Consider the following 115,343-nt stretch of genomic DNA (forward strand, 5'->3'; position numbering starts at 1 on the left):
GCTGGATGGCATCATCATATAACCTCTGGTTATATAATGTCCATTCCCGACGGAAGTGGTTCTATGTTCTGGCACCCATAGCCAGCTTCTATTTCCACTTGCTGTACCCCATTCCCCAGAGCCCTCAGCACTGGCTCTAGGACAAAAAGAAATAAAAACAAGTACTGTCCCTATCATTATTTGAAAAAAACACCAAGGGACGCTTTTAGTTTTATGGTTCATGCATCTTGTTAAAAGGATAAAACATGCACCTCTTTTCCCGCTTTCTTTTTGGACGATTAGGTGATCATTGGCCCAATGAATAATAACAGAAATAAATTGGTGTTACTAAAAGGTAGAGTATGTAGTGCATTAGTTGGTGCAAATGCATTTCATACTACTTTAAAAACCTTATAAAACTACATTAATCAACGTCTACTATCACATAATTAGAAAAAATATTCTAATTTTTCTAATAAATCAGAATATTATTTTGAAAACCAAAAACATATGGAAAAACTGCAAAAAACCTACCTCATAATTTATAAAAAACTAAATACCAACCTCTTAATAAACAAAACAATAAATTTACTCCTTATTGGTAAATGATTTTAATGCACTCCATATAATCCTCCCATTGAACTTCTAAGAGCAACAATCCCTTTGACATTCCTTTCAATAAACTCTTCACTCCAGTATTTACTTCTTCAATACTATTCGCCTCAAGATATGGGGATGCTTTTGTTATCCCTACCAAGCGAACCTTTACGGTGCCTTCAATTATCTCTCTTTCATTGGTATAATTCAGCCTAATATTATCCACACTTGCTGGGTTAGGATATACCATCCATCCACTTTTAGTAAAGGTCTTAGAAATGACGGATTGACCTAAAACCTTACTATAGCTAAATTTACCGCTTAAATCTACTTGCTTTATTCGGTAATAGACCCTCCCACCAGAAATAGGTAATTGCACATCCTTAAAACTATATTCTACACTACTTTCACTCCAGCCTATTGCCTCTATTTTACCTATTTCTTCAAAACCTTCCTGTCCATCCTTTGACCTTTCAATTATATAGTGGCTATTTTCCCATTCCCTACCGACAGACCATGAAAGTTCTACATTTTCATTTTTATAATTAAGATAAAAGCTTTCCCATTGTACAGGAAGTATTGATAATGTCCTTAACCCAAAATTAGCATTGACTACTGAGGTATTATTTAAACTGAAAGTCTCCAAAACACCATCACTTCCCCTAAGATTTTCCCCTACAACCGTACCCAATTGTTCACCGCTGTTCTCCCAATTCTCCGGTAAGGATGGTCCAGGGCTATCTTCCCCCTCAGCAGCATCGGTGGTCGATAAAATAACTTGATAGCTACCATCAGGAACACGATCTATTAAATAGGTGCCATCAGAATTCACCTCTGCACTGGCCACCACCTTATCCATTTCATCGATAATCAAGGCATACAATCCACTAGCGATAGTTGCCGGACCACTCACCAATTCGTCATCCAGTCCATTTTCATCATCATAAACATTTCCTTGAAAGGTTAAATATCGGTAACCATCACTTTCATTGACTTCTGCATAGTAGGATGCCGCCCATGTATTGATGGTATTATTTTGGCTGAAGCCATTATCACCATCAGCATACCAAATATGTGAATCCCCCGCCTCCCCGGTGACATTAACAGGCAATGAAACCGCACTGACTTCATCCTCATCTCCTAAATCTGAAAAATCTGAATCTCCATCCCTGGGTATCAAGGAATCGTCCCAATAAATAGCATTATCTTCCGGATCTCCCGGCCGAACATTGGTAATGGTAATCCCCAAACTTTGCTCCATATCATAAATGGGAAAATGGACAGGAGCAAATATAACCGCTGCAAACACCTCTATCTCTGACCCACTGACGATAATATTTTCATTAGCATCCTTTCCGTCCCAATAAACCTGATACTCTCCAGGGGCATCATAACTCTCACTCATCACAATATCCACACCCGTATCATACACCCCATTACCATTCAAATCAATCAGTACATCCACAATTCCCGGTAAGCTAATTTCAATATCTACCCAAGCTTCTCCACCATTTCCCGTAGGCACTCTTTCTTGATAGGTAATTTCCAAACTGGCTGTGGGCACTTCAGTGGTAGGCCAAAATTCTATATCAGGATCATTTAGAAAAAGTGGATATTGATAATTTGTGGAGACTCCTTCAATCGATTTTCGATTATCTACGTGACTCCCTGTATCATTTCTAGGACCATCTTGATTGGCAAAAAAGTTCACATAGCCACCATTGGAATTGGGAAACTGGGCATGTTTTACAAAGTAAGAGTCTCCATCTCCTCCAAAAGTATCATCCACAGGCACATAAAAACCAAAGCCATCATGAAAAGCGGTGGTATTTGCTGTACCCACAGTGCCAGGCAGTCCATTTACAATACTCCAGAATTTACAATAAAGCCTACCTGTTTTGACATTATTGGAAGCATCGGTCACTGTTACATCCCAAAAACTAATATTCAATCCACCAGACAATATATTCCCACTGTCATCTGATATTTCTGCCCAGAAAGCACGATCTTCGCCTGTATTGTTGGTAAATGAAAATGGATTATAACCACTTGCATTTACAGTATTTGGTCCATTGGCAGCCTCTGTTGCACTTGCCGGACATCCTTGAATCCCCGCAGCTGATCCAGCATCATAATACTCGCTATTTCTCAAATTCCTTCCCGAACCTGTTGTACCAGTAGGAAAAAAACCGGTATCATTACCGTCATAATACCAGCTTACTTTCATATAATTTCCCCCATTCCTTCGGAATCCCCAATGCACCGTTTCACCTGCTTTTACATATACAAAAAATCGATGATCTGGATTGTAATCACTTGTATTGGAAGGCAATAACATAAAGCCTCTTTTTCCATAACCCGTATTAGAAGTATTACTGTTGGAGGGCACCCAAAGCCAGCTTCTGCGATCGGTAGCTGTACCCCAATCACCTGAACCTTCAGCTAGAGCCGGTTTTGCATTTACTGCCATCAGTAGGACCCAAAGCCCTACCGAAAGCAATAACTGTGGTTGAAAATAATTAACTGTAGTAGTCTTTTCCATGCACTCATCATTTTACAGATAAAACATGATTGATGCCCAATTGAATTGACAAGTCAAATGGTGAGTAAGACCTGCTGATCTCAATCAAGGAATTAAGTTGGTTTATTATTCAGGCATTTATTCTCTGAAATCATCTTGGTGATTATGTATTTCAAACAATTAAAAAAGCCTTATAATATTGCATTGATTAACGTAATTCTTTACATAAATAAAATAAAAAGTAGACAAATAAAAATATTACAAAATAATATTTTAAAAAGCAGATTTGTGTAAAAAAACAACATAAATCCTACCTCGTAATAAAACAGAAAAACCTCAATCCCAGAGGATTGAGGTTCAACTTATCTTTAATCAGATGGATTCCTATCCATTCATACTGATAAGGAATTCTGCATTGTCTCGCGTACCTTTCATTCTTTGCAGTAAGAATTCCATGGCCTCCTGAGAAGTCATATCTGACATGAGTTTTCTTAATATCCAGATACGTTGCATCTCTTCTTTTTCCATCAATAAATCCTCACGACGAGTACCGGAACCAGGCACGTCGATAGCAGGATAAATTCTTCTATTAGAAAGTTTCCTATCAAGGCTAAGCTCCATGTTACCGGTACCTTTAAATTCTTCAAAAATCACCTCATCCATTTTGGACCCTGTTTCCACAAGAGCCGTAGCAATGATGGTCAATGAACCACCATTCTCCACATTCCTTGCAGCACCAAAGAATCGCTTAGGCTTATGAAGTGCATTGGCATCCACACCACCAGATAGAATCTTACCAGAAGAAGGAACTACTGTATTATATGCTCTGGCCAATCTGGTAATGGAATCTAAAAGAATTACCACATCATGGCCACATTCTACCATCCTTTTTGCTTTTTCCAACACCATAGACGACACCTTAACGTGACGCTCAGCCTGCTCATCAAAGGTAGAAGAAATCACTTCTGCCTTTACAGACCTGGCCATATCTGTCACCTCTTCTGGACGCTCATCGATCAAAAGAATCATCAAATGGCACTCTGGATGGTTCTCAGCAATGGCATTGGCAATCTTTTGCAACAATACCGTCTTTCCAGTCTTAGGCTGCGCTACGATCATACCTCGCTGACCTTTTCCGATAGGAGCAAACAAGTCTACGATCCTTGTAGAGAAATTATCTGCTTTGGTAGTCAATTTCAAACGCTCCTCAGGGAATAAAGGAGTCAAATACTCAAACGGGATACGATCACGGATTTCTTCAGTGGTCTTGCCATTTACAGAAATCACCTTCAACAAGGCAAAGTATTTCTCTCCTTCTTTTGGAGGCCTGATTTGACCTTTGATATTATCCCCAGTTTTCAACCCAAACAATTTAATTTGAGAAGGCGAAACATAAATGTCATCTGGCGATGCTAGGTAGTTGTAATCTAAAGACCTTAGAAAACCATATCCATCGGACATGATCTCAAGTACTCCTTCATTTTCAATTATACCATCAAATTCTTTAACGGCAACAGCATATTTCTTTTTGCCTCCGTTATTTGGTTGTTGTTCTTCTTGATCTCTTAAACTCTTGCGCTTTGGAAGATCAACATCCTGTTCAGCAGACCTCGCATTGGCGATTCTTTGGGCCTCCTCATCCACTACAGCTTTTCTCCTGGGACGGAAACTTCTTCTGCCTTCTTCATCACCATTAGCTGGCATTTCCTTTTTAGGCTCAGGTTTCGATTCAGCTTCACTTTTTCTCTCCAACCTTGCCTTAGGAGCCTCTTTTCTAGAATCAGCTTTGGGAGCTTTTTCTTGTTTCTCCACTTTGACAGACTTCTCTTCTTCTTTTTTCAATTCCGTCACATTCTGACGACGGAATTTCGGTTTACTTTCCTTTTCTGCGGGAATAGATTCTTTGGCTGCAGCAGGAGCTACAGCTTCAGGACCTTCGTCAGGTTTAGTTTCAACTTTGGAAGGTTTTTTCTTTGGAAGGGCTTTCTCTGGGGTGATTGCTTGCTGATCCAGTATAGCATACACTAGATCATCCTTCTTGAGGGATTTATAATTTTTTACCCCCAACTCCTCTGCTATCTCTTTAAGCTCAGATAGCAATCTGATTTTTAGTTCTTCAATGTTATACATAAAAAACGTATAAGATGTACTTGATGTGATTAATTGAAATGAGTACTGTGACTGTTTAATTGATTGGTATAAAAAGATATCTTATGAATAAGATGAATCCACAGGGCGCGGATTATGAACTTTTTGATATCACAATATTACAGTAAGCAACTTTAATACGCAAACTTTTTCTTATAGTATGTGCTTTTATATTCAAAATATGGATTTAAAACGCATTAAAAGCCTATAGTAGTAGTTTAAACATTTTATTATTTAGCTAAAAGTGGGCTTTTGAACCTGCGTTACCTTACTAACGGATATTTCTTTTTAATGTTGTATCCAATTTATACCCTGCGGATTTTCAACGCCAAATTTTAATCGCCTTCCCCTTCCTCTCTACCTTAAATCATTATCTTTGCATTTCTAAAATCAAGCTAAGCGAAACTCATGCTACAAGTAAATTTTATTCGTGACAATTTTGACCAGGCTGTAGAAGGGCTGCAGAAAAGATTTTTTGCAGGAGCAAAAGAGAAACTACAGGAAGTCCTGGATTTAGATAAAAAAAGAAAAGAAACTCAGCTGGAAAGGGACCAGCTGCAGGCAGAATCCAATTCTATTTCCAAACAAATTGGCCTTTTGATGCGTGAAGGCAAAAAAGAGGAAGCCGATCAGGTCAAAGCCAGAACAGCAGAGATCAAGGGCCAGATCAAATCTTTGGAAGAACAATATAGTGAAGTAGAAGAAACTTTACAGCAACTGCTTTACACCATTCCAAACATCCCTCACACCAGTGTAAAAGCGGGAAAATCGGATCAAGACAATGAAGTGATTTTGGAAGATGGAGAAACGCCTCAACTTCATAAAGGTAAGCAGGCCCATTGGGATTTGATCAAGAAATATGACATCATTGATTTCGAGCTGGGCAATAAAATTGCCGGTGCAGGCTTTCCTGTATATAAAGGTAAGGGAGCGAGACTTCAAAGGGCCTTGGTCAACTTCTTTTTGGACGAGGCTACAAAACAGGGTTATAATGAAGTACAGCCACCGATCCTGATCAATGAAGACAGTGGTTATGGCACAGGGCAGCTTCCGGACAAAGAAGGTCAAATGTACCATGCGGTAGCCGACAACCTTTTCCTCATCCCTACTGCTGAGGTTCCAGTAACCAATATGTACAGAGATGTGATGGTCAAAGAAGATGATTTGCCTATAAAAAATACTGCCTTTACACCTTGTTTTAGAAGGGAAGCTGGCAGCTGGGGAGCCCATGTAAGGGGATTAAACAGACTTCATCAGTTTGACAAAGTAGAAATCGTTCAGATTTCCCACCCAGACCAGTCTTATGAAGCACTCGAAGACATGAGCAAATATGTCCAAGGCCTATTGAAAAAACTGGGACTTCAATATAGAGTGTTAAGATTGTGCGGTGGAGACACAGGCTTTACCTCAGCCTTGACCTATGACATGGAAGTGTTCTCGGCAGCTCAGGAAATGTGGCTAGAAGTAAGCTCTGTCAGTAACTTTGAAACTTATCAGGCAAACAGGCTTAAATTGAGATTTAAAGACGAAAACAAAAAGACAGTTTTGGCACATACCTTAAACGGCAGTGCTTTGGCCTTACCTAGAATCGTCGCTGCCATCCTCGAAAACAACCAAACCGAGAAAGGTATCAAAATGCCTGAAGTATTGGTTCCTTATTTGGGCTTTGAGTGGATTGACTAATTAGCCTAAACCAAAAAGAGGCTTCCAATTCTAAATTGGAAGCCTCTTTTTGGTTTAGGTCTATAATAAAGTATTGATGGCTTCTCTAATCTCATCACCACTGCTTGGCCTAGGTGCTTTTGCATTCGCTATTTTCCCCTCTTTGTCAAAAAGGATATACCTAGGAATGGCCTTGATCATATAGTCTTCGCATAATTCGGACTTCCATGCTCCATCCACATACACATGTACTCCCTTAAATTCAGGGTCATTTTGCAGGTACTTCTCCCAAGCGTCTTTATTGCTATCTATGGAGGCGTACATAAAAACCACATCTTCATTGTCCTTGTACTCTTCCTTAAGCACCTTTGCGGAAGGAAACTCCCCCCGGCATGGCCCACACCAAGTGGCCCATGTATCCAAGTAAACTACTTTTCCTTTAAAGTCAGACAGTTTAATTTCACTGCCATCAGGCGCAGTACCTTCCACTTCCTTGGCAGGCTTGCCTTCAGCTAAAGCTTCCCATTTGGCATTTACCGCATCTAAATATGGCTTATATCGCGAATCAGGAAACTTGCCTTTATACGACCCAAATACAATTTCAGTAGCCTCTTCACCATAGTAGCTAATCGCATCCAATGACAGGCGTGCCATCAAAAAGTCATGCAAATTCGCATCTTCTTCCTCCAATATAAAATCCTTCCGCAACTCGATATACTTATTGATTCCCATTTCAGTATCTGGATTTTCTTCTTGATATGCTTGCATATATTCGTTAAAGCCGAGCTGATTATTATTATAGATGGCATTTCTGTAATCGGGCATGATCAGTCCCACTTTCGCTAACGACCCGTCAATAGAAGTATAAGCCTCCACTGATTCTGGAAGATCCACATTGGCTTCCCCTCCTGCTGAACGCTTTCTGGAAATAGGATAGTATTTCACAAAAAAACCTCTTCTTAACTTTAGTAAAGCTTCTTCCATCCCTGCTACTAGACTGTTCAAGCTGTCATTGGCATTGATTTCATTCATGCTTTCCTGAAAAGTAGAATCTATTTTTGCTACAAATTCTTCAGGTTCTAACTGACCATATGCTTGTATTTGACTACTAGGAAAAGGATTAAACTTATTATAAAATTCGCTCTCATCGGCCCCTTCCCCTGTATAGGATAGAGTTTTTAAATCCGATAAATCACAAGTCACCTCCATATCTACTCCTTCAAAAAGGATTACAGGTATGCTTTTGCCACCTGCTTCGATCGCATATAGACCAAAGTCAATACTATCCAACTCAATGATATAACTGCCACTAGTATCTGCTTCATAGGAAGAAATAGGATTCAACAATTCTCCTCCGACTTGTTCGGACAAATTATACAAGTTTATTTGAGGAAGCTCTTCCTCGCCGCTTTCTAAATCCACTTTCAACTTTACTGCAACCTCCTTTTCAGGCTGACAATACATCAGCAATATCAGAAGTGGTAAGAATAATAGTTTTGTCTTCATAAATAAATTCGGGTTGAATTAAAAATCATTTACTGATTATCAAACTATAATCATCTAGCTAAAGTAACAAATACAGACAGATATACTAATCTCTTAGTCATGAAATTACAGGACTGGCCAATCTTTATTATATTTGCGCGACTATGTGGAATGAAATAATAGTATTGATAAAAAAAGAGATCACTTTGGAGTGGCGACAAAAATACGCCCTCAATGGAATATTGCTTTACGTCGTCAGTGCTGTTTTTATCACATATTTGAGCGTGGGAGCGAAACAAGGTAATATCTCCATCCCTACATGGAATGCACTTTATTGGGTGATCATCCTTTTTTCTTCGGTCAATGCCGTAGCCAAAAGCTTTGTACAGGAACACCAAGGACGTCAGCTATATTATTATATGATTGCTTCACCAGAAGCAATCATATTATCCAAAATCATCTACAACAGTCTTTTGACCCTTATTCTTTCCCTATTAGGCTATATTGTTTTTAGTGTAATATTGGGCAATCCTGTCCAAGACCAGCCGATGTTTATCCTGAACCTACTGATGGGATCCATGGGCTTTTCTGCTTGCTTGACCATGGTTTCTGGTATTGCCTCAAAGGCCAGTAACAATGCTACGTTGATGGCCATTCTTAGCTTTCCTATTATAATTCCTATTTTACTTATGGCGATCAAAATCTCTAAAAATGCCATTGATGGGCTGGATAGGGAAATCAGTGTGGACAAGCTCATCACACTTCTTGCGATCAATGCCATCATTGGCGCTACAGCCTATATCCTTTTCCCCTACCTCTGGAGAAGCTGATGTTCTGAACACTAAGCCTCGACCTCTTCCATAATTTTTGATGAAAAGGTCGAAAATGAGGAACTTATGCCTTACTTTTGCACTTGTTAAGCAAAATTATCGAAATGCGAGCACATTGGTGGAAAGTATTGGCGATCATACTATTAGCATACACAATTATCGCCGGCCTTCTCTTTGAAGTACCTAGATTACCCATTCTAAACGAAACGATCCGTGCATTATATTTTCATGTGACCATGTGGTTTGGCATGATTATCATGTTGATTGTCGCCGTAGTTTATAGTGTGAAATATCTCCGGAGTGGAGAGTTGAAACATGATGATGTAGCCATTGAGTTTACCAATGCCGCCATTCTTTTTGGGGTTTTAGGCATCGTTACGGGCATGCTTTGGGCAAAATTCACCTGGGGAGATTATTGGAGCGGTGACCCAAAACAGAATGCTTCGGCGATCGGATTATTAATGTACTTTGCCTACCTTATCCTAAGAAACTCTTTGACAGACATTCACCAGAAAGCCCGGATAGGAGCGGTTTATAACATCTTTGCTTTTTCTGCATTTATCCCTTTGATTTTTATTTTGCCTAGACTTACAGACAGCCTTCACCCTGGAAATGGTGGTAACCCCGGCTTCAATGCTTATGATATGGACAGCAAGCTCAGAATGGTGTTTTATCCAGCCGTGGTAGCATGGACCTTATTGGGTTTTTGGCTCGCTAATCTAAGATTAAGAGCCAGAAGACTGGAAAGGAAATTAGAAGACAAACTTATCAATCAACAATAAATGCAAAAGTGGTTAGTGGTTTTCCTATTGTTCATCAGCCTTCAGGCGGTGGCTCAGGAAAAAAAAGAGATTAAATCAGAAGATTACGAAAATTATAGCGTTGAAATGGCCGATGATATGCGCCAAAGCGGAAAAATTTACGTACTCGTAGGCATCATTGGAATTGTCATGGGGGGAATTCTTGTTTACCTTGTAGGTACAGATAAAAAATTATCTAGACTGGAAAAAGAATTTAAAAGCTAAACCTCAGAATCGGTTTTGCGTAAGGTTTCATAACATTAAATCAAACCATGAAAAAAGGACATATATTAGGATTAGGAGTTATCGCCATAGCCATAGTCATTATCGTATCTTCGATTGGTGACGCAAGCTCATATGAGAGTTTCTCCACCGCCAAAGCTATGGCCCAAGAGGGTGATGATGACCCTATTCATGTTGTTGGTCAGCTAGCAAAAGACAGTATGGGCACGGTGACTGGTCTGGAAGTAAGTGATGACAAGACCTCATTTACCTTTACCATGGTGGACAATGAAGGCACTTCCCAACAAGTTTATTATAACGAACCTGTTCCTGCCGATTTTACACGCTCTGAGCAAGTTGTGGTTATCGGTTCATACAAAAGCGAAAACATGTTTGTAGCTGATAAAATATTGATGAAATGCCCTTCCAAATATCAGGAAACTGAGCTGAAGGAAGCATCACTGTAAAAATTAGAGCAAACATTGCACATTTGATTCCCTGAAAAATTATGATTAATACCTTTATTGGTAACCTAGGCCATTTGATGGTGATTCTGGCTTTTGTTAGTTCCCTCATTACCGCCTATTCTTATTATCAATACACCGTAGTCCCTGAAATTGAAAAAGCCTCTTGGAGGAAATTTAGTAGGATATTCTTTTACATTCATGCTGTATCTGCCATCTCCATTGGCGTTATACTTTTTAATATTATTCACAATTTCAGGTTTGAGTATTTCTATGCCTACTCTCATGCCTCCAGGGCCCTGCCTGTACACTATATGATTTCCAGCTTTTGGGAAGGTCAGGAAGGCTCTTTTATCCTTTGGATTTTCTGGGATGTTATTTTAGGCTTATTCCTAATCCACACCAATAAATCATGGGAAGGGCCGGTAATGGTAGTTTTCTCCTTGGTGCAGGCATTTCTGGTATCCATGATTCTTGGAGTAGTGATAGGAGACTTGAAGATAGGTAGCTCACCTTTCATTTTACTTAGAGATGTGGCCAACGCCCCCATTTTCCAGATGAACCCGGATTTTGTCCCGGAAGATGGCACCGGTCTGAATCCCCTGCTTCAAAATATTTGGATGGTGATCCATCCGCCTACATTATTTCTAGGCTATGCTTCTACCCTAGTGCCTTTTGCCTACTTGATGGCTGGTCTTTGGACAGGCAAATACAAGGAATGGATCCGCCCGGCATTACCTTGGACGATTTTCTCTGCCTTAATTTTGGGAATGGGAATTATCATGGGAGCTTATTGGGCCTATGTAACGCTTAATTTCGGCGGCTATTGGAACTGGGACCCTGTGGAAAATGCTTCTTATGTGCCTTGGTTGATCATTGTGGCTTCTATTCACACGATGATTACCTTCAAGAAAAGTAGCACAGCCCTGAAAACCTCCATCGTACTGATCATTTTGCAGTTTATCTTGGTCTTGTATGCTACCTTCTTGGTGAGAAGTGGTGTTTTGGGAGACACTTCGGTACACTCTTTTACTGACTTAGGCTTGTCCGGCCAATTATTGATTTACCTTTTCTTCTTTATGTTTGTGGCCATCTTCCTTTCTGCAAGGGCATGGAAAAACATTCCTACATCAGAGAAGGAAGCATCTGTTTACTCTAGGGAATTCTGGATTTTCATCGGTGCCACCACCCTTGGTCTGATGGCTTTCCAAGTGATTCTACCAACTTCTATTCCGGTATACAATGCCATAGTCGAAAGTTTTGGCGGTATTTCCAATATGGCGCCACCGGCGGATCAAATTGAATTTTACACCAAGTTCCAACTTTGGTTTGGTGTAGTGCTGGCCTTATTGACCGCAGTGGGTCAGTTCTTCTGGTGGAAAAAAATGGACAAAAAGGAGCTCAAAAATGCCCTGGCTACTCCCTATATTATCTCCTTAATTTTGGCAGCAATCATCATCTCTGTAGCCAAAGTTTGGAACATCACTTTCATGGTGATTGTCATGGCAGCTACATTTACCATTGTGGCCAATGCGACCATTCTTTCCAAGTTATTGAAGAAATCCACTTTCAAACTGGCAGGAGGTTCTTTGGCACATATTGGCCTTGGCTTGATCCTAATTGGCGTCATGTTCTCCTCAGGTTACTCTGATGTCATTTCACTCAATATGTCAGGACTGACATATAAAAGAGATTGGGAAGATGAGTTGAACAAGGAAAACGTTTTGCTCTGGATCAACCAACCGCTCCAAATGAAGGACTATGAAGTGGTCTATCGAGGCAGAAATAAAAAACTAGAAGGAGTTCCGGGCTATGTCAATGTCAACAAACTGGAATCAACAGACAATGTCAATGAAGCCATTGCACTCGAGGACATTAATGTCAACGGAAAAACCTATCATAAAAAAGGGGATAAAGTAAATATAGTACTGGAGGAAAACAGCTATTTTGAAATTGAGTATTTCAAAGATCAGCAGCACCAATTCACCCTTTTCCCTATGTCGCAACCCAACCCCACCATGGGATTGATTTCTTCGCCTGACTCTAAGCATTTCTTAAATAAGGACCTGTATACCCACATTTCAGCCATCAATAGCTACGACGATCCGGAATGGGGAGAGGATGAGTTTTATGAGGTGACTCCTGGAGAACAATTCCACTTAGGAGACTATATCACCACTTTTGAAGGAGGAGAAGTGATGGAAGAAGTGGAAGGTGTTGAACTGGAAGAGGGAGATGTAGCGGTGAAAGCCAAATTGGTCATTCAGGATCACGACAGACAAATCCATCTGGATCCTATTTTCTTGATCAGAGGAAACAGGATCGGTAAAATCCCAACAGTAAATCACGACTTGGGTGTAAAAATACAAGTGGATAATATCAGTCCAGAGACTAACCAGTTTGTCTTCAAGGCCAATAATTATCAAAAAGATTACGTGGTAATGAAAGCCTTAGTAAAACCTTATATCAATGTGCTCTGGATAGGCACCATCATCATGCTCATCGGCTTTGGTGTGGCCATATACAGAAGATATGATGAATTCATCAAGATGAGAGACAAAGGTCTCGAATAAGCATATACTAAAATCTAATCAAGCCTGCATTTTAATGATGTAGGCTTTTTTTGTGGATACGCCGAAAGCTGTATCTTAGACCTCCAATTGGTTCTTTAAGGAAACATTCAATGGACAAATTCAATATTGCGATCATTGGTACGGGCAATGTAGCCTGGCATTTGGCTCCAGCCTTGGAAAATGCAGGTCATACCATCACAGAGGTTTATAGCAGGGACTTCCATCGTGCAGAAAAAATCATCAACAAACTTTATACGGCAGAGGTAAAAACAGACCTCGATTTCTCAGAAAGCAAAGCCAATATATATATCCTCGCCGTCAGCGACCATGCCATCACACAAGTGGCAGACGCGATCATTCTTCCAGAGGAAAGTATTCTCGTTCATACTTCAGGAAGCATGCCTTTGGATGTTTTGGGTTTCAGTTCAGCAAGTTATACAGGCATCTTTTACCCATTGCAAAGCTTTAGTAAATCACGTTCTTTGGACATAGATGAAATTCCTTTCTTATTGGAATCTGACGATCAGACCACACTTCAAAAGCTTAAAAAACTGGCCAAAAGCCTTTCTCCACTCCACTATGTATTGAAATCCAAAGATCGAATGGCTCTTCATGTGGCTGCTGTCTTTGCCAGCAACTTTACCAATCACATGATCCGGGTATCGGAAGAGATCATGCGGAGGCAGGGCTTGGACTTTGAAATGCTCCAGCCTTTGATCATAGAGCAAATTAGTAAAACCTTGGAAATAGGAGCCAAATCAGCACAAACAGGACCAGCACTTAGGGGAGACCTTAACACCTTGGACATGCATTACCAATTTTTGAATTACAACGAACAGGTAGCTGAAATTTATAAATTGATTTCTCAGGATATCATCGATGCAAACTAAACTGTTTTCTTTCTTAATTTTCTACTTAAAAAACCCACCACTTCTAACCTACTACTTTACTTTACCGTATTTTTGAAATATGACTAAGCCCACAGCTGAAAAAGCATTTTCCTTTTCTGCCTTTTTCAAAATCATCAGGTCTGACAACTTGCTGATGATGGCTTTTGCTCAGTTAATGACCGCCTATTTTTTGGTTGAAGAGACCAATTCTGGACTTTCTGTATTAACTGATTACAAATTGTATTTATTGATTTTCTCTACCATCACCATCGCTGCTTCTGGTTACATCATCAATGATTATTATGATGTCAAAATAGACTACATTAATAAACCTGATGAAGTCATTGTGGGCAAGGGAATGAGAAGAAGAGTGGTGATGTTTCTCCATAGTATCCTCAACTTTGTGGGAATTGCCCTTGCTTGTTTGGTCAACTTAAAAGTTGGTGCTATTCATTTTATTGCCGCATTTATCCTTTGGCTTTACTCTAACAACCTCAAAAGGCTTCCCTTTGTGGGCAATTTAGCTGTTGGTCTCTTGACAGGTCTTTCTATTTGGATCATCGGATTCTACTATCAGCAGTCCCAACTTCTGGTGTTGACTTATGCCATATTCGCCTTCTTCATCAACCTGATCAGGGAAATTATCAAGGACATCGAGGACAGGGAAGGAGACAGAAAACACGGATGTAAAACTTTGCCCATTGTACTGGGCTTTAGAAAAACCAAAAACATAATTTTTATCCTTGCAGGAATATTTGTGTGTTCCATTTTGACTGTTGCCTTTAAAGTAAATGACACCTTATTATATATTTATTTTGGAGCTATTGGAGTCTTATTCTTATTCTTCATGTACAAAATCTATTACGCCGACCGAAAAAAGCATTTCACACAACTCAGCAAAATGTCTAAAATATTAATGCTAACAGGTGTCTTGAGTATGGCTTTTTTATAATATTACATGGGAATTGGCTCGGCTCTTGTACTAGAAAACCATGTGAGGCCAAAAAATATCCTTATTTTTGTCTTCTCAACCTTTATAAATGAACATCTAAATAGATTTTCACTTGAAAAAAATAGCCATAATTGCCTCGGGAAATGGAAGCAATGCTGAAGAAATCATCAATCACTTTGATGGTTCAACCAAAGCCAAAGTGCTGACCATCGCCTCCAATAAAACAGATGCTTACGTATTGGAAAGGGCCAAGAACCACGAAATACCTTTCTTTTCTTTTACCAAATCTGAAATGGAAGAAGGCATTTTAGAAAAATCATTCCTCGAGCTAGGTATTGATTTAATTGTCTTAGCGGGTTTTCTCCTGAAAATCCCAGATGGACTTATCAAAAAATTCCCCAACCGCATTATTAATATCCATCCAGCTTTATTACCTAAATTTGGAGGTAAAGGCATGTATGGCATGCGCGTTCATGAAGCCGTTAAGGAAAAGGGCGAGAAGGAAACCGGGATCACCATCCATTATGTCAATGAAAAATATGACGATGGCAGAGTGATTTTTCAGGAAAGTGTAACGGTATTGGACACGGATACCCCAGAGGACATTGCCAATAAGGTTCACGCCTTGGAGTATAAATATTTCCCAAAAGTTATTGAAAGCCTGCTTTAATCAGCTGATTTTCCTACCTTTGCAGTTTAAAACAATTCATCAAACCTATTTCATTCAATACTTTCAAAAATGGCTGTTAAGAAAATTCAATCTGCCCTTATTTCAGTATTTTACAAAGACAATCTTGAACCAATCATTGCCCTTCTTAAAGAGCAAGGTGTAAAAATCTACTCTACAGGAGGGACCCAAAAGTTCATTGAGGAACAAGGTGCAGAAGTAACCGCTGTAGAAGACCTGACCGGCTATCCATCCATTTTCGGCGGAAGGGTAAAAACGCTTCACCCAAAAGTATTTGGAGGAATCCTTCACAGAAGAGAAGACGAAGGAGACCTTTCCCAAGCTCAGGAATTTGATATCCCTGAAATCGACTTGGTAATTGTGGATCTTTATCCATTCGAGGAGACGGTAGCTTCAGGTGCTCCAGAGCAAGACATCATCGAAAAAATTGACATCGGTGGAATCTCTTTGATCAGGGCTGCAGCCAAGAACTTCAAAGACGTAACCATTATTGCTTCACGTGACCAATATGGTGAACTTGAAGAAAGATTGAAAAATAATGGAGGTGGTACTACTATCGAAGACAGAAAATATTTTGCTGCCAAAGCATTCCAAGTGTCTTCCCATTACGACACACATATCTTCAATTACTTTAACCAAGCGGAAGAAATTCCAGCTTTGAAAGTAAGTGAAAACAATGCCAAGGCTTTGAGATATGGTGAAAACCCTCACCAAAAAGCCCATTTCTATGGCAAGTTAGAAGATCTTTTTGAGCAATTGAACGGGAAAGAGCTTTCTTACAATAATTTAGTAGACATCGATGCAGCAGTAGCATTGATGGCGGAATTTGATGGAGAAACTGCCTTTGCAATCCTTAAGCATAACAATGCCTGCGGAGTCGCCAAAGGAGCTTCCGTAAAAGAAGCTTACCTTAAAGCATTTGCAGCAGATACTCTTTCTGCATTTGGTGGAGTATTGATCACCAACCAAACTGTGGACAAAGCCGCTGCGGAAGAAATGCATAGCCTATTCTTCGAAGTGTTGATTGCCCCTGCATTTGATGAGGATGCTTTAGAGGTATTGAAAGGCAAGAAAAACAGAATTCTTCTACTTCAGAAAACCAAAGTAGGTGGCACCAAGCAAATCAAAACGTTGTTGAATGGGATCATTGAACAAGACAAGGATTTGTTCATGGAAACAAAGGAAGACTTTAAAGTAGCCACTAAAATAGCGCCAACTGAAGAACAAAAAGATGCTTTGGTATTTGCTGCTAAAGTTTGTAAGCATACGAAATCAAACACCATCGTATTAAGTAACCAAGACCAGTTGTTTGCCAGTGGTGTGGGACAAACCTCAAGGGTCGATGCTTTAAAGCAGGCCATCGAAAAAGCCAAGTCATTCGGATTTGAATTGAAAGGTTCTGTTATGGCTTCTGATGCTTTCTTCCCATTCCCTGACTGTGTTGAAATTGCTTCCAAAGAAGGTGTAGCTGCTGTAGTTCAACCAGGCGGGTCCATTAAAGACCAAGACAGTGTTGATTTTTGTGACCAAGCCGGAATGGCCATGGTAATGACAGGAGTAAGACACTTCAAACATTAAGTAAAAACAATCCCCAACTATATTGAGGTCCCTGGCTGAAAAGTCAGGGACTTTTTTTGTTTTCCTATTTTTTGTTCAGGATTAAAGATTTTGTACAGCAACCAGTTTGGACTACTTTTTGCTGTCTGCAGCTCCAACTAATGTGGGCCAATAAAAATCACCTTAAAAAAGCACCTACCACTATAGATTATGTCTTTTAATTCGAATGTGTTTTCTTTCTCATTGCAAGTGATTTAAAAAAAAATTGTGCTCGATATTATAAATCCAAATTAAGGTAATAATTTTGTTGTCCCTCGTTTTATTTAAGCATTGTTAATGCTAACTTTAAACGATCAACTCAAACGTAATTTATTAAGAAAAGACCAGGATGGGATTATTCGACTTTTTCTCAAGTGATATAGCTATAGATTTAGGTACTGCCAATACTCTTATTATACATAAAGAAAAGATCGTAGTGGACGAACCCTCGATCATTGCGATAGATAAAACAAGCAATAGGATTCTGGCTGTAGGCCGTGAAGCGATGAACATGCATGAAAAAACGCATGAAAACATCAAAACGATCCGTCCATTGAAAGATGGGGTGATTGCGGATTTCTACGCAGCAGAGCAAATGATTAGGGGATTGATCAAAATGATTCCTGGACATAAAAAGGGCATGTTCCCACAATCTCACCGTATGGTGATCTGTATCCCATCTGGCATAACAGAAGTAGAAAAAAGAGCGGTAAGGGACTCAGCCGAACATGCAGGAGCCAAGGAAGTATATATGGTCTATGAGCCGATTGCAGCTGCCATTGGTATTGGAATCGATATCGAAAAACCAATGGGCTCAATGATCGTAGATATCGGAGGAGGCACCACAGAGATTGCCTTGATTGCCCTTTCAGGTATTGTAGCCGACCAATCTATCCGTGTAGCAGGCGACACTTTCACTAAGGATATTCTGGATTACATGAGGAGACAGCACAACCTCTTGATCGGCGAAAGATCTGCTGAAAAAGTGAAGATTGCCATTGGATCAGCCTTGACTGAGCTGGACGATGCTCCTGAAGACTATGAAATCAGAGGTAGGGACTTAATGACAGGTATTCCAAAAGTCATCAAGGTTTCTTATTCTGAAATTGCTTTTGCCTTGGACAAGTCTGTTTCCAAGATAGAAGAGGCCGTACTCAAGGCCCTTGAAATTGCCCCACCGGAACTTTCTGCAGACATATATGACAATGGTATCCACTTGACAGGCGGGGGGGCATTGCTGAAGGGACTTGACAAACGTCTTCACCAAAAAACAAAACTTCCTATTCACATTGCAGAAGATCCTTTAAGGGCTGTGGTGAGAGGAACAGGTACCGCCCTGAAAAATATAAATAGTTTCAGAACCGTTCTGATGACCTGATGAGTAAATGCAACGCATTTTATTATTCCTATATAGTATACGAGCCTTTTTGCTGTTCATTACCCTAGAAACTCTTGCCATTTGGCTGGTCGTTTCTTACAATTCTCCGCAAGGGGCCGTTTTCTTCAATAGTTCCAACAGTTTCACGGGAAGTTTCCTCAATACCAAGGACAGCTTTACGGAATATTTCACATTGGGAAAGACCAATGAGGCATTGGCTGAGAAAAATGCTCAGCTGATGGCGAAATTGGCAAATCTAAAGCCTACCAAGGATAGTGTCTTTATTCCTTTGGACAGTGGAATGCTGAACAGCTATGAGTTCCGCTCTGCCAAGGTGATCAATAATTCCATCAATCTAAGAACCAACCATATTACCTTGAACAAGGGGGCCAATGATGGCATCAAAGAAGGAATGGGGGTTTTTAATGAAGATGGTATCATCGGCCGGGTCAAAGGAGTATCCAACAACTATGCATCCGTTATTTCCTTGCTTCATACTGATTTATTGATTTCTTCCAAAATCAAATCAACTGATGTCTTTGGCTCAACCCAATGGGACGGAAAAAGCTCGCAAAAAGCAAAACTCAAATATGTCCCTAGGCACGTAGAGGTAGCCAAAGGTGATACTGTAGTCACTTCAGGCTATAATGCTGTTTTTCCAGAAGGATTACTGGTAGGGACTATAGATGAAGTAAGTACTGGAACAGAGACCAACTACCTGGACATCACAATTCACCTAACAGCTAACTTCAGTACCTTGACCTATGTATACTTGGTAGAAAACAATAGCATGGAGGTAGAATTGGATTCACTTCAACAAATCACAGAAAGCGTCAATGAATAGTAAAAATATAATTTCTTCTGTTGGAGCTATTGTCCTTTATTTTTTGATCCAGATTCTGGTGCTCAAAAACCTGGTGCTTTTTGGCATGGCTTTTTGTTTTCTCTATATCATCTATTTGCTCTTACTGCCTATAGAAATCAAAACCATCCCCTTGATGCTCATAGCATTCATTCTAGGGTTTGCTATTGATATATTTTACGACAGTATGGGGTTACATACTGCCAGTGCTGTGGTATTGGCTTTTCTTAGAAAGCCATGGCTCCAGGTGATCACCCCTACAGGCGGCTATGACTCCAACACACCCCCTTCACTCCTCAATATGGGTATTGGTTGGTTTTTGATGTACAGCTTGCCATTGATACTTATTCATCAACTTACCTTCTTCTTCATTGACAATATTGCTACATCCTTATATATTCCGATGATATACAGGACACTTAGTAGTACTGCTTTTACGTTTATCATTGGTGTGATCGTTCAGGTGTTGTTTTATAAGAAAAGGAGAGGAATTTAAATGAATGAAAATAGGCACAGTGTAATCATCATAGTCATCATTATAGTCGGACTGATTCTATTGTCCAAACTATTTATGATTCAGGTAATCGATGACAGTTTTTTGCGTAGGGCAGAAAGAAACGCTGTACAAAGGATAGTGGATTATCCTTACCGTGGCTTGGTATATGACCGCAATGATGAGTTGTTGGTCTATAACAACCCTGTCTTTGACCTGATGGTCATTCCACAGGAATTTAACATTGTGGATACGGCCAAATTCTGTAAACTCTTTCAGATCGAAAAGGAAGAGCTAAAGGAAAAGTACAAGGCCGCCAGAAAGTACAGTTGGGTAAAACCCTCCCCGCTGATCAAACAAATCTCCAATACAGATTTTGCTAGAATTCAGGATTACCTAATTGACTACCCTGGCTTGTTTGTGATGACCCGGTCAGTCAGAGCCTATCCAGACTCAGTAGCCTCCAGTGCTTTGGGTTATATTGCGGAAATCGTTCCTCGGCAGCTGGAAAGAGACAGTGCCCATTATTACAATCAAGGAGATTATATAGGTCATTCGGGCTTGGAATCCTATTATGAAAAATTCCTTAGAGGAAAAAAAGGTGCGAAATACAAAATGGTCAACGTAAGGGGTGTGGATAAAGGCTCCTTCAAAAATGGCCAGCTGGATACAGCTTCCATACCGGGGCTGAACCTGCAATCGACCATCGACATGGCGCTTCAAAAATATGGGGAAAAACTCATGAAAGGAAAGAGAGGTTCTGTCGTGGCCATCCAACCTAAAACTGGAGAGATCCTCTCCATGATCTCCGCACCAGTATATGACCCCAATCTCTTGGCCGGTTCTGCCTATGGAAAAAACTACCTTAAACTCCGAAATGATTCCACCAAGCCATTGTTCAACAGGCCTATTATGGCCATGTATCCACCAGGATCTATCTTCAAGATCGTCCAATCCCTGATTGGACTTCAGTGGGGAATTATCACTCCCAATACCACCTTTGCCTGTAACAAATCATTGGTCGCTTGCCATAACCACCCAAGTCCTGTAAACCTATTTGGTGCCATTAGAAACTCCTGTAATCCTTATTATCACCAAGCCTTTCGGATGATGATCAATCAAGATATCTCCAGCAATACATTTACAGACACACAGATTGGTTTGGACAAATGGCATGAGGCTGTCGAAAAATTTGGACTGGGAAACAAGCTTGGTGTGGACCTCCCCTACGAAAGCAGTGGCAGTGTTCCAAGCAGCAAATTATATGACCGGATTTACGGCAAGGGAAGATGGAAATATTCCACCATTTATTCCCTTTCCATAGGTCAAGGGGAAATGCAGGTAACTCCACTGCAGATGGCCAATTTAGCCGCCATCTTCGCCAACAAAGGATACTATTTTACCCCTCATTTGATTAAGTCCATCAATGGCAACCCTGATGATATCCCAGAAGAGTTTACCACCAAGCATGATGTGGGCGTTGCCCCTCACCATTTTGATATGGTACATGATGCCATGGCTGAGGCACTTTATGGGACAGCCATGAGGGCCATCATCAAGGATATTACGATTGCTGGAAAAACAGGTACTGCACAAAATCCTCACGGGGAAGATCATTCTGTCTTTGTGGCTTTTGCCCCTAAAGAAGATCCACAGATTGCGATAGCTGTTTACGTAGAAAATGCTGGATGGGGTGGTCGTGCAGCGGCAAGTACAGCCAGTTTGATGATAGAACAATATTTAAGAGGACATATAGAAAGACCGGCCTTGGAAGAGTATGTTTTGGCCGGAGATTTTGGAGACTAACGTGAGACAAGACGACTTATATATCAACAAAATTGATTGGCTGACCATTTTGATCTATTTCGCTTTGGTCATGATAGGCTGGTTCAATATTTATGCTGCCGTTTATGACGAACAAGCGGCAAAAAGCATCTTTGACTTCAGTATCAATTCCGGGAAACAATTGGTTTGGATCGGAACAGCAGTGCTTTTGATTACGGTCATTATGGTGGCGGATTATAGGCTCTTTGATAACCTCAGCATGATCCTCTACGGTTTCTTCCTGTTGATCTTGTTGCTTACCCCCTTTATTGGAAAGGAAATCAATGGCCAGCGTGCTTGGTTTGAATTGGGACCTTTCCGGCTTCAACCTGGGGAATTCGCCAAATTTGCAACGGCATTGGCATTGGCCAAATTTATAGAAAAACCATCATTTGACCTTAGCCAGCCCAAATATCAACTTCAAGCAATTTTGATCATCATGATTCCGGTTTCTTTGATCATGTTACAGCCTGATACTGGAACGGCCATGGTGTATATGGCTTTTTTCATCATGCTTTACCGGGAAGGAATGCCCCAGAAATACTATGTCATGGCTTTGGTGTTTATTGCAGTATCTCTCCTTTCCTTAGGTGTGGAAAACAATTTATACATTGCTGTGCCAGTAGCTTCCCTGACCGTCATTTTAATCTTGATGGGAAAGAAAAACTGGCAGAGAATAATAACTCTTTGCCTGATTGGTACAGCTGTGATTGCTTACAGTTACAGTTTGGATATGGTTGTTTCCAAACTTCCGGCCCACCAGCAAAACCGTATCATGGTGCTTTTTAATCCTGACCTTGATCCTTTGGGTGTAGGCTGGAATGTAACCCAATCTAAAATAGCCATTGGCTCTGGAGGCTTCTGGGGAAAAGGCTACTTAGAAGGGACCCAAACAAAATTTGACTTTGTACCAGAGCAGCATACAGACTTTATTTTCTGTACTTTGGGAGAAGAATTTGGATGGATAGGCAGCTTGGTTGTAGTAGCTCTTTTTGCGGCACTATTAATTCGATTGGTATTCCTGGCAGAAAGACAAAAGACCCGTTTCTCAAGGGTTTACGGCTATTGTGTCGTCTCTATCCTGCTTTTCCATTTTATGATCAATATTTCCATGACCATTGGCCTCTTTCCGGTGGTAGGTATTCCACTGCCCTTTTTTAGTTATGGAGGTTCGTCCTTGTGGTCATTTACCATCTTGCTATTTATCTTCATCAAGCTAGATTCACATAGGATTCAGCTCTTGGGAAGAATGAACTAAAAAAAGGTCGGAAATTGATATTCCGACCTTTTCTTACTTTAGTCTGGTTGAACCAAGTCATATTTTTTATCATACTGCTCCACTTGATTGGCTCGCCATTCTGGTCCCTCCAAAAACAGTGGATGTGGCAGCCTAACATCCCAGTGCCCCAACTTCTTCAGTAGCCTTTGGGTGATTTCAAGGTTTTCCAAGGCCACGTCATGCTGCTCAGAAATATCTTCTTCCAGATTATAGAGCATAGGCAAACGATCCGGTAACCTCACCAATTTCCACTTTCCTTCCCTGATGGCTGCACTAATGGTAAATCTCCACTTAATTTCCTCATGGGGTATATTCTCCTTTTCACCTTTTAAAAAAGGCATCAAGTTTACCCCGTCATACTTATCCTCTTCCTTCAAATCTCCTCCAGCCAAACTCACAAAAGTAGGCGTCAAATCCAAGGAGGAAACTGGTGCAGTATAAGAGGATCCGGCTGAAAGCATTCCATCCCACTTTATGATAAATGGCACATGTATCCCTCCTTCTAAAAGGGTTCCTTTCTTACCATTAAAGGGAGCATTTATAGAAGCATTGGTGTAGGCGGGACCGCCATTGTCACTAATAAATACGAAAATGGTGTTTTCCAATAGACCAGCCTTTTCCACTGCTTCGACAATCCTGCCCACATTGATGTCCAATCTATGAACCATTGCAGCATAGGTTCTTCTCTTCTCGTCCTTTATATCCCTATACAATTCCAGATCAGCTTCCGTGGCCTGCATCGGGGTATGTGGAGCATTAAAGGATGCATAAAGGAAAAAAGGTTCATCTTGATGTCTCTTTACAAAATCCACACATTCATCACCTTTATCATCTGTGATATAGGTAATCTCCTGTGGCGTTTTGTAATTACACTCTATTTTAGCCTTATAGCCTTTGCTATTATTTCCAGCTTCAAAATAGTCGTGGCCTCCACCTCTGTAACCCCAAAATTCATCAAATCCTCTATTCAAAGGATAAAACTGGTCATCATATCCCAAGTGCCATTTTCCTACCAATCCAGTTACATAACCTAATTCACCCAACCGATCCGCTACAGTCTGCTGTTGAACAGGCAAGCCCAAAAAAGCAGGGTCAAAGCCGGGCTGATTGTTGGCAAGATTGTTATCGTAACCAAATTCTACTTGATTCCGTCCAGTCAACAAACCAGCTCTTGATGGACTGCAAACAGCAGAGGAAACATAGCCCTCTGGAAAATAAACACCGGTCTGGGCCAAGGCATCAATATGAGGTGTTTTGATCTGCTTACTACCAGTAAAACTTAAATCCCCATAACCCAAGTCATCCGCCACAATCAAAATGTAATTGGGTTTGTCCTCAGGTAAGCGTTTTCCTTTTTGAGCATTGGTCAGGTCTATTATACCTACTAAACACCCTAGTACTAACCAAAATTTTTTCATAAGTATTGTTTTCTACTCAAAGCGGGCATAATAATCCCTTAAAGACTATAGAAAGCCCCCTCTTTGAAAATTCATAATGTATTTACCGGATTATCGGTTTGTGTAGGGTGATTTTACTTTTCGTCAAATTTTCTGTAAACCAAGTGTAGAAATTCGATCACTTCCTCGGAATCATGATCCCAATTTAATTTAACAACATAACGATCATTGATTAATTCAATTGCTTCCACAAAGCTATCGCATTTATCAATAGACTTAAAGGCATGTCCCATCAAATCCGGGTTGCCCTCAAATAGTTTCTTGGTAAACATAAATCGCTGGTTGATGGCTACTCCATCTTCCAAACTCTCAATAGGCCCCTTCAAAAGTCCACTTTGCTCGGATTCAAATCTCGCCCAAGCCAAAGCCGGGTCTATTGTCCCTCCTGATGGCGGAGTAGATTTCCTTTCCTCAATAACTGGAGCTGTAGGGGACTCTTTGTCATCATCTTCAGGTTCAGTGTGAGAAATGGGTAGATCATCAATTTTTTCTTCGCTTTCCTCTTCGTTTGAATCTAAAACTTCTTCCTTAACTTCTGGCATTGCAGCTACTGTAGCTTCTTCCGCTTCACTTTGGATCAATGCATTCCAATCAATTGGCAATACCTGATTTAAACTTGCCAGTAAGTTCTGTGCAGGTTCAAGCTCATTGAGCATCTTTTGATAAAGATCATTTAAAGTATTCTTATAAATCTCTGATTCTTCTTGCCCTCCCTTTTCGATCAGCTCTGCCAATAATTTAGTATGCCATTTGATATATTTTTTTGAAGCCTTCAGGTGCTTCAAAGGATTTTCTTCCTTGCTCTTTTCAATTTCTCCCCAAAAATACAACAAGGGATCTATCGCCAATAAAACCGTGTCAATGACAGCGATTTCCATCAATGGCCTAAAATGATGGTTTTCGATTTTAATCGCCCTCGAAAGTACATTCATAAACTCCTTCAATGCTTCTGCAACCGCCATGTCTTTGTAATCAAAAAATGGATTGCTTTTTAACTTATCCAGTTCCTCGTTCCACTTTTCAAAAAGTGCCTTAATCACCATAAAATTAACCTGGGTACTAGGTGTCAACTGAATGATCTCTTGACCAGACATGTACTTTTTAGTACCAAAGTATTCCGAACATACCTTTTCAGAAAAGGCATGTGCATAGTTTTCTAAATAATTGAGGTTAATTTTATCGTTCATTAGTAAGTATATTTCTGTAGAAGTACGAGAATGATGCCTAAAATAGTAATTGAAAATCTATACCACAAGGAGATTTACACAAAAGCCCCCGATCGCAAAGTTATCGAATTAATCCATGAAAATAATGTGGACTGGATGCATGCTTGCGGAAAAAAAGGCAGGTGCACCACTTGCATGATGATTGTACATGAAGGTATGGAAAACTTATCAGAGCCAACTGATCGGGAAGAATATTTTAGAAAATTAGGAAGACTAAAAGAGAATCAACGTTTAACTTGCCAAGCCAGGTTGCAGCAAGGAACCATTCGCATCAAGGTAAACGAAATGTATAAATTTCCACATATGGATTACAGTGAGTAATCTTTATGGTTTGAATAAAATGGCGAATTGAATTTAAGAAGTGGAAGAACATGTTTATAGAACCAGTAATTGGAAACAATCATCCGAAAGAAAAGAAAGGTCATATTGAAGTGATCTGTGGATCTATGTTTTCCGGCAAAACAGAGGAACTCATCAGACGGCTCAACCGGGCTTTGATCGCCAAACAGAAAGTGGAAATCTTCAAGCCAGCCATTGACACCAGGTACCATGATTCCAATGTGGTCTCCCACAATGAAAATGAAATCCGTTCTACACCAGTTCAGTTTGCCGATGACATTATGCTTTTGGCTGGGGACTGCGATGTAATTGGGATTGATGAGGTACAGTTTTTTGACAAACAAATTGTTCAAGTAGCCAATTCCTTGGCCAAATCAGGAAAGCGGGTCATCCTTGCTGGGTTGGATATGGATTTTGAAGGAAAACCTTTTGAGCCAATGCCACAACTTTTGGCTACTGCGGAGTATGTTACCAAAGTACACGCCATTTGCATGAAATGTGGAGACCTCGCTTCCTACAGTTTCAGGCTGTCAGATGCCAAACAAAAGGTCGTATTGGGTGAAAAGGATAGCTATGAAGCCCGTTGTAGAAAGTGCTTTTATGAAGACAAAAAATAAAGTTTACAATCTATTTCAAGTTCGCTCTATCCAATGATCAAAAAGACTCAGGGCATCGTCATCCATTATCTTAAATACAGGGAAACTTCAATAATTGTGAAGATTTTTACCCGTGACCTAGGTCTAAAAAGCTACATTGTCAATGGAGTCAGGAGCGCCAAGTCAAAAACAAAAATGGCCTTTTACCAGCCTCTGACCTTATTGGACCTTGTTGTTTATGATAAAGAAAACGCATCCCTGAACCGAATTTCTGAAGTCAAATTGGCTTATCCATTTCAACGAATCCCATTTGAGTATTACCGTTCTGGCGTGGCCATGTTTGTGGGAGAAGTACTTGGGAAATCCATTTACGAAAACTATCAAAATGAATACCTGTATGATTTTATCTATCAATGTATCACCTATCTTGATCAAGAAAAAATCAATTTAGGGACATATCCATTGGGTTTTTTACTGGAATCTTCCAAGTACTTAGGTTTTTCACCAGATAATGCTGCAGAATTTTTTGATCAAGTACATCCAGAAATTAATGACTCAACTTTTGCCAAAGAAGAGAAAAAACACTTGACACAGTTGATCCAATCACCTTTCAATGCTGACATCAAAGTCCCTTCTAATATTAGAAAAAAACTACTGGATGACCTTCTGACCTTTTATAAAATACACCTAGAGACTTTCACAGAAGTAAAATCCCTGTCCATTTTAAGGAGTCTGATGTAACCAGTTATAATTATCCGGTGACCTTAATTTGCTTAATGCTCTTAGAAAATACCCCAGGAATCTCATTTCCTTTTTTGTCTACCAAGGCCACTGATACTTTATGCTCTCCTTTTGGCAGGTTACTGATCTTTACCTGTCCCATTTCATGAAAAGTATATTCCTGCTCATCTACCATTACCTTGATCTGCAATTGGTCCTCATTCAAATCTCCACCTACTAAAATAAAGTCCACAATTACCTCTTCGTCCAAATCGAATTCTTGTCCATTTTGAGGTAGATTTACGCCAATATATGGATCTTCACTCTCTGGAAATGGTTTGGAATCCCCAACTGTAAAGTCTCTCTCTACATAATTTCCATATTCTTTCAGTGCCAATCCCTTTTCATCCACCAAATAGGCTAGAACTTTATAACTTCCTGTCTCCAGTTCCTTTCTAAAGATGGGCATATTATACCCAATAGGATCATTACCATTAATAATCATCTGGAGTTGAAAGCCCTTGACACCGTGTTCGAATGGATAATTCTTGATATTAAACTCAAAGGGAATACTTCCTTTTTCAAAAGCTTCATTTTCCAGTGGACTGTACAACTCAAGCATCGCATCAGGATAGGCTACTTCTTGAAGTTCATACCTAAACTTAACATTTTCTTGAACTTTAGCTTCTGGAGTTACTTCCATGGTTTGATCTCCTTCCTCCTTTTTGGTTTCAGTATCACATGAAAACAAAAGAAAACCACTAAACAACAGCAAAACGAAAGGATTAATTTTCTTCATATTAGGATCATTGGGTTCTCTTAAAGATATTTAATTTTCCTATAAAATATTTACCTTGCAGGATAAATCGAACATGTCATGAGCGAAATTCTTTATAATGAAATCCCATCTTTAGACCTTGCCGATTTCACATCAGGTGATGCAAGCCAAAAAGCAGCTTTTGTCCACAAACTAGGAGACGCCTACCAAAACATTGGTTTTGTTGCCATTAAAAATCACGGGCTCACACAAGAATTACAGGACAATCTTTATGCCACTATTAAAGAATTTTTCTTTTTGGACGACAGCATCAAAAGCCAATATGAAAGACCTGAAATAGGCTATCAAAGAGGCTACACGGGCAAAGGAAAAGAACATGCCAAAGGAAGAAATACAGGAGATCTAAAAGAATTTTACCATGTTGGACAGGATTTGGGTGGCATACCTGATACAGATCCTCTTAAAAAAGACTATCCCCCCAATGTGTGGCCAGCTGAAGTAAGTAACTTCAAGGAGGTAGCGCTTGAGGTGTACAAAACCATTGAAAACGCAGGAAAAGCCATGTTAAGGGCTATTGCCTTGCACTTGGAATTACCAGAAGACTATTTTGAAGATAAGGTAATTCACGGCAATTCGATTTTAAGACCCATCCATTATTTTCCGATCGAAAATCCAGAAGAAGTCCCTTCAGACGCTGTAAGAGCCGCTGAACATGGGGATATTAACCTTATCACCCTTTTGATGGGGGCCAGCGCCGATGGCTTGCAGGTATTAAGAAAAGATGGACAATGGATTCCTATCACCGCGTTGCCTGATCAATTGGTAGTCAATGTAGGAGACATGCTGGAAAGACTTACCAATAAAAAACTTAAGTCCACCATCCACAGAGTGGTAAACCCTCCACGCGAAAAAATGAACAGCAGTAGGTACTCCATTCCATTCTTTATGCATCCAAGAGCTGAGATGGATTTGACATGCCTTGACTCTTGCGTGGATACGGAAAACCCAAAAGCATTTGAAGATGCGACAGCTGGTGAATTTTTAGAAGAAAGACTCCGGGAGTTGGGTTTACGCAAGTAGTCATTCGTGACCATCAGAAAAGTCAAATATTACCTCTACCTCAAAGATGTCATTACTCTTTCGGTCACAGCCTTTGGCGGCCCTCAGGCCTTTTTGGCAATGGTTCTTGACATCATGGTCAGAAAGAGGCGGTATATATCAGAAGAAGAGCTTTGGGAGCTCCATGCTCTTTGCCAAATATTACCAGGACCAACATCTACTCAAACAATCTCTGCTATAGGCTATAGGGTTGGAGGGCCGAACTTGGCCTACCTTTCCCTTTTGGTCTGGATCCTGCCTGCCACCATCCTAATGACAGGAGCAGCCATTTTGGTGGATTTTCTGCAAACCCAAACCGCAGGATCTCTCAACTTTGCCAAATTCATACAGCCCATGGCAATCGGGTTTATCATCTATGCCGCCCAAAAAACCATAGGTAAAATGGTAAAGACCACGGAGGCCATGGTCCTCATGATGCTATCTGCTTTTGTCGCCTTCTTTTACAATTCGCCTTATATTTTTCCCTTTATGCTGATCGCTGGAGGAATAACCACCTCTTTGAAATTTAACAAGCAGCCTAAAATTGAAGAAAAACATGGAATTACCATCGAGTGGGCCAACTTCCTACTTTGGGGAGGTGTTTTAATCACTGCAGCCGCACTTGGTCATTTTACAAAAATTTTACCCATCAGACTTTTTGAGAATTTCTACCGTAACGGCAGCTTGATCTTTGGAGGAGGGCAAGTACTTGTTCCTTACCTTTATACGGAGTTTGTGGAGTTCAAAGCCTATTTAACTTCTGAGGAGTTCCTTACGGGATACGCTATTTCACAAGGGGTTCCTGGTCCCACTTTCAGTATCAGCTCTTATATCGGAGCACTTTCCATGCGGGAAATGGGCATCGGGGGAGCCATTACGGGAGGTTTGATCGCAGCGGCTGGAATTTTTCTTCCCGGAACATTTCTGATCTTCTTTGTCATCAGGTTTTGGGATGAGTTGAAAAAATACAGACCCGTCAGGGCTGCCCTTGAGGGAGTCAATGCAGTTTCTTGCGGTATGCTGATCGCTGCCGCCTATATACTTTTTGAGCCTATGCCGGCCAATATTTTTAACATCACCGCTATCATTGGCACTTACCTTTTACTTCAATTCACTAAAATTCCTTCTCCATTGATCATCATTGGAGGAATAGTTATTGGCCTAGGTTACCAATTTGTGATCAATGGCTTTAGCATCTGAAGCGTTAACTTTAATGCTTTTTCTCCAAATCAACCTTTACAAATGCTCCCATTAGAGATACAAAAGCCGTAATCAAGAAAAACAATAAACTAAAAGCTACAGCCATGTTTTTATCAATATTCATATAGTCATGGCTAAAAATAAACACCAGTTCCCTGGCCCCTACTCCACCAATAGTCAAAGGTAAAACCGCCACAATGGAAGACAGCAAAAACACGAATTGATAGGACACAACTTGTGCATTAATTCCTAAACCCAAAAGTATAAAATAGGCACAAACCAATTGAGCGATTTGAACCATCAGGGAGTAAATGCTAGTTTTTAAGATCGATTTTTTAAAGGATTTGAACCACCACTTGACAATAATTATAAAAACTACCGGAACCAGAAATAGGCCAACACCGGCCAAAAGATTCAAATTAATCCCAGCCAAATAAATCCACTCCACCTCTACCCAAAACCAAAGCCCCAGCATCAACCAAACCAAGGCCACCAAGCCGCTGACCCTATCCAATAAAACTGCCGCCAAAAGTTGCTTGACATTGGTTTTAAATTGCTTGTTCAATAAATAAACCTTATAACCATCCCCTCCTATTCCTCCAGGAAGAAAAAGATTATAAAACATCCCAATCCAATAAAGTTTCAGATTTTGCAGCTCACTTAACTTTAAACCAAGGTCTCGAAAATAACAATTGAGCCTGAATGAGGAAATCGCTTTTGATGCTACAAAAAATAGAGAGGCCAAAAACAGGTAAAGTAAATTGGATCTTTTTATAACCTGCCATGTTTCCTGGACATCTATTTTTCGAAATACCAAATAAACCGCTACTCCTGTTAAGAGTACCTTAAGGAGTAGCTTGATGGTCTTTTTATTCACCTTGATATACCTGTTTGATGGTATAGGTTTTCTTATCCTGGGATTCAAAATAAGTCCTTACAATGATTTCAGCCACAATTCCCGTGGTGATCAGTTGTAAGCCTCCCAATACAAGGATCAGTCCCACCAATAATATGGGCCTGCCCCATATATCTTCTCCTGCAATTTTCAGTACCAAAAGATAAATATTGATCAATATCCCCACAAAAAAGGACAGCAAGCCAATGGTTCCAAAGAGGTGAATGGGACGCTGAAGGTACTTTTGAAAGAAAAGCATCAGAATCAAGTCGGCCATCACCTTAAAGGTTCTGTTCAGACCATATTTAGAAGTACCGTGAATCCTTGGGTGATGCTTCACATTCACTTCCGTCATCTTTGCCCCTTCTTGCTTGGCCAATACCGGAATAAAACGGTGCAATTCCCCATACAGCCCCATATTTTGAGCAATATGGGCTTTATAAACCCTGAGACTACATCCATAATCTTTCAGGTACACCTTGGTAGTATTTCGGATCATCCAATTGGCAAACTTGCTCGGTAATTTCCTCAGTACAAAACCATCTTGGCGATTAGCTCTCACTCCTGCCACTACATCCCAGTCCTCATCAATTGCCTTTTGGAGCATCATTGGAATATCGGAGGGATCGTTCTGAAGATCACCATCCATCGTCACAATATATTCTCCTACGGCATGGTCAATCCCGGCTGCCAGTGCTGTAGTTTGACCGTAGTTTTTGTTAAAAATCAGCACTCGGGTATGCTCATTGCTATATTTTTTGGACTCTTCCACAGTCTTATCTGTAGATCCATCATCCACCAAAATCAGTTCATAGGAAATTCCCTCCAATGCTGTATAAACTGCTTCCAGTAAGGGCTTAATATTCTCTTCTTCGTTGTAAACAGTGACTACAAGAGAGAGCTGTAACTTAGACATACCATATAAAATTTGGCCAAAATTAAAGCTTTTTTGTCCCCTCACCAAGCAGGCTTACCAAAACCTAACCTTTTGGTAAAGCTTTCTTGACATTACCTTGATTTTATTGATTTAATTTTGGAGTATGGAAAAAGTTTTGAATCGAAAAAAGTATGTGGAATGGGCACTGCTCCTACTGTCTTTGATACTTCACTTTTCCAATATTTCAGGCCTGAGCATCTATGCCCTAGACGAGGCTAAAAATGCTACAGCCGCCATTGAGATGATGCAAAATAAAGACTGGATCATTCCTACTTTCAATGGTGAATATAGATTTGACAAACCTCCCTTACATTATTACTTCTTTATACTTTCCTATCAGGTTTTTGGAATCAGTGAATTTTCTGCTAGGTTTTTTCCTGCGCTATTTGGCTTTTTGACCACCTACATAACCTTTCGCTTTACAAAAAGAAATGTAGGCTTCAAGGCCGGAATACTGTCACTTCTTGTTTTAACGTCCTCTTTGCACTGGTACATCCAATTTCATATGGCTGTTCCCGACCCTTTTCTAATATTTTTCATGACCAGTGCGCTCATGCTTTTCTATAAATGGTCGAAATCAGGATTCCGGTCAAAGAAATACATGTTGGCCATATATGCCTCCTTAGCTTTGGCTACCTTAAGTAAAGGACCTGTAGGAGTTGCCCTGCCAGTTTTGGCCATGTTGATCTACTCTCTCTCTGTCAACTTACTCAATTCGAAACGCCTTGTAAGGATTTTCCATCCTGTTGGGTTGTCTCTTTTCTTCCTGATAGCCTTGCCTTGGTACATTTTGGTTGCCACAAAGACCAATGGACTTTGGGTAGAAGAGTTTTTCTTTAAGCACAATCTGGGAAGGTTCTCAGCCCCCATGGAAGGGCATGGAGGCGGTTTTTGGCTTACGTGGATATATGTGGCAGCGGGAATGCTTCCTTTTGCCTTTTTTATACCCCAAAGCTTTTGGCATACCATTAAGTTCCGAACTAATAAACTAACAACTTTTTCCTTGATAGCCAGTATTACCATCATCGTTTTCTTTATGATGGCCGGTACCAAATTGCCAAATTACACTGTTCCTGCCTATCCATTTATCGCTATTTTAATTGGTAACTATCTATCTTGGCTAGTAACCAAACATAAAGTTCAGCGACTAAAAACCCCGGTATTGCTCTATGCAGTTTTGATCTTGATACTTCCTTTCGGTATTTATCATGGGCTTAAAAGTGATCCTAACCTTCAAATTCCCAAATCAATGCTTTGGCTTTTGATGGCCCCTTATCTCGCCCTACCAACTCTCATAATTGGTTACTTCAGAAATAAAGTGTGGCCAGTTCTGCTCAGTATGGGCTCTGGCTTTATGATTCTTTCTTTGGTTTTCTTTTGGTGGGCATTTCCAAAAGTTGACCAACAAAACCCTGTGCTCATTGCCAAAGACTTACAACAAAACATGCAGGAGTCGAACTTGTATTACTTTAAAATATTCAATCCGGCCTTTTCATTTTACCTGCAAAGACCAATTCAAGATTTGCAGTCAGATCTTCAGCCTCAAAAAGCAGAAGGCTATTTGATCACTAGAAAGCGTTACCTTGAAGAGCTCAAAGTGCAGGGCATAAACTATGAGCCTATTTTTGAAGGAAAAGACCTTTTTGAGTCTCCTACAACCATTATTGTTAAGCTTTTACCTGATCAATAAGAATCCGTTTTTACCTCTTCAATATGCTGCAGGTCTTTATAGATTTCTAGGCTAAAAGTTTTGACAGTGTCTCCTCTATAAACAGCAAAGTAGGTTTCTTTCAAAATCCTTTCTTTAAAACCCGCAATGATTTCTGGTCGGTCAGCCGTGCCCCACTGCAGATAAACTCCATCGTAACCTTGGTTTTCAAATTGCTCAATTCCTGGCCAAAGATCAAACTGGTTCTTTCTCCTCCCCAGATTGATTGTGAAAGTTTGGGGATTATCCTCCACATAGAAAGCCATTTCTGAGGCCAAATGATAACTATCACTAAAGATAAATTGCTTGTCCAATGAAAGTGAGTCAATCAAAAAGTCAATCCTTTCTCCCATTTCCCTAAACCCTGCCAAACGTGCAAGCGGATCTTTATCCGGCCGCAGGACTTTTTTGAAGCCGATGGCATCTAAAGGAGCAGGTTTCATGATCAATATCAACAAAACACCTGATATGCCTGTAGCATATGTTGCATATTTTCTCCAGCCCGAACTGGCTAATTGCAACACATAGGACATTGCAATAGACAGGTTCACATAAGCAAAAGCAGGCCAATTAACTTCTACTCTTTTGGTGATAGAAATCAAAAAAAACAAACACCAAACACCTATGGCAGGTAGCATGATAAAAAGCACTTGCCGCTCTTTATGCTTAATCACTCTTCGAATGGACATCACCAAAAAAGGAATGAAAAAAGCCGAAATAATCCCCAGCTGACCACCAGCATATTCAGAAACATATTTCATCGATTCCCCAAAATCAAAAGGTTTGCTTTCGCCTTCCACACCACCAAGTGTTCCCACATGCCTGAAAGTCACAAAATCATTTTGAAAATTCCAGACAATAATGGGAATGAAAGAAAGAGCAAAGACCAGGCAATAGACATAAAAACCTTTTTGCTTCAGCTGCTTGGCATCCACCAATAGTAGATACACAAAAATCAAAGGTATAGCCAAGACCATAGTGTTCTTTGAAAGCATGCCCATGGCACTGGCCAAACCTGCGTAAACCCAGTGGGAAGTCTTCCGCGTCTCTGTAGCCATCCAAAGCCAATAGAAGCTCAATGCCCAAAAGAAAAGCAAAGAAGAATCCGTTGTATGAAAGAATGAAGCTAAATGAAAATAAGGCATCACCACCAACATCAAAGCAGCCCAAAACCCAACCTGGGCAGATTTGAACATTTTCAAGCCAAGCTCAAAAACAATCCAGGCTGTTCCTGCAGAAAACAGTACCGCACTTAACCTGACAGCCACATCAGTGTTCCCAAAAATTCCTGTAAAAATGAAATTGTATACCGCGACCATTAATGGTTTTGAGTAATAATTCCAATCCAGATTTTGTCCCCACAGCCAATACTGAGTCTCTTCAGAAAACAAACTCAAAGAAGTAGTAGCAGTAAAAAGAATCTTGAAAAATGTAATGATGCCCAATATAATGAGCAAATACGACCTGTATTGTTTCGTTTTGTCCATATTGCTATTTTTCAGAATCGGGTCAAATGGTAATATTAAACCCTACTTCCAATTGTGCTACAAAACTGCAAAAAAACAGACCAGAAAGCAGCAAAAAACTGTAATATTTAAGATTCATTGAGCTTTTATCACTAATCACTTAGGTTCGGTGGAAGCTTGAACCTCTGGTTTCAAATGAGAAAGCGCCACTTTTTTCTTTGGTAACAATCCTCTTTTGAAATCCCTTCCCTTAAAATACTTCCTAACTATTACCCTCGCCAATAGGGCTGATCCCACTCCCAATATTGACCCTGCCATTACATCCCCAATGAAATGCTGCATCAGATAAACCCTGCTAAAACCTACCGTCACTGCTATTAAAACCATTAACACTTGATAGCGATGTCGTTTAGGAAAAATCATGGCCAGCATGGTGGTAAGAGCAAAAGCGGTAGCCGTATGGCCTGATGGAAAAGAGTGCCAATGGTGCATTGTCACTCCTGCCACTTGTACCAAATCAATATCCTTAAAAAATGCTGCCGGCCGTGGTGCATTCAAAAAAACCAATTGTTTCAAAACAACACAAACTATCATATGAATAGCAGCATTGAACACACAAAGCAGTGCATACCCATATCTAAAAAGTAACAGGACCGGAAAAACAGCTAAAAAAACCAAACCATCTCCCAAGTAGGTAATATTAGAAAAGAACAAATCGGCCAATAAAAAATGATGCCGATTAACAAAAAGCTCGTAATCCCCTTTGGGCGCATTCAGTAAAACAATCCCGCCTATTATTAGTGTAAAAAAATAAAAGAATATATAAACCGATGGTATTGATTTCCTTTTCATCTTCTTGATTTACTTCAAAGGTAAAAGGCTAAAATCAATTGGGAGTTAGGTAAAAATCATGGATTGATTAACAAATAAAACAAGCTTAAATGACTGGTTACCAAAAAACAAACCCCACTCACTTGAGTAGGGTTTGTCATTGCATTATTAAATTGGGTTATATTGTCATTGTCGTGCTAAAACTAACTTCTCTTTGAATTTTTTGATCTGTCTTCTCAAACCTTCAATCGCTTCATCAGCAGCTCCCTCGAAAGAATCCGTTTGATGCTTTGCAAAAAACTGCTTACCCGGTACATTCAATTTGATTTCAACGATCTTGTTCTCGTTTTTCTCGTTTTTGTCAAGTCTCATAAATACTTCCCCGTCGATAATGCGATCATAATAAGTATCCAGCTTATCAGCTTTTTTCTGGATAAAATCAATCAGTTTTTGATCGGCGTCGAAATGGATTGAATGCATTTGTAATTTCATAATTTTAACAGTTTAAAAGTTAAACTTTTATTTAAGCTTTAGGATGTGCTTGATCAAACACAGCCTTCAGTTTTTCCATTGAATTGTGGGTGTACACCTGTGTGGCAGCAAGATTGGCATGGCCCAAAAGATCCTTTACAGCATTTAGATCGGCTCCCTTATTGAGCAGATGAGTCGCAAAAGTATGTCTCAGAAGGTGAGGGCTACGCTTGGACGTCTGCGCAAAAAGGTCTAAATATTTCCTCACTATCCTGTAAATCTTCATAGGGTAAGCTTGCTTTCTAGAATTATTAACGATAAAATAATCACTCTCGTTTACATTTGAAAATGTTTCTTCAAATACTTTCCTGTACGAAATAATATTCTTTCCTAACACGACTGTAAGAGGGATTATTCGTTCTTTCTTGCGCTTCCCGTACACTTTTACCGTTTGCCCTTGAAGATCAATATCTTGCCATTTGATCGCCAATAACTCAGCTAATCTGACTCCTGTTAGGTAAAGGAATTCCATCACCATCTTATCACGCTGACCATCAAAGTCTTGCCCATAATCAATCTCATTGAGAATTTTCTCCATGGAGGTTTCCTGCACAAATTCCGGTAATTTTTTTGGCGTTTTGAGCGCTTTTAATTTATAGGTAGGATCCTTGCTGATTTCTCCTGAGCGGAGTAAAAATTTATAAAAAGACCTTAAAGTGGCCATTTTTCTATTGACAGTGGTGGCAGAAAGCCCTCCCTCCACTAAATCTACTATCCAGGCCCTGATCTCTCCATGACCAGCAGATTCCAAATTCTCCATCCCAAAGGATAGTTTTAAAAATTCCTGGAACTGCTCCAGGTCCTTCTGGTAGGCCAGAACCGTGTGCGCACTGGCTCTCTTCTCGTGCTCTAGATAGTTTATAAATGAAAAAAGCATATCAGTGTATTGAAACACCAATATGCTCATTTATTTCTGAGAAAGGAAATATTAATTATTTACTTTCTTCGTCCTGCATTCTTTGCTTGTAGGCGGCTTTGATTACCTCTGTTCTTCTTTTCACAGATGGTTTCTCGAAATGTTGACGAGATCTCAATTCACGGATTGCTCCAGTTCTATCAAACTTCTTTTTGAAACGCTTAAGCGCTTTTTCGATAGATTCGTTCTCTTTTACGTTTACTACGATCATAATTTTACACCCCCTTTCGTGCTGCAAATGTAGAAAGATAGTTTCGTAAAACAAAATATTCTTCCAAATCAGGCTTTTAGGGCTTCAATTTTTTGAATGGGCCGTCAGCATTTTACTTCAAAATCTCTCTGGAGATAACCAACTTTTGGATTTCAGAAGTTCCTTCTCCAATGGTACACAATTTGGCATCCCTATAATATTTCTCCACCGGATAGTCTTTAGTAAAACCATAACCTCCAAAAATTTGCACCGCTTCATTGGCCAGCTCCACCGCCACTTCAGAAGCATAGTACTTGGCCTTTGCACTAGCCAGGGTAACAAACTCTCCCCGATTCTTTAAGTCTGCGGCTTTAAAGGTTAAAAGCTTTGCAGCTTCTAGCTTAGTCGCCATGTCTGCCAATTTAAATGAAATTCCCTGATAGGAACTGATAGGATTATTGAACTGGTGACGCTCTTTGGCATATTGTATAGCTGCTTCCAAGGCGCCTTCAGCAATGCCCAAAGACAAAGCCGCGATCGAAATCCTCCCTCCATCTAAAACCTTCATGGACTGGATAAACCCTTCTCCCACATCCCCCAAAACTTGGGTTTTGTGCACCTTGCAATCCTCAAAAACCAACTCTGCCGTCTCTGAGGTTCTCATTCCCAGCTTATCCTCCTTTCTTCCTCCTTTAAATCCATCCATGCCCTTTTCCAGTACAAAAGCAGTCATCCCATGTTTATCTCCCTTTTCACCAGTTCTGGCAATCACCACGGCCACATCTCCAGAAACTCCATGCGTAATGAAATTTTTAGCACCGTTAAGGACAAAGTAATCCCCATCCATTACGGCTGTTGTCTTCATATTGGCAGCATCTGAACCGGTATTGGGCTCAGTCAAACCCCATGCTCCCAAATACTCACAGGAAGCCAACTTGGGCAAATACTTTTGCTTTTGTTCCTCATTGCCAAAAAGCATAATGTGCCCAGAGCAAAGTGAATTGTGGGCCGCCATAGAAAGTCCAATCCCTGGATCCAACTTGGCCAATTCTAAAATAGCTGTCACATACTCATTGTAACTGAAGCCACTTCCTCCATAGGCTTCGGGGATCAACACTCCCATCAAACCCAGTTCACCTAGCTGCTTAAAAAGTGGTAAAGGAAAAATCTGCGCATCATCCCATTCTTTTCGTTTGGGGGTAATTTCCTTAGCACCAAAGTCTCTAATCATTTGAGCGATCATCCTTTGGTTTTCATTCAAATCAAAGTTCATCATGTTTCTGCTATTTTCTGGGTTATATTCCTGATGGTCAAAAAAATCTTAAATGATCTTCCTATCAACCTGTTCTACCTAAGGTATTAACTTCCAAGCAAAAAATTAGTTTTACCGATTAAAAAGCAATAAAAATTTTAACACATACCTGATTGCTTTATATTTGCTCAGACATCAAAAAAGCCAACCCATTAACCCTGGTAAAGACAAAATATTCATGCAACAAATTTTAATTACAGGAGGAGCAGGTTATATAGGATCCCACACTGCCGTAGCACTGGTTAACGCCGGTTTTGAACCGATTATCATCGACAACTTTTCAAATTCCAACAAGAAGGTCCTCGATGGGCTGGAAAAAATCCTTAACCAATCCATCAAATGCTATGAAGGAGATTGTAATGACCGTGAATTGATGCGTCAAATTTTCAGTGAAAACAATCTATCTGGCGTCATTCACTTTGCTGCCTCCAAAGCGGTAGGAGAGAGCACGCAAATTCCTTTAAAGTACTACAGCAATAACATCAATTCGCTGATCATTTTACTGGAAACCATGAAGGAGTTTAAAGTCAAAGACATCGTATTCTCTTCCTCATGCACTGTCTATGGACAGCCTGATGAACTGCCTGTAAAAGAGTCTACTCCTCGTAAAGACGCAGAAAGCCCTTATGGCAACACCAAAAAAATCTGCGAAGACATCCTGATAGACCATGTAAAAAGCGGTGCGAAAGCCAGGGTAGTGGCCTTGCGCTATTTCAATCCGATCGGCGCACACCCTTCTTCTCTTATTGGAGAATTGCCCCTTGGAGTTCCTGCCAATCTGATTCCTTTCGTCACCCAGACAGGTGCAGGCATTAGAGAAAAAATCACGGTTTTTGGAGATGATTACGACACACTCGATGGCACCTGTGTCAGAGATTACATCCATGTCATGGATCTTGCTGATGCTCATGTCAAATCTATCCAATTTCTAGCAGATAAACAGGACAGCTTTTTTGATCTTTTCAATGTGGGCACGGGAAATGGAAATACCGTGATGGAAGTGATCAAAGCTTTTGAGAAAGTAAGCGGAGCACCTCTAAACTATGAGATTGGGCCAAGGAGATCTGGAGACATTGAAAAAGTATGGGCCAATACTGACAAAGTCAGCAAAGTATTGGGCTGGATTCCTCAATACAACTTGGAAGATGCCTTAAAAGATGCCTGGAACTGGCAAGTTAGCTTGGAAAAATAATCCTAAACCTTCTAATCCTGTTAGCAGATAGTACAGGACGGTTTTTAATATTGATATCACTAAGTTTATCCTATAATTAATTTTAAAAGTTTTAAAATTTTAATTAGGGGTTTATTAATCGAAAACCATTTGCTTCCTAAGCAAATGGTTTTTATTTTTTAAATGTCTAAATCATCAAACAACTCAATCTTCACCTTTATACAAACCACTTATTATCAATACTTAAATCAAATAAACAGGCAACTTTTTATATATTAGCTATCAACACGCAAACCGCAACATCATACATTTAAGGCATGGAAACACTTTTTAACTTTTTGCTAGGCCTTCACATTGCTGGAGGCGCAGCTGGATTAATTTCCGGAACCATCAATATGATCAGAAAAAAAGGTGATATCAGGCACAAGAAGACTGGAAAAATCTTTTTTAGGACCATGCTGCTTGCTGGATTGACTGCTTTGGTTTTGGCCAGTATCCACCCGAATCAGTTCCTCTTTACCATCGGAATTTTCACCTTGTACATGTTGGGTTCAGGATACCGCTACCTATACCTGAGGGCGCAGCAACCCCAAGCAAATTGGATAGATTGGAGCCTATCGATCTTTATGATTGTATTTGGGTTATTATTCTTTGCTCAAGGGGTACAAAACCTATTGCATAATAATTATTTTGGGATTGCCTTGTTTGTTTTTGGAGGTATTGGACTTTCCATGTCCATGAATGACATCCGTTTCTACCGTGGCAAAGTCAGGAGTAAAAACTTCTGGTTGAGAGGGCATATCGCAAGAATGTGCGGAACGTATATTGCCAGTCTAACCGCATTTTTAGTGGTCAACATCCATTTTCTCCCCGCCTTGCTGATTTGGCTACTTCCCACGGTGATTATTACTCCATTGATCGTAAAATGGAGTAGAAAGTACGAAAAAGCCTGATTATTTCCCTTCCTTGTTCACTTGGATATAGTCTTCTAAAGCTTTCACATAGGTCTCAAAAGCCTGCTTTCCCTCCTTGGTGAGTGCACAAGTGGTCAATGGAAAATTCTCTCGGAAAGATTTCTCCACTGCCACATAGCCAGCTGCTTTAAGTTTGGTAATCTGTACAGAAAGGTTCCCTGCAGTCGCCCCTGTTTTTTCTTTGATATAAGTAAATTCCGCTTCCTCCACGCTCATCAGTAAAGATACTATCGCCAATCTTAACTGGCTATGGAGTACCGGATCGAGTGCTTTAAACATCCGCTAAAGTTGGTTTAGGCTTCATCAAATGAGCCGGAATAATATAACTGACCACCACAGCCAGCATTAATAGTAACAGTTGGTATTGGAAAGGCTGGTAAAAGGCCCAAAAGCCACACAAGGTACTCCCAATTCCGCCCCAAATCAATGCTTTGTAGCGCAAGGTCATTCCTGTGGCATAGCACGCTGTACCATACAGGATCATAAAAAACGGATATACTGCATGCCAACCAATCTCAAACGCCCCAAAAAGCAATACAATAATTGCCATGCCCATGCCTCCCCAAATTCCAGCCATTACCCTACCCATATAAGTTTTTACCATGGCTTGCTTCTTCCTTTTGCCCAGGTATAGAAAGTGCACCACTGCCCCAAACGCCATCACCGTCCAGACCATGTAGGCTTGCGGCATCTCTAAAACGAAGGCCATCAAATAATGAGCAGCCGCTACTCCCAAGGTCAGATAGCCCCACATAAAATAGAGGAAACGGTCTTGGTAAATACTGTATCGCGTCGACTCCACCATGGAGCGAATCAAGTGGATACTATCACGCTCATCCCAATTTTTATCAGTTTCCATCTTTTATTATTTTTTATCCAAGGTCATTTCAAAACTCGGGTACCACTTTTCTCCATTGGGAGAGTATTGGCCTACTTCGTGCCACTGCCCTTGATCATTGAGAGAAATTTCATATTTAATCTTCCCACCCTGCGGTATGTCAAAACCCCATTCAAAATGATCCTGCCCCAATTCTTTAAGATAGGCATCTGTACTTTGGCCATTGGCACGCCACGCTTTCATCTCATATCCCTCCTTCCATTCATTATAAGTAATGACAGCGACAGCATTAAAGGCCAAACTATCCCCTTGGTATCCTTTCCCTTCAATAAAAAGCATCTTACCTCCTAGCTTGTAGGAGACATCTTCATGCTGATCAAGGTTCATCTGCTGTCCAGGCCCCTGCATGGCCATGGCCTTACCTTCCCACTTCCCTTCCAAAAAAGCCAATTTCTTCATGGCTTCATCAGCCTTTTCCTGTGCCATCACCCCAAAGGATGCCATCAGTAAAACAGTCAAACACAATATTTTTTTCATATCTGTTTTTTTTTTAAAGTTAAATATATCTCCAATATAAAGTAGTTTATAATATAAACCAATTTTTAAATGATTTATTTTTAATGACTTACAAACTTGACTACAATTAACTATTTAACTAGTTTATATTAAATTTACTAAACCCCAAGCTTATGAAGTGGTTCGATTATTTATGTTTGGTTACATTTTTTTGTGCCTGCCAGTCCAAGGCTTTCAAAACGGAGAAGGAGTATAAAATAGTCGCCTCAGAGAGCTTTGTGGATTTTGGAGAACACATGGTCACTCCAAAGACATTTAATCCTACTATAGCTAATTACAAGGGTAAAAATGCCCATATTTTTATTGACCAGAATCTTCAGATTGTCATTAGTGACCTGGATAGAAAGGAACTGATTGAGATCATTCCTTTACAAAGAGGTGATGGCCCCAGAATGCTCCATTCTCATCCTAATAAGGCCATTCCACTTCAAAAAAAACATTTTCTTATTACCACTTTATCCTTTTTCTACATTGTTGACAAAGAAGGAGATGTTATCAAAAAAATTAATCTTGAAAAAATAGTTGAAGATCAGTTTTTTAGAAATCAAGAAGATCATTTCTTTATAACAGCAAGATCTTCCTACTGTAAGATTAAGGAGAATGAGTTAATATTTAGTTTATCAAGAAACTTACCTATGAGCGGCCCCGTGCCCGCCAAGGCTTATCCCAATTTCCCTCTCTTTATACAATTAAAAATAAATCCTGATAATTGGCAAATAGAGTGGAAATTATTGGACGTTTCCTTTCCTGAGGAATTTGTAAAATCCACTTCGCTTTCTTATTGGCATGATGAAAGCCCTCAATACTTAATTGAGGGAAAACGTCTTATTTATTTCTTCCGCTTCTCCTCAAAACTCTTCTTTCACGACTTAGAGACGGGGAAGAAGAGTTCTTTGGAATTAAACATTGAAGATGCCCCTTACACCTCCTCTCCCGCATCCAGCCCAGAAGAAGGCAATAAAATTTTAAAATACGCTTTTCTCGACACCTATATAGATACAATTAACAAAGTAATATATCGAATTCATCAAAACCGAAATTTCCAAGACCCTATGTGTAGTGAGCGAATCCTAAATTCCTATAGTTTAGAAGGAAAACCACTTGTTTCTCATTCATTAGGGACAATCAAAGAGCATCTGTATTCAGGAATGTTTGGCTACAAAGACCAATACTACCTCACACCTTTCGAGCCAAGTACTTCAGAAGAACATTTGGAGTTCTTCCAGTTCAAACAGGTAGAGAAAAACCAGCATTTATCTTTTGAGACAAATTAATTCCAAACTAAAAAACAAACTCATACTCGCCTGAACCCAAGCTCACTTCCTTTTGACCTTCTGGTAGGATCTTCCCATCCAAACTAACTTTAGTGACAATGTCTTGGGGCAAAACTACTTTGGCCGTAGTATTTACCGGTACTTTTACTTTCCATATAATCCTCTTGCCTTTGCGTTCCCAATGGCTTCCAATTTCTCCATAGGAGGAATCAAAGGAAGCCCTGACATAGTCCAACCCTTCCACAAATGTCGGCTGCAAGCTGATGGCCTTAAAACCTGGGCTTTCATCACCAGGCCTGATTCCGGCCAAGTATTCATAATACCACACCATCAGATCCCCTAACAACATGGTGTGGTTTTGTGAATTCATACTTGCTTTGGCCACATTCCCGTGCCAAAGCTCCCAAATGGTAGTCGCTCCATTTTCAATCATATATCCCCAACTTGGATACGTACGATTGGTAGCCAACTTCAAAGCCAAGTCAGCTCTGCCATAATCACTTAATGTCCTCATCAGCCATTGGGTACCGATCAACCCAGTACTCAAGTGCCCCTTATTTTTCACCTCAATTGTCTCTACAAGGTGGTCAAATACTTTTTGCTCATTGGACTCACTCACCATACCGAAAGCCAAGGGAAGCAAATTATCGGTCATCTTGTTATCTCCATAATAACCTTCCTCCTGATAGAACTCCTGTTGAAATGCCTTTCCTACCTTATCCTTCAAAACTTGGTAGGCCTCTATATCCTCTCTAATTCCTGTTAACCTGGCAAACTTGCTCATCATCTCCATAAAATAATAATAGTAGGCAGTAGAGATCAATGCACTTGGCCGCTTTACATCTGCATTTTGTCCAGTTCCGGCCGCTATTGTGGGAGGAGGAACTACCCAATCCCCGTAACTGTCTTTCGTAACGATATAGTCTTCATTCATATATCGAGTAGCCATATAGTCCAGCCATTTTTTCATGGCCGGATAATGATGAACCAGCACACTCGTATCTCCTGTATGATCAAAAAGCATGTTGGCAATCATCAAATAGGTGCCTGGCCAAGTCATATTATCGCTGTAATAGCGCCAATAGGCCGGAGCTACATCTGGAATACTTCCATCTTCCTTTTGAGAAAGCCGAATGTCTTCCAGCCATTTTTTGTATAGCCTGACATTGTCAAACATATAGTTTTCACCATGAGCCCCAACCGCCCGATCACCCAACCACGGTTGCCGCTCATTTCTTTGCGGACAATCCACAGGCATCCCTTTGTAGTTGCCTGCTATTCCCCACCAAGCGTTTTGATAAATCTGGTTAAGCGTTTCATCAGAGGTTTCAAAATGGCCGACTGTTGCAATATCATCATAGACCATCTTCCCCACAAAATCACTTAATTGAGGTATTCCCGGGTAGTTACTGACCTCCACAAACCGAAATCCATGATAGGTAAAGTTGGGTTCCCAAACCTCTTCTTCAGCGCCTTTGAGGACATAAGTGTCGGTTACCTTTGCATCACGAAGATTGGTCACAAACAATTCTCCATTATCCTCCAAGGATTCTGCAAATCTCAGCTTGACAGTATCTCCTTGTTCACCCCGCACTTTCAGCTGCAACCAGCCCACCATATTTTGTCCCATATCCAATATATAGCGATTCTGATCCAATGGAGTAATGGAAACAGGCATCACTTCTTGCATCACTTTCATGTTTTCATTCAATTGCGCCTCAAAATCCCCTCTTGGCTCTTGGACATACTCGGCTTGCAACCAGCTTGAGTCATCAAAACCTACCTGATCCCATCCGTCAAATTCCTTGTTGGCATCATAGTATTCTCCATCATATTCATTATTGTTCCGAATAGGGCCATCCGCAGTACCTTTCCATTGGTCATTGGAAGAAATAACTTCTCGGCTTCCATCTTTATACCGGATTACCAATTGAAACAGTAATTTGGGAAAACCAAAATTTTTAATTTTATAAGGCTTATAATTTTGGCGCATGGTGAAATAGCGACCATTTCCCAGTACCACGCCAATGGCATTATCAGAATTGGATTGAACGAGCTGGGTAATATCATAAGTATTGTACTTGACGTTCTGCGTATAATCGGTTGGTGTCGGGGCAAGCACAGCATCCCCCACCTTGTGCCCATTGATATTCAACTCATACAAGCCCAATCCAATAATATATGCAGTGGCTTCCTCAACCTGTTTGTCCGCCTTAAACTCCTTTCTAAAATAACGAGCACCCAAAGTTGGGAAAGTAGATATCTTCTCCCAGGGAAAAGCGCGGTCAAAGCCTATCCATCTTCCTTTCCAATCCTTATAATACAATAACCCCACACGCCAATATGCCTCTTCACTCCAAACACTCTCACCATGATTGGTCCAAACCCTAACTTTCCAATAGCATTTAGTATCACTCGCCAAATCTTTTCCGGCATATTTCACCATAACACTTTCATCGGAATCTACCCTGCCAGAATTCCACAAGTCAGCCTTCTCAGGACTTAGTAAATCAGGTGATGAGGCCACCAAAATCTGATAGGCTGTTTGATAGGTATTGCTTATAGAGGTATTAATTTTCCAACTCAATCGAGGCTGCTTTACATCAATGCCTTCCGGGTTTTGCAGCGTTTCAGTTCGCAAGGAATTTATGCTCAAATCAACTGAACCTACATTTTCCCCAATAGCCAATGACACATACATGCCAATGCTAAAAAACAAGGTCAAAATTGCTTTGGTATAAATCATAACAGCATTGCTTTTATTCAAGGCTCCGATAAATTAAAAAAGAGGCTCCATCAATGCAAAGCCCCATTTTTAAACTATCAACCTATATTAAATCTCTATCTTTTCACTTCTAAACGTGTCAAATTATCCGAAGAGGCTACTTCCTTTCCATTGATCAGCACATGGAGCCCCTTTCCTTTTCCATACTTCTTCCCAGAAGCATCCCAAAATATGGTGAGAATATCTCCGCGATAAACCACATTATCCAAGCAAAACCAATCCCATTGATCTTCTGGAATCAAGGGGTCTACCACAACACTTCCATCATCTTGAGGCCTAAAACCCACCAAGCCTGTAATGATCAAATCATTGAAGGTCGAATGGTTATAGTACCTGCTTCGCTCCTGATCACCTTTCAACCAATAGCCTGTTTTTTCGTCCAGATATTCCCCAATATATGGCCTCCCTCGATAGTATTGAGACTCGACATATTTGTTCATTTGCCGAAAATAATCTGATTTACCAACCATCTCCTGATCATAGTTGATCAATAAATTGGCCATAGCTGTCATGGTTTGGGAAGTTGCAAAAGGCCAAACAGCACCATCCCATTCGCAATTACAGCAACCATGTGTCCTAAACTCAGGATGCCTACACTCTGCAGTGGTCAACCCAAAAGGAGCTAAAAAGCCGCCTTCATCTGTCACCTGATCCCAAGCTGCTGGGTAAGGTTTTTTATCATCGGGTAGATTAAAATACCACGGAATAAAGCCTATGGCTTCCCTAACTTCGGCAAAACCTCCTTTTTCTTTCACAGTTTCGAAAAACAAACTTTCTTGGTTCCAAAGTTGATCCTGTACTAATGATTTTATCTCATGTGCCTTTTTTTTGTAGGTGTCAGCTAGTTTACCATCGCCACTTACCTCAGCAATCCTTGCAATGGCCATTGCATTTCCATACATATAACTATTGATCGTAGGACGTACATTTTTCACATGCCTTCCCCCGCTCAAGGATTCTTCCATGCCATCTTTTACATCTATCTGCCAGAATAGTCCATCTTCTCTTTGTCTGTTATCTTCCCACCATTGGTATTCCTCCAGTAAGTCGGGAAGCATATCGATCAAATAGCTTTTATCTCCGCTTAGTTTATATCGGTTATATAAGGCATCTGCTGTCCAACTGCTGAAATTATGCAACTTAGCCATCGGCTTCCCTTCATTGCCCCTGTACCAGGTATGGACAATTTGATCCAAATATTTCGGATCATGAAGCCAACGGGACTCATAAATATGATGCCCTAATGCGCAACTGATCAAATTATACTTATCCGAATAAGACCGCTCGACCAAAAACTCGGTCATGGCATAACCCACTGGAGTTTCTTTTATATGCTTCCTAAGTGTCCACCACCTGTAATAAAAGATCTCCTCAAAATTTTGCTGAGGAGCTTCAAATAGTGGAATATTATCTTTCATCCAATCCCAAGACGCATTATCGGGAATGGCTTGCTGGATGTTTTCATCCTCCATCTGGTTGAAGTAATCCACATAATGCTTAAAATCTTCTTTTTGGAGAATGGCAGGTCCTTGTGCTAAGGCAGCATTCTTGCAAGCACCCAGACAGGATAAAATAATGGCAAAAAGAAAGGTTATTTTGGTATCAGACATTCCCAATATTATCATTTTTTATTCATGAATCTTTCATGCTCTATGCTGGCCATAATGGCCGGAGCTGTAGCTTTTGGGTCATTGTCTTTGATGGGTTCGGAAATATAATATTCGAAACTACCGTCACGGTTTCCATCTCCTCCCAATCCTGCCACGGCACAACCATCGGTGACAGATACCGTTCCATCTTCCTCCTCTCGGAAAAACTCATTGACAAGTCCTTCATAACCCTTATGGGCTGTATTGAGAAATTCCTCTGGAAGGTAACCTTCTCGCACACCCTTGTACAAGAAATACACAAACATGCCCGTTCCTGATGATTCCAAATAATTTCCCTCGAGCTCACCTTGATCCGTTACCTGATACCAAGTTCCTGTTTCAGAATCCTGAAAATCTCTCACTCCTATAGCCACATCATTGGCAATTTGAATCAATTGCTCTCTTTCAGGATGGTCAGCCGGTAAAAAATCCAAAACATCCATAACAGCCATCAAGTACCAACCAATACTTCTACTCCAAAAATTGGCAGATAGTCCAGTTTCCTTATCAGCCCATGCCTGTTCCCTACTCTCGTCCCAACCATGATACAATAAGTGTTTTTCAGGATCATAAAGTACCCTATACGCCTCAATCAATTGATTAACCGCATCTTCTGTATAGCTGGACTCATCAAACGCTTTTCCATAAGCTGCCAAAAATGGCCCAGCCATATAAAGCCCATCCAACCAAACCTGATGGGGATACTTCAACTTGTGCCAAAAGCCTCCATCAGAAACACGCGGATGATTTTCCAATTGCTTCACCAATGTATCCAAGGCTACTCGAAACTTCTTCTCTCCGGTTTCTTCATATAAAGGAATCAGTACTTTTCCCGAGTTGATATTATCGATGTTAAAGCTTTCCAAGTTGTACGTTTTGATGGATCCATTCTCCTCAATGATATTATCCCCAAAACCTTTTACAAAATCAAAATACTTATCATCTCCCGTATATTTCCACATGTCCAGCATGGCCTTGCAGACCAGCCCCTCATGATAACCCCAGTAAGGGTCTTCTACGATCCAATCTTTGAAGCGGACAATGTCAGAATCAGCCAAGCGCACAGACCATCTCTCTAGATTAGGCACGGTGCTTACTTGCTTTTCCGAATTGGCCTTTTGCCTTCCACAAGAAAACAAAACCAACACTGCACCAGCAATTATTTTATAATTTATCATTTACTTCCTCATAGATTTATTTTCCAATAACCGTATATGTTTCTCCAGCTTGGGTGGACAAGTCATATTCGTGGTAGTTCGCTAAATCCACCGCATTAAGCTTTGCTTTCTCCGAAGTCAAAGGGGCTTTCACCTCTGGCAATTCAAAGAAGTGGTTAGGGTTTTCCCCTTCAGCTATGCTCAGCCCTTTTGCTTTGAGCTTATTTTCGGAACGTAGCCTTAGATTACCACCCCGGGTAGACCTAATGACCAATTTATCCACTTTATGATCTTTCCAACTTAGCTCCACTATTTCAAATCCACCCCTGGCACGCAGGCCTTTAATGCTTCCTTTATCCCAAACTGAAGGCAAGGCAGGCAACAAATGGATCGCCCCTTCTTGACTTTGCATCAACATCTCGGCAATGCCAGCAGCACAGCCGAAGTTACCGTCAATCTGGAATGGCGGATGCGCATCGAACATATTGGCATAGGTGCCACCACCCCGAGTACTTGGGGTAACCAAACTCAATTGGTTTTGCAACAACTTATAGGCATGGTCTCCATCCAGAAACCTAGCCCAAAGATTGACCTTCCATCCCATAGACCAGCCCGTGGATGGATCACCCCTATACATTAAAGAAGTCTTTGCTGCATCAAACAACTTCGGGGTCCTAAAAGCTGAAATTTGGTTACTGGGAAACACTCCATATAAGTGTGATATATGTCTGTGCTTATCTTCGGGATCATCCCAGTCATGCATCCATTCCTGTAATTGTCCATACTGGCCAATCTGCATGGGTGCCAATCGAGATCTGGTAACGCTTAAAGTATCTGCAAAATCCTGATCCTCATCTAGTATTTTTGAGGCACGGATTACATTGGAAAAAAGGTCAAACAGCAATTGGTTGTCCATAGTCACTCCAGCGGCTATGGTAGCGCCATGAATGTGGCTGTTTTCAGGCGAACTAGAGGGAGAAACAACCAACCATTGGTGGGAGGGTTCTTCAATCAGCACATCTAAGAAAAACTGTGCAGCACCTTTCATGATTGGATAAGCTTCTTGCAGAAAATCCTTATCTCCGCTATAAAGGTACCTTTCCCAAAGATGCTGGCTGAGCCATGCTCCTCCACTGGGCCACATACCGGAAGCGGCATAATCGATCGGCCCGGTAATTCTCCAAATGTCCGTATTATGATGCAGCACCCAACCTCTGGCACCATACATCTTTTTCGCCGTTTCAGCACCTGTCTCACTTACGTCCCTTACCATTTGTAAGAAAGGTTCATGCATCTCACTCAGGTTAGTAAGTTCTGCTGGCCAATAATTCATTTCCGCATTGATGTTGACCGTATATTTGCTTTCCCATGGAGGGAACAACATATCGTTCCAGATTCCCTGAAGGTTCGCGGGCTGTCCTCCCGGCTGAGAGCAGGAAATCAACAAGTACCGCGCAAACTGAAAATACAAGGCTACCAACTGCGGGTCATTGACTTCTGCAAAATTCTCAATTCGTTGGTCAGTAGGCTTCGCAGCTTCACTCGTTATACCCAAATCTAGAGAAACTCTATTGTAAAATTGCTGATAAAACTGGACATGGTTTTTTTTGATGGCATCATAGTCCTTGGTCAAAGCAGCATTCAATATATTAGCTGCTTTCTGTTCATATTCTTCAGAAAGGTCTTTGTAGTTTTTAAAGTTGGTGGCAATGCTGATGTAAAGGGTTAACTCATCTGCTTCTTTGACACTGATCAAGCCATCCTTTACCACAAGTTCTCCCCCCTTATTACTTGCTTTAATCCTGCCTTGAAATTTCACACCTCCTCTTTGGTGGTCATGGGTTTGTGACTGTCCAGAAAGTGTCAATTGATTTTCTCTCACCCTAGCAACTGCATTATCATGGGGGCTGGTCATCTGGACATTGCAAGTGATGCTGGCAGCCCGATCTGCTGTAAGCCTTACCATAATGACATCATCTTCAAATGCACTGAATACTTCTCTTTGATATTTCACCCCATCCACGGTATATGAAACGGTGGAGGTGGCCATTTCCAAATCCAGATCACGGTAATAATCTTGGTAATCTTGATGCCCGGGAAATGATATATATACATTCCCAAACGTTTCATAAGGCATGCCATCATTGGTTTGGGACATGACCTTTTCATTGGCCAATTCCTGCGCTGCCTGATAATTTCCTTCAAAGATGAGCTTTTGAATATAAGGGATGGCTGCTTTGGACTTGCTATGCGCATTGCTATTAGGTGAACCTCCCCAAATGGTTTCCTCGTTGAGCTGTAGTCTTTCTACTGCAGGCACTCCAAATACCATGGCTCCAAGTCTTCCGTTACCAAGCGGTAATGCCTCATTCCAATTTGATGCAGGCTTATCGTACCAAAGCTTCCATTTCGTCTCCTGGGCTTGAAGGCTACTAATGGTGAGGAATAAAAACAGCAGTTTTGTCCAAAACTTATTCATTTGGTTTTCAGGTTATTGGTTATGCTAAAATCAAGAGCAAAATTAACTTTTTGCCTTAGGCCAATTTAATAGAAAGTCCTTTAGGCTACTCCAAGAGCTTAAATAAAGCTTCCTTTCCGATCAAGGCATTCTCAGGAAGGTTTTCCCCTTGCTCCCCAAAGACTTTTAATTCATTTTCACTTTCAATGGTGATTCCGGTCTCATCGACCTTTCCATCTGTGTCCATCCATTTTTCCAGCGACAAACCAAGATATTTTGCCATAAATGGATACATGGCCTGCCTCTTGGAATATTTATAATCATGGCCCTCCTTTGCAAAATGAGCATTGACTGCTTTGTCTTTAGCTCCGTAAAAGCCATAGGTCCTTTCAATAAAGGGGAATTCAATTTCTGGCACCGTACTGCTCCAGTCCCCACCATCTGAAATGATCAATAAAGGCCTAGGTGCTGCCATAGCGGCAATCTCTGCATTATTGGTTCCGCCTTCACAAAGGTGAATTGGCTTGCCACTTTCACAGGGACAGCCTCCTGAAAAATGGGAAGAAACCATAACCGTAGGAACAGAGACTTTGATTCGGTCGTCAATGGCAGTGAGTAGCATGGTTTGGGAACCACCTCCTGAACCGCCTGTGATGCCTACCAAATCTGGATTGGTCTCTTTGAGGGAGGACAAATAATTGATCCATTGAATGCCATTCCAGGTTTGGATGGTCTGTGCCACACTCAGACGATGATCTTCCGATTCAAACTGCAAAAGAGACTCTCCCCAAGCAAAAAGATCATATCCAACGACCACTGCCCCCATTCTGGAGAGTGTTGCACTTCTGATCTGCTGACTTTCCCGGTATCTGCCTTGCCCAAAATGCCCATTGGGCATGATGATGATAGGATGGTCTTTTCTTAACGGTTTGGGACGATAAACCGATCCTGTGGTATATACCCCTGGCAGCACCTCCAAAGCCACATTTTCTACAGAATAACCTTTGTAATTTCTTCTCTTGGTGATTATCGGTTCAGCAGTCGGTTTTTCAGGAAGCCCCTTAATTTCCAAGGCCTCGATCATACAAGCCTTAAGTGCATCTTTCCTTACTTCCCATTCTGCTTTGTTATGGTAAAGGGCTGTAAAATAATCCAACTGCTCAGCTCCGGTATCGATTGATTTTTTATGATATTGGTAGGACTTGATGGTATATTTCACCTCATTTTCTTTGAAATAGGTCAAATCAAAAGGGGATAATACAGCCGTCAATGAGTTCTCCAAATTTCCTTGTCGGATGCGCCAAAAAGCGTAATTCAGCGTTTTACCTTCCACCAAATCTTGATTGTATTGTAATTCTACATCAAATATCGCTTCTATCCGCTTCAAAGTTTCCTCCAAAGTTTCATTATAAGACCGATCCGAATCCTGAGCAGAACAAACCGTAATAGAAGCCCATATTGATGCACTGACGAACAGTCCTATAACAATCAATCTTTGGCTCCTTGGCAGTCCATAAAGGTGAATCATACCACTGGTTTTTGGATTTCAAAATACTTGTACACCGCTTCCGGCCAAGGGTAGCTACCCGGCTTGATAGTCAAAACCATATCTCTGTCCATCACCTTTAGCCTTACCACACCGGGGCTCAATTCCTGCATTGGTATCAAGGCACCCAATGCCAGTTCCTCTATTACCGCACAGGTGGTCGCTCCACCTTCCAAGAGCAATTCTCTCACTGGCACTTCCTCAATGACCCTGGCCACAGCTTTGGCCGTTCTCTTCTTTAAAACAGCTGGATAGTCACTGAATTTAACCTTCTTCTTTCCGTAGGCCATGATGACCCGGTCACCTTCATTGAGTCCTTCTGCAACATCATATACCCAAGCATCCATCCCTACTGGATTGAATACTTCTTCCATTAGGGGCTCTGGCATTTCACTAAGGTGAACTCCTTTTTCCACCGCCTTTTCTACAAAATCCTTACTGTTCTGATGGCTACTTCCCGCTATCATTAGGCTGTTTCCTACAAACGAAAGTGGGTCAGGTTCCTGACCTCTCATCCATTCAGGGAAATTTCTTTTCAAACACATTTCAAAAAATGCGGCACTTCCTCCAGGCAGAACGGTGCTGTCCATCAAACTTGCCCAAGCATAGAGGTCCAGCATGGTTTCAGAGTCTGGAATATTAAAACCTTCTTGAAGATCTTCCTCCTCAGAAAATTTTCCATAAGCAACAGAAAGTTCCTTCTCTCTCAATAAGTCTTTTACATTTGCCGAAAAAGCTGGAAAGGTAGGATCATCCTTAAAGCTTGTTTCATTCAAGGGCAGGCCTTTCACATAATAAATCCCATCAGTGATACTTCTTCCAGTATAAGGGTTGGCTGGCGCCAAAAGCATTTTTTTCTTGTTTAGTTTTTGGGCCAGAACTTTCAGTTCGGCAGCCACATGTCCCCGCATAACCGAATCCGATTTCTTAAAAATCCAAGTTACGCCCATTTCCAAAAGCTCAGAGGCTATCCTGTCTGTTTCCCTCAAGGCATTTTCCTCCGTCATGGAACGGGTATCCGTGGCAATAACCATCACTTCGGCCCCGTTGGCAGGTTTGGCATCCAAAGAAAAAGAAACAGGAATCCCCCATCTCAGGCATACTCCGGCAATCTCTGCCGCACCAGTAATATCATCGGCTATAACTGCTATCATGTTTTTTTCTGTTTTGTGCCATCGGAATGGCGTAATCAATCGCTAAGTTCAACGCATCCTCAGATGCTATGCCCTGCCCGGCAATTTCAAAGGCAGTCCCGTGATCTACCGATGTTCTAATAATCGGGAGGCCTAGGGTTATGTTTACTCCTTTCACACTCTCCATGGTCTTGGTTTCATTGTTCCACTTGAAGCCTACCATCTTAAAGGGAATATGTCCCTGATCATGGTACATCGCCACACAACCATCATAATAACCCTGTACGGCCTTGGCAAATAACGTATCCGGAGGAACGGGTCCTTCTGCCAAAAGACCTTCGGATTGGGCTGATAATACAGCAGGAAGGATTTCTTCCGTATCTTCGGTACCAAATAGCCCTCCATCTCCAGCGTGGGGATTCAGTCCCGCTACCCCTATTCGAGGCTTTTCGATTCCAAACTGTACACAGGCATCATGTAAGAGCCGGATCACATCCTCCACCCTTTCCTTCTTGATCAAGTCACAAGCTTGTCTCAAAGGCACATGGGTCGTCACATGAATTACCCTTAGGTTTTGCTCCACCAATAGCATAGCAAATTTTTCAGTGCCCGTATAAGTGGCATAGATTTCTGTGTGGCCAGCATAATGGTGACCAGCCAAGTTGATCGATTCTTTATTGATTGGGGCAGTCACGGTGGCATCTACTTGCTCTTCCAATGCCAATTCAATGGTCTTTTTTACCGCTTCAAAAGCAGCATTTCCAGCCATCGCACTGACTTTACCCATTTGCAATTGGGCTTGATCCACATTGTCCAAATCATAAATGTCGATCACCTCAGGGTCAAAGTTTGCCTCTTCTACGTTTGCCACGGCTCTAACCGTAAGCGAGGCTCCCAGGCTTTTCACCATCTTATTAATGGTTTTGGCATCTCCTACTACCAAAGGCCTGCACTTGTCATGCAGAGCACCATCCTGAAAACTTTTTACTATGATCTCAGGACCTATCCCTGCAGGATCTCCCATGGTGATCGCTATGATTGGTCTCTTCATTTTTTTCTTTTATTGACTTAAGATATAAGTTATTAGTGCCTCAATATTTCTCTCCTAAAACAAACTGTAATAAATTCTTTCAGCATCCTCAAAGGTCAATTCTTTGGGGTTGTTTTTAAGCAATCTCGTCACTTTCATCGCCAAACCAGTCAATTCTGCCACATCGCCTTTTTGAACGCCCAAAGCCGTCAAGTTTTGCGGAATATCACATAGTTTAACCAACTCCCTCACTTTCTCCACACCATTTATGGCTGTTTCCTCTAATGTTTCTCCTTCTGTTGCTCCCATCGCTAATGCTATCTGCACATGCTTATGGATGTTGGAAGACATATTGTAGGCCATCACTTCTGGAAGTAGCACTGCATTGGCCAAACCATGCGGTACATGGTACTTTCCTCCTAAAGGGTAACTAAGGGCATGCACTGCTGCAGTATTGACAGGCCCCAAACACAAACCTCCATACATACTGCCCAAGGCCACGGCAGACCGGGCATCCATATCATCGCCTTTTTCATATGCCCTTCTCAAATTACGGCCGATCAAGGCTATGCCCCTCAATGCATAATCATCCACCAGTGGATGGCTGAATCTATTGGTATATGCTTCAATACAATGGGATAGTGCATCTATTCCCGTCTCAGCAGTAATTTTCGGGGGTAAATCTATTGTCAATTCAGGGTCAATGTACGTGGCATCTGGCACAAGGTAGGGGCTGATAATCCCCTTTTTCTCCAATGTTGATTCATCCAAAAGAATGGCATTGGGAGAAACTTCACTACCCGTTCCAGAAGTGGTTGGGATACACACCATGTGCGTGCCCCGACCTTTTAACAAATTTATACCTACAAAATCAGATAACTGCCCAGTACTGTCCTGCATGGCAGCCAAAATCTTGGCCAGATCCAAAACACTGCCTCCTCCAATGCCCACTATACTTTCTGGGTTATAGGCCTTGACTTCTTTCAAATATTCATTGTACAGATCAAAAGTAGGCTCCCCGTAATCATATACGGTTACTTTCACCTTTAAACCTGCTTTTTCCATCAGTCGAAGCCCTTCTTCAAACCTCGACACCAAAGGTCCGGCAATCAGAACCCATATTCTAGCTCTGCCAGCCTGAATGGTGTCCTCCACATATTGAGATAAGGCCCCAGTCCCAAATACCAGTTTTTGGGGTTGTAATAAACTAATTGCCCTCATGAAAATTGACTTATTTTTTCCACATTTTTCTTCTCTTTGAAATAACCATAAATGGTCAAATTGGCATCTGCCTTCGGCCGCTTGAAAAACAAACTAGCGATATATCCGACGATCAAAACGATCAGATGACTATAAACTCCCAGCATGTACTTGTGCTGGGAGAAATTGTATTGTCCCAAATCCAACAACAAACTCTTTTCTCCTCCTCCAAAACTAATGGGAGTGGAAGTCAATAAGGCATAGGCTGTAAACAACACGCAGACACCAATTCCTATATAAAGGCCTTCCTTATTGGCCCTCCTGCTTAAAAGCCCCAGTAGAAAAATTCCGACTATTCCAGCCGAGAAAATAGCATAAAGGCCAAAGACTGCCCCGAGCACCCCTTCACCTTGCCAAAGCACATATAGCACCGCTACAAATGCAGCTGCCAAGCCAGCAATTAACACCAAAACCCTCCCCACCTTTAACTTTTGGTGGGTACTACAATTGGGATTAAATCGCTTATAATAATCTTCTACTCCGACCGCGGCAAGACAGTTCATATCCGAATCCAAACTGGAAATGGCTGCCGCTGCCAAGGCAGAAAGCACCAAGCCCGTCACCCCAGGTGGCAATTCCGTCATGATGAAATAAGGAAAAACTGCATCCACGGTAGTTCCTGCAGGTAAAGCAGTTCCTGAAATTTGATAAAAAACAAACAGCAATGAGCCAATCAACATAAAAAGAGTCCATACCGGAACACTCAAAAACACGCCCAAGTAGGCTGCCTTTTTGGCCTCGTGGTCATTTCTGGCTGTAAGGTAGCGCTGTACAATGGTCTGATCGGTGCCATATTTTTGGATGGCATAAAATATCCCGTTGACCACCATCACTATGAAAGTGAGCTGCGTAAAGTCAATATCATATGGTCCAAAGCCTATTTTTTTCATGTTGATGGCTTCCTCCATGACCCTCTGTGGACCTCCTTCTGGCACCCATAAAAGAAGGATTAAGCAGAAAACCCCACCTCCAATCAACAAAAAACCCTGAATAACATCCATCCAGATAACTGCCTCTATTCCTCCCAATAAGGTCAATACTATGATCACGAAGGTAAGGACACCAATCACCATAAAAATATTCACATCCATCATACTACTTAAGGCCAAACTTACCAGGTATAAAACGGTTCCCATTTTGGAAAAATGGGTCAGCACAAATGCCAGAGAACTGTACAAGCGAGCAAAAAAACCAAACCTTTTTTCAAAGTACTCATAAGTACTCAAGCCTATCACTCGCCTAAAAAGTGGAACAATTACCCAAATCATACACACCAAGATGATCGGAACCATTAGCCCTTGCACCAGTAATATCCAATTGGACTTGTAAGCAGCACTCGGATAGGCTAGAAATGTAACACTACTGATTAGTGTAGCAAAAATGGACATACCTATTGCCCAAGATGGAATCCCCCCACCTCCGGCAAAATAATCCTCACTGCTTTTCTGCCTTTTGGAGAAATAAATCCCCATGTAAATTGTCCCTAAAATAGAGACAATAATCAGCAGGTAATCGATCCAATGTAATCCTGTTTGCATTTTGGTTATTGGGTTATTTCAAGATTAATTTCCTAATATCTACACTTTATCAGCTTGAATATTTACTTCTCCTTGACTCTACAAATAGGCTTTGAGCACCTTTTTAAGTCTTCTGAGCACCATTCATGAATTCTTTCCAATCCGTCAATACTTCCTCTTCTTCACTTTTGGAGAGGTTGGTCAAAGGAGGCTTCATAAACGCTTGACAGCATCCTTTTTCCTGCATCATTACTTTCAAAGCTGCCAGAGACTGCCCAAGACTTTTGCCACCTTGATAAATTTTCGCCACCTCATCCGTCAGCTCTTGGTAATGTAAGGCACTCACATCATCTCCTTCCTGACTGGCAGCATACAGCGATTTGTACATTTCAGGTACAATATTGCCCGTACTGGGTACAATACCATCTGCCCCTGTCCTGAGGCTGTTGGCAGATTGCGCTCCCCAACCGCAGAAAAACGAAAAATCAGCCCTTTCACGGTATTGATCAATGGCAGCATGCATCCTCCCAATATCCCTTTCAGAATCTTTTAGTCCCCAGCAATTAGGGTGATGACTGATTTCTTCCACTACCGACAAGGGAATGGACATTTGGGTGGTCGCTTTGATATTATACATCATCATGGGCCCTCCAAGTGACTCAGCCAACACTTCAAAATGCCTTTTCATCTGCTCTGTGGAAAGTATGTAGTAAGCAGGCAATGTCGCCACCACCACATCTACTCCCAAATCTAAATATTGACGGCCTTTGCTTATCTGCTCAGAGACTGAGTTATTGACCACTCCTGCATACAACTGCTGGCCTGACGACTTTGAAGCTAAGGCAGCCTTGATCATTTCCAAACTTTCTTTTTCTGAAAAAGACGCAGACTCCCCGGTAGTGCCCAACACCAAAGGAGAAATGCTGTTTTGAGCAAATTGCTGCATAATCTTCGCTACTGCTTCTTGATCAATTTCTCCTTTTGCAGTCAGTGGTGTCACCATGGGGACTACCACTCCTTCATATTTCTTTTTCATATTTGAAGACTTTTGACTTTGGACAAAAGATTTCTGTTTCTCAATGTCCAACTACTTCACTACTATTTCATATTCTCCAGATCCAAGTTTATAGACCGGAAAGGAACCATGCTGATTTTCCTTTACCAAAGCATCTTTCTCCGGTTTACGACCATTGATCAATACTTCATCAGGGTTCTCCACAGGCAATACCACTGTCGCACTCGTATTTACGGGTATCGTGAAATGAAAAGTCCCCATGGCATTTTCTCTTTTCCATTCCGAGACAATTTTACCATACCTGCTTTCATAGGAAGCTTTTACAAATTCCAAATCGCCTACCCAATGTGGCTTCAGGTAAAAATGCTTAAACCCAGGATTTTTTGTATCCGGTTGTATCCCGGCCAAATCCCGATAAAACCATTCTTCGATTTGTCCCATCATAAAATGGTTCCAGCTGTTTCCCTTTCTGGGATCCCACTGTTCCGTCAAAGTGGTCAGCCCAAATTTGATCTGAAAACCATAACCAGGCGCTTCATAGTGATTGTGCATTTGATACATTAGCTGGTTCAGTCCATTCCTGGCCAAAGTCTGGTATAAATAGCGATTGCCCACATCTCCAGTAGTCAATCGATAACCGTGCTCTTTAATATCTTTGACCAAATTGTCCAAAACAGCTTCTTTTCTGCTTGGGTCGACGATGTCCAAAAACACTGGAACCGCATTTGAAAATTGACTACCAGTACCATATTGATTGGTTGCTGGGTTGAAAAATTCCGCATTAAAGGCTTCTTTTACTGCTTTTTCCAATGTTTGATACTTCTCAAAATCATCCCTTTGCTGAAGCATTGCAGCAGCTTTTTTTACCAGGCTAATCCCCAAATAATAGTGAGATGTCGCGGAAAGTGCTATTGGGCTATTTTTTGAATATCCAGCAGCATGCTCACCATAGTCATACCAATCCCCCAAACCATGAGAAACAATATGGTGCTCAGCCGTCGTGCCCAAATAGTCTATATAACGCTTCATCGTAGGATAATACTTTGCAATCAATGAACTATCCCCATAATATTCATAATACATCCAAGGCAAGACCACACATGCTACTCCCCATTCCGGTGAATCTGTAAAATCGCCACCAAAAACCACATATTCCGGGGCAATGCTGGGCACAAGTCCATTATCCCTTTGGGCATCAGCCATGTCCTGCATGACCTTGGGCACCAGCTGGCCCAAGTCATAGTTATAAAACAAACCGGGACCATTTAAATAAGTTTCTTCCAACCACCCTAACTTCTCCCGATGTGGACAGTCAGTAAAGACACTTTGCATATTGCTTTTGATGGCATTATTGATCAACCAATGTGTTTGGTTGAAGATCCCATTGGAACTTTCAAAAGAGCCTTTTTCCTCCGCCCTATTGTAAATAAAATTGGATTTGATTTCAGTAATGCTGGGCCTGTCTTCCTGCTGATCTTGGCCGGGCAAATTAACATTCTCCACTTGGATATATTGATAACCATAATAGCTGAACTTAGGCTGCCAGGATTCTTCTCCCTCCCCTTTTAGGGTGTAGGAATAATAATGTGGGCCGCCTGTTCTGCCCTGTCCCACCATTCCACTTTCTTTCAAATGCTCACCCACTACGAGCTTTACGGTTTGTCCTTTTTTCCCTTTTACCGTAATGGAAGGAAACCCTGCCAAATTTTGTCCCATATCCAACACATAAACATTCTCTGCTGGTTCGGAAACTGATTTGACATCAAATTGCTGCTGAATACCAACCGAAGGTGCCAATTGTGGCTTTAGAGATCCCAATGGGGCTTTTTGGATGACCACCTGATTCCATTCTTCATCGGAAAATCCAGCTTGATTCCAGCCTTCTTGCTCTCTATTGGCATCATAGTCTTCTCCCCCAAAAATACAATTGAAGGTAATCGGACTCTCTGTCCACTTCCAAGTTTCATCAGAGGCCACCACTTGGGTTTTTCCATTCTCAAACTCCAGCTTCAAGTTAAAAAACAAGGTAGGAGGTCCGAAGCTGATCAAAAATTTAGCGTATCTGTCTCCTGTTACATTGTACATCCCATTTCCCAACACCACCCCGATGGCATTCTCACCCTTTTTAATCCTCTCCGTGACATCATAGGTGTTGTAGTAAACTGTCTTGTCATAATCCGACCAAAGCGGCGCAAACTCACTATTCCCCACCTTTTCACCATTTAATGTCAACTCATAGTGGCCCAAACCACTGATGTATATTGTGGCCTTTTTTATCTTTTTCAGGGGCTTAAAGGCCTTTCTTAGCTGAATACTTTGCTTTGCCAGCGGATCCACATGACTCCATTTCTCCTTATTTTCTTCCCTTCGCATATCAGGTTCATGAAAATTTCTTCCGCTTGGCAATCCGCTATCTTCGCGCGAAATGGCACCAATCCATTTGGCCTGTTTCTCCAGATGATCAGGAGCCATCTCAAAAAAGGTCGATTGACTCCAGTCTGATGCATTTCCGGCTTCATTCCATACTTTTACTTTCCAAAAATAACGTTGCCCCCCAATCAGTGGTACTCCCTGATAAGCGATCATCTGGCTTTGGTCACTATCAACTTTTCCTGAATCCCAAACCACTGTCTCTTCACCCCCCTCCGATGAATGATACACAACCACCTGATAGGCCGATTGCCTGGCACCTTGTTCTTGGGAAGATAATTTCCAACTTAGTCTTGGGGCAGCAATTTCAAGACCCAAAGGTTGATGCATCATTTCAACCGTTACATCCACCACTTTGGGACCTGTGGCCATAGGATCAGGTCCACAACCAAAAAATAACAGGCAAAGCAACAGCAAACCCAATGCTGGTGCAAATAAGGACTGTTTTTGGTCAAAAGAAAAAATATCCATTTTCTTAATTAATAGCTTAATAAGTAACCAAAGATTCCAAATAATAAACCGCCTCTTTCACCGCTTCTCCTGCATTTTCCAAATCATAGTCCTGATCTGTCGGAGTCTCTGCATTCGGAAAGTACCGCTGTGTTCCTGTTCTGAAAACAATCCGCTCCATTGCATCCAGGGGTGCAAAGAATAATTTTGGACCTTTTTCCTGACCATTTATCTTAATTTGATAAAACCGCGTCTCTACATTCAAATCTAACTCCACATGATATGACTTTCCTTTTTCATAGGCCAGCAGTGTATTCATCCGGTAACCCGCCCGTGTTTTGAAAAGTCCATCTTCATCAAAAATCAGTTGGACCCCTGGCCTACCCTTGCTGTCCTGAATTTCTATTTGAAGTTTGCCGTGATCTGCTTGCTGGGCTGACACGGTAAACTCCACATGCAATTGTTTACTAGAAGGGACGATCCTTTGTGCTTTGGCATAATCGAAAGGATCTTGATCGTGCAGCACCAAATACTTTTTGCCATCAACCTTTTCAATGCCAGTTTTTGCCCATTGTGGGCTGTAAGTATTCCAAAAATCGATTTCCTTACCTTCTGGCATCCTATCAAAGACATCGTTGGCATGTCCTACCGATTCAGCTGTAATGGGTGTTGGCACTGAAGCTACCCAAATGTCCTCTTTGTTGACACTATAGGTTAGCCACATTTTACCGTCAGGCGGCATGCCATTTCCTTCCAAAATTCCCCTGACATATTGGGGACCATAGGACTTGTAGTTTCCACCATACCTCATGGCAGTGATTTCACCATGAACCAAGAATAGGTTATCATAGTCAATACCATCTTTACTGCTTGAGACAGCCAATGGCCAACGGTACTCCGAAGGGTTATAGACCAGGGCATAAGCGCCATCTGCGGTACGCTGCCCCCATATTTTTGCATTTGAATTTACCACCCCTGGAGCTCTCAAAGGGTTATATTCCCAAGTTATTCCCCCGTCATGACTGATGCTGGTCAGGGCATGCTTCCATAAACCAATTACCCTGTCATCAGGGAGATGATAGTAACTAAAAGCTTTGTATTGCTTTTTTAGCGGGATTAAGGGATCATCCCTATCCGCTTCCTCCACCCACTGCTGCATCATCAATGGCTTGCTGAGCAAATCATCACAGGCCTTTATAAAGGCTTTGTCCTTGCTGGATTTATAAAATGGATAAGCGGTGTTCTCTTCGTCCCAACCGTGATTGTATCGAATAAAATAGATCGGGCCGAAACTGCCATCTTCTTTAATTTCCCTGATCACACGACCGATGCCATTGCCATCATTTGGACCATCGTGAGCGTCCAAGGCAATTCCATAATAGGCCAAGGCCAATAGCTTCCCGTTTTCTGCTACATAAAAACCCATCCTCTGATGCATCACTGCATCTAAGTCTTTGGCAACACCCTCCTGACCTTCTTTGGTTGTACCATCTGGAATTCGGTAAGGAGGAAAAATCACTTCAGGTCTGGTCCAATTTCTTCCATCAGAAGATGTTTGGAGCAAGGTTTGGCTCGGAGCAATATGTTCCCCCACAGGATCACTCAGATACTCCAAATAAAATTTCCCATTCCAATAAGCCAACATGGGCGCATGGTTATAAGTCCACCCAAAGCCATCTCCTTTTTCAGGATATTCCCGATTGGCCCGCATGGTCTGTACTGCATGCACGCCAATGGCTGGCTGTAACTGCCCATGATGATAATCCACACGGGACAAGGTACTACCACTGTAATGGAGTGTATCTTGAGCTTCCGCCTGAGTAGGTAAACTAAAAATGGTGTAAAGCAAAACACAGTATAGCGTCAGAAACTTAATTTTGATTCCTCCCCAGCTCAGCAGACCCGGCAGTCGTACTTCCCTATTTCCTTTTTGTTCTTTATTCATTATTCTATCTATACTGTCCATCTGTTATTTCTTTTTCGCTTCATCCTTTAATTGCTTCAAAATTTCTTCTGAAATGGTACTGATTGTGCCATGCTTGTGACCCTCAGGCAGGCTGATTTCTCCATCTATATTGCTGAAAGATATAAAATCGTTAGTGCTTACTGCCTGGTAGGTTTTTGCGCCGTAGCTATCAAAATAAATCAACCACTGGTCTCCATGATGAAGTACCGTTGGTCCTTCCGTAAGAAAATCTGAAAAAGGCTCGGAAATATTTTCCCAAGGTCCTACTGGGGACTCACTAAATGCCACTTTAATATTTCTGTTGGGTCGGGTGTTATCCTTTAAGACCAAAACATAATCATTCGATGCACGCTTTACGATCACCGCATCTATGACACTGAATCCAGGTTCCAAAAAAAGTTTGGTAGGGCTAAATTCCTTAAAATCCTTGGTCGTCGTATAATACATGCGGTGGTTGTTACGCTCTTCTTCTTCCCCCTTCTCGAATCGAAAAGGGATGGTGGAAGCCCAAATAATGATGTACTGGTCTTCCTCATCATCATAAAATATTTCTGGTGCCCACACATTGACCACTTCTGGCTCATGTGCCATCACGGGAATAAACTTTTGATTGGACCAATGAACAAAATCCTTAGTACTGGCGTATCCGAACCCATTTCCACCTTTCCAGTCAGTTGTCCAAACCATATGGTAAGTATCTTCTGGTCCTTTGACAACAGAAGGGTCACGCATAATCTGGCTTTTTCCCACAGCTGGTGGAAGATAAGGGCCTCCCAAGTCTTCCCAATGATAACCATCTTCACTATAAGCCAAATAAAGTCCTTCATCTGCAGGCTCTCTGAAAGAGGTAAAAATATAATACTCCTTTTCACTTTTACAGCTTATAAAAATGGTAACTGTCCATAGTAGCAATAAAACAGTTCGGCTATTTATTTTCCTTTTACTCATTAGCCTCTTGTTTAATCATTCCTTTGACTTCTTCACCTATTACCACAGGTTTCTCCACATGGTACCATTGGTTGTTTTGGATAAAGATATGCTTACTTTCTTCTCCTTTTATATTCAAATAACATTCGGTTTGAACCATCGGGAAATTATTGGTGATCATTGCATTACTGACATTTTGGAGTTCCAACACGGCACGGTCAGCAAGTGGTTGACGGCTTTTTAAATTGTCTATAAGGAGTCCCTCCACAGCTTCCAATTGAACAGATGGCCCTAATTCTGTTGAAATCTCCACGTCACGCAGTTCCACATGTGTAGCTGTTTTAATGGATAAACCTTCCTTGGCATTCATATTTATATTAGAAAAGCTTATCTGGTCGATTGGCATTTCAGGAATGCCCAATACCTTGCCGGCCACATTGACATTGGATCCAGTAACATTAGAGATATGAATGTTTCTAAAAGAAGGAGTTTCCTCTGTCACAGGACCTTCATGGGTATTTTTGTCGTAGAAAAGGTTCATCACGATGGCTTCCAACTGGATGTCTTTCATCACAATATTGTCTATCCTTATTTCTTCTACCACACCTCCACGACCTCTTGCCGCTTTAAGACGGATCCCTCTGTCAGTTCCATCAAACACACAATTTGAAATGGTTACTTTACGGATACTTCCAGAGATTTCACTCCCTATGACCACTCCTCCATGACCACTCAACATCGTGCAATTGGTGATGGTCACATTTTCAGTTGGTGTGTCCCACTTACGACCATCGAAATCCCTTCCGGACTTGATCGTAATACAATCATCTCCCACGCTGATGTGACAATCGGAAATATGGACATTCTTACAAGAAGTGGGGTTGATACCATCTGTATTGGGAGAGGGAGGATTTTCTATGGTTACTCCAGTGATGGTCACATTATCACAAAATGCGGGATTAATTGTCCAAAAAGGAGAATTGACAATGGTCACTCCTTCAATGCGAACATTCTTGCAGCGAAAAGGTTGGATCAAAGGAGGCCTAAAAAACTTTAGCCCCATGGTTTTCTGATAATAATCCGCAGTCTTCAAACCTTCATTGGCAGCAGTCCACATTTTTTGGTATTTGCTTTCCTTTAAAGTTTTCTGGTCTGCCTCGTGGATTCGATACATTTCCATCCACCAGTCTTTTCCTTGTCCATCTATTTTGCCTCGACCAGTAATGGTAATATTTTCTGCTTCATAGGCATAGATCAAGGGAGAAAAATTATTCATAACTGTTCCTTCCCATCGCATTTGCACAAAAGGCAAATAATGATCAAAATCAGTGGAAAACCTTAACACAGCCCCAGCATCCAAATGTAGGGTGATATTGCTTTTAAGCTGAATCGCACCCGTCAGGTAATCTCCTGCCGGGAAAAAAAGTGTACCTCCACCAGCTTCTGCAGCCTTGTCAATGGCGCTTTGGATAGCTTCCGTGCAGAGTTGACCTTTGTTATTCCCACCCACTTCCAAAATATTGATCCAGCCTGATTCAATAGCTGAAAATGCATGACCAAATAATAGAAGGTTTAAGGCAAATAGTAATGTGATGTATTTTTTCATAGGTTATTTTGAATCATGGAGGGCATTGGGAGTTAACCTCTTCCGGAGTTTTGGGATTACAAACCCGAAACAATTTTCCTCCTTAGTTCTTCATCGCAATAAGTAAACAACTAAGCAATCTCTACTTAGCAGCACATTGCTTCGAACCATTATTTTCAACTCATAATCGCGGATTCCAGCTAAAGAATAGGCTTCATTTGTTCTATCTTTATACCAGTACGATGTATTATTACTTGTAATTTAGTACCAAAACCCAATCGTTCCCATCCTGCACCTTCCCGTCTGGTTTGAACTCCTGAACACCTTTGGCTTCCACCTCCCCGAGGTCAGACATCTTCCCATTTCGGGGGTTAAACCAACTTGCCTTTACTGTATTTCCTTGGATCACTTCCATATTCACGGCGATGGATCTGCCAGTGTAAGTATAAATCAAGGCATAATCCTCTCCTCTTGTTGCAGCCAAATGATCATGCTTTTCTCCTTGATTGGCAATCAAGGACTGATCTGGTATTCGCTCCAAGTACGGAAATTGTAATATCAGGTCTTTCAAATAATGCATTTGCTTGGCTCCCGGGTCATTGATGGCTTCTGTCCATAACTTTTTATTCCCATATGCACCTACTTCACCATCCTCCGGGCGGTGCATTTGCATTACGGCACTATGTCCATAAGTATGCCCTGCCGCTCCAGAAAACACGGCCCAATATGCATACCTTCTTGCATCTTCAGCTTGCCAAAACCCTTCTTCTGGATCATGAAGCCCCTCAGGAATTCCTTCATAGGATGGCTCCCCATCCACTGTTGGCATCTTACGCTCCAACTGGTAGTCCGCCTCAACATATTTCCAGTTGTCTTCCCCATAAGCTCGCTCAGTATCATCTTGGTCATATCGACGGTGCCCGGACTGGAACATATGAAAGTCCATCCATGGTGCCTCTGCAAACCAGTCTGAAGACTGCATTCTCCCCCTTGGGTGAAAGGTGATCAGGTGGTTTTTGTCATTCTTATCCAAGGTTTCACCAATGGCATTCCACACTTCTATATATTCATTTCCAAAAGTGTCCCCACCATTCAGCCAGATGACATTGGGCCTATCCTTGTAACGCAAGGTCAGGAATTTGGCATATTGCGCTGCTTCCTCCACACTTACTCCGCCATCTTTCACATTCGTCCCCCATACAGGAACCATGGCCATATAGATATCTCTTTTTTCTGCCTCTCTCACAACAAAATCAATATGATCCCAGAAATCATAAGCTGTAGTGTCCGAGGGCTCACTTCCAGGTGTTGTCAAGGGTGTAGCTACATTTTGATGGACCAATGCACTGTCTCCATAGGCATTTACTGCACCAAGGGTATGTAAAGTCATCACCTGAACGACATTAAAACCCTTTGCTTTTCGGTCATCCAAATACTGTAGAGCTTCCTCGCGTTTCAACTTATTGAACATTAGCCATCCCGTATCGCCCAACCAAAAAAAAGGCTCGCCACTCGTGGTGACAAAATAACGATCATTATCTGACACTTTTAAAAAGGGTAGGCCTTTAGGACCTTCAGCCGGTTTTGCAGCCGTGGTTTGCTCTTCTTTTTGTCCCTGACAAGCCATTAAAAGGCCTAATAAAAGGGTAGCAATGCTGAGTGTTATGTTGCGTTTCATAGTTAATTGTTGCTCATTTTGTTACTGGCTAACTTAAATTCTAAAGGGAATAAACCAAATCCAGTTATTTGTCACCTCTTAATCCAAATCACCCACTCCCCTTCACTAGGCATTTGAATCGTTTCCCGCTGTCCGGTTTTTATTTTTTCAGTATGTATAATTGACCCAGTGCTGGGTTTAATGATCAAAGCTTCAACTTTGCCCTTTAGCTTGGAAAAGTCAATCTCAACACTGTCGGTTTTATTGTAGATCAGCATTTCTCCCTCATCATTGACCATAATTTTCTGATGGGCACTTACAGACAAAGGCTTCATTGTCGACAGGCTTTCCTTCCAGTCTGTATTTTTAACTGTGGGCAAATTAGGCAAAGAGCCTCCGGCAAAAAGGACAGCCCATCCCATACGACTTCCCGCAGGTGTGGAGTAAATCACCGCCTTTTCAGGAAATTGTTTCCGGTACCTCATAATGCCCTCGTTAATGGCTTCAGGAGATTCCTTTCCTTGTTTCATTTTTCGTGCATGCTGCCTGGGAGCCATGTGCTTACCTCCTAGAGGTGCATAATCTCCGTCCTCAGAGGGATGCCAATAACGAATATCAATTACATCCACCAATTGGCTTCGTACGGGGTCAGCCAAAATGGAATCCTGCACATCCTTGGTAGCACTTAAAGCGATCAAAGCCTCTTTTCCGGTTTCCGCTTCCCATTCCTTCACCACATCCAGCCAAAACTGCATAAAATGTAGAGGCCCTGTATATTCTGCACTGGTAAACTGCAGGACATTGCTGTTGTCAGCAAAATTATCCAAACATTGCCAGATGAACTTTCTATGGAGCTCCCTTCTACTTTCATGGCTGATGTCATAAAACTGCTCATCCAGAAAAATTCTTTTGTCTCCTGCATAGGGAGGTGGTTCGGGAAAACCTGTTTGGTTGATATTATTGGCAGGGCGCCAGGGAGAATCTGCCCAGTGAGCTCCTGCTTCAAGAATATTGTGTTGAAAGTAGTTTTGGTGTAGCAGCAGAATGCCCTCTTGCTCTGCCAAATCTGCAAACTCAGCCAACCTACTCCAATAAAAATAGCTGTATTTCGTCAAATCATACTTACTTAGGCGGTCCCAAGCTTCTCCTTTTCCACTTCTGGCGAAAGGTTGTTCATAAAAAGGAGGCCAAACGTCAGGATCTATCCTTCGTACCCGCTCGTGATCATCCCTCCTTCGATCATACCAAAGGCCATAATTATGATCTAAAGCCACCGCTCCACTTTCTTTCATAGACTGCACCACCTCAGGGATCAAATCCGTATATCCTATTCCATACCTGCCAGGCACAAATCGGGTCACATGTATTTGCGCAGAGGCAATGTCTCTAGGCCGTAAACTCCCCCTCCACCATTGTACATTTTGGGTTTTACCGATAATGAGTTTTCCATCCCAAGTTAAAATCCCATTGACTACCCTTACTCTCGGAGCAAGTTGCTTTTTAAGATTAACCGGTTCAATGTCCAGTGATTCATACCGATTAGCCCCATCCGTAATCAAGGAAATAGGGTTTCGTTCAGAAGCTTGAGTGATCCATTGCTCCATACTAAGCATGCCTTCCCTGGCCAGTACAGTTAATTCTCGCGCTTGCTCCAAAGTAGGGCTGGTACTTGGTTCTGTCCCCAAAGGCAAAAGCTGTGGATCAATAGGCAATTCACCCAATCGGTCTTCCAATTGCGCATAAAATAAACTTCTCGGATTGATGTGGTTATTGGTTTCGACCCAATGCCCATCCCCTTCAAATTGAGCCCAAGTGCCAAATGCCCAGTTTTGGGCAGTAGGAGGGCTGTAATTTTTGATCAATGATGCATCACATTGCCAAAGCACGCAGTTGGCGGCAGTCCATCCAGCACCCTGACCAGCCTGCATCCTATTACTCAGCGTAAGCGCCTCCCCATCTATTCTCACAATGTCAAAAAGCACTCCGGATGCCCACCCTTGCTGAGCTCCGCTAAAGCTAAACGGTAAGTATGCCTTGCATTGGACAAAAGCATTGGGACCCGCCACAGCCAATCCCGTGCTGAAGTCATGATAGCCATACTCCGAATAACAACGCTGAAAAAGCGTCTGTTGCCCTTCCGTAAAAAAAGTATTACGGCGTGCTCCTGCTATCTCAGAAATAGGGTCAAATGATTGACAATCTTCTACCGTTACCCTTCTACCAGTTTTAAATATTGCTACAGCAGAGCCTGCAAAATGTCGAAAATTGACCTTTCTAACCCAAGCATCTTGAATATTCTCAAGTGAAATCGCAGACCAACGGTGATCCTCGTCCTTTATATTTCCTTCGTCAAAAGTGGATTGCAAGGTCAAATTTTCTATACCCACATTTTCAATTCTTCCGGGCCACTGATAAGTAACCAAATACCCCCCTCCGTACTTCTGATCCAGGCTATTGGTAATTGGAACATCTAATCTCAATTCACCACCCTCACTGTTTTCTACTATTCTGTCCCAATACAAGTTGTGCCCTCCAGGCTTCCATCCGATCCAACCTGTTTCGCCACCAAATTCATTCATCTTCAATTCGTCAATCCATTCCTGGGTAGATGGCCTGACCACCATAACAGCACTCCCTGACTGAACATTCCCCTCAACCGCCATTTCAGATGCATTTATGGGTACATAGGAACTCTTTATTTTCAAGGTATCTCCGAAAATCCTGTCATCTTTGCCCAAAAGTCGAATAAGGGTTTCCCTGGTCTTGCCGGTTCCCAACAACACAGTCCCATTCTCATCTGTACCACTTCCCCTCAAGATCACTCCAGATTGGTTGATCTGTAGTTGTCCAGCTACTTTAAAAAGTCCTTCTTCCAATAAGACAGCCCCCCTAAAGCCATTTTCATCAATTGGCAACTGGCCCACATAGTCCAAAGCAGATTGAATCTTTTGAGTAAAATCACCTTTTCCGGGGGAAATGACCACTTTTACAGGAACTAAAGGAATCTCCTTTTCACTGGCTTTGTAACCACAATAAGAAAAGTCAGGAATCCGATCACCATTTTCAGCTATTTCATAATGAAGCTTTCCGTCTTTATAATTAATTGGGTTTTCATCCTGCCGGCCAAGCACCACCTGACTCCAAAAAATCAATAAGGTGAATACAACAAAATTCGGGAAAACAAACTTCCCCGAACTTTGAAAATTAAACCCCATATAACTATGTATTAACATATTTCTTTCCTTTACTGATTGCTTGCTGCCTTTTTCCGTTCAAACATTTCTTTTTCTGCTTGCTTCAAGTCAACTCCCAAATCCGAAAGGTAATTATTGATCCTTCCCTTGTATTTTCCGAACCAAGCATGCTTGGCATGGGAGGAACCTGCATCCATCGCATGTTCTCTGGCCTCTGCTAGCCAATCCCATATTTTGTCTTGCTGCTCTGTGGTCAAGCTTGGCACCATTTCTTGATAAACCTTAAAAGTATTGGGTGCCACATTATAGGTCATCCCATTTTTTACCTCCTCTACCTGTTCATCCGTCAATTCAGAGGACAATTGGGCAAGGTATTTTTTATGCAGCTTGCTCATGGATTTATTGGCTTTTTTCTCCGCTTTCTGGGTTAGTTTTTGCTGCTCTTCTCCCTCAAGATTTTCTTTAGCTGCCTCAATCTTTTTATCACGTTCATCATGAATCAGGCTGAGATTCCTGTATTGTTCTGCAATATAGCCAGTAACTTTATCCGCTTTCTCTGGACTTTGAATGCCCATATTATCCACGATCTTTCGTGCCCGCTCATTGGTTACTTTGACGTATTCAGGATCAAATTTTTGGGCATGGGCAAAACTGATGATGCCTACCATGATCAATGTGGTTACAAACAGGGATTTTATGTTATTTTTCATTGTTGCTAATTTTTTGATTTCAATTTTCCCAATATTATTCAAGAAGGGATACTCAATTCAACTCCTAGTATTAGGGATGGCACCTACTGTGTACAACTCGCTATTACTGCAATAATCCGCCTTCCCTTTTGGCCAACTCCAGCAAAGTGTCCTTATTATTTTCCCATTTCGTCCAATCTACTTTTTTGCTTGGGTCAATTCCATTGAGGTACTTTTCCAAATTGGTATATCCATCACCATTGAGGTCTCCATTGGCATCCGAAGGATCATTGGGGTCTAACCCATACTTTCTTTCCCATGCATCCGGTATTCCGTCACCGTCACTCTCTTGATAGGCTTTTCCTTGATATTCAGGATAACCTCCCACTTGATCAGGGTGCATGATAATTCCTTTTTTGTAAGAATCTGCCGGAAGCCTGCGATGGATAAACTCTTGACCAATTTCCACCTCCAAGCCTTCTTTTGCATTGATTTTTCCAGTTCTTACCTGCTGGACTATCCTCTGATCCACGGCGTCTCGCCTAGGTAAAATAGCCCCTGCATTTTCCAACACAAAATCATAAGCTTCCTTGGCTGATAGAATGCGTAATGGAGCCATCTCAAAGGGTTTGGTTTGACGCATGTAGGCAAAGTGTGCCTCACGCTCTTCCGGACTTAGATCCCCAGGCTGAACACCTCCCTTCCAGTTGTCTGCAGATACAGCAGGGTTTCCTTCCACAAAATTACCTTCAACATAGGCCCGCCCAAAAGTCTTTGGGTCCAAGTAACCAGATTCCGGCTTGATGATCCTATAACTGATCGGCTCTCCTACAGGGGTAATCGGCCCTGGCTTATAATAATTGTTGATGATGTTAAAAAGGGACCGATAATCTCCTCCATCCACCGAGCGGTTCCACCAATTGAAGAGCACATTGTTCACAAAGGTGAAATCCCCGTACATTCCCACAGAGGGATTTCTGGAAATATTATTGGCCCATAGATTTCTGATGAAAGTACTGTTCAAACCTCCTATGGTACTCCCAAAAGCATGGTTATAGGTGTCCAGGCCTTCAGATGAAATGGTATTTTGAATGGTAATGTTGGCCGTCGGTAATTTCTCTCTTTTGGAGTTTTCATTGGCCGTAAACATGTTTCGGTACATGGAAATATTTTCATCCAAACCCCAACTCACGGAACAATGATCAATAATCACATTGCCCATAGGATCACCGCTTAAGGCGTCATCTCTTCTGGTGACATCTGTTGCTCCTCTTCGGAAGCGCATGTGACGGATGATGACATCATGCGTGTCCACTGCAAAAGTCTCACCAGCCACACAAATCCCATCTCCAGGTGCTGTCTGTCCTGCGATGGTCACATAAGGAGCCCTGACACTGATTGGTTTTTCCAATTGGATGATCCCAGCTACATTAAACACAATGGTTCTCGCTCCTCCTGCTTCACAGGCTTCCCGGAGCGTACCGGGTCCACTATCCGCAAGGCTGGTCACCACATACACTTTTCCTCCTCTACCTCCAGGAGTATAAGCCCCGCCCCCTTCTGCACCTGGAAAAGCAGGGATATCGGCTTTCATAAAATCTTTGGGATAAGAAGCCCAGCGCAAATAGGGTCTACCTTGGCTCGCTTCCTTTTGGATGGTTGGGTAAATATCTTTCCAAACTGCCTCTAACCTGGCTTCTTCCAAAGCCATGATAGAGTCTGTTTTAGCCTGCATGGCAGGGGGTATTTCAGGATATTGGGCAAAGGCTTGGAGACTTAAAAAGACGGTAAGTATTCCAAGTCCCAACCGCTTTTGCCTCAGTGACTTCTTGTTCGAAAACATGGTCAGTTAATTTAGGTTCTATGGAGCTGTAAAATTATTCCAGCCTTCATTGTTAATTTCTAAAGCCTTAAAGTAAGTCCTCAGGCTGATTGCGCGTATAGCCTGGGACTCACCTTAAATTGCTTATGTAAAGTTAGTTACTAAAGGTAGAGAACCTTCCTGAACTATCCTGCTGAAAGTCCTTTTAGCGAGTCGAATAGGGATAATAGTCTACCGAAATGGGATATGTTTTGGTTGGAGAAAATATAAATCCAGAGTAATGGGTAGGAGTTGCTTTTCAAAACAACCCTGTGATCCCTCTCATCGTAAAAAAGTAAGCCAAGCGATATTTTTCTTATAGTTTTTGAATCTTTCGCCCCGTTCAAACCCAAAAATGTCAGCCTTCGATGGGATCGAAATTTACCCTATTTCTCTTTTGAAGCTCTAAAGTAAGTTCAATAGAAAAGGCTTCGACAAGCTCATACTCCCAATCGGGACAATAAACTCTTCGAAGCCTCTTCCAAAGTATTTTATTTACCTAATCCATTTTCTGATAAGGTATCATGGTTATTGGCCAAGTCCCTCCAGTTTGTTTGGACCGAAGGATCAATACCATTGATATACATTTCAATATTGGTATAGCCATCACCATTGAGGTCTCCATTCGCGTCTGACGGATCATTGGGATTCAAACCATTCTTTTTCTCCCAAGCATCCGGCATGCCATCTCCATCTGTATCTGTGTAAGGTTTACCATTGTATTCAGGATAACCACCTACTTGGGAAATATCGGTGATAATGCCCATTTTATAGGCGTCCCTTGGTAATCTTCTGTGCTCAAACTGATAATAATCTTCTGGATTGAGACCCTTGACATATTCAGGCTTACCTGTTTTGACAGTTCGAATCACCCTTTCATCTACCGGATCTCTTTTGGGTAAAGTAGCACCAGCGTTTTCCAACACGTAATCATAGGCCTTTTCTGCTGGCAGAATGGTCATTTCAGGCATAGGGAAAGGTGTATTGGATTTGATTCTGGGGAAATAATACTTGGCATCTTCCAAGCTCATCTCTCCTTTTTTTCCATTTAACTGTACTCCACCTTCCCAATTATTGGCTGATACTTGGTCAAAGCCCTCAACCACATTTCCTGTGATATGCGCCCTTCCCCACACAAGTGTATCCAAACGGGAAAGCACCGCATCTGGTCGCAAAATTCGATAAGCAATAGGTTCATCTTTAGGGGTTATGGGTCCTGGCTTGTAATAGTTGTTCATAATATTATACTTGGCCATATAATCCCCACCATCTGTAGTCCTATGGCTCCAGTTGAACACCACATTGTTCACAAAATTAAAAATCCCATTCCAGCCAATAGAAGGATTTCTTCCGGCATTATTGGCCCAGAGATTCCGCATAAAAGAACAGTTTTCGCCTCCAAGCGTACTCCCCAAAGAGTGATTATAAGTATCTAGAGCTTCAGAGAAAATACTGTTTTGGATAGTGATGTTCACTGTCCCTCTTTTTTCTTCTTTATAGTCCCCGCCCGGACTGTACATATGTCGGTACATGGACATGTTTTCATCCAACCCCCAGCTAGCAGAAACATGGTCGATCATGATATTTCCCACTGGATTACCGCCAATCGCATCATCTCTCCGACCCACAAAAGTTTCTCCCCTTCTGAAGCGCATGTGTCTGATCACCACATCATGGGTATCGACCCATACAGACTCTCCTGCCACACAAACCCCATCTCCAGGAGCCGTTTGCCCAGCAATGGTCACATAAGGAGCCCTGATGATCAAAGGGGATTTCAAGTGAATAATCCCAGCTACATTGAAGACAATGATTCTGGCTCCTCCAGTTTCGCAGGCTTCCCTGAACGTACCTGGTCCTCTATCTTCTAAACTGGTCACTGTGATGACCTTGCCTCCCCGTCCACCAAAGCTGTACATTCCACCTCCTTCAGCACCGGGAAATGCTGGAATAGCAGCCTGCGGTAAATCTGTCGGTCTAAAAGCCCAAGGTACATAGGGTTTTCCCGCTTCCATTTCTGCTAAAACTGTCGGCCAAGCTTCTTCCCATGCTGCATCAGATAGCTTTTGATTGGCAGACATGATAGAGTCTGATTTTGCCCTGGCTTCTGCAGGTACTTTTGGATATTGGGCAAAGGCTGTCGATACTGTTGCCAAGCCCAAGGCTATTGTTAATAATCCTTTGATCATTTTGGTTATGGTAATTTTATAGTTCTAAAACACGGTTTGAGTGTATGACATCAATTTATTATTTAATCAATTGACCATCACTACGCATCAAACTGGACTGGGATAAGAGATGGATGATCCGGGATGTTATGTGGTTAAGGAGGAGCATTATAATATGACAAAAGACATAGGAGGCCATTAAAACCCATCTGGCTTACCTTTATTGAATCCCAATATTCCATCACCAGTAATAAAGGCCATCTCCTTGTAAACTTCAATCCTCCACTTTTCGTTTTCTTGATTCACAAAGCAAAAAACCTTCCCTTCAAACCAAATTTCTGGCGAGGGAAGGCTTTAATTTTATCAAACCATTCTTATTATCTTATTCTGCAAGCGGATCAAAAGTACCCTCACCATTCATGCTGTTCCAGCCTTTTGTTTGCTGTAGATATGGAGAAGTACTCAATACATTTTCATTCAAGCCAAAGAAGTAATATTCTGGATACCAATGGAAAGTCCAATTGTCATTGGTTGGGTCCAAATCATCCTTAATCTGCACTTCGAAATAATTGTCATACAAATAGTCCAAGTATTCCTCTTCGGTTTCGATACCGACAGGATATTCTTCTGGAGATCGGTCAATGATGATGGCATTACCATCTTCATCAGCTACCAACGGATCAGGTCCGCCTGCATAAGAATTACCTGCCCCATCTTTGACTACCACATAAATACCCATTCTTCTCATCCCGTTGATGGATTCAAGCCCTAAACGCTGAGCAGTGCCGTAGGTGTCATCCATCAGCAACCATCTCCTCAAATCCCAGAACCTTCTGCCTTCGAAGGCAAATTCCACTTTTCTTTCTTCTAATACCTTGGCAAAAGCTTGGTCTTGGCTCAATCCACTTCCTAAACCAAATGTACCGTCTAAATTTTCTACACCAGCTCTCTCACGGATTTCCATGATGGCATTCAGCCCTTCTTGAATATTGCCAATTCCGATGGCTGCTTCAGCGATATCCAAAACCACTTCGGCAAATCGGATTTCCATAATGTCGGTACCACTTACAGTAAAATTGTCTGCACTTGAAGCATTGGGATTGTTCTGCTTTCTCATATAAATCCCACTTGCATTGGCACCTTGGGTTTCAGTCGTTCTGCTAGGCGTTTCATCACCCGCATTCCCATACCACCTGTAAGTCCAATGTCTGTAATTTTCATCTTCTCGATAGGGCCATAAGCCTCCATTGAACACAAATGTTTTATAAAACCTTGGATCCCTATTTTTGTAGAAATGATTGAGGTCGTATTCATAGTTGGGAGATTCGCCTATTGGACGGCCATCTGCCATGGGGAAAGAATTTACCAACTGGATGGTAGGTTCCATTCTACCTCCACCACCTAGGTTTCTTGGACGGCAGGCATTTTCCCAACCATTGTTTTTCCTAGTTTGATCAGAAGTTCCATTGTTAAAACCATAGATCATCACCGCTTCTGGATTACCTACTTCCTCAAACCACATCTTTTCCCAAGCTTCACCATTCTCTAAATTTCCTTCCATGTACAACCCGAAACCATTGGATTCCAGTAGATTTCTTGCTTCCGTGGCAGCTTCATAGGCCATTTGCCACCTGGCCTGGTCGTCATTTCTATTGAAAAGCGGGCTAGCCCAAGCGATGAGCACACGGCTCTTGAAGGCTGCCGCAGCGCCACTCGTGATTCTGCCCCAATCCTCATCAGGCCATCTTCCTGGCAACAGCTCCATCGCCATGTCCAAATCTGCCACAATCTGCTCGATGCAGGCACTGGTAGAACTTCTTGGTACTTCTGTTTCGGCTGCATCCGCAATAATCGGATTTTGGGCCTCCAACACTAATGGCACGCCACCATACAGCTTTACCAAATCAAAATATTGCCAAGCTCTCCAAAAGTACATCTGTCCTTTCAACTCGTTTCTTACATCTTCTGGCAATCCATGCTGATCGATTTCATCCAAGAAAATATTGATCTGCTTCATCCTAGTCCATGTATTATTTCTTATACTGGTACTCATGCGTTCACCAAAGTATTCCAAGGCATGGTCTTCGGTATAAGAAATCTGGGCATACTCTTGGTTGATGGCACTTCGACCAGGCATCTCATCGGTATTCTTGGAGAATTCAAATCCACCAAAAAGGTCCCAGATCAAGTTCCTGCCATTATTGCTTGGTGAGAACAAGTAGTACACATAATCCACATAGGCTTGCGCCATATTGGGATCTTGGAAAACTTCTTCATTCACCCCTGTTAAATCTGATTTCTCTTCCAAGAAATCATCATTACATGCGGACAGCACCAAAAACACCAGTGCCAAACTCCATATATTTTTTATCTTTTTCATATCTGTCGAATATTTCGGGTTTCAAATAAGCTTACAAGGAAAGGTTCAGCCCCAAAGAATAGGTCCTTAACACTGGGTAGCTGTCCCATGCACCACCTACAGAGCTTTTGTATCCATAAGGATTGTAGAAACTTACTGGATTAAGAACAGTTAAGAAAGCCCTTGCATTGCTGATTTTAAGCTTCTCAGCGATGTGTTTGGGTATGCTGTAGCTTACATTTATGTTTCTGATAAACATTCTGAAACTGTTGATTCTCCAAAATTCTGATCTAGGTGTCAAACTGATGTCGCTCCAATAAGGGTTAGGAAATTCACCATTTGGATTCAGGTCCAGATCATAAATATCTCCCCAGTAGGAAGGTACACTTTGATAAGTTCTACTGATATTTTGGTGCATCGCTTTTCTGGCATCGTATTCATACCACCCACCCCACTGTGTGGAAATCACTGCATTTAGATTAAAGCCCTTATAACCTAGCTTCAATGTGGTACCTATACCTTGGCTCGCATTTGGTTTCTCCAATTGGATTTGATCATTTTCGTCAATGATCCCGTCAGGACCGGCAAATGTACCATCTGCCTGAAGCGGCCCTCTGATATCTCTGTAGTACAACATTCCTGGCTTTAGCTGATCCGCTACTGTACCAAAAACTTGCTGAATATCATACTGCTCTACGTAAGCATCGATGTCTGACTGTGTTTTGAACATACCCAAGTAATCATATCCCCAAGTGCCAAGGTCAGTTGGTTGACCTGAACTAGGTCTCCAAGGATATAAAGCGTCTATATCATTGAAGTTCCCTACAATCACCTTGTTGTTGGCCCTTCCATATCTCATGTCAATACCATATCGGAAGGCTCCTTTACTGTCACTCCAACCTAAGCCTAATTCAAAGCCATAATAATTGATTTCCCCGAAGTTTTCTGCTGCTACCGTACCTCCTACAGTTACCGGCACATTACCGGTTCTTTCCATCAACTTATTGGTCTCTTTATTATAATACGCTTCGAAAACAGCTGACAACCTTTCTTCCATGAATCTGGCATCAATACCAAAGTTGTTTTTAAACTCATCACTCCATGTAGCATCCCTATTAGGAGAAGCCTCCATTTTCATTCCGGTTGAAGCATCTGAATTACCGCCAAACACTCCACCTTTACCGTTTTGGAAGGTATAACGCTGTCTCCACTGCCATGCCCTCATCTCATCTCTACCTAGCATACCTGCAGAATATCTGAATTTCAAAAAGTCTATCCAGGATGAATTAAAGAAATCTTCATTGGAAATAATCCATCCAGCTGACAGGGAGTAAAACTTACCCCAATAGTTTTCTGGTGCAAATTTCGTGGAAGCATCCGAGCGGAATAAAAACTCGGCTAAATATTTATCTGCATAACTATAATTTACCCGACCTACATAGCCTAATGATCCAGATTCAGAACCGGTCGTTCTTCCGTCGATATTACCAAAAGCCGTACTAAACTGTCCATTGGTGAAACTAGTAGGTTCTTCTTTCCACACATCTTCCTGAGAAGACTCAGCTTCTGCTCTTTCTATACTGAAAAGCCCATTTACACTATGTAATCCAAAGTCCTGAGCATAGGTTAAAGTAAAGTTTGATTGGGTAGACAGGAAGTTTTGGTTGGAATAATAAAGTCTGTCTCCATTTCTATATTCACGGTTTGAGCTTATTTCAGCTCCATCATAAATATGCCCGTTCTCTCCTAATCTATCAAATTCATACAAAATGTATCTTGTACCTACTTGTGTACCTCTTCCACTTCCCATGTTCCTACCATATGACACCCTAGCTTTCAAGCCTTCCAAGAATGGCATTTCATATTCAGCATATAAGTTTACACTCATATTCTGATCTCTATTTGTAGCCAAATTATTCAACTCTTGAATTTCGAAAAAGTGGTAATCACCTGTACCACCACTCGGCAGATCCACGGGATAGCCATTGACATAAGGAGGAATATAACGTGGTGTTAATAGCAGGTTTTTATAATCGTTTTCGTCATTTTCACCACCTATTTTGTTGAATGTTTTAGTTCGGTCTGAATAATAACCGGCTACCTGAAGGCCCGCTTTTAGATTGTCCATAACCTGAATATCGGCACCAGCTCTAAAGTTCCAACGGTCATAGTCCAGTGTACTGAGGTTACCATCTTGTGTGAAATAAGAAGCACTGGCAAAATAACTAGCTTTTGAAGTACCACCACTCACATTTAAATTATGCCTCTGAGTAGAAGCTGAAGACCAGGCATCATCCAACCAATCGTAATCAATGGTCCTGAAATAGTCTAGCTCATCTTGCGAGAAAAATCGATCGGAGTCATCCGCATTGGCATCCGCTCCATAAGGGCCATTCAAAATGTTATAATACATTCCAAAATCATAAGCACTGAGCATCTTGGTTCTATAAGCCTCGTCATTGACACCATAGGAACCACTATAGCTAAACCTTGGCTTGCCATCTCCACCTCTCTTAGTGGTGACAATGATAGCACCATTTGCTCCTCTTGATCCATAAATGGCTGCTGAAGCATCTTTCAAAAAGGAAATGCTTTCGATTTCTGCAGGATCAAGGTTGTTGAATCTTGTCGCATCATTACTGCCATCCGCTGCAATCTGGATAATTCCATCTATGACATACAGAGGTGCAGTGCTGTTACCATCTTTCGCCAAGGATTCCGGGTTTCTCAATCGGATCGAAGCTTGTGAGCCTGGACGTGTATTTCCTCCACTTACCCCTACTCCAAGGATTCTTCCTGCTAAGGCTGAACTGATATCACCAGTTGGAAGATCTTCAATTTCTGAAGCATCAATGGTCTCCACCGCACCAGTCAAATGAGATTTCTTTAACTCTCCATACCCCACTACAACAACTTCCTCCAGTGAATTGTCGTCCAAAATCAATGTAACATCAATGGTGCTTTGGTTCCCCACTACCACTTGCTTCTTTTCAAATCCGATAAAGGAAAACTGCAAAGTAACCCCTTCATCCGCGTCAATGGAATAATTACCATCTGCATCTGTCACCGTGCCTTTGTTGGAGCCTAAAATAGTTACTGCTGCCCCCGGAAGCGGCTCTCCTTCTTCATCAAGTACCTTTCCGGTGATTTTAACTCTTGCCACTGCCTTCACCACTTCTGGTACGCTTTGTTGGGCTAATTTCACACTGATCCTGTCGTTCACCTGCTGAAATGAGAGCCCATGTGAAGCAGCCACTTGGTATAATATTTTTTCCAGTGACTCATTTTTCGCTTGAATACTTACGGGAGGTTTTTGATTGACCACATTTTTGTCATATACAAAGGAAAAATCTGTCTTCTCTTTTAGCTTGGCAAAAAGTTCTTCAAGTGAGGCATCCTCCAAACTCAGGGTGACCATCACTTCCTTCAGGTCCTTAGGACTTTGGTTTCCTATACCATTGGCATACAGTGTATTCAGCAAGAATACCTGTATTACAAGCCCAATCAAGCAAAACCTGCTGGCTTTATAAAGGCTGTATAATTTTTTTTTCATAATCATTGGTCTTTTGGTTAATTGTTAATTCGCTCTCCAGCTCATGGCCTCTGAAAACCATGACTGGAACAGCAATTCATTGTGTACTAATTGTTGTTTTGGGTTAGGTTATCATACTGACTAATGCTAGTTAAACTGAATAAAAACTTGTTTCTCTTGTATCCTGAAATCAAAATGAAATGAATAGGCAATGCTTTTCAGCACATTTTCCAGATTATCTTTGTGGAATTCTCCGGAAACCTTTTGCAAGGAAGATTGCTTTCCTTCCACGGCTATCTCTACTCCGTACCATCTTTCCAAAGAGGTTATCACCTCTTTAAATGGAATATCATCAAAGGACAAAGTACCTTCAGTCCATAAGAGCGCTTTTTCCAGATCAAATTTACCTTTGGTAAAAGCCTCCTCTGAGGCAAATGCTTGTTCTCCTCGGGTCAAATAGACCCGATCTTTCTCGGCCTGATCCACCCTTTTTAATTCCACCTTTACTTTACCTTCTACCAACTTCACTTGGGTTCCTTCCCCAGCGAAAGCCTTCACATTAAAAGCAGTCCCTACTGCTTCTGTCATCAAATCCCCACCATACACCCTGAATGGCAAAACGGTATCCTTGGCCACTTCAAAAAAAGATTCTCCATCAAGAAAAATATCTCTATGAGTCTCTCCAAAGCCTGTCATATATTTGAGTTCACTGGCAGAATTCATAATTACAGTACTTCCATCTGGAAGCCGAACTTTTTTCTTTTCTCCCGGAAGGGCATACTTACTGATCCATGCTACTTCCTCTTTAGGCATGTTTTCCTCAACGGAGAATAGCCCTGCGCTACCAATGAGCACTGCTCCTACCACCATGACTAAAAGAATCATGGAAACTTTTAACCAGATGAAGCGAGGTCGGTTTATTGTATATTTTTCCGAAATCCTACTGGAAGTATTTTCTACCTGGGGTGAATCTATTTGTGCACTGATCGCGGTAAACAGGTGAATTTGATCACGCTCATCCCAGTCTTCCTCCTCCTCGTCCAATGCCAAGAGTATTTCCTTGGCTTCATAAAACATTTCCGATTTGTTAGGATTATCCTTTAGCCAAGTCTCCCAAAACAAACTTCTCATCGTTCCTTTGCTGAAAACCCAGCTCCGGAAAGAGCTATCTTCCAAAAAATCTTCTATATGTTCAAATTGCTTATTCAAATCTTCTCCCTTTATCTATCTATAAGGGGAGACGACTGCGATAATCTCATCAAGTATTTTAGAAAAAAATCAACTTTTACAGTATTGATAATTATTTGATCAAAAAATAAATAAAAAAATAACATTGGATAACTACTATTGAGAAATCAACAACTATTTTGATTGATACTGCACGTCGTTTACCATCACTCCTTTTAGCAGTTTGATCGATTTGAAAATAAGGTTGTAAACTGATTCCACACTGATTCCCATCAACTTAGCAATTTCTTGATTGCTCAAATCAGCAAAATAGCGTAAGTAAACTGCTTCCCTTTGACGTTCGGACAAGCGAAGAATGGCACTGTGTAACCGTTGATTGGATTCTCGCTCTCCTTGCTGCTTAATCAGTCCTTCCAAATAAGAAGCCTCCAATAATGCCTCTGGAGAAAAATAATCCATCGATTCTTGCTTACGTAGTTTTGAAAGTCTCTTGATGATCTCTCTTCTGAAAGCCGTAAATAGATAAAACTTTATGGACTGTTGAATTTGAGTGCCTTTTCTTTTGTTCCAAAGGTCTAGGTAAACATCTTGAATGACATCTTCAATCACTTCTTTGGCTTCTGTAAATTTGCGACCATATCTGAACAAATCCTTTGAGTACAACTTAAAAGAATAGCCGAAAGCCTTCCGATCATCAGCAGAAATCAGCATCCATAATTGGCCGTCACTTAATCCTTCATAATTCATTGCTTTTGGGTTTTGTTTCAGATCTTTATTCCTCTACGCCACAATCTGATTACAGATCATCCAGCTTGGCTACCATTCCAAAAACTTATAGCTATTGGGTTTTAGTAGCATAAACAAAGTTACCTTAACCTCAAAAAAAACCTCCCTGTACTTACCTGCTGTCCTGAAAACCTGCCAGTTAAAAAAGCAAATAACCGTCACCCATTTTTTGCTGAATAGATTACTCCATCCACTTTGACTTCCAAATTGGATAATCTCTTTCCAATAACCTTTCGGCATAATTCCCCAAGTAACTGTATCCCACGCGACGCTCGTATTCAATATCTTTAAGTTGATCCCTTTTTACGCCATCACGGCCTACATAAATAGGCTGCTGTGTCTTCAGGTCATAGAATCTCGCCCAAAGTGGTGCTGCTCCCGGTTTGTCCACCACCATCAGATCGTAACCTTTTGCCAAGTTTTCATCTTTCACTTTTTTAATTTCCATATTTTCAATTTTATGGGTATCAAACCATGTTACCGCATGCTCTATGGCCTTTATCACCCTTGGGTCGGGATCAGACAGCTGCATCAGATAGCGAACGATATTGACACTTTCTGCCCCACTCAAGCTAGCCAACTCAAATGCTCTGGCTTTGGCAGGCTCCAGGCTGTCCTTGTCATGCTGAGCACACCAAATGGTTAACTCACCATCCAGGACTACTTGCGTATCCAAGATGATCCCCAAACCTTTATCAACGGCCGCTTTGGTCTTTTTTCGGATGGACACCTTAACAAAATCATAGGGATCATTTCCTTCTGAAACATCCCGAAGTAAAGACATCACGCCAATCATGGCCCCATCATTGTAAGTGATGTGTTCATAATATCCCTTTCGAATCGGATAGTACTGTGGCCAGCCCCCGTTCTCATATTGAGCCGCCAAGAGGTAATCTATCCCCCTCAAAAAAGCAGATTGATACTTCTTTTCTTTGGTGGCATCATATACCAAAGCCAAAAAACGGAGTTGTGTAAATGTGGCACCATTGTCGATTGTCGTCCCCGAAGGTTCTGTTTTAGCCTTCAGTATTTCTTTCTGCTCTTCTTCTGAGAGCGTCTGAGCCATGTCAATGTTTTTATACCAACCGCCATTTTCATGTTGGTACAGCAAGACATTATCTGCAATTCTCTGGGCCTCATCACTACCATACCAAGAAGTAGGCTGGCGAAGGATTTCCCCCCATCTAACCTGTTTTTCTGTCTGAGCAGTAAGAGGCTGAATTAGAAGAGAAAAATTAATCAACAATAATAAGATAGATCGGCTCATGACAAATGGGTTTACTTAGGTTATTTTGTATAGGAGTTAGAATCCCAACCTTCTGGCTTTACTGGTTGAGTACCCTCAAAATGTATATTATCTGTCAAATCTCCTTCAAGTTGTGAATAAACTTTGCCACCATTGACCTGAAACACAACATCATCAAACAAGACATTACGGGTATCCAAAAACTTCATAAGTGAATCTTGGCTATTTACCCTAATATGCCTAAAAGTCAAATCAGTAGCATCATCAGCATTGAATAAGCGGCGACTATGTTCCACGCGCACATTTTCCATATGAAGATTTTCCAAGGGGGATTCCGGAATGCCATTGATGTTTATAAAGGTTGAAGCAGTTTCTACCAATATATCCTTGATTATAATGTCTTTGAATTTGGGGGTCAGCTCATTGACTTCGCGAAGAGGTTTTCTTTTGGCCAAATCACCTACATAAAGCTCCTGACCTAGCATATCCCACCGGAAAGCCGTCTGACGTAAGTTCATTCTTAAGCGCTCATAGAAAAGATTTTCACCTCCACCTCCTCTTGGCCTCCTGGTCTTAAAACGGATTCCTACACCTGTATTTTCAAAAACGCAATCATGGATGTAAAGATTCTTGACTTTTCCTGCTGTCTCACTTCCCACAGTAATCCCACCATGACCTTCTTTGGCCAGGCAATAACGGACGACCACATTTTCTGTTGGTTTGTTGACCCGGATACCATCCTTGCCGCGGCCTGCCTTCATGGTGAAACAGTCATCACCATTGTTTAAGGTGGAATATTCGATCAGCACATTTCGGGAAGATTCAATGTCAATGCCATCACCTCTAGGAATACCCACGGAATTGACCGTCACACCCCGAATGATCACCCCATCACAATAAACGGGCACAATATTCCAAAAAGCTGTTCTTTCCAAGGTCACCCCTTCGATAAAAACATTGGTGCACTCCGTAGGAGATACAAACATGGGCAAAAAGATCGACTCACCATTATACCCTTCATACACTCTTTCCTCAACAGGCTTATCCACGGGAACAAACTTCTCCGTCACATCCTCCGTCATCATCTGATCTTTCACTGGTCCCTCTTCAGGGCCAAACAAAGTACCTTTTCCCGTCAAAGCAATATTGTCCTGTTGGTAGGCATAAATACAAGCCCCCAAAGACATCACCTCTACGCCTTCATGTCGAGTAAATACCGCTGGCCTAAAATCTTCCAACTGCCCACTAAAGTGGAGCTCTGCCCCTTCTTCCAGATGTAGGTTGACATTACTCTTCAGACTGATCCGTCCTGTTTTCCATTTTCCAGCAGGAATGATCACTTTGCCACCTCCCTGGGCCATTACTTTATCAATGGTCGATTGAATGATCGAAGTGACCAGTTCTCCTTCTTTGGCTCCCTGCTCCGAAATATTGACGGTCAAATCTGGAAATACCGGTTTCTTGAAATCAGGCATGGCAAAAGGAGCTTTTACCGGGGAGATCTCCTCGGGCAAGTTATCTGCTCCGACCTGATCCTTGGTCATCAGGCTGTCCAGTGGAAAATAGTCTATTGTCTCCCTTTTTTCCTCTTTTGAGCAGGAAAACAAAAGACTAAAGAGCAAAATATAAAAAACACTTTCCTTAGGGTTGAATATCATGGTCATTTTGAGTTGAGGGATTTGCAATCAAACCTTAAATTAAAATTAAATCCAAGGATGGCCGTCCTGCCGTATCCTGAGAACCAGTATGGGGTAGAGAGTACTTAGCATTGAGAAAAATTCATTAAAGAATGAGAAGGATAAAAAGTCTCCAAGCCACTCTTCATCCAACTTCATTCCTTAATGTTCATATTAAAATTCAATTCCAAAATCTTAAACCGAAAGTCTGCCGACTAATATCCATTTATACCTTTCCGGCTTTCATCTTCTTAGTGACATCTTCTCCTCCATTGACCAAATACAATAAGGGTATTGGCCGATCGGTACCCTCGATAAATGTTGGTCTTGCCTGCCAAGGGGCTACAGAAAGCACATTGGCAAAATCCATCCAAAATTGCATCCTTGCCGGTTCCAGACCCCAGGTCATATGGAAATGGTTGGCTGGTGCATATTGTTTGTATTCGGTCATGGAGGCATATTTTGGTACCACAAAAGTGTGCGGCCATGTAGGATTGGCCCCATCACATATTTTTTGTGCCAGCTCATCCGGCAAAGCAACAGTTTCTGCCTCATCCCAGATCATCGAAAACATCCCTGACAGAGAACTATAGGCCAATCTGGCCGCCAAGCCTTTGATATTTCCCGGAGATTTGAAATGTACTGAGTTGCCCAAGTAATAAAAGTAATCCACCGCTTTTGGGAATGAAATATTTTTCATCACTTCATTTTCATCTGCTTCCGGCATAGCCGCCCAGTTGAAAGAAGCAGAACCAGAGTTTACACCATCTACAAATCCTTTTTTCATCCAAGCTTCATCTCCTTTGGGCTGATAGCCATTTTGTGCTGCAAACTCACTGATGTCCTCCTTGTCCCACACTTTTCTGAAGTCCATAAACAAAGGTGGATTTCCTCCAGATAACCAAGTCATAAACAATTGGGTCAACAATGCCTGCACATCAGCTTCTGTGGCAAATGGCTGAACAGCTTTGGGCCCATTATGGTCAAAAGTACTGTTGAACAGTGACTCCATGATATCGGCCACCGGCAGTTGAATGCCACGGTCATCGGATCCCCACTCCAGTTGGCTCATAAAGCCTCCACCTACAGCATCCACTTCTTTCATCAAATCCCTAACGATCAAATACAAGGCAAGGCTTTGGTCTAACAGTTCGCTGTCTTTTTCTCCATCTGGGAGTTCTATCCGGTCTGCTGAATGGTTTTCCAACCAGCTTCTCAATCTTTTCAGCTCTTCCTTTTCGTAGGATTCCTTCTTCAGCATGTCCGCCAGCAACTTCATATCCAAGCGGGTAATTTCCAATCCGAATTGATTTCTCGTTTCCAATACATGCGGTAACGCGGTCTCCATTCCCATGGAATCATGGCCAAAAACCACCACTCTTTTTCCCTTTAGCCCTTGAAAGGTCACAGCGGCATAGCACCAGTCTATCAAAGCCTTTAAGGTCTCAGGACTCATTGTTGGGTTTTGTCCTGAATCTGGCCACTTCCCTACATTGATATGGGTTAGTTTTCCGTATTGGGCGATGGCTCCCGAGGTAGCATGAGTATATACCACACCTGGACGAGTACCACTATTTCCTGTGGTAAAATTAATTGGGATATCCTTTGGGAAATGGGAGAGCAAAGAAATGGTCGTTAACTGTGGGAAAGACCAAGTATCCGGTACACAGACCAACACGTTTACCCCAGCCTCCTTGAATTGCCGGGCGACTTGATCAGCCTGTGCTTCGGCATCAATCAGCACATCAGAATAAACCACTTCAGCAGCAGTCCCATCTGGCAACTTAATCTTTCCGGCCAATTCTTCCGCCGCATGCTGCACAATATTAGTGCTTCTTTCCCTACTGGCTTGATCAATCCGTGGATCACAAGGTGCAAATACCCCAATCACTGGCTTCCCCGTATTTGGTTTTACCGTTCTGGATAATAATTTAGCTTTCATATCTATTTTTTGCTTATTTCTATCTTTTATTATTTCGCCACCTCAAAGTACTCTGTTCCATTCTGATAGATTGATTTAGATTTTTTTCTTATTGAGCAAATGGGACAATAAGAAACCTGTCAAGAAAATGGTCAGGGTTCCTACGACAATGGTCAGGTTGGCATGCATTGGATTTCTAAATGAAAACCAAGGACCTTCTGGAATAAATATTGGGGTCAAGCTCATCCAGGCAATCACCAGAATCCCCACGACCACACCTATTGCAGCTTCCAATTGTTGGACGTTTTTGGAGAAATACCCCAATAAAAACAGCCCCAGCACCCCACCACTAAATACCGAGGATAAGGCCCACCAAGCATCCAAAGCACTTTTGACTTCAGTCATGGCCAAAGAAACTCCAATGCTCATCAAGCCCATTACAATAGCTGCCAAAGTCAACACTTTAAAATTATCTTTACTGCTTGGATTCAGATTGATGTACTTTTTGTAATGATCTGTAAGAATTACTGTCGCCGAACTATTCAAACTGGTAGAGATGGTACTCATGCCTGCAGCAAAAATCGAAGCAATCAAAAGTCCTGTCAGGCCTTTGGGAAGTCCATTGACAATGAAATAAGGAAATATCTTATCTGCGGCCTCCTTTGTCTGTAAATCAGCAGGTAACAGCTCCGGAAAAACCTGGTAATAGGCAAACAAAGCTGTGCCAATAAAGAAAAACAAAAGGGAGACAGGCACATATAAACTACTGCCAAACCAAGTGGATTTGATGGCTTCTTTTTCAGTTTTAGCACTCATATAGCGCTGTACATAATTCTGGTCCACTCCAAAATTCTGCAAATTGATAAATAAGCCGTAAATCAAAATCACCCAAAAAGTAGCCTCTGTCAGACTGAGCCCATAACTTCCCAGACTAAATTTATCATGTTGTTGACCAATTTCAATGACTTGCGCGGGTCCCTCGGGCATGGAAAACAAAATTATGCCCAAACAAATCACCGCTCCCAAGATCAGCACAATTCCCTGAATGGCATCCGTCCAGATTACAGCTTCAATTCCTCCCATGGAGGCATAAATGATCACAGAAATTCCCGTGACTATAATAATCGTAGCGATATCCCAACCCAAAAGGGCATTCATAGGCAAGGCCAATAAATACAGGATGGTTCCCATCCTTGCCAACTGGGTAAGTAAATAACATATGGAAGCGTAAGTTCTTGCCCATGGACCAAACCGAGTCTCCAGATAATAATAGGCCGATTCACTTTTTACACTTCGGTAAAGGGGAACGAAAAATTTGACCGCTGCCCATGCCGCGATAGGAATGGAAAGGCTAAAGACAAAACTGTTCCAGTTACTCAAATAGGCATTACCTGGCAAAGCCAAAAAACTAATACTGCTCACAAACGTGGCAAATATAGACATCCCAATGGCCCAAGCAGGCAACTTCCTTCCTCCCACCATATAATCCGCTGTTGTTCGGCCTTTCTTGAAGTAAAATGAGACCCCAAAAAACAATATGCCTAACATGTAAACAAAAAAAATGACAAGATCTATTATGGGTAATTGCATTTGCTACGGTTAACTGGTTAATTGATTATTGGTGATCAGAATTCAGCATGAACCTTTCCTTAGGTATATGCCTTTTGGCCATTAGCATTTCCGACAAAATAGCCAAATCGAATCCTAGGACGTTTATTTTTTAGCCTTCTTTCTAATGTTTTAGGTTCAACATTTTGCTTTTTATCTCTTCCAGGTTATTGGCAATTTTTTCCCTCTCAGCCTCTCTAAATCGGTGCAATGGGGAAGCCATATAGTCGCTGCATATCCCCATGATGTTTAAGGCGGCCTTGATCCCTTTCAAATAGCTGGAACCAAAGTTGCCCAAAGAGTACAACTTTGAAGAAATTTCCATCACAATACCATGTAGGGATTTGACGGTCAAAACATCCCCCTTCTCAGCCGCTTCAAACAACTTCACATACAATTCCGGAAACATATTGGCACCACCATTCACCCCACCATGGGCACCCAACAATACGGTTTCTGCCATGATTTCTTCTGGCCCTACAAACAATGAAAAGTCGGAACGACCTTTCATCTTGTTCATAACATTATTGAAATAAGCATTATTGGCAGAGCTGTCTTTTAACCCCACAATACCCTTGTATTTTGACAAGGTTTTGACGGTATCCGGCTCTATGATAATTTTAGTATGTGAAGGCATGTTATAAAGAAACAATGGTAAGGATAGGCGCTCCACCAAATATTCATAATACTCGATCAATTCTGGCTGGCCCAAATTGAAATAATAGGGAGGTGCAGCCACGACAGCAGAGGCACCCTTCTTTTCAGCAGTATCTGCTAGCCGCAGACTTTCTATTGCTGCGGTATCAGTAATCCCCACCAAGACCGGAACCCTACCATCCACGATTTCACATGTTCTGGCCACCAACTCATGGCGAAGCGCATAGGAAAGGCTGGTGGATTCACCTGTTGTTCCCAAAATAAACAATCCATGAACCCCTCCTTCAATGATGTGATTGATCAAGCGCTCCAAGCCTGGAATGTCAAGATTGGTCTCATCTTTTAGAGGGGTAATCATAGGAGGAACTATCCCTTTAAATGGTTGGGGTAAGGTATGTTTGGTCTTCATTGTTTTTCATTCTTTGGATAAAAACAGGGATAAGTAAGAGGTTCACTCCTCCAAATCCCTTGCTTAAAAGATTGTATTACAAACTTAGCCTTTACCTTGACTTTACTGTCCTGCACTTACTTGACCTTAAAAAGTACTTTGGTCATCATATCTATTTTTCCAAGCAAGACTATATGGTATCTCAATTTAATATATAACCCGTGTTTATCCCGTGTTCAAGCCGTATCTCTCCCCTATATAGTCCACTTACACGGTACCCATAAGAAGCGTTACCAATGCTCAAGGGTCTATACCTCTCAGGCTATTTCTTCCTCTTCCATTTCTTTTAGCTCTTCCATAAAGGCCATGGCCTCCACCAAGCTTTTACGAGGAAACTTCTTCAAAATAAAAACTAAGACCAAAGCCACTACAATGCTGCCTAGAAAGAACTGAAAGAGATACTCACTCCATGCATACATATCCACTCCTAAAAACCCTTTGGCCAATATCACCATAAAAGGAATGGACAAAAACGGAATGACCACATACAATAAGTTCATTTCCAGCTTTTCCATGTACTGGACCTTAGCCAGTTTCTTTTGTGTATCTAAAACTGATAATGCCGGTTGAATGCTAAATATCAAATACAGCCTTCGCCCTACAAACCCCATGTTAAAAAAGGTCATCAACAATATTGCTAAGGCTGGAATTAAAAACTTAACTTCCGTCATGTGGCTGGAAGCAAAAGAAATCAAATAACCTGCAAATAAGACATTCGCAACAAATTCAAATATTGAAGTCAGTTTCTGCTCCAGAAAACTGGACTTTATTTTATGCCCAATTACTTCTCGAAGCAACTTTTGGTTGATTTTCTGAGAAGGATTTTTTTGCATTCCTGCACTCTTCCAGATGCCTGATAATTCTTGGTATTCCATAATATTATTGTTTTAACGTTTCGAAATATGATTTTAATTGTTCTTTGATGCGGTGGATTTTAGTGGACACTAAGCTGGCCGAAATCCCCATAATTTTTGCAATTTCCTTATTCTTGCATCCTTCCAAAAACAACAGCATCAGCGCCTTGTCCGTTGGCTTTAGCAATTCTATAAATTGGTAAAGTATTTTTATCTGCTCTTCCAGTTCTGTCGATTCCTGTTGATATAGGTCAGCATGCTGCTGATAATCCCCATGATTCTTTTTTCGGCTACTTTCTTTTCTTAGAAAGGAAATGGATACATTCAATGCAATCCGATAGGTCCAAGTGGAAGTGGATTTTTCTTTGCTATACTTCGGGAATGCCCTCCAAAGCTGTAAAACAATTTCTTGGATCAAGTCATCCTGACTGTCCTGATCAAAACTGTAAACCCTGGCTACTTTCGTAATCATGGCCTGATACTGCTCGATGTATTCCTCAAAGTCCTTTTCAAGTGATCGCTGATCTTTCAATTGGAATGGGATTTGCTGATTAAAGATTCATTTACCCTATTATTCGCAACACAATTAAAAATGTCACAGTAATTTAAAAAATAATCAATAATCTTTTGACAATCTACCACTTAGGACCAAGTCCATCCATAGCCTCAAACCACTGATAAATTCAGGTTTCAAGAAATGCTTGACCCTGTTCAATTCAGAAAAGCCCCTAAATTAAGCTAGTATGAAGGGAACAATGGAAAAGCCAACTTTCAGAAAAATTAGCGGTTGCCTCTTAACTCTGCAGTCCCAAATTCTTTAGCATCCAAATGGAACAGGTAAAGTGTCCTGTATCGCCCAAAGGCTTTTTAAGCCGAACAAAACCTTGCCGCTCATAAAGCTTTACAGCATTTTCAAATTCTGGAATACTTTCTATGTACAAGCTGCCGAAACCAAAAGCCTGGGCACTCTCCATGCATTTATCCATCAGTGTCTTGCCTATCCCCTTCCCTCTTGCTCCTGAAGAAAGGTAGAGTTTAACCATTTCAGCAACATTTGGAGGTAGTCCCTCAGTAGGATAAACGCCACAGCAACCCAAAACTTCACCTTCTTTTTCGGCTACATAAAAGATGGATTTCGGCGTCTTTTCAAAAAGTCCGAATAAATCCTCCATTTCAGGGTCAGCAAAAACTGTCCCCTCCCTAGGAGCATCAAATTCTACAAAAACATTTTGAATCAACTCTTTGACAGCTAGATTATCTTTCTTTTGTATGGGTCTATAGGTGATGTTCATGTTCTGAAGCTAAAAGTTCTAAAAGAACAAAGATAAAAAAATCTTCCACCCCATTGAGCTAACCAAAAACCCAACGAAGCAGAAGACCTCAGATAATAAAAAGTAACCAATGAATTTCTTGTTATTGCTTTGGCTATTCCTTTTGATACCGCTTGGCCAAAGTGTCTATATTATTGGAAGCATTGCTCCAGTCAATCACGCGATCAATTGGGATGGCATTGATATACTTTTCGATATTATCGTAACCATCGCCACTCAGGTCCTTGGTGGCGTCCGAAGGATCGTTGGGATCCAATCCGGCTGAGATTTCCCATTCATTGGGCATCCCATCTTGATCGGAATCTTGATAGGGTTTTCCCTCATATCTTGGATACCCTCCCACTTGACTAATGTCTGAAATGATACCTTTTTTATAAGAATCCTCTCCTAACCTTCTACTCCCACCTACCAAAAACTCCTGACCAACATGTATTTTACCATCCTCCCGGTACTTGATCTTCCCAGTTCTGACTTGGTTCACAATTCTTGCATCTACTGGATCTCTTTTGGGCAGGGTGGCACCCACATTCTCCAAAACAAAATCATAAGCTTCCTCAGCACTCATCATGGTCACCGAGGCCATGGCAAAAGGCTGATTCACTCGGATAAACGGTTCATATGTTTTGGTCATATCAGGCTTACCATCCACTTGCACTCCTCCATTCCAATTGTCTAAATTGATGGCATCATATCCTTCCATGATATTGCCCTTGACATGAACCCTCCCCAGAATGATACTGTCTTTGACCGCTCGATCTCCTTCTGGTTTGATGATCCGATATCCCACGGGACCATCCTTGGGTGTCATCGGTCCTGGTTTAAAATAATTATTAATGATATTGTAGTAAGATCGGTGATCCCCTCCATCAATGGTTCGGTACCACCAGTTGAAAATGACATTATTGACAAAACCAAAATCTCCGTACATCCCCACTGAAGCATTTCTGGCTACATTACTTGCCCACAGGTTCCGCATAAAAGTACTGTTCAGTCCACCAATCGTACTTCCAAAAGCATGGTTATAGGTATCCAGAGCTTCCGCAAAAATTGAATTCTGAATGGTTACATTGACGGTAGGCAGCTTATACTCCTTACCGTCAGCATCTACATACATGTGCCTATACATGGACATGTTTTCATCTAAGCCCCAAGTTGAAGACACATGATCGATGATGATATTTCCAATCCCATTTCCTCCCAGGGCATCATCTCTGAAACGAACATCCGTCTGCCCTCTCCTGAAACGCATATGCCGAATCACTACATCGTGAGTATCGATCAATACAGATGCTCCTGCAATACAGACTCCATCTCCGGGAGCGGTCTGACCCGCAATGGTAATATATGGTGCTTTGATATTTACAGGTCGTTTCAAGTCAATAATCCCTGCCACATTGAAGACCACATACCTTGCTCCACCAGCTTCACAAGCTTCCCTGAAAGTTCCTTTGCCACTATCCTCGAGACTGGTCACCACAAATACTTTTCCTCCGCGACCTCCAAACGAAAAGGCCCCTCCCCCTTCAGCACCGGGGAAAGCGGGAATCTTCGCCTGAGGTAAATCTCCGGGAGTGGCTGCCCATGGGATATATGGTTTGCCTTTGCTAATGTCAGCTTTCACCGCTGGCCAAGCCTTTTTCCATGCAGCCTCCACATATGCTTCGATTTCAGCTTGCTCTTGGTCAATCTCCTCCTGAACCTCAGCAGGAATTTCCGGATATTGGGCTTTTAGGGTTAATGATGTGAAAAAAGCCAAGAAGAACAACAGGTAGTGATGACACTTCTTCATTTCTAATTGAAGGGTAAAACAGGGCTGAAAGCAGCCCTGTATAACATTTCTATTCATAAGCTGGATTTTGTGGATAATCCCCTGCATCCAGTGCGATAGCAGAAAGCGGGATAGGTCTTAAAATTTTATAATTGCCATTTGCTCCCAAAAATGGATCAGTGCCCGCATCATTGATGGACTTGATGTCCGGGTTGCGCACTTTGGTATATTCCATCAACTTACCAGTTCTTTTTAGGTCTAGCCATCTTAAGCCCTCTCCTGCTAATTCGCGCGCACGTTCTTCCAAAATAAAATCCAAGTCTACAGAAGCCACTTCCATGGACGCTTCTGTCCCTGGAGCAGCAGCTCTTCTTCTCACCTCATTTACTCGGTTGACCGCTTCTCCAGCATTTCCTGCGTGAAGATAGGCCTCCGCAGCAATCAGGTACGTTTCTCCCAATCTTGCCAAATACAAGTCATGGGTATACCGAATATCCGGTAATTGGACCCTGTCAAACTTCTTCAATGCTGGAAAATCTACCTGATTCAGCACGTCCCACCAGTGTCCATCGATAGGGGAGATGATCGTCTCACTTCTCATCGGAGAGGCCGCTCGCCAAGCGGTGGTGTCGGCCAATTGCTGCGCCGTCCTTGGGTAATAATAGGCCACGGGGCTGTTATCTGGGTTTAACAGATAACCGGTATAAGGATTGGTTTTGATATTTAGGAATGTTCCCTCAAAACGGGTGTCGTTATCCTCAAAAAGGGTAAAAAGATACTCTGTCGGGTGAAGTGCATTTTTCTTGTTTACACCGTCATTGCTTCCTTGTACCAGAGGACCCCATGCGTAATCCCAGTTGTGCGCTGGAGAATTTTGGGTTGAGGCATCAGCGTATTGAATCGACCAAAGCACTTCTTCATTATTGTCATTTTGGTATTCAAAGATTTCATCGAAAGACAAGCTCAGGCTTTGACCTCCTATGGCCGCATCAGCCAAGGCAGCAGCTTCTGTAAAATCCGCCGCTGAACCGCCATTTGTGGTATCATACCCTCTCGTCAAATAAACCTTGGCCAGTATATGCTGGGCCACACGCTTGGTAACTCTACCAAAATCTGCCTGACTTTCCGGCAAAACCCCAATTGTAGCACTTAATTCACTAATGATAAAATCGTACACTTCACTAGCTGGATCCCTTTCAAAAGTCACAATGGGTTCACTAATTAAGTCAGTAACCAAGGTGACATCACCAAAATTCTGTACCAATAGGAAATAATAGAAAGCCCGAATGGTCCTTACCTCTGCTATCCTTGTTTCCAAATCAGTAAAAGGTTCAGTTTGGTCTGAATAACTTAAGGCCATATTGGCAATTTGTATACTTTGGTAAAGGGTCTTGAAAAGATATTCAACTTGGCTGTTTCCAGGAGTAAGTGTTTGGTAGGAGGCCAAGCCTATGGGAACTTCTGCATGGGCGTTAAAGAACAAATCAGTTCCCGCACAAAACACATAAGGAGTGGGCTGGTACACATCCCTCAGGGTGGCATAAGCCGCATTCACCAAACCTTCATATCCCGCTTGACTTCCATAATAATTTTGGGCTGTTGTGTTGCCTAGGTTTTCTTCATCCAGAAAACCTGAACAGCTGGTCATTCCTATGCCCAATACAATGATATATATGATTGATTTTACGCTCTTCATGATTTTAGAATTTAATATTTGCACCTAGCTGGTAAACCGTATAAGAAGTGTTGGTTGCATCCACACCGGACATGGAAGCACCCGCCCATTCTGGGTCAAATCCCTCATAGTTTGTAAACAAGAAGGGATTCAAAGCATTTGCATATACTCGAAGTTCAGTAACACCGAATTTTTCAAGAGCACCAGGGGCAAAATTGTAACCCAGGGTAATATTCTGAATCCGTACAAATGAAGCATCCTTATTGAAACCTGGATAACCGAAATCTTCCGAGTCTTCACCCCAATATTGGCCTGTATAACTTGGTTGTGGGTAGGTATTGGAATAGCGTGCTTCTGAAATAGGATTTTCCCTCAAATAATAAGGTACATCTAGGATGACTTTACTATTAAAATCTGTGAACTCGCCATGGAAAGGGCTGTACAGAAAAACACCTTGTTTGGTATAAACCGTGGCAGACAGATCCCAATTTTTGTACCTGAAGTTCGTCATAAATGTACCAATCCAGTCCGGTGCAGGAGAACCCAAAACAGTCATATCATTATCAATATCGATGTTTCCATCGCCGTTCAGGTCTTTTACTTTGGCGGTACCTTCAAGGGCTTGTTGATCAGCCGCAGGCAACTCTTCACGTTGCCACACTCCGTCGAAAACCATCGCATATACCACATCCACAGGTTGTCCAATAAACCATCTGTTGGGCACATCATCTTCCTTTTTACCGTATAACTCTACGATCTTATTGGTATTTTTTGAAAAGATAAAGTTGGTTTCCCAAGTGAAATCTCCTCTTTCAATATTGACCGTTTTCAACTGTAACTCAATCCCTTTGTTACTGACTGAACCCACATTATCAATCATAGAAGCCCATCCAGTAGGCATGGCCAGTTTTCTCTCCATCAATAAGTTCAAAGAAAGACGATCATACACATTGACCTCACCACTGATTCTGTTTTTCAAGAAACCAAAATCTGCTCCAAAGTTCCACTCCCTGGTCCGCTCCCAAGTCAAATTAGAATTGGCAATAGCATTGGGCACGAACCCGTCAGCCGTGGTGCCATCCCAATCATAATAGGTCTGTCTATTGAGAGAGGACTGGGTAGAATATGCAGGAATATTATTGTTTCCCGTATAGCCATAACTGACGCGAAGTTTCAAATTATCGACCACGGAAGAGGTTTTCAGAAAAGGCTCCTCCGTCATTCTCCAAGCTACAGCCGCAGAGGGGAAGGAAGCCCATTTATTGTCTTCGGAAAGCTTGGAAGACCCATCCCATCTGATGGTACCGGTAACCAAAAACTTATCCTTGTAGGAATAATTTACCCTATTGGTGAACGACAGTAAGGTATTTTTGCTGTAGGAAGTGGTAGCATCTCTTTGAGGAGCACTTTGGACATTATACCACAAAGAATTGAAAGGCACATCCCGTCCATAGGCAAAGGCACTTTCCAACCTGTTTAGCTGGGAAGATTGAATGAAGTCATAAGAAATTCGATGATCATTGAACTCCTTCGTGATATTCATTTGATTGTCCCAAATGTATGAAAGGTTGTTATCATTCCACATCCTGGCCACTGAGATGGACCTTGTCGCAAAACGATCAAAATATTCTCCTGTTCTCCCAAATTTAGCATTGGGTGAGAAAGTAGAACTGAATGTGATTCCTTTTACTGGCGTGAACCTTAAGTAAAAATTGGTAATGGCATAGAATTGCTCTTCGTTATATTGAGACCCGCTTTCCAAAAAAGCGTATGGATTGACATTGCCCGAAATACCAATCATAGGAGATTGGATGACATTGCCCTCTTCATCAAAAGCAGGTGCATAAGTAGGCATTCTAAAAAGCTGCTGTGTATAGCCCTGGCGGGAAATCAACTCCCTGTTTGAAAAAGCCAAGTTGATATTAGCGCCAATCGCAAACATATCATTAGGTCTGGCATCTACACTGGCCTTGAAATTATATTTCTTGTACCACTGTCCTTCCACGTTACCATCATCCCCTTGGTAGCCAAAACCAACCACGTAACTCACCTTATCGGATGCACCTGATGCTGACACAAAATGGTTCTGCTGAATACTGGGTTTTAAGAAAGCATCCAGCCAGTCCGTCCCCCTTCTGTTGGTAAGTGCTTCTTCCCAATAGTTGCCTCCATCCTCTGTTTCTACATTAGGAAAGCCATAGGTTGGAGAATCCACTATGGGATTTCCTTGGACCAAATCACGGGTCACTTGCCTGTCCCTGTTCCACTGCACACTTGCATCATAGCTGTTCAGGAAGTTGGGCATATTGGTAAAGTTCCTGATACCCACAAAGCCTGAATAGGAAAAGGTAGGTTTTTGATTTTGAATTCCAGCTCCTGATTTGGTGGTGACAATCACCACACCATTGGATCCCCTCGAGCCATAAATGGCGGTGGAAGAAGCATCCTTTAGGATATCAATCCGATCAATGTCATTAGGATTCAAAAAGTCAATATTATCGGTCATTACTCCATCTACTACATAAAGTGGAGCTCCACCAGTCAAGGAATTGGCACCTCGGATCTGGATGTCGAACCCACTGCCCACAGAGCCTGTGCGTTGTGTGATATTGACCCCTGCTGCATTTGCCTGCAACGCTTTCATCGGATTGGTTGATCCCACGCTATTGAGTTCCCTGTTCCCAATGGATGATACAGCTCCCGTCAGATCCTTTTTCTTTACTTCTCCATAACCAACTACCACCACTTCATCCAAAGCCGATAGATCGCTTTCCAACACCACATCAATGATGGTTTGATTCCCGACCTCAATCACCTTATTCTTAAAGCCTATATATGAAATGATCAACGTAGCTCCTTCAGGAACATCAAGGGAGTAATGACCTTCAATGTCGGTTACGGTGCCATTTGAAGTACCTTCCACCAATACAGAAGCTCCAATCAAAGGTTCTCCATCACTATCCGTGACTTTGCCGGTGACGGTAATGTCATAGATCTCTTCCACCGGAGCAGTGGCCAATTGTTCTATTTTCACATTGATTTGATCATCGACCTGCTTAAACCTTAAAGGTGAACTTTGGGAAATTTCTACCAGCAGGTCATAAAGCTTGATATTGTTATCTTGGATGGTGAAGCGTTGGGGAAGCTCCAAAGCCTTACGATCGTAAACAAACTTAAATCCGGTCTTTGACTCGATTTCATCAAAGACCTCCTGGGTGTCCGCACCATTGAAGTTTACGGAAAGGATTATATTCAAATCCTTTTCCTGACTTCTCATGGCCATCATTTGGGTAGAAAAGTGCCCTTGTGTATTCACCGCCAAAATTGGACTGGAGTAGGCCAAAAAGGCTAGTAGCAACACCCTACATAACCAACGGCATTTGAGTATTTTTTCATTCATAATTTTGGGTTGTTAATTGATTAATATTCTATTACGAGTGGGTTCTCTTAGGTTTTAGCTAGAATTTTAGGGTTACATTTTTGTCATCTATTTTATATTTAACATCATACATGAATTGTAGGCCAGTAAGAATATCCTCCAGCTTTTCGTTTTCGTAGCGTCCATTGATCTTCCAGTCTTTTGGTGTCTCCCCATATACCTGAAAGTCTACGCCATACCATTTTCCCAGTCGCTCTATAAATGCTTCGAATTGGGTATCCTTAAACACTATCACCCCGTCTTTCCAGGCTGTTACTGCCTGCACATCAAACTCACTTTTAGAATAGTTTTTTTCCTGTTCTTGGTACTCAAGTTCTTCTCCCGGAACAAGGATATTATCCGGTAAATCAGGGATACTTACTTTTACCTTTCCTGTCACCAAGGATACTTTGACATCGGAAGTGTATTTATCAGACCTTACATTGAAGGAAGTTCCAAGCACTTGGGTTTTAAGTGATCCAGTGGTAACGGTAAAGGGTCTAGAAGCATCATGGGTCACTTCAAAAAAAGCCTCCCCTTCTAAGATTACCTCTCTTTCTTTTGTATTAAAATGTTCTGGGAATCTTAATTTACTCTCATAGTTCAGGTGCACCTTGGTCCCATCCGGCAAGACGATAATTGACTTCCTACCTCTTGGATTCTCTGCCGACTTCCAAGCCACCTCCTCTAGGATGGTTTGTTCTTGAAAAGGAGCTATCACTTTATCTGCCAATAGGGCCACCATCAGGCTAAAAAGTAATATAGCGGCCACTCTTAACCATTGTCTTGAATGGGGAATATTTTGGAAATCATTCGCTGACTTATCGAGTTTGTGGTCCACTGCCACCACCCGACTAAGAAGGTCTTCAAGTTCATCCTCTTCCAAAGTGTGTTGTGGCAGGTGTAACCGCTCCACAAATTCCTTTGCTTTCAAAAACTCATCCTTCTGTTCAGCATGTTCTTGAAGCCACTTTTCCCAAAAGCTATTTCTTTCACCAACAGGTTCATGAACCCAATCGACAAAATCCCTTCTGGCTATTAATTGATAAAATATATGTTTATGATCCTTGCTCACTTTTGTATTGACTTTACTTATACAAGGGAGCAGTTCTGAAAATGATACCGGGTTTTCAGGAAAAATTTTATTTATTTTTCAAAAACCCTTTAAATGATCATTCAATGGCATTTTTAAGAGCGAAATTCTGAGAAAGTCAGGAGCAGATACAGAACAAAATACTTTCTCAAGTGAGCCAAACCTCTGTATACTAACCTTCTGGCTGAAGAAACATGGGAAAAATCAAAAATCACCGCAATCTGATCATAGCTGAGCCCTTCAAAGTAAAAATAATAAATGGCTTCGCGCTCTTTGGGATCCAATTGGCGAAGGGCTTCATTTAACCTGAATATTTGCTCTTTCTCTAACTGCTGATTAATGTATACCGTTTCATAAGATAGCTCCACTGGAAACTTCCTAAAGTCAAATGCACTTTCCTTGACAATCTGTTTATTTTGTTTTTTTAAGTCAGCTAAAATCCTCCGCTTAAATGATTTGAAAAGGTAGGGTTTGATGGCATCGGTAGGTCCAAGCCTTTCCCGCTTCTGTCGAATGTAAATAAAAAAGTCCTGCAGGCAATCTTTGACCAAACTATGGTCAGCTGTAAGTTGACAGCCAAAATTGAAAAGTATATTGGCGTATTTTTTATAGATTATCACAAAGGCATTTTCATCTCCTTTTCTAAACAAATCCCAAAGCTCCTTCTCAGAAGAACTAATAGGCACCTTCTTTCCACTTCTTTCGGTATTAAGCCCATTGGCCGTTTTACTTGTTTTGGGTAAACTGTCCAGTAAATACATATTAGGGAGATTTGTCAACTACCTCCCTAATATTCAATTCTTTCCAAAGAAAATCATCCTGTGCTTACCTGCTGCCTTCCCAAGGAATAATGATGGATTATTTGAGTGAATAACACTTTTAAACTAGTACTTGGCCGTGCTAAATGCCTTTTTTGCATTGATGATCCTTGCCTCGTTTTCTGATAGGAAAAGGTAGTTATAAATCGTCTTTCCATCCCTTTCCATCAGAATTAATTGCTCATTATCTGCCCTAATCACTTCCAGCTCTTTGCTCCTCGCATCCCTGAAATTGGCTTCCACAAATAATTTACCATCTCTCTCCACTACCTGCTCAAAGGTCAGAAAATTAATATTCCCTTCCTCATCATAAATTGGTTTGGCATCGATCTTCGCATCCCAAGCATTCCTGTTCAATTTATAGGAGTGACTATAAGTAAATTTTTGATTTTCAACCCACTCCTTCGTCTTAGGAATGTTAATAGGGTTACTGTTATAGGCCATTCCTGAAATACTTGTCATGGTCGAATTTCCTGGAGTCTCTTCACTCCCATACTGATTTCCACGCTGAAACATATTCCCCACATAGATTACATTGGCCCCTAACATAGCGGCCTCTATCTTTGCCTTTTTGACTGCACGGTTTTTTACATTGTTAATGCTAGAGAGGGTCGTCACTCCTGTTGCCTTGGCAAAGACCTCTCCTTTGGCCAATAAGCCCTTCACATCTTCAGGCACATAGCTAATGTAAACCTTTTGATAATCATCGATGGAATGGACATCATTAAAAGCTGATAGAAATACTTCTTCCCTTCCGCTCGCAAACTGGATTTTGTTGACCCTGTTTTTACTGATCTCATAAGTCGCTTGCTCTCCCAAGTGACGATACTTGATGACATTGGTCCCGACCTCTTCAATGGTTACTTCCATGGTTTCATCTGGTAAATAAAGCTTGTCAGCTGCATTTTGAGCATATGTCAATAAACTGCTCATCAAAAAAGATACGATCAAAAATAGTCTCATAGAGTAATAGTTAATATTGGTTTCGGTAAATAGACGAAAAAATAATCAAATTAGTTATAAAAATAAAAGAGGCACCAGAAAGGTGCCTCTTCATCAATTATTTAATTTATTGCTCTATTGCTTAAAATAACAACCTCAACCCTAACTGCATGCTCCAAGTAGTTGAAAAACCACTGGCGTTTCTGAAAGGCGTAGTTGGCAGCTCTCCAGAAACCTCTTGAAGGGTCAATGAAGGAATTCCGCTTTCTGGAGTATCATTGGCCAAGTTAAACAAGTTCTCTGCACCATTCAATTGATCCTGAACACCCCAATCGCTGTTCAGCAAGTTACCCACGTTGACGATATCCAAACTCAACTGTAAAGTGCTTCTTCTTTCACCAATATTGGTAAAGATATCCTGCATCACCCTAATATCCCATCGGTTCAACCATGGAAGCAAGAAAGCATTTCTCGGAAGATATTCTCCTCTGTATTTATCCAATCCATTCTCCTCGATGAAAGCATCTAAAGCAGCTCTTTGCTCAGCCACAGAGAAATCACTATCTACCAAAGGCAAGTCATCTGAATCTCTTGGTAAATAAACCAAGTCAGCATTGATACCATCATTATTGATATCATCACTGTAAGTGTAAGAGAATCTTCCCTGATGCGAACCACTATAATACAAACCAATGGTCGTGGCCAAAGCTTTCGCATACTCAATACGATAATTGACACTGGCCACCACTCGGTGAGGAATAGCAAAATCAGAAATGTTCAACATCTGATCATTCGGGCTGTTGATCACCGGACTCGCCCCCCATGCCGAACTTGCATTGGATCCAGAGTTAGCAGATACTTCCTTAGAAGCAGAATAAGTATAGAACACGGATGCAGTCAGCCCATTATAATCAGGAATAGTCGCTCCAAAAGTAGCACTGAAGCTACGTCCTTTCACGTCTGTATTTGTCAAGATGGTCGCATTGTTTCCGCCCATCACGTCATTATAAGCGGTGCTCTGTCCTGGAGCAAAAAACTCTCTGGTATCTCCATAGTCACCAAGTGCTCCGCTAGAACCATAATTCATGATGTTGTTTGACCTAATTCTATTGGCTCCATACTGGAATACTCCATTAATATCATTCGTATATAAAAGGTCCGCTGACAAGACTACCGGAGAATTTGGAATGGCATAATCAGCACCCAAACTGGATCTCCAAACCATAGGCATTTTAAAGTCCCTATCCACTAGAGCAAAAGAACTAGGAGCTCCCCCTGAAGGACTAGAGATAAACACATCTTCCGCTCCAGCAGGAACATTTTCTACATAATAATATCTGTCTGGCTGAAAAGATACATTTCCAATCCATCCCGCTACATCTTCATAGTCACCTGGCTCTACATTGTTTTGAATGACACCTGCATTGGTCGGCATATTCGTTAACCATACAAAAGGAACTCTCCCGGAGAATACTCCAGAACCACCTCGAACTGTGAATGAGCGATCACCATTTACATCCCAGTTGAATCCAATTCTAGGAGAAACCATGATTTTCGACTTTGGCCATTCACCGGAACTGTAATTTTTCGGCATGCCATACTTATTCAACAGCGTGATTTCATCTATGGAAGGATTGGCAGTTAGATCATTGAGGTAAATCGGCAATTCAGCCCTCAAACCAAGGGTCAGATCCAAGTTTTCTCCAGCAGCAAACTTATCCTGGGCATACAATGATGCCAATCCAAAATTCACCCTAGAATAGGTATCCATTCCTTCATAAGGGTAAGTCAATCCAAACATGGTTGGTGCTACTTCGTTGGGTGTTCCTGTAGTCAAGAAGTCTTCCACAGAAGCGTATCTGTAATAGGACGTACCCATCCTTACATAACTGTTTCCAAATTTTTGGATTTCAAAGGCTGCACCTGCTGTAAAAGTATGATTACCTTCTACATAAATCAAGTTATTGATAAATGAGTAATTGTCATTAACGACGTCATTGTTATAAGAGAACAATTCTGTACCAAAACTCATGTAGTTAATAGAGCCGGGATCCTTTTCTCCGTCCACGATATCACCACCATCCCAGATATCAACAAATGGGAAAAGTTGATCACTTGGTGTAGTTCTGGTATCTCTGATCTTTGAATAGGTAGCCAAAAACTGGTTACTGATTTTTGGGCTAAAATAACTGTTCAGTTCAGCAGTGATTGACCTTACTGTATTTTCAAAGCCATAGTTGGCATTTTCAAATGCTATGGAGTTTTGGCTCACCCTAGCTCCAGAAGGGAAAGGCGACCTTGGCCTTGGACCAGAAGTAGCATTGGCTACCTGAGGAGCATCACCCACCACCTGATTATATCTTACTGCCAGCTTATGCTTGTCACTGATATTCCAGTCAATCCTCGCCAGAAACTTGGTGCTGGTTTGCTCTGCCTCATTGGCATAACCTTCATATCTTCCTGGATCATAACCCCACTGATTGATCAAGTGATTTCTAACTGCTTCAAGGTCATCAACCGTGGTCCTTGCAATATTGTTTTCAGGATCTGCTACTCCATCCGTAGAAGGTCTCCAAAGGTTTGCACCTGAAGCATTGGCTCCAGTTTGCTGTTCACGCTCGGCATTGACAAAGAAAAACAGTTTGTTCTTTATAATTGGTCCACCTAGTCTAAAACCAAAATTTTTGGTTCCAGCATCTACCTTCTCCAATTCATTGTCTCCAATTTGTCTTCCTTGAAGGTCTTGATTTTTGGTAAAATAATAAGCGGAGCCTGAAAATGTATTGGTACCACTTCTTGTCACTGCATTGATTCCAGCTCCTGTAAATCCACTTTGAGTTACATCAAAGGGAGCAATATTCACAGTAATTTCCTCAATTGCGTCCAGTGAAATCGGCTGAGAACTTCCTCCTGGTAATGGATTACTGCTCAAGCCAAACCCATTATTAAAATTGGCTCCATCCACTTGCAAATTGTTGTACCTGGCGTCTCTACCGGCAAAGGAATTTCCACTGGCCTGGGGAGTCAATCTGGTAAACTCCAAAACACTTCTGTTGATCTGTGGTAAGTTCGTGATGGTCTTGTTACTGACATTGGTAGCAGCTCCCGTTCTAGAAGCATTAAAATCATCCACACCACTGGCAGTCACTACCACTTGCTCCAATTCTGTCTCATCATCTGATAATACCACGTCCAAAGCATAAGGCTGACCCAAGCTTAGGCTAATGTTATTGAGCTGATGAGCTTGAAAACCTATATAACTTACCTCGACAGTATATGGTCCACCGACCCTCATATTTGGTAAATTGAAACGACCATCCACATTGGTCACTGCTCCGTACATCGAACCAGATGGAACATGTATGGCTTTTACGGTAGCTCCTATTAGAGCCTCACCTTGCGCATCTTTTACACTACCTTGAATACTACTTGTTGTTACCTGAGCATGCAATATTCCTGCTCCAAACAGTAAAACCGTCAAGATAAAGAGTTTTTTAAGTAATAATTGCCTCATAAATATGCTTAATTGATTGAAAAACTGGTTTTTTATTAGGAATAATAATTCATTACAAATGTATAGGACTTTTACATGTTTTTATTTTAGTAATCGTTAAGTTTCTCCCCTTGCTTTACAACAAAACTTAACATTCACGAAACACCAGATTAAAATATTATTTCTAAATATAACAACAATTTAGGGCAAAACAACTAGATAAATTCACCAATTATAAAATTTTAGAATTAAGTTTTTCGACCAAATCAAAAATTAATGAAAACGATTTCATACCATTTTTTAGCAAAAAAATCCATTTAAAACACAAAACGAAGCTTTTCTAAACCATAACACTGCGGTAAAACTTTTTTTACTATCTTCAGATTCCAAAGACGAAAATCCAAAAGCTTAACTCAGAAAAATTAAATGAGTAGACTACTCACCATCGTCCATTGTCAAATACACCTATCTAATTCACACCTACTAAAAAGCCCCTAATCCAACCACTTCATGCAGCAAAAAGGAATCATTTGGCTCTACTTATATCTTATTGCTGGCCTTGCAGATATGGCCATGATCATTCAGGAACTGGATACTTTTCGATTCATTACCAAACCGCTTATTTTATTATCCTTAGCGATCTATTTTCTGACCACCACTTCAGTAATCAAAAACAGTCTCCTTAGAAAGGCGATTGGAGCAGCATTGCTCTTTTCTTTGGCTGGAGATATTCTCCTATTGTTTCCTAACTTATTCCTTTATGGATTGGGCGCTTTCTTGATTGCTATTATTTGTTATATCATTGGGTTTAAATTGACCCAAAACCACCAAATCAACCTAAGAAATATTAATTTCCTCAAACTATTTTTTTACAACCTGCCCATTTACATTTTTGCCACACTGGTCTATTTTCTCATCAATGACAACCTGCACCAACTTAAGACACCGGTTATCATCTATATTTTGGCCATGGTCATGATGGTTTCTACAGCCAGGGAAAGGTTTAAAAGGACCAATTTGCAAAGCTTCGTTCAGGTATTCCTCGGTGCTGCGCTTTTTATGGTCTCCGACAGCATATTGGCTTTGGACTTGTTTTTCCAGCCAATACCTAGCGATGGCGTATTGGTGATGGGAACTTATATATTGGCTCAGTTATTAATTGTAATGGGAATCAGAAGCCACCTGGTATACAGCCCCAAATCAACAGATCGAACAAAGAATACTTAGCTTAGGACCTGCTCAAAAACTTCAAAAAGAAACTCAAACGCAATCATTTGGGTTACTGACTGTTACCAAAACCAATTTGCTTTAATGACGTTTTATAATAGTCACAGTTAACCAAGGACTTATGCTATTAAAGACACCACTGCTAACGGGTATATTTGTTTGCTTAATTTTAATTTTGGGCTTTAATCTCTCTCCCCATCAAGCTGCAGATCCTAATTTTAAAATCATTTCTTTTGAGGAATTCGAGAAGCTAAAATCCAAAGAATCAAACAAGCTTCGAGTTTATAATTTTTGGGCAACTTGGTGCGCGCCATGTGTAAAGGAAATGCCTTATTTTGAAGCAATTGGACAAAATGACGCGTCAGTGGAATTAGTGTTTATTTCACTGGATGACGGCCGGAAGCCAGGGAGGGTAACCACATTTTTAGAAAAAGAGAACATCAAATCTCCGGTTTACTTGCTCAATGATGTGGATTACAATCAATGGATTGACAAAATAAATCCCAATTGGTCTGGTGCTATCCCAGCCACCCTTTTCGTTCAACCCAGTGGAGAAAACCACTTTCATGAAGGAGAATTGGATGAATCAGAATTAGAGGCATTGATCAACAAACTAAAACCATAACCGCCATGAAAAACTTCATCATTATCGTACTTATCTTTGGTTTTATTGGAAGCCATTCTTACAACTTTGCCCAAATCCAGGGCTATCAAATAGGAGATCAAGCCATGGATTTTAAACTCCCAAGTGTCAGTGGAGACCAAGTTTCATTAAGTGGACTGGAAAATGCAAAAGGAGCCATTGTAATATTCACTTGTAACACCTGCCCTTACGCAAAAGCCTATGAAAACAGGATCATTGAACTCCATGAAGAATACTCTCCTAGAGGATACCCCGTGATTGCCATCAACTCCAACGACGATCAAATCAGCCCCGGAGATAGTTTTGAAGCCATGAAAGTACGTGCCTCGGAAAAGGACTTTCCCTTTGATTATGCCTATGATAAAGATCAAAAAGTAATCAAAGCTTATGGGGGTATGCGCACTCCCCATGTCTATTTGCTCAACAAAGAAGAAAATAAATTTGTTGTGAGCTATATCGGAGCCATCGACAACAATTACCAAGATCCTAATTCTGTCTCAGAAGCCTATGTCGAAAATGCTGTGGAAGCTCTTCTGCAAAACAAAAACATTGAGACCAAAACCACCAAAGCCATCGGGTGTGGTATCAAATGGACCAAAGAAACGGACTAAAGCCCCTAACTGATAAAAAATGAAAAGGCAGGAATTTGAATAATTCCTGCCTTTCTAATTTGTATGGATTTTTCTATTACTTTTTCAGCGCAAGTTGAATGCTCAACTCTTGAAGTTGTTCATCCGCAATCGGGCTTGGTGAATCGATCATAACGTCTCTTCCTGAGTTATTTTTAGGGAAGGCAATGTAATCCCTAATAGAGTCACTACCTCCAAAAATAGCACAAAGACGGTCAAAACCGAAAGCAATACCTCCATGTGGCGGCGCTCCATACTCGAAAGCTTCCATTAAGAACCCAAACTGGGCTTGTGCTTCTTCATCTGTAAACCCAAGGTGCTTAAACATGGTCTTTTGGGTATCACGATCATGAATCCTAATGGATCCACCTCCGATTTCAACACCATTGATGACCAAGTCATAAGCATTGGCCCTAACAGCTCCTGGGTCAGACTCCAGCAAAGGAATGTCTTCTTTCTTGGGAGAAGTGAAAGGGTGGTGCATGGCATGATATCGCTTAGTTTCCTCATCCCACTCCAACAATGGAAAGTCCAGTACCCAAAGAGGCTTGAATACATTCCTATCCCTTAGGCCAAGGTCCGTTCCCATCTTCAACCTCAATTCTGACAATTGCTTTCTTACAGCATTTTTATCACCTGATAGAATCAACATCAAGTCACCTGGATTGGCACCCATTTTATCAGCCCAGGCTTTTAAATCTTCTTGGCCATAGAATTTATCGACAGAAGACTTAAAAGTACCATCTTCATTACACTTTACATATACCAAGCCTTTGGCACCAATCTGAGGGCGTTTCACCCACTCCGTCAGGGCATCCACTTGTTTGCGGGTATAGCTGCCTGCTCCTGGAGCACAGATCCCAACAACCAACTCAGCTGCGTCAAATACATTGAAACCTTTGTTTTGAGCCAATTCATTTAGCTCAACAAACTTCATATCGAATCTTAAATCAGGCTTGTCATTACCATAATATTTCATGGCATCAGCGAAAGTCATTCTTTCCACCTCAGGCAATTCCACCTTCTTCACCGTAGCGAAAAGATGTTTCACCAAACCTTCAAATGTCGTCAAAATATCTTCTTGATCCACAAAAGACATTTCGCAGTCTATCTGGGTAAATTCAGGCTGTCTGTCAGCCCTTAAATCCTCATCTCTGAAACACTTTACAATCTGAAAATAACGATCAAAACCACTGACCATCAACAATTGCTTAAATGTCTGTGGTGATTGAGGCAATGCATAAAACTCACCTTGGTTGATTCTACTCGGTACCAAAAAGTCTCTTGCCCCCTCTGGCGTAGATTTGATCAGCACAGGCGTCTCCACTTCCATGAAGTCTTCACCATCCATGAATTTCCGCGTCTCTTGCATCATCCGATGTCTCAATTGAAGCTTTTCACGAACCACTCGTCTTCTCAAATCAAGGTAACGGTACTTCATCCTCAATTCCTCTCCACCGTCAGTCTCATCTTCGATCACGAAAGGAGGTACTTTAGAAGCATTCAACACCTTAAGCGCTGAAGTTTTAACTTCAATGTCTCCTGTAGGAATCTTCTTATTTTTAGAAGTTCTTTCAATCACCTCTCCTTTGGACTGTATTACAAACTCCCTACCTAAGGAGGCTGCTTTGTCCAAAAGTTCCTGATCACTGGAACCCTCTTCAAAAATCAATTGGGTCACGCCGTAACGGTCTCTTAAATCGACCCATACCAATCCGCCTTTGTTACGAACGCGCTGGACCCAACCAGAAAGCGTCACTTCCTTGCCCACATCCTCTAAACGCAACTCTCCACAAGTATGTGTTCTTAACATATTTTTAATTTTTTATTCGATATCAGTCGCCAAAGATAATAATTCGAATAACAGTTTACTATTACGATAATAAGTATCCTTGGATTTTTGCTTTCTTTTTTCAAAAGACAGTAAAAATTCCCGACATTTGCCATACCTAAATCACACCACCCAGCGTTAATTTCTTGAATATTTTAGGAATCCAACCTTATGGTTCCAAAAATTGAAGAAAACACTTGCAATTTGACCGAAATTTAAATTTATTACAAGATCATTACAACATCCAAAAATCACAATTAGGGAATGAAGAAATCATGGATTGCAGCCGCCGGAGTAGTGCTGCTAACGGCCGGAGGATATGGACTTTACCATTTCAATCTTCAGCCAAAAAATGAAGAAGTGGCAGAGGAGGCTACAGCAGCATTGGAAGAGCAGGCTGTAGTGGAAGAAAATTTGCTTTATGGTATTGATGTTAATGAACTGGATGTAGTAGAAGGAGTAGTAGGAAGAAACCAAACATTATCCACCATCCTCGCTCCCTTTAACGTCTCTTACCAGATTATTGACCAAATCGCCAAAAAGTCCAAGGATATTTTCGACGTCCGAAGGATTGCTTTCAATAAAAAATATACTGTCCTGACCTCTCGAGACAGTAGTGCCGAAGCAGAATATTTCATTTACGAACCCAATGCGGCAGAGTTTGTAGTTTACAAACTGGATGGAAACGATATTTACAAAGAAGCCAAACCTGTAGAAATCAGAAAAAGGGAAGTGGCAGGACAAATTACTTCTTCCCTTTATGTAAACATGACCGATCAGGGTGTCACCCCTGATTTGATAGATGAATTTGCTGACCTTTATGGTTGGAGTGTTGATTTTCAGCACCTTCAAAAGGGAGATAAATTCAAAGTAGTTTATAATGAAAAGCTTGTAGAAGGAAAGGTTGTTGGCGTAGAGGAAATCCAGGCAGCTTTCTTCGAGCATAAAGGACAACCCTATCATGCCATCCCATTTGAACAAAACGGACAGGTGTCCTTCTTTGATGAAAAAGGCAACAGTTTTAAAAAGGCCTTCTTAAGAGACCCTGTTAAGTTTACACGCATTAGTTCCCGCTACAACCTGAGAAGATACCACCCTGTGCAAAAAAGATATAAAGCGCATTTAGGTACTGATTATGCCGCTCCTAGAGGAACTGAAATAAGGGCAGTAGGTGACGGGACCATCATTGCCGCAAGCTATACAGGTGGAAATGGTAATTACGTAAAAGTAAAGCACAATGGCACCTATACCACCCAATACCTTCACATGTCCAAGATTGCCAGTGGAATCAGAAATGGCGTCAGGGTAAAACAAGGTCAAGTGATTGGCTACGTGGGCAGCACAGGCCTAGCCACTGGCCCACATTTATGTTTCAGATTCTGGAAAAACGGCAAGCAAGTGGACTGGCTTAGAGAAGACATCCCTCCTTCCGAGCCCATTGCCGAAGCTAATAAATTGGCTTTCGAAAGGGTAAAAGCCGAGAAACTGGAGCAATTGGCAGCCATCCCTTATGCAGAAGGCAAAGACGAAAGGTTACTTACAACGAGATAAAAAAAGGAGGTCAATTGACCTCCTTTTTCATTAATGTAATATTTGGGTTTTATTCCTCAAAGGACCATCACCCAAGCTCCTTCAAAGCCTGAAGCAATTACCTGATCCAAATCCACTAAAGCCATTTGGAGATTATCATATTTAGCAGCATAACAATAATAGAGACCTGTACCTGGATCAAAAAAGAACCCTCCTTTTTCAAGACCCATATCTTTATTCCTCTTAGAAAATACTGTTGCATTATCAGCAGAAGAAAATACTCCAGTGATCACATAGGTCCCCTTTAGCTTCTCTTCCATGCCACTATCCTGAAGATAGCTGATCTTCTCCTCCACAATTTCTTCATTGGAAGCGTTGATGTTTTTCTCATTCAACATCAACTTGATCTCTGTTCTTCTGTTAAGCTGATGTTCGGCTTCAGTACATGGTGTTCCTTGACAATCATGCACAGGCCTGGTTTTTCCATACCATGAATAGGATACTCTACCTTCGTCAATACCTCTCGCAACTAAAAACTGGCGAACTACCTCCGCTCTTTTTTCAGACAGTCCTTCATTATAGGCTTCTGAGCCCCTAATATCTGTATGACCTTCCAAAGCCAACTGGATGCCTTCCCGCTCATTCATCAATAAAAGTAAGCGCTCCAATTGCTTGATGCCTTCAGGCCTCAAATTGTATTTGTCAAAATCAAAGTAGATGGTTGGCACATTCATCTGAATGCCCAAATTGGGCTGATCACAAAGATCCAATAAATCTTCTGGAAGCTCATAATCCCTGTTTTCATCTGCAAAAGCCATCAGTACAAGTTCACTTCTTCTATTTAGCTGATGGGACCTTTCAGGGCACGGGACTCCATCACCACAATCCACTGCCAACATTTTTTCGCCAAACCATTCCTCATGAACCCGCTCCGTCGCTATCCCCTTGGTCGCCAAATAAGCAGCAACCGCATCAGCCCTGTCATTACTAAGCTTGTCATTGTATTCATCAGAAGCCCGGGCGTCGGTATGGGAGCGCACCATCAGATCCAAATAATCATGCTCATCCATTAGACTGGCCAATTTGTCCAAAATCGGCTGTGCATCAGAGCGGATAGAGGATTTGTCCAAGTCATAATAAACCAAATCTACAAATACCGTGGTCTTATAAGGGATAGGAACCAAAGTGTATTCTCTCTCCAAGAGCGTTCCTTCCATGCCCTCTGTATTGATATCTTCATCATGCACCGGGAAATAACCCCTTTTGGAAATCTTAAGCTCATAGTGGCTCTCAGGGCTTATATTGGCTTTCACTTCTCCTGCCGTTTCTCGATCCAGGTCCATAGTCTTAGCAGCGTCCTTTTCAATAAACTCTGCCACAAAACCATCCGTAATCAAAGCACCATCACAATCTTTCACCCTTCCCAAGAACCTTCTGAACATGTCTTTAATCATATAAATGTCATCCAGCCCTTTTCCTCCTGACCTATTGGAAGAAAGGTATTTGGTACCTTCTTCGGACAAAGTCATCGCAAAATCATCCTTGGGGGAATTGTAGGGAACTCCCATATTTTTCACATTGCTAAAGGTTCCATTTTGATATTTAGCTGAAAAAATATCCAGCCCCCCCAGTCCAAAGTGCCCATTGGAAGAAAAGTAAAAATTATTTCCAAACAGGTAAGGGTCTCTTTCATCTCCTTCGGTATTGATATCAGGACCAAGGTTTTTTGGTTCCCCAAAGTTAAACTCCTTATCATATTCCACCACATAGATGTCAAAGCCCCCATAGCCACCTTCCATATCTGAAGCAAAGTAAAGTTGGTTACTGTTCTCATCCAAAAAAGGATTGATCAATGAATACTTCAATGCATCATTTAAGGGAAATGCGCTATAATCCGAAAACTCACCATTTTCCCCT

At 41.5% G+C, this 115,343-nt stretch carries 86 protein-coding genes (2 of these 86 only partly in view); 28 read left to right on the forward strand and 58 right to left on the reverse strand.

Going from position 1 to position 115,343, the window contains the following annotated elements; genetic code table 11:
* The 3 genes from IFO69_RS07180 to rho form a co-directional block, all read right to left on the reverse strand.
* Positions 1 to 177 carry the 5' portion of a hypothetical protein gene (locus IFO69_RS07180; RefSeq protein ID WP_192009385.1) on the reverse strand. The gene continues 2,379 nt to the left of window position 1, outside the view, so only the first 177 of its 2,556 coding nucleotides appear in the window; it begins with the start codon at positions 175 to 177; its stop codon lies beyond the left edge, outside the window.
* A gap of 397 nt (positions 178 to 574) precedes the next feature.
* Entirely contained in the window at positions 575 to 3,118 is a 2,544-nt protein-coding gene (locus IFO69_RS07185; protein WP_192009386.1) for a hypothetical protein, read from the reverse strand.
* Between the two features lie 363 nt (positions 3,119 to 3,481).
* Positions 3,482 to 5,227, reverse strand: coding sequence for a transcription termination factor Rho (rho, locus tag IFO69_RS07190; RefSeq protein ID WP_192009387.1), 1,746 nt, complete (start codon positions 5,225 to 5,227; stop codon positions 3,482 to 3,484).
* A gap of 426 nt (positions 5,228 to 5,653) precedes the next feature.
* Here rho and serS point away from each other — a divergent pair, with 426 nt between their 5' ends.
* Complete coding sequence (serS, locus tag IFO69_RS07195) at positions 5,654 to 6,928, forward strand: serine--tRNA ligase (protein ID WP_192009388.1); 1,275 nt, start codon at positions 5,654 to 5,656, stop codon at positions 6,926 to 6,928.
* A 60-nt stretch (positions 6,929 to 6,988) separates the two neighbouring features.
* On the opposite strand, the gene IFO69_RS07200 is transcribed toward serS, so the two are convergent.
* Positions 6,989 to 8,413, reverse strand: a complete 1,425-nt coding sequence (locus IFO69_RS07200) for a TlpA family protein disulfide reductase (RefSeq protein WP_192009389.1) — start codon at positions 8,411 to 8,413, stop codon at positions 6,989 to 6,991.
* A 143-nt stretch (positions 8,414 to 8,556) separates the two neighbouring features.
* Here IFO69_RS07200 and IFO69_RS07205 point away from each other — a divergent pair, with 143 nt between their 5' ends.
* From IFO69_RS07205 to rodA, 14 genes are all read left to right on the forward strand, one after another.
* Positions 8,557 to 9,222: a heme exporter protein CcmB gene (locus tag IFO69_RS07205; protein WP_192009390.1), complete on the forward strand. Its 666-nt coding sequence runs from the start codon at positions 8,557 to 8,559 to the stop codon at positions 9,220 to 9,222.
* A 104-nt stretch (positions 9,223 to 9,326) separates the two neighbouring features.
* On the forward strand, positions 9,327 to 10,004 hold the full coding sequence (ccsA, locus tag IFO69_RS07210; protein ID WP_192009391.1) for a cytochrome c biogenesis protein CcsA: 678 nt from the start codon (positions 9,327 to 9,329) through the stop codon (positions 10,002 to 10,004).
* Positions 10,005 to 10,247, forward strand: coding sequence for a CcmD family protein (locus IFO69_RS07215; protein ID WP_192009392.1), 243 nt, complete (start codon positions 10,005 to 10,007; stop codon positions 10,245 to 10,247).
* Between the two features lie 47 nt (positions 10,248 to 10,294).
* A complete protein-coding gene (locus tag IFO69_RS07220) occupies positions 10,295 to 10,711 on the forward strand; it encodes a cytochrome c maturation protein CcmE domain-containing protein (protein WP_192009393.1) in 417 nt (138 codons plus the stop codon).
* Between the two features lie 41 nt (positions 10,712 to 10,752).
* Entirely contained in the window at positions 10,753 to 13,281 is a 2,529-nt protein-coding gene (gene ccsA / locus IFO69_RS07225; protein ID WP_192009394.1) for a cytochrome c biogenesis protein CcsA, read from the forward strand.
* A 110-nt stretch (positions 13,282 to 13,391) separates the two neighbouring features.
* Positions 13,392 to 14,171 carry a Rossmann-like and DUF2520 domain-containing protein gene (locus IFO69_RS07230; protein WP_192009395.1) on the forward strand — a complete coding sequence of 260 codons (780 nt, stop codon included), beginning with the start codon at positions 13,392 to 13,394 and terminating at the stop codon, positions 14,169 to 14,171.
* Positions 14,172 to 14,250: 79 nt separating this feature from the next.
* The gene (locus IFO69_RS07235) at positions 14,251 to 15,123 is read left to right on the forward strand and encodes a geranylgeranylglycerol-phosphate geranylgeranyltransferase (protein ID WP_192009396.1); all 873 of its coding nucleotides are present in this window, start codon (positions 14,251 to 14,253) and stop codon (positions 15,121 to 15,123) included.
* Positions 15,124 to 15,235: 112 nt separating this feature from the next.
* The gene (gene purN, locus IFO69_RS07240) at positions 15,236 to 15,793 is read left to right on the forward strand and encodes a phosphoribosylglycinamide formyltransferase (protein WP_192009397.1); all 558 of its coding nucleotides are present in this window, start codon (positions 15,236 to 15,238) and stop codon (positions 15,791 to 15,793) included.
* Positions 15,794 to 15,862: 69 nt separating this feature from the next.
* Positions 15,863 to 17,389, forward strand: coding sequence for a bifunctional phosphoribosylaminoimidazolecarboxamide formyltransferase/IMP cyclohydrolase (purH, locus tag IFO69_RS07245; protein ID WP_192009398.1), 1,527 nt, complete (start codon positions 15,863 to 15,865; stop codon positions 17,387 to 17,389).
* Positions 17,390 to 17,756: 367 nt separating this feature from the next.
* Complete coding sequence (locus IFO69_RS07250; RefSeq protein WP_192009399.1) at positions 17,757 to 18,785, forward strand: rod shape-determining protein; 1,029 nt, start codon at positions 17,757 to 17,759, stop codon at positions 18,783 to 18,785.
* Positions 18,786 to 18,792: 7 nt separating this feature from the next.
* Positions 18,793 to 19,629 carry a rod shape-determining protein MreC gene (gene mreC, locus IFO69_RS07255; RefSeq protein ID WP_192009400.1) on the forward strand — a complete coding sequence of 279 codons (837 nt, stop codon included), beginning with the start codon at positions 18,793 to 18,795 and terminating at the stop codon, positions 19,627 to 19,629.
* Positions 19,622 to 20,143, forward strand: coding sequence for a rod shape-determining protein MreD (locus IFO69_RS07260; protein WP_192009401.1), 522 nt, complete (start codon positions 19,622 to 19,624; stop codon positions 20,141 to 20,143). The genes mreC and IFO69_RS07260 overlap by 8 nt, the downstream gene beginning before the upstream one ends.
* Positions 20,144 to 21,946, forward strand: coding sequence for a penicillin-binding protein 2 (gene mrdA, locus IFO69_RS07265; RefSeq protein WP_192009402.1), 1,803 nt, complete (start codon positions 20,144 to 20,146; stop codon positions 21,944 to 21,946).
* Between the two features lies 1 nt (position 21,947).
* Complete coding sequence (gene rodA, locus IFO69_RS07270; RefSeq protein WP_192009836.1) at positions 21,948 to 23,222, forward strand: rod shape-determining protein RodA; 1,275 nt, start codon at positions 21,948 to 21,950, stop codon at positions 23,220 to 23,222.
* Between the two features lie 38 nt (positions 23,223 to 23,260).
* Here the strand turns inward: rodA and IFO69_RS07275 are convergent, their stop codons facing one another.
* Both IFO69_RS07275 and IFO69_RS07280 read right to left on the reverse strand, forming a co-directional pair.
* A complete protein-coding gene (locus IFO69_RS07275; protein WP_192009403.1) occupies positions 23,261 to 24,661 on the reverse strand; it encodes a sulfatase-like hydrolase/transferase in 1,401 nt (466 codons plus the stop codon).
* 113 nt (positions 24,662 to 24,774) lie between these two features.
* Complete coding sequence (locus IFO69_RS07280) at positions 24,775 to 25,887, reverse strand: hypothetical protein (RefSeq protein ID WP_192009404.1); 1,113 nt, start codon at positions 25,885 to 25,887, stop codon at positions 24,775 to 24,777.
* Between the two features lie 33 nt (positions 25,888 to 25,920).
* Here IFO69_RS07280 and IFO69_RS07285 point away from each other — a divergent pair, with 33 nt between their 5' ends.
* Genes IFO69_RS07285 through recO form a run of 3 tightly spaced genes read left to right on the forward strand, consistent with a single transcriptional unit; the run spans position 25,921 to position 27,602 of the window.
* Positions 25,921 to 26,247: a 2Fe-2S iron-sulfur cluster-binding protein gene (locus IFO69_RS07285; RefSeq protein WP_192009837.1), complete on the forward strand. Its 327-nt coding sequence runs from the start codon at positions 25,921 to 25,923 to the stop codon at positions 26,245 to 26,247.
* 50 nt (positions 26,248 to 26,297) lie between these two features.
* On the forward strand, positions 26,298 to 26,882 hold the full coding sequence (locus IFO69_RS07290) for a thymidine kinase (protein WP_192009405.1): 585 nt from the start codon (positions 26,298 to 26,300) through the stop codon (positions 26,880 to 26,882).
* Between the two features lie 33 nt (positions 26,883 to 26,915).
* Complete coding sequence (recO, locus tag IFO69_RS07295) at positions 26,916 to 27,602, forward strand: DNA repair protein RecO (RefSeq protein WP_192009406.1); 687 nt, start codon at positions 26,916 to 26,918, stop codon at positions 27,600 to 27,602.
* A gap of 10 nt (positions 27,603 to 27,612) precedes the next feature.
* On the opposite strand, the gene IFO69_RS07300 is transcribed toward recO, so the two are convergent.
* Entirely contained in the window at positions 27,613 to 28,380 is a 768-nt protein-coding gene (locus tag IFO69_RS07300) for a hypothetical protein (RefSeq protein WP_192009407.1), read from the reverse strand.
* A gap of 78 nt (positions 28,381 to 28,458) precedes the next feature.
* On the opposite strand from IFO69_RS07300, the gene IFO69_RS07305 reads away from it, so the two are divergent.
* Together IFO69_RS07305 and chrA are read left to right on the forward strand one after the other, a co-directional pair.
* Positions 28,459 to 29,439 (forward strand): isopenicillin N synthase family dioxygenase, encoded by a 981-nt coding sequence (locus IFO69_RS07305; RefSeq protein WP_192009408.1) that lies wholly within the window; start codon positions 28,459 to 28,461, stop codon positions 29,437 to 29,439.
* A gap of 6 nt (positions 29,440 to 29,445) precedes the next feature.
* Positions 29,446 to 30,657 (forward strand): chromate efflux transporter, encoded by a 1,212-nt coding sequence (gene chrA, locus IFO69_RS07310; protein WP_192009409.1) that lies wholly within the window; start codon positions 29,446 to 29,448, stop codon positions 30,655 to 30,657.
* A 10-nt stretch (positions 30,658 to 30,667) separates the two neighbouring features.
* Here chrA and IFO69_RS07315 read toward each other — a convergent pair whose 3' ends face one another.
* Positions 30,668 to 31,534, reverse strand: a complete 867-nt coding sequence (locus IFO69_RS07315; protein WP_192009410.1) for a lysylphosphatidylglycerol synthase transmembrane domain-containing protein — start codon at positions 31,532 to 31,534, stop codon at positions 30,668 to 30,670.
* Positions 31,527 to 32,468 (reverse strand): glycosyltransferase family 2 protein, encoded by a 942-nt coding sequence (locus tag IFO69_RS07320; protein WP_192009411.1) that lies wholly within the window; start codon positions 32,466 to 32,468, stop codon positions 31,527 to 31,529. Before IFO69_RS07320 ends, IFO69_RS07315 begins: the two co-directional genes overlap by 8 nt.
* A 124-nt stretch (positions 32,469 to 32,592) precedes the next feature.
* Between IFO69_RS07320 and IFO69_RS07325 the strand changes: the two genes are divergently transcribed.
* Positions 32,593 to 34,179 carry an ArnT family glycosyltransferase gene (locus IFO69_RS07325; protein ID WP_192009412.1) on the forward strand — a complete coding sequence of 529 codons (1,587 nt, stop codon included), beginning with the start codon at positions 32,593 to 32,595 and terminating at the stop codon, positions 34,177 to 34,179.
* On the opposite strand, the gene IFO69_RS07330 is transcribed toward IFO69_RS07325, so the two are convergent.
* The 6 genes from IFO69_RS07330 to IFO69_RS07355 all read right to left on the reverse strand — a co-directional run bounded on the left by IFO69_RS07330 (position 34,173) and on the right by IFO69_RS07355 (position 39,404).
* Positions 34,173 to 35,684, reverse strand: a complete 1,512-nt coding sequence (locus IFO69_RS07330; RefSeq protein WP_192009413.1) for an ArnT family glycosyltransferase — start codon at positions 35,682 to 35,684, stop codon at positions 34,173 to 34,175. The genes IFO69_RS07325 and IFO69_RS07330 overlap by 7 nt on opposite strands.
* A gap of 135 nt (positions 35,685 to 35,819) precedes the next feature.
* A complete protein-coding gene (locus IFO69_RS07335; protein WP_192009414.1) occupies positions 35,820 to 36,515 on the reverse strand; it encodes a phosphatase PAP2 family protein in 696 nt (231 codons plus the stop codon).
* Positions 36,516 to 36,680: 165 nt separating this feature from the next.
* Positions 36,681 to 36,986 carry a ribosome hibernation-promoting factor, HPF/YfiA family gene (gene hpf / locus IFO69_RS07340; RefSeq protein ID WP_192009415.1) on the reverse strand — a complete coding sequence of 102 codons (306 nt, stop codon included), beginning with the start codon at positions 36,984 to 36,986 and terminating at the stop codon, positions 36,681 to 36,683.
* Between the two features lie 31 nt (positions 36,987 to 37,017).
* Positions 37,018 to 37,902: a tyrosine-type recombinase/integrase gene (locus IFO69_RS07345; RefSeq protein WP_192009416.1), complete on the reverse strand. Its 885-nt coding sequence runs from the start codon at positions 37,900 to 37,902 to the stop codon at positions 37,018 to 37,020.
* 55 nt (positions 37,903 to 37,957) lie between these two features.
* Positions 37,958 to 38,152, reverse strand: a complete 195-nt coding sequence (gene rpsU, locus IFO69_RS07350; RefSeq protein WP_192009417.1) for a 30S ribosomal protein S21 — start codon at positions 38,150 to 38,152, stop codon at positions 37,958 to 37,960.
* Positions 38,153 to 38,264: 112 nt separating this feature from the next.
* Positions 38,265 to 39,404: an acyl-CoA dehydrogenase family protein gene (locus IFO69_RS07355; RefSeq protein ID WP_192009838.1), complete on the reverse strand. Its 1,140-nt coding sequence runs from the start codon at positions 39,402 to 39,404 to the stop codon at positions 38,265 to 38,267.
* A 217-nt stretch (positions 39,405 to 39,621) separates the two neighbouring features.
* Here IFO69_RS07355 and galE point away from each other — a divergent pair, with 217 nt between their 5' ends.
* A complete protein-coding gene (gene galE / locus IFO69_RS07360) occupies positions 39,622 to 40,635 on the forward strand; it encodes a UDP-glucose 4-epimerase GalE (RefSeq protein ID WP_192009418.1) in 1,014 nt (337 codons plus the stop codon).
* A 296-nt stretch (positions 40,636 to 40,931) separates the two neighbouring features.
* Positions 40,932 to 41,567 carry a DUF2306 domain-containing protein gene (locus tag IFO69_RS07365; RefSeq protein WP_192009419.1) on the forward strand — a complete coding sequence of 212 codons (636 nt, stop codon included), beginning with the start codon at positions 40,932 to 40,934 and terminating at the stop codon, positions 41,565 to 41,567.
* Here the strand turns inward: IFO69_RS07365 and IFO69_RS07370 are convergent, their stop codons facing one another.
* From IFO69_RS07370 to IFO69_RS07380, 3 genes are read right to left on the reverse strand one after another with little or no spacing between them, the layout of a single operon-like run.
* Positions 41,568 to 41,867: a winged helix-turn-helix domain-containing protein gene (locus tag IFO69_RS07370; protein WP_192009420.1), complete on the reverse strand. Its 300-nt coding sequence runs from the start codon at positions 41,865 to 41,867 to the stop codon at positions 41,568 to 41,570.
* The gene (locus IFO69_RS07375) at positions 41,860 to 42,447 is read right to left on the reverse strand and encodes a hypothetical protein (protein ID WP_192009421.1); all 588 of its coding nucleotides are present in this window, start codon (positions 42,445 to 42,447) and stop codon (positions 41,860 to 41,862) included. The genes IFO69_RS07370 and IFO69_RS07375 overlap by 8 nt, the downstream gene beginning before the upstream one ends.
* Before the next feature lie 6 nt (positions 42,448 to 42,453).
* A complete protein-coding gene (locus IFO69_RS07380) occupies positions 42,454 to 42,963 on the reverse strand; it encodes a hypothetical protein (protein WP_192009422.1) in 510 nt (169 codons plus the stop codon).
* A 152-nt stretch (positions 42,964 to 43,115) separates the two neighbouring features.
* On the opposite strand from IFO69_RS07380, the gene IFO69_RS07385 reads away from it, so the two are divergent.
* A complete protein-coding gene (locus IFO69_RS07385; protein WP_192009423.1) occupies positions 43,116 to 44,276 on the forward strand; it encodes a hypothetical protein in 1,161 nt (386 codons plus the stop codon).
* 7 nt (positions 44,277 to 44,283) lie between these two features.
* On the opposite strand, the gene IFO69_RS07390 is transcribed toward IFO69_RS07385, so the two are convergent.
* The 38 genes from IFO69_RS07390 to IFO69_RS07575 all read right to left on the reverse strand — a co-directional run bounded on the left by IFO69_RS07390 (position 44,284) and on the right by IFO69_RS07575 (position 107,587).
* The gene (locus tag IFO69_RS07390) at positions 44,284 to 47,022 is read right to left on the reverse strand and encodes a glycoside hydrolase family 78 protein (RefSeq protein WP_225444040.1); all 2,739 of its coding nucleotides are present in this window, start codon (positions 47,020 to 47,022) and stop codon (positions 44,284 to 44,286) included.
* Positions 47,023 to 47,117: 95 nt separating this feature from the next.
* Positions 47,118 to 48,671: an MGH1-like glycoside hydrolase domain-containing protein gene (locus tag IFO69_RS07395; RefSeq protein ID WP_192009424.1), complete on the reverse strand. Its 1,554-nt coding sequence runs from the start codon at positions 48,669 to 48,671 to the stop codon at positions 47,118 to 47,120.
* An 11-nt stretch (positions 48,672 to 48,682) separates the two neighbouring features.
* On the reverse strand, positions 48,683 to 49,888 hold the full coding sequence (locus tag IFO69_RS07400; protein WP_192009425.1) for a glycoside hydrolase family 88/105 protein: 1,206 nt from the start codon (positions 49,886 to 49,888) through the stop codon (positions 48,683 to 48,685).
* A gap of 16 nt (positions 49,889 to 49,904) precedes the next feature.
* Complete coding sequence (locus IFO69_RS07405; protein ID WP_192009426.1) at positions 49,905 to 52,346, reverse strand: glycoside hydrolase family 95 protein; 2,442 nt, start codon at positions 52,344 to 52,346, stop codon at positions 49,905 to 49,907.
* Positions 52,347 to 52,431: 85 nt separating this feature from the next.
* Positions 52,432 to 53,853 carry an alpha/beta hydrolase family protein gene (locus IFO69_RS07410; RefSeq protein WP_225444041.1) on the reverse strand — a complete coding sequence of 474 codons (1,422 nt, stop codon included), beginning with the start codon at positions 53,851 to 53,853 and terminating at the stop codon, positions 52,432 to 52,434.
* Positions 53,850 to 55,025, reverse strand: a complete 1,176-nt coding sequence (locus IFO69_RS07415; protein ID WP_192009427.1) for a four-carbon acid sugar kinase family protein — start codon at positions 55,023 to 55,025, stop codon at positions 53,850 to 53,852. Before IFO69_RS07415 ends, IFO69_RS07410 begins: the two co-directional genes overlap by 4 nt.
* Positions 55,003 to 56,055, reverse strand: a complete 1,053-nt coding sequence (pdxA, locus tag IFO69_RS07420) for a 4-hydroxythreonine-4-phosphate dehydrogenase PdxA (RefSeq protein WP_192009428.1) — start codon at positions 56,053 to 56,055, stop codon at positions 55,003 to 55,005. The genes IFO69_RS07415 and pdxA overlap by 23 nt, the downstream gene beginning before the upstream one ends.
* Positions 56,056 to 56,109: 54 nt before the next feature.
* Complete coding sequence (locus IFO69_RS07425; RefSeq protein WP_192009429.1) at positions 56,110 to 57,255, reverse strand: iron-containing alcohol dehydrogenase; 1,146 nt, start codon at positions 57,253 to 57,255, stop codon at positions 56,110 to 56,112.
* Complete coding sequence (locus tag IFO69_RS07430) at positions 57,252 to 58,832, reverse strand: sodium:solute symporter (protein ID WP_192009430.1); 1,581 nt, start codon at positions 58,830 to 58,832, stop codon at positions 57,252 to 57,254. Before IFO69_RS07430 ends, IFO69_RS07425 begins: the two co-directional genes overlap by 4 nt.
* 103 nt (positions 58,833 to 58,935) lie before the next feature.
* Complete coding sequence (locus tag IFO69_RS07435; RefSeq protein ID WP_192009431.1) at positions 58,936 to 59,847, reverse strand: dihydrodipicolinate synthase family protein; 912 nt, start codon at positions 59,845 to 59,847, stop codon at positions 58,936 to 58,938.
* A 51-nt stretch (positions 59,848 to 59,898) separates the two neighbouring features.
* Positions 59,899 to 62,727, reverse strand: a complete 2,829-nt coding sequence (locus IFO69_RS07440) for a glycoside hydrolase family 78 protein (RefSeq protein WP_192009432.1) — start codon at positions 62,725 to 62,727, stop codon at positions 59,899 to 59,901.
* Between the two features lie 16 nt (positions 62,728 to 62,743).
* The gene (locus tag IFO69_RS07445) at positions 62,744 to 64,651 is read right to left on the reverse strand and encodes an exo-alpha-sialidase (RefSeq protein WP_192009433.1); all 1,908 of its coding nucleotides are present in this window, start codon (positions 64,649 to 64,651) and stop codon (positions 62,744 to 62,746) included.
* A gap of 24 nt (positions 64,652 to 64,675) precedes the next feature.
* The gene (locus IFO69_RS07450; RefSeq protein WP_192009434.1) at positions 64,676 to 65,620 is read right to left on the reverse strand and encodes a glycoside hydrolase family 43 protein; all 945 of its coding nucleotides are present in this window, start codon (positions 65,618 to 65,620) and stop codon (positions 64,676 to 64,678) included.
* Positions 65,613 to 67,205 carry a glycoside hydrolase family 28 protein gene (locus IFO69_RS07455; protein WP_192009435.1) on the reverse strand — a complete coding sequence of 531 codons (1,593 nt, stop codon included), beginning with the start codon at positions 67,203 to 67,205 and terminating at the stop codon, positions 65,613 to 65,615. Before IFO69_RS07455 ends, IFO69_RS07450 begins: the two co-directional genes overlap by 8 nt.
* Before the next feature lie 229 nt (positions 67,206 to 67,434).
* On the reverse strand, positions 67,435 to 68,862 hold the full coding sequence (locus IFO69_RS07460) for a glycoside hydrolase family 140 protein (protein WP_192009436.1): 1,428 nt from the start codon (positions 68,860 to 68,862) through the stop codon (positions 67,435 to 67,437).
* 71 nt (positions 68,863 to 68,933) lie between these two features.
* Positions 68,934 to 72,056, reverse strand: coding sequence for a DUF6298 domain-containing protein (locus IFO69_RS07465; protein WP_192009437.1), 3,123 nt, complete (start codon positions 72,054 to 72,056; stop codon positions 68,934 to 68,936).
* A 29-nt stretch (positions 72,057 to 72,085) separates the two neighbouring features.
* Entirely contained in the window at positions 72,086 to 72,745 is a 660-nt protein-coding gene (locus tag IFO69_RS07470; RefSeq protein ID WP_192009438.1) for a DUF3826 domain-containing protein, read from the reverse strand.
* A gap of 103 nt (positions 72,746 to 72,848) precedes the next feature.
* Positions 72,849 to 74,567, reverse strand: a complete 1,719-nt coding sequence (locus IFO69_RS07475) for a polysaccharide lyase (protein ID WP_192009439.1) — start codon at positions 74,565 to 74,567, stop codon at positions 72,849 to 72,851.
* A 509-nt stretch (positions 74,568 to 75,076) separates the two neighbouring features.
* A complete protein-coding gene (locus IFO69_RS07480; RefSeq protein ID WP_192009440.1) occupies positions 75,077 to 76,774 on the reverse strand; it encodes a polysaccharide lyase in 1,698 nt (565 codons plus the stop codon).
* A 361-nt stretch (positions 76,775 to 77,135) separates the two neighbouring features.
* Positions 77,136 to 79,133 (reverse strand): RagB/SusD family nutrient uptake outer membrane protein, encoded by a 1,998-nt coding sequence (locus IFO69_RS07485; RefSeq protein ID WP_192009441.1) that lies wholly within the window; start codon positions 79,131 to 79,133, stop codon positions 77,136 to 77,138.
* A gap of 31 nt (positions 79,134 to 79,164) precedes the next feature.
* Positions 79,165 to 82,665: a SusC/RagA family TonB-linked outer membrane protein gene (locus IFO69_RS07490; protein WP_192009442.1), complete on the reverse strand. Its 3,501-nt coding sequence runs from the start codon at positions 82,663 to 82,665 to the stop codon at positions 79,165 to 79,167.
* Positions 82,666 to 82,791: 126 nt separating this feature from the next.
* Complete coding sequence (locus IFO69_RS07495) at positions 82,792 to 83,853, reverse strand: FecR family protein (protein WP_192009443.1); 1,062 nt, start codon at positions 83,851 to 83,853, stop codon at positions 82,792 to 82,794.
* 153 nt (positions 83,854 to 84,006) lie between these two features.
* A complete protein-coding gene (locus IFO69_RS07500) occupies positions 84,007 to 84,579 on the reverse strand; it encodes an RNA polymerase sigma factor (RefSeq protein WP_192009444.1) in 573 nt (190 codons plus the stop codon).
* A 220-nt stretch (positions 84,580 to 84,799) separates the two neighbouring features.
* Complete coding sequence (gene pelA / locus IFO69_RS07505; protein ID WP_192009445.1) at positions 84,800 to 85,885, reverse strand: pectate lyase; 1,086 nt, start codon at positions 85,883 to 85,885, stop codon at positions 84,800 to 84,802.
* Positions 85,886 to 85,905: 20 nt separating this feature from the next.
* Entirely contained in the window at positions 85,906 to 87,522 is a 1,617-nt protein-coding gene (locus IFO69_RS07510) for a glycoside hydrolase family 28 protein (protein ID WP_192009446.1), read from the reverse strand.
* Positions 87,523 to 87,766: 244 nt separating this feature from the next.
* Positions 87,767 to 89,482 (reverse strand): hypothetical protein, encoded by a 1,716-nt coding sequence (locus IFO69_RS07515; protein WP_192009447.1) that lies wholly within the window; start codon positions 89,480 to 89,482, stop codon positions 87,767 to 87,769.
* A 75-nt stretch (positions 89,483 to 89,557) separates the two neighbouring features.
* Positions 89,558 to 91,051: a sodium:solute symporter gene (locus IFO69_RS07520; protein WP_192009448.1), complete on the reverse strand. Its 1,494-nt coding sequence runs from the start codon at positions 91,049 to 91,051 to the stop codon at positions 89,558 to 89,560.
* Between the two features lie 142 nt (positions 91,052 to 91,193).
* Positions 91,194 to 92,135 (reverse strand): dihydrodipicolinate synthase family protein, encoded by a 942-nt coding sequence (locus IFO69_RS07525; protein ID WP_192009449.1) that lies wholly within the window; start codon positions 92,133 to 92,135, stop codon positions 91,194 to 91,196.
* A 296-nt stretch (positions 92,136 to 92,431) separates the two neighbouring features.
* Positions 92,432 to 93,049 (reverse strand): hypothetical protein, encoded by a 618-nt coding sequence (locus IFO69_RS07530; protein WP_192009450.1) that lies wholly within the window; start codon positions 93,047 to 93,049, stop codon positions 92,432 to 92,434.
* Positions 93,050 to 93,053: 4 nt separating this feature from the next.
* Positions 93,054 to 93,560 (reverse strand): RNA polymerase sigma factor, encoded by a 507-nt coding sequence (locus tag IFO69_RS07535; RefSeq protein ID WP_225444042.1) that lies wholly within the window; start codon positions 93,558 to 93,560, stop codon positions 93,054 to 93,056.
* A gap of 262 nt (positions 93,561 to 93,822) precedes the next feature.
* Positions 93,823 to 94,320, reverse strand: coding sequence for a GNAT family N-acetyltransferase (locus IFO69_RS07540; RefSeq protein WP_192009451.1), 498 nt, complete (start codon positions 94,318 to 94,320; stop codon positions 93,823 to 93,825).
* Positions 94,321 to 94,453: 133 nt separating this feature from the next.
* On the reverse strand, positions 94,454 to 96,148 hold the full coding sequence (locus IFO69_RS07545; RefSeq protein WP_192009452.1) for a thrombospondin type 3 repeat-containing protein: 1,695 nt from the start codon (positions 96,146 to 96,148) through the stop codon (positions 94,454 to 94,456).
* Between the two features lie 49 nt (positions 96,149 to 96,197).
* Entirely contained in the window at positions 96,198 to 97,823 is a 1,626-nt protein-coding gene (locus tag IFO69_RS07550) for a RagB/SusD family nutrient uptake outer membrane protein (RefSeq protein ID WP_192009453.1), read from the reverse strand.
* A 4-nt stretch (positions 97,824 to 97,827) separates the two neighbouring features.
* Complete coding sequence (locus IFO69_RS07555) at positions 97,828 to 101,202, reverse strand: SusC/RagA family TonB-linked outer membrane protein (protein ID WP_192009454.1); 3,375 nt, start codon at positions 101,200 to 101,202, stop codon at positions 97,828 to 97,830.
* Between the two features lie 58 nt (positions 101,203 to 101,260).
* Positions 101,261 to 102,295 (reverse strand): FecR family protein, encoded by a 1,035-nt coding sequence (locus IFO69_RS07560; RefSeq protein ID WP_192009455.1) that lies wholly within the window; start codon positions 102,293 to 102,295, stop codon positions 101,261 to 101,263.
* A gap of 113 nt (positions 102,296 to 102,408) precedes the next feature.
* On the reverse strand, positions 102,409 to 103,074 hold the full coding sequence (locus IFO69_RS07565; protein WP_192009456.1) for an RNA polymerase sigma factor: 666 nt from the start codon (positions 103,072 to 103,074) through the stop codon (positions 102,409 to 102,411).
* A gap of 123 nt (positions 103,075 to 103,197) precedes the next feature.
* The gene (locus IFO69_RS07570) at positions 103,198 to 104,094 is read right to left on the reverse strand and encodes a hypothetical protein (protein WP_192009457.1); all 897 of its coding nucleotides are present in this window, start codon (positions 104,092 to 104,094) and stop codon (positions 103,198 to 103,200) included.
* 121 nt (positions 104,095 to 104,215) lie between these two features.
* Positions 104,216 to 107,587: a TonB-dependent receptor gene (locus IFO69_RS07575; RefSeq protein ID WP_192009458.1), complete on the reverse strand. Its 3,372-nt coding sequence runs from the start codon at positions 107,585 to 107,587 to the stop codon at positions 104,216 to 104,218.
* Positions 107,588 to 108,076: 489 nt separating this feature from the next.
* Between IFO69_RS07575 and IFO69_RS07580 the strand changes: the two genes are divergently transcribed.
* The 3 genes from IFO69_RS07580 to IFO69_RS07590 all read left to right on the forward strand — a co-directional run bounded on the left by IFO69_RS07580 (position 108,077) and on the right by IFO69_RS07590 (position 110,047).
* Complete coding sequence (locus IFO69_RS07580; RefSeq protein WP_192009459.1) at positions 108,077 to 108,793, forward strand: lysoplasmalogenase; 717 nt, start codon at positions 108,077 to 108,079, stop codon at positions 108,791 to 108,793.
* Between the two features lie 121 nt (positions 108,794 to 108,914).
* A complete protein-coding gene (locus IFO69_RS07585; RefSeq protein ID WP_192009460.1) occupies positions 108,915 to 109,418 on the forward strand; it encodes a TlpA family protein disulfide reductase in 504 nt (167 codons plus the stop codon).
* A 5-nt stretch (positions 109,419 to 109,423) separates the two neighbouring features.
* Positions 109,424 to 110,047, forward strand: coding sequence for a thioredoxin family protein (locus IFO69_RS07590; RefSeq protein ID WP_192009461.1), 624 nt, complete (start codon positions 109,424 to 109,426; stop codon positions 110,045 to 110,047).
* 76 nt (positions 110,048 to 110,123) lie between these two features.
* Here IFO69_RS07590 and aspS read toward each other — a convergent pair whose 3' ends face one another.
* Positions 110,124 to 111,878 (reverse strand): aspartate--tRNA ligase, encoded by a 1,755-nt coding sequence (gene aspS, locus IFO69_RS07595; protein ID WP_192009462.1) that lies wholly within the window; start codon positions 111,876 to 111,878, stop codon positions 110,124 to 110,126.
* A 282-nt stretch (positions 111,879 to 112,160) separates the two neighbouring features.
* On the opposite strand from aspS, the gene IFO69_RS07600 reads away from it, so the two are divergent.
* Positions 112,161 to 113,447 carry a peptidoglycan DD-metalloendopeptidase family protein gene (locus IFO69_RS07600; RefSeq protein ID WP_192009463.1) on the forward strand — a complete coding sequence of 429 codons (1,287 nt, stop codon included), beginning with the start codon at positions 112,161 to 112,163 and terminating at the stop codon, positions 113,445 to 113,447.
* Between the two features lie 56 nt (positions 113,448 to 113,503).
* Here IFO69_RS07600 and IFO69_RS07605 read toward each other — a convergent pair whose 3' ends face one another.
* Positions 113,504 to 115,343: the 3' portion of an OmpA family protein gene (locus IFO69_RS07605; RefSeq protein WP_192009464.1), read on the reverse strand. It continues 857 nt past the right edge of the window; only the last 1,840 of its 2,697 coding nucleotides appear in the window; its start codon lies off the right edge, out of view — the gene reads right to left on this strand; the stop codon is at positions 113,504 to 113,506.

Source organism: Echinicola arenosa, assembly GCF_014841125.1.
Taxonomy (GTDB): Bacteria; Bacteroidota; Bacteroidia; order Cytophagales; family Cyclobacteriaceae; genus Echinicola; species Echinicola arenosa.

Bases quoted from the DNA above. Each gene is read 5' to 3' on its own strand.
- mrdA (WP_192009402.1), top strand. From the start codon at position 20,144: ATGAATGAAAATAGGCACAGTGTAATCATCATAGTCATCATTATAGTC.
- IFO69_RS07555 (WP_192009454.1), bottom strand. From the start codon at position 101,202: ATGAATGAAAAAATACTCAAATGCCGTTGGTTATGTAGGGTGTTGCTA.
- IFO69_RS07405 (WP_192009426.1), bottom strand. From the start codon at position 52,346: ATGAATAAGTTTTGGACAAAACTGCTGTTTTTATTCCTCACCATTAGT.
- IFO69_RS07205 (WP_192009390.1), top strand. From the start codon at position 8,557: ATGTGGAATGAAATAATAGTATTGATAAAAAAAGAGATCACTTTGGAG.
- IFO69_RS07540 (WP_192009451.1), bottom strand. From the start codon at position 94,320: ATGAACATCACCTATAGACCCATACAAAAGAAAGATAATCTAGCTGTC.
- IFO69_RS07215 (WP_192009392.1), top strand. From the start codon at position 10,005: ATGCAAAAGTGGTTAGTGGTTTTCCTATTGTTCATCAGCCTTCAGGCG.
- pdxA (WP_192009428.1), bottom strand. From the start codon at position 56,055: ATGAAGAGACCAATCATAGCGATCACCATGGGAGATCCTGCAGGGATA.
- pelA (WP_192009445.1), bottom strand. From the start codon at position 85,885: ATGAGCCGATCTATCTTATTATTGTTGATTAATTTTTCTCTTCTAATT.
- IFO69_RS07415 (WP_192009427.1), bottom strand. From the start codon at position 55,025: ATGATAGCAGTTATAGCCGATGATATTACTGGTGCGGCAGAGATTGCC.
- rpsU (WP_192009417.1), bottom strand. From the start codon at position 38,152: ATGATCGTAGTAAACGTAAAAGAGAACGAATCTATCGAAAAAGCGCTT.
- hpf (WP_192009415.1), bottom strand. From the start codon at position 36,986: ATGAAATTACAAATGCATTCAATCCATTTCGACGCCGATCAAAAACTG.
- IFO69_RS07430 (WP_192009430.1), bottom strand. From the start codon at position 58,832: ATGCAAACAGGATTACATTGGATCGATTACCTGCTGATTATTGTCTCT.
- IFO69_RS07510 (WP_192009446.1), bottom strand. From the start codon at position 87,522: ATGATATTCAACCCTAAGGAAAGTGTTTTTTATATTTTGCTCTTTAGT.
- rho (WP_192009387.1), bottom strand. From the start codon at position 5,227: ATGTATAACATTGAAGAACTAAAAATCAGATTGCTATCTGAGCTTAAA.
- IFO69_RS07220 (WP_192009393.1), top strand. From the start codon at position 10,295: ATGAAAAAAGGACATATATTAGGATTAGGAGTTATCGCCATAGCCATA.
- IFO69_RS07250 (WP_192009399.1), top strand. From the start codon at position 17,757: ATGGGATTATTCGACTTTTTCTCAAGTGATATAGCTATAGATTTAGGT.
- IFO69_RS07450 (WP_192009434.1), bottom strand. From the start codon at position 65,620: ATGAGTAAAAGGAAAATAAATAGCCGAACTGTTTTATTGCTACTATGG.
- IFO69_RS07570 (WP_192009457.1), bottom strand. From the start codon at position 104,094: ATGAGACTATTTTTGATCGTATCTTTTTTGATGAGCAGTTTATTGACA.
- IFO69_RS07280 (WP_192009404.1), bottom strand. From the start codon at position 25,887: ATGAACGATAAAATTAACCTCAATTATTTAGAAAACTATGCACATGCC.
- IFO69_RS07365 (WP_192009419.1), top strand. From the start codon at position 40,932: ATGGAAACACTTTTTAACTTTTTGCTAGGCCTTCACATTGCTGGAGGC.
- IFO69_RS07490 (WP_192009442.1), bottom strand. From the start codon at position 82,665: ATGAAAAAAAAATTATACAGCCTTTATAAAGCCAGCAGGTTTTGCTTG.
- IFO69_RS07520 (WP_192009448.1), bottom strand. From the start codon at position 91,051: ATGCAATTACCCATAATAGATCTTGTCATTTTTTTTGTTTACATGTTA.
- IFO69_RS07600 (WP_192009463.1), top strand. From the start codon at position 112,161: ATGAAGAAATCATGGATTGCAGCCGCCGGAGTAGTGCTGCTAACGGCC.
- IFO69_RS07385 (WP_192009423.1), top strand. From the start codon at position 43,116: ATGAAGTGGTTCGATTATTTATGTTTGGTTACATTTTTTTGTGCCTGC.
- IFO69_RS07200 (WP_192009389.1), bottom strand. From the start codon at position 8,413: ATGAAGACAAAACTATTATTCTTACCACTTCTGATATTGCTGATGTAT.
- IFO69_RS07425 (WP_192009429.1), bottom strand. From the start codon at position 57,255: ATGAGGGCAATTAGTTTATTACAACCCCAAAAACTGGTATTTGGGACT.
- IFO69_RS07465 (WP_192009437.1), bottom strand. From the start codon at position 72,056: ATGGGGTTTAATTTTCAAAGTTCGGGGAAGTTTGTTTTCCCGAATTTT.
- IFO69_RS07525 (WP_192009449.1), bottom strand. From the start codon at position 92,135: ATGAAGACCAAACATACCTTACCCCAACCATTTAAAGGGATAGTTCCT.
- IFO69_RS07330 (WP_192009413.1), bottom strand. From the start codon at position 35,684: ATGGACAAAACGAAACAATACAGGTCGTATTTGCTCATTATATTGGGC.
- IFO69_RS07400 (WP_192009425.1), bottom strand. From the start codon at position 49,888: ATGATAAATTATAAAATAATTGCTGGTGCAGTGTTGGTTTTGTTTTCT.
- IFO69_RS07485 (WP_192009441.1), bottom strand. From the start codon at position 79,133: ATGAAAAAGATAAAAAATATATGGAGTTTGGCACTGGTGTTTTTGGTG.
- recO (WP_192009406.1), top strand. From the start codon at position 26,916: ATGATCAAAAAGACTCAGGGCATCGTCATCCATTATCTTAAATACAGG.
- IFO69_RS07185 (WP_192009386.1), bottom strand. From the start codon at position 3,118: ATGGAAAAGACTACTACAGTTAATTATTTTCAACCACAGTTATTGCTT.
- IFO69_RS07335 (WP_192009414.1), bottom strand. From the start codon at position 36,515: ATGAAAAGGAAATCAATACCATCGGTTTATATATTCTTTTATTTTTTT.
- IFO69_RS07355 (WP_192009838.1), bottom strand. From the start codon at position 39,404: ATGAACTTTGATTTGAATGAAAACCAAAGGATGATCGCTCAAATGATT.
- IFO69_RS07230 (WP_192009395.1), top strand. From the start codon at position 13,392: ATGGACAAATTCAATATTGCGATCATTGGTACGGGCAATGTAGCCTGG.
- IFO69_RS07545 (WP_192009452.1), bottom strand. From the start codon at position 96,148: ATGAAGAAGTGTCATCACTACCTGTTGTTCTTCTTGGCTTTTTTCACA.
- ccsA (WP_192009391.1), top strand. From the start codon at position 9,327: ATGCGAGCACATTGGTGGAAAGTATTGGCGATCATACTATTAGCATAC.
- IFO69_RS07550 (WP_192009453.1), bottom strand. From the start codon at position 97,823: ATGAAGAGCGTAAAATCAATCATATATATCATTGTATTGGGCATAGGA.
- IFO69_RS07395 (WP_192009424.1), bottom strand. From the start codon at position 48,671: ATGTCTGATACCAAAATAACCTTTCTTTTTGCCATTATTTTATCCTGT.
- IFO69_RS07580 (WP_192009459.1), top strand. From the start codon at position 108,077: ATGCAGCAAAAAGGAATCATTTGGCTCTACTTATATCTTATTGCTGGC.
- mreC (WP_192009400.1), top strand. From the start codon at position 18,793: ATGCAACGCATTTTATTATTCCTATATAGTATACGAGCCTTTTTGCTG.
- IFO69_RS07480 (WP_192009440.1), bottom strand. From the start codon at position 76,774: ATGATCAAAGGATTATTAACAATAGCCTTGGGCTTGGCAACAGTATCG.
- IFO69_RS07275 (WP_192009403.1), bottom strand. From the start codon at position 24,661: ATGAAAAAATTTTGGTTAGTACTAGGGTGTTTAGTAGGTATAATAGAC.
- IFO69_RS07410 (WP_225444041.1), bottom strand. From the start codon at position 53,853: ATGATTCACCTTTATGGACTGCCAAGGAGCCAAAGATTGATTGTTATA.
- aspS (WP_192009462.1), bottom strand. From the start codon at position 111,878: ATGTTAAGAACACATACTTGTGGAGAGTTGCGTTTAGAGGATGTGGGC.
- IFO69_RS07470 (WP_192009438.1), bottom strand. From the start codon at position 72,745: ATGAAAAATAACATAAAATCCCTGTTTGTAACCACATTGATCATGGTA.
- IFO69_RS07325 (WP_192009412.1), top strand. From the start codon at position 32,593: ATGGAAAAAGTTTTGAATCGAAAAAAGTATGTGGAATGGGCACTGCTC.
- serS (WP_192009388.1), top strand. From the start codon at position 5,654: ATGCTACAAGTAAATTTTATTCGTGACAATTTTGACCAGGCTGTAGAA.
- IFO69_RS07460 (WP_192009436.1), bottom strand. From the start codon at position 68,862: ATGAAACGCAACATAACACTCAGCATTGCTACCCTTTTATTAGGCCTT.
- IFO69_RS07475 (WP_192009439.1), bottom strand. From the start codon at position 74,567: ATGTTTTCGAACAAGAAGTCACTGAGGCAAAAGCGGTTGGGACTTGGA.
- IFO69_RS07235 (WP_192009396.1), top strand. From the start codon at position 14,251: ATGACTAAGCCCACAGCTGAAAAAGCATTTTCCTTTTCTGCCTTTTTC.
- IFO69_RS07575 (WP_192009458.1), bottom strand. From the start codon at position 107,587: ATGAGGCAATTATTACTTAAAAAACTCTTTATCTTGACGGTTTTACTG.
- IFO69_RS07585 (WP_192009460.1), top strand. From the start codon at position 108,915: ATGCTATTAAAGACACCACTGCTAACGGGTATATTTGTTTGCTTAATT.
- IFO69_RS07320 (WP_192009411.1), bottom strand. From the start codon at position 32,468: ATGTCTAAGTTACAGCTCTCTCTTGTAGTCACTGTTTACAACGAAGAA.
- IFO69_RS07300 (WP_192009407.1), bottom strand. From the start codon at position 28,380: ATGAAGAAAATTAATCCTTTCGTTTTGCTGTTGTTTAGTGGTTTTCTT.
- IFO69_RS07260 (WP_192009401.1), top strand. From the start codon at position 19,622: ATGAATAGTAAAAATATAATTTCTTCTGTTGGAGCTATTGTCCTTTAT.
- IFO69_RS07440 (WP_192009432.1), bottom strand. From the start codon at position 62,727: ATGGATATTTTTTCTTTTGACCAAAAACAGTCCTTATTTGCACCAGCA.
- IFO69_RS07455 (WP_192009435.1), bottom strand. From the start codon at position 67,205: ATGAAAAAATACATCACATTACTATTTGCCTTAAACCTTCTATTATTT.
- IFO69_RS07515 (WP_192009447.1), bottom strand. From the start codon at position 89,482: ATGAAAGCTAAATTATTATCCAGAACGGTAAAACCAAATACGGGGAAG.
- galE (WP_192009418.1), top strand. From the start codon at position 39,622: ATGCAACAAATTTTAATTACAGGAGGAGCAGGTTATATAGGATCCCAC.
- IFO69_RS07285 (WP_192009837.1), top strand. From the start codon at position 25,921: ATGCCTAAAATAGTAATTGAAAATCTATACCACAAGGAGATTTACACA.
- IFO69_RS07565 (WP_192009456.1), bottom strand. From the start codon at position 103,074: ATGTATTTACTGGACAGTTTACCCAAAACAAGTAAAACGGCCAATGGG.
- ccsA (WP_192009394.1), top strand. From the start codon at position 10,753: ATGATTAATACCTTTATTGGTAACCTAGGCCATTTGATGGTGATTCTG.
- IFO69_RS07380 (WP_192009422.1), bottom strand. From the start codon at position 42,963: ATGAAAAAAATATTGTGTTTGACTGTTTTACTGATGGCATCCTTTGGG.
- IFO69_RS07370 (WP_192009420.1), bottom strand. From the start codon at position 41,867: ATGTTTAAAGCACTCGATCCGGTACTCCATAGCCAGTTAAGATTGGCG.
- IFO69_RS07435 (WP_192009431.1), bottom strand. From the start codon at position 59,847: ATGAAAAAGAAATATGAAGGAGTGGTAGTCCCCATGGTGACACCACTG.
- IFO69_RS07305 (WP_192009408.1), top strand. From the start codon at position 28,459: ATGAGCGAAATTCTTTATAATGAAATCCCATCTTTAGACCTTGCCGAT.
- IFO69_RS07445 (WP_192009433.1), bottom strand. From the start codon at position 64,651: ATGAATAAAGAACAAAAAGGAAATAGGGAAGTACGACTGCCGGGTCTG.
- IFO69_RS07500 (WP_192009444.1), bottom strand. From the start codon at position 84,579: ATGAATTATGAAGGATTAAGTGACGGCCAATTATGGATGCTGATTTCT.
- IFO69_RS07530 (WP_192009450.1), bottom strand. From the start codon at position 93,049: ATGGAATACCAAGAATTATCAGGCATCTGGAAGAGTGCAGGAATGCAA.
- IFO69_RS07590 (WP_192009461.1), top strand. From the start codon at position 109,424: ATGAAAAACTTCATCATTATCGTACTTATCTTTGGTTTTATTGGAAGC.
- IFO69_RS07390 (WP_225444040.1), bottom strand. From the start codon at position 47,022: ATGATTTATACCAAAGCAATTTTGACCTTGTTTTTTAGCATTGGCATG.
- IFO69_RS07345 (WP_192009416.1), bottom strand. From the start codon at position 37,902: ATGCTTTTTTCATTTATAAACTATCTAGAGCACGAGAAGAGAGCCAGT.
- purH (WP_192009398.1), top strand. From the start codon at position 15,863: ATGGCTGTTAAGAAAATTCAATCTGCCCTTATTTCAGTATTTTACAAA.
- IFO69_RS07375 (WP_192009421.1), bottom strand. From the start codon at position 42,447: ATGGAAACTGATAAAAATTGGGATGAGCGTGATAGTATCCACTTGATT.
- IFO69_RS07290 (WP_192009405.1), top strand. From the start codon at position 26,298: ATGTTTATAGAACCAGTAATTGGAAACAATCATCCGAAAGAAAAGAAA.